Annotated in this window: 100 protein-coding genes, 4 tRNA genes and 3 rRNA genes (1 of these 107 only partly in view); 47 read left to right on the top strand and 60 right to left on the bottom strand. The window is 61.1% G+C overall.

Translation table 11 applies throughout. From position 1 onward, the window contains the following. The first annotated feature begins 45 nt into the window (after positions 1-45). Together ACWHXT_RS06170 and slyA are read left to right on the top strand one after the other, a co-directional pair. Complete coding sequence (locus ACWHXT_RS06170) at positions 46-1,197, top strand: DUF5924 family protein (RefSeq protein ID WP_447957623.1); 1,152 nt, start codon at positions 46-48, stop codon at positions 1,195-1,197. A gap of 73 nt (positions 1,198-1,270) precedes the next feature. Continuing rightward, positions 1,271-1,723: a transcriptional regulator SlyA gene (slyA, locus tag ACWHXT_RS06165; RefSeq protein WP_447528341.1), complete on the top strand. Its 453-nt coding sequence runs from the start codon at positions 1,271-1,273 to the stop codon at positions 1,721-1,723. 57 nt (positions 1,724-1,780) lie between these two features. Here the strand turns inward: slyA and ACWHXT_RS06160 are convergent, their stop codons facing one another. Next, positions 1,781-2,299 carry a preprotein translocase subunit YajC gene (locus ACWHXT_RS06160; RefSeq protein ID WP_447528340.1) on the bottom strand — a complete coding sequence of 173 codons (519 nt, stop codon included), beginning with the start codon at positions 2,297-2,299 and terminating at the stop codon, positions 1,781-1,783. A gap of 151 nt (positions 2,300-2,450) precedes the next feature. Between ACWHXT_RS06160 and ACWHXT_RS06155 the strand changes: the two genes are divergently transcribed. Beyond that, positions 2,451-2,903 (top strand): universal stress protein, encoded by a 453-nt coding sequence (locus ACWHXT_RS06155; protein ID WP_447928603.1) that lies wholly within the window; start codon positions 2,451-2,453, stop codon positions 2,901-2,903. 44 nt (positions 2,904-2,947) lie between these two features. Here the strand turns inward: ACWHXT_RS06155 and ACWHXT_RS06150 are convergent, their stop codons facing one another. After that, positions 2,948-4,864, bottom strand: a complete 1,917-nt coding sequence (locus ACWHXT_RS06150; protein ID WP_447957622.1) for an ATP-binding cassette domain-containing protein — start codon at positions 4,862-4,864, stop codon at positions 2,948-2,950. A gap of 89 nt (positions 4,865-4,953) precedes the next feature. Continuing rightward, positions 4,954-6,606: a fatty acid--CoA ligase gene (locus ACWHXT_RS06145; RefSeq protein ID WP_447957621.1), complete on the bottom strand. Its 1,653-nt coding sequence runs from the start codon at positions 6,604-6,606 to the stop codon at positions 4,954-4,956. Between the two features lie 186 nt (positions 6,607-6,792). Here ACWHXT_RS06145 and ACWHXT_RS06140 point away from each other — a divergent pair, with 186 nt between their 5' ends. Together ACWHXT_RS06140 and ACWHXT_RS06135 are read left to right on the top strand one after the other, a co-directional pair. Continuing rightward, on the top strand, positions 6,793-7,653 hold the full coding sequence (locus ACWHXT_RS06140; protein ID WP_447928600.1) for a TatD family hydrolase: 861 nt from the start codon (positions 6,793-6,795) through the stop codon (positions 7,651-7,653). Between the two features lie 2 nt (positions 7,654-7,655). Further along, complete coding sequence (locus tag ACWHXT_RS06135; protein WP_447928599.1) at positions 7,656-8,141, top strand: hypothetical protein; 486 nt, start codon at positions 7,656-7,658, stop codon at positions 8,139-8,141. On the opposite strand, the gene ACWHXT_RS06130 is transcribed toward ACWHXT_RS06135, so the two are convergent. Then, complete coding sequence (locus ACWHXT_RS06130) at positions 8,138-8,698, bottom strand: elongation factor P hydroxylase (protein WP_447928598.1); 561 nt, start codon at positions 8,696-8,698, stop codon at positions 8,138-8,140. The two genes, ACWHXT_RS06135 and ACWHXT_RS06130, sit on opposite strands and share 4 nt — an antisense overlap. A gap of 154 nt (positions 8,699-8,852) precedes the next feature. On the opposite strand from ACWHXT_RS06130, the gene ACWHXT_RS06125 reads away from it, so the two are divergent. The 3 genes from ACWHXT_RS06125 (at position 8,853) to ACWHXT_RS06115 (ending at position 12,085) form a co-directional block, all read left to right on the top strand. Further along, positions 8,853-10,265 (top strand): MATE family efflux transporter, encoded by a 1,413-nt coding sequence (locus ACWHXT_RS06125; protein WP_447928597.1) that lies wholly within the window; start codon positions 8,853-8,855, stop codon positions 10,263-10,265. Positions 10,266-10,273: 8 nt separating this feature from the next. Further along, complete coding sequence (locus ACWHXT_RS06120) at positions 10,274-11,272, top strand: DUF3080 family protein (RefSeq protein WP_447957620.1); 999 nt, start codon at positions 10,274-10,276, stop codon at positions 11,270-11,272. 108 nt (positions 11,273-11,380) lie between these two features. Continuing rightward, positions 11,381-12,085, top strand: a complete 705-nt coding sequence (locus tag ACWHXT_RS06115; RefSeq protein WP_447928595.1) for a hypothetical protein — start codon at positions 11,381-11,383, stop codon at positions 12,083-12,085. 30 nt (positions 12,086-12,115) lie between these two features. Here the strand turns inward: ACWHXT_RS06115 and tusA are convergent, their stop codons facing one another. Beyond that, positions 12,116-12,358 (bottom strand): sulfurtransferase TusA, encoded by a 243-nt coding sequence (gene tusA / locus ACWHXT_RS06110; RefSeq protein ID WP_447957619.1) that lies wholly within the window; start codon positions 12,356-12,358, stop codon positions 12,116-12,118. Positions 12,359-12,385: 27 nt separating this feature from the next. Here tusA and ACWHXT_RS06105 point away from each other — a divergent pair, with 27 nt between their 5' ends. Beyond that, positions 12,386-12,673 carry an antibiotic biosynthesis monooxygenase family protein gene (locus tag ACWHXT_RS06105; RefSeq protein WP_447528329.1) on the top strand — a complete coding sequence of 96 codons (288 nt, stop codon included), beginning with the start codon at positions 12,386-12,388 and terminating at the stop codon, positions 12,671-12,673. 21 nt (positions 12,674-12,694) lie between these two features. Here the strand turns inward: ACWHXT_RS06105 and rlmM are convergent, their stop codons facing one another. From rlmM to ACWHXT_RS06070, 7 genes are all read right to left on the bottom strand, one after another. Beyond that, positions 12,695-13,762 (bottom strand): 23S rRNA (cytidine(2498)-2'-O)-methyltransferase RlmM, encoded by a 1,068-nt coding sequence (rlmM, locus tag ACWHXT_RS06100; protein WP_447957618.1) that lies wholly within the window; start codon positions 13,760-13,762, stop codon positions 12,695-12,697. 440 nt (positions 13,763-14,202) lie between these two features. Then, positions 14,203-14,318: ribosomal RNA gene (rrf, locus tag ACWHXT_RS06095) — 5S ribosomal RNA — on the bottom strand. 109 nt (positions 14,319-14,427) lie between these two features. Continuing rightward, positions 14,428-17,318: ribosomal RNA gene (locus ACWHXT_RS06090) — 23S ribosomal RNA — on the bottom strand. A gap of 289 nt (positions 17,319-17,607) precedes the next feature. After that, a 16S ribosomal RNA gene (locus tag ACWHXT_RS06085) occupies positions 17,608-19,140 on the bottom strand. The 16S, 23S and 5S rRNA genes sit together here, the layout of an rRNA operon. A gap of 565 nt (positions 19,141-19,705) precedes the next feature. Further along, a complete protein-coding gene (locus tag ACWHXT_RS06080; RefSeq protein WP_447957617.1) occupies positions 19,706-21,514 on the bottom strand; it encodes an acyl-CoA dehydrogenase C-terminal domain-containing protein in 1,809 nt (602 codons plus the stop codon). 254 nt (positions 21,515-21,768) lie between these two features. Beyond that, on the bottom strand, positions 21,769-22,536 hold the full coding sequence (locus ACWHXT_RS06075) for an SDR family NAD(P)-dependent oxidoreductase (protein WP_447928591.1): 768 nt from the start codon (positions 22,534-22,536) through the stop codon (positions 21,769-21,771). A gap of 1 nt (position 22,537) precedes the next feature. Further along, the gene (locus ACWHXT_RS06070; RefSeq protein WP_447957616.1) at positions 22,538-24,226 is read right to left on the bottom strand and encodes an AMP-binding protein; all 1,689 of its coding nucleotides are present in this window, start codon (positions 24,224-24,226) and stop codon (positions 22,538-22,540) included. A gap of 287 nt (positions 24,227-24,513) precedes the next feature. Between ACWHXT_RS06070 and ACWHXT_RS06065 the strand changes: the two genes are divergently transcribed. Beyond that, positions 24,514-25,701, top strand: a complete 1,188-nt coding sequence (locus ACWHXT_RS06065) for an acetyl-CoA C-acyltransferase (protein ID WP_447928589.1) — start codon at positions 24,514-24,516, stop codon at positions 25,699-25,701. A gap of 84 nt (positions 25,702-25,785) precedes the next feature. Here the strand turns inward: ACWHXT_RS06065 and pstB are convergent, their stop codons facing one another. From pstB to ACWHXT_RS06040, 5 genes are all read right to left on the bottom strand, one after another. Then, entirely contained in the window at positions 25,786-26,595 is an 810-nt protein-coding gene (pstB, locus tag ACWHXT_RS06060) for a phosphate ABC transporter ATP-binding protein PstB (RefSeq protein ID WP_447929122.1), read from the bottom strand. A gap of 36 nt (positions 26,596-26,631) precedes the next feature. Next, positions 26,632-27,990 carry a phosphate ABC transporter permease PstA gene (gene pstA, locus ACWHXT_RS06055; protein WP_447957615.1) on the bottom strand — a complete coding sequence of 453 codons (1,359 nt, stop codon included), beginning with the start codon at positions 27,988-27,990 and terminating at the stop codon, positions 26,632-26,634. Between the two features lie 6 nt (positions 27,991-27,996). After that, a complete protein-coding gene (pstC, locus tag ACWHXT_RS06050; protein ID WP_447928587.1) occupies positions 27,997-29,376 on the bottom strand; it encodes a phosphate ABC transporter permease subunit PstC in 1,380 nt (459 codons plus the stop codon). Between the two features lie 101 nt (positions 29,377-29,477). Beyond that, positions 29,478-30,494 (bottom strand): substrate-binding domain-containing protein, encoded by a 1,017-nt coding sequence (locus ACWHXT_RS06045; protein ID WP_447957614.1) that lies wholly within the window; start codon positions 30,492-30,494, stop codon positions 29,478-29,480. A 146-nt stretch (positions 30,495-30,640) separates the two neighbouring features. Then, entirely contained in the window at positions 30,641-31,834 is a 1,194-nt protein-coding gene (locus tag ACWHXT_RS06040) for a multidrug effflux MFS transporter (RefSeq protein ID WP_447957613.1), read from the bottom strand. 169 nt (positions 31,835-32,003) lie between these two features. On the opposite strand from ACWHXT_RS06040, the gene ACWHXT_RS06035 reads away from it, so the two are divergent. Together ACWHXT_RS06035 and tal are read left to right on the top strand one after the other, a co-directional pair. Beyond that, the gene (locus ACWHXT_RS06035) at positions 32,004-33,647 is read left to right on the top strand and encodes a methyl-accepting chemotaxis protein (RefSeq protein WP_447957612.1); all 1,644 of its coding nucleotides are present in this window, start codon (positions 32,004-32,006) and stop codon (positions 33,645-33,647) included. Positions 33,648-33,675: 28 nt separating this feature from the next. Next, positions 33,676-34,614 (top strand): transaldolase, encoded by a 939-nt coding sequence (gene tal / locus ACWHXT_RS06030; RefSeq protein ID WP_447957611.1) that lies wholly within the window; start codon positions 33,676-33,678, stop codon positions 34,612-34,614. A gap of 78 nt (positions 34,615-34,692) precedes the next feature. On the opposite strand, the gene ACWHXT_RS06025 is transcribed toward tal, so the two are convergent. From ACWHXT_RS06025 to ACWHXT_RS05990, 8 genes are all read right to left on the bottom strand, one after another. Beyond that, a complete protein-coding gene (locus ACWHXT_RS06025; protein WP_447928583.1) occupies positions 34,693-35,202 on the bottom strand; it encodes an STAS domain-containing protein in 510 nt (169 codons plus the stop codon). Further along, a complete protein-coding gene (locus tag ACWHXT_RS06020) occupies positions 35,192-36,385 on the bottom strand; it encodes a PP2C family protein-serine/threonine phosphatase (protein WP_447928582.1) in 1,194 nt (397 codons plus the stop codon). The genes ACWHXT_RS06025 and ACWHXT_RS06020 overlap by 11 nt, the downstream gene beginning before the upstream one ends. A gap of 8 nt (positions 36,386-36,393) precedes the next feature. Further along, positions 36,394-37,194, bottom strand: a complete 801-nt coding sequence (locus ACWHXT_RS06015) for an MlaA family lipoprotein (protein ID WP_447895609.1) — start codon at positions 37,192-37,194, stop codon at positions 36,394-36,396. A gap of 49 nt (positions 37,195-37,243) precedes the next feature. Then, complete coding sequence (locus ACWHXT_RS06010; RefSeq protein WP_447957610.1) at positions 37,244-38,365, bottom strand: beta-ketoacyl-ACP synthase III; 1,122 nt, start codon at positions 38,363-38,365, stop codon at positions 37,244-37,246. Positions 38,366-38,412: 47 nt separating this feature from the next. After that, the gene (hrpA, locus tag ACWHXT_RS06005; protein WP_447957609.1) at positions 38,413-42,414 is read right to left on the bottom strand and encodes an ATP-dependent RNA helicase HrpA; all 4,002 of its coding nucleotides are present in this window, start codon (positions 42,412-42,414) and stop codon (positions 38,413-38,415) included. A gap of 106 nt (positions 42,415-42,520) precedes the next feature. Then, positions 42,521-44,209, bottom strand: coding sequence for an AMP-binding protein (locus ACWHXT_RS06000; RefSeq protein ID WP_447957608.1), 1,689 nt, complete (start codon positions 44,207-44,209; stop codon positions 42,521-42,523). A 365-nt stretch (positions 44,210-44,574) separates the two neighbouring features. Further along, a complete protein-coding gene (locus tag ACWHXT_RS05995; protein WP_447928578.1) occupies positions 44,575-45,357 on the bottom strand; it encodes a class II glutamine amidotransferase in 783 nt (260 codons plus the stop codon). 28 nt (positions 45,358-45,385) lie between these two features. After that, a complete protein-coding gene (locus ACWHXT_RS05990; RefSeq protein ID WP_447928577.1) occupies positions 45,386-45,871 on the bottom strand; it encodes a hypothetical protein in 486 nt (161 codons plus the stop codon). A gap of 61 nt (positions 45,872-45,932) precedes the next feature. Between ACWHXT_RS05990 and ACWHXT_RS05985 the strand changes: the two genes are divergently transcribed. Beyond that, on the top strand, positions 45,933-48,011 hold the full coding sequence (locus ACWHXT_RS05985; RefSeq protein ID WP_447957607.1) for a S9 family peptidase: 2,079 nt from the start codon (positions 45,933-45,935) through the stop codon (positions 48,009-48,011). A 210-nt stretch (positions 48,012-48,221) separates the two neighbouring features. Continuing rightward, a complete protein-coding gene (locus tag ACWHXT_RS05980) occupies positions 48,222-48,356 on the top strand; it encodes a hypothetical protein (protein WP_447957606.1) in 135 nt (44 codons plus the stop codon). 18 nt (positions 48,357-48,374) lie between these two features. On the opposite strand, the gene ACWHXT_RS05975 is transcribed toward ACWHXT_RS05980, so the two are convergent. The 8 genes from ACWHXT_RS05975 to grxD form a co-directional block, all read right to left on the bottom strand. Continuing rightward, the gene (locus tag ACWHXT_RS05975) at positions 48,375-48,821 is read right to left on the bottom strand and encodes a YcgN family cysteine cluster protein (RefSeq protein ID WP_447895601.1); all 447 of its coding nucleotides are present in this window, start codon (positions 48,819-48,821) and stop codon (positions 48,375-48,377) included. A gap of 53 nt (positions 48,822-48,874) precedes the next feature. Then, the gene (locus ACWHXT_RS05970; RefSeq protein ID WP_447957605.1) at positions 48,875-49,441 is read right to left on the bottom strand and encodes an acyl carrier protein phosphodiesterase; all 567 of its coding nucleotides are present in this window, start codon (positions 49,439-49,441) and stop codon (positions 48,875-48,877) included. Then, positions 49,438-49,731, bottom strand: a complete 294-nt coding sequence (locus ACWHXT_RS05965; protein ID WP_447957604.1) for a YcgL domain-containing protein — start codon at positions 49,729-49,731, stop codon at positions 49,438-49,440. Before ACWHXT_RS05965 ends, ACWHXT_RS05970 begins: the two co-directional genes overlap by 4 nt. Continuing rightward, positions 49,728-50,858: a ribonuclease D gene (gene rnd, locus ACWHXT_RS05960; RefSeq protein ID WP_447957603.1), complete on the bottom strand. Its 1,131-nt coding sequence runs from the start codon at positions 50,856-50,858 to the stop codon at positions 49,728-49,730. Before rnd ends, ACWHXT_RS05965 begins: the two co-directional genes overlap by 4 nt. A gap of 73 nt (positions 50,859-50,931) precedes the next feature. Beyond that, positions 50,932-51,537 carry a recombination mediator RecR gene (gene recR / locus ACWHXT_RS05955; protein WP_447957602.1) on the bottom strand — a complete coding sequence of 202 codons (606 nt, stop codon included), beginning with the start codon at positions 51,535-51,537 and terminating at the stop codon, positions 50,932-50,934. Positions 51,538-51,540: 3 nt separating this feature from the next. Next, positions 51,541-51,867 carry a YbaB/EbfC family nucleoid-associated protein gene (locus tag ACWHXT_RS05950; RefSeq protein ID WP_447528301.1) on the bottom strand — a complete coding sequence of 109 codons (327 nt, stop codon included), beginning with the start codon at positions 51,865-51,867 and terminating at the stop codon, positions 51,541-51,543. A gap of 68 nt (positions 51,868-51,935) precedes the next feature. Further along, a complete protein-coding gene (gene dnaX / locus ACWHXT_RS05945; protein ID WP_447957601.1) occupies positions 51,936-53,936 on the bottom strand; it encodes a DNA polymerase III subunit gamma/tau in 2,001 nt (666 codons plus the stop codon). A 136-nt stretch (positions 53,937-54,072) separates the two neighbouring features. Further along, positions 54,073-54,429, bottom strand: a complete 357-nt coding sequence (gene grxD / locus ACWHXT_RS05940; RefSeq protein ID WP_447528299.1) for a Grx4 family monothiol glutaredoxin — start codon at positions 54,427-54,429, stop codon at positions 54,073-54,075. A gap of 198 nt (positions 54,430-54,627) precedes the next feature. Here grxD and argF point away from each other — a divergent pair, with 198 nt between their 5' ends. Beyond that, positions 54,628-55,545 carry an ornithine carbamoyltransferase gene (gene argF / locus ACWHXT_RS05935; RefSeq protein ID WP_447957600.1) on the top strand — a complete coding sequence of 306 codons (918 nt, stop codon included), beginning with the start codon at positions 54,628-54,630 and terminating at the stop codon, positions 55,543-55,545. Between the two features lie 92 nt (positions 55,546-55,637). Here the strand turns inward: argF and ACWHXT_RS05930 are convergent. Further along, positions 55,638-55,713: transfer RNA gene (locus tag ACWHXT_RS05930), tRNA-Ala, on the bottom strand. A gap of 196 nt (positions 55,714-55,909) precedes the next feature. Between ACWHXT_RS05930 and uvrY the strand changes: the two genes are divergently transcribed. The 6 genes from uvrY (at position 55,910) to ACWHXT_RS05900 (ending at position 59,555) form a co-directional block, all read left to right on the top strand. Further along, a complete protein-coding gene (gene uvrY / locus ACWHXT_RS05925; protein WP_447528297.1) occupies positions 55,910-56,560 on the top strand; it encodes a UvrY/SirA/GacA family response regulator transcription factor in 651 nt (216 codons plus the stop codon). A gap of 41 nt (positions 56,561-56,601) precedes the next feature. Then, positions 56,602-58,416 carry an excinuclease ABC subunit UvrC gene (uvrC, locus tag ACWHXT_RS05920; protein ID WP_447957599.1) on the top strand — a complete coding sequence of 605 codons (1,815 nt, stop codon included), beginning with the start codon at positions 56,602-56,604 and terminating at the stop codon, positions 58,414-58,416. Between the two features lie 95 nt (positions 58,417-58,511). After that, complete coding sequence (gene pgsA / locus ACWHXT_RS05915) at positions 58,512-59,060, top strand: CDP-diacylglycerol--glycerol-3-phosphate 3-phosphatidyltransferase (protein WP_447528295.1); 549 nt, start codon at positions 58,512-58,514, stop codon at positions 59,058-59,060. Positions 59,061-59,188: 128 nt separating this feature from the next. Next, positions 59,189-59,263, top strand: a tRNA-Gly gene (locus tag ACWHXT_RS05910). Positions 59,264-59,346: 83 nt separating this feature from the next. After that, positions 59,347-59,420 (top strand) — tRNA-Cys (locus ACWHXT_RS05905). A gap of 48 nt (positions 59,421-59,468) precedes the next feature. Further along, positions 59,469-59,555: transfer RNA gene (locus tag ACWHXT_RS05900), tRNA-Leu, on the top strand. A gap of 124 nt (positions 59,556-59,679) precedes the next feature. Here ACWHXT_RS05900 and ACWHXT_RS05895 read toward each other — a convergent pair. Next, positions 59,680-60,057, bottom strand: a complete 378-nt coding sequence (locus ACWHXT_RS05895; RefSeq protein ID WP_447957598.1) for a hypothetical protein — start codon at positions 60,055-60,057, stop codon at positions 59,680-59,682. Beyond that, positions 60,038-60,331, bottom strand: a complete 294-nt coding sequence (locus ACWHXT_RS05890; protein ID WP_447528293.1) for an FAD assembly factor SdhE — start codon at positions 60,329-60,331, stop codon at positions 60,038-60,040. The genes ACWHXT_RS05895 and ACWHXT_RS05890 overlap by 20 nt, the downstream gene beginning before the upstream one ends. 205 nt (positions 60,332-60,536) lie before the next feature. On the opposite strand from ACWHXT_RS05890, the gene ACWHXT_RS05885 reads away from it, so the two are divergent. The 3 genes from ACWHXT_RS05885 (at position 60,537) to lapB (ending at position 62,447) form a co-directional block, all read left to right on the top strand. Next, on the top strand, positions 60,537-60,833 hold the full coding sequence (locus ACWHXT_RS05885; protein WP_447528292.1) for an integration host factor subunit beta: 297 nt from the start codon (positions 60,537-60,539) through the stop codon (positions 60,831-60,833). A 108-nt stretch (positions 60,834-60,941) separates the two neighbouring features. Then, the gene (locus ACWHXT_RS05880) at positions 60,942-61,247 is read left to right on the top strand and encodes a lipopolysaccharide assembly protein LapA domain-containing protein (protein ID WP_447528291.1); all 306 of its coding nucleotides are present in this window, start codon (positions 60,942-60,944) and stop codon (positions 61,245-61,247) included. Next, on the top strand, positions 61,248-62,447 hold the full coding sequence (gene lapB, locus ACWHXT_RS05875) for a lipopolysaccharide assembly protein LapB (protein ID WP_447957597.1): 1,200 nt from the start codon (positions 61,248-61,250) through the stop codon (positions 62,445-62,447). Positions 62,448-62,459: 12 nt separating this feature from the next. Here lapB and pyrF read toward each other — a convergent pair whose 3' ends face one another. Further along, complete coding sequence (pyrF, locus tag ACWHXT_RS05870; protein ID WP_447957596.1) at positions 62,460-63,155, bottom strand: orotidine-5'-phosphate decarboxylase; 696 nt, start codon at positions 63,153-63,155, stop codon at positions 62,460-62,462. A gap of 222 nt (positions 63,156-63,377) precedes the next feature. Here pyrF and ACWHXT_RS05865 point away from each other — a divergent pair, with 222 nt between their 5' ends. Beyond that, positions 63,378-63,656, top strand: a complete 279-nt coding sequence (locus ACWHXT_RS05865) for a ComEA family DNA-binding protein (protein WP_447957595.1) — start codon at positions 63,378-63,380, stop codon at positions 63,654-63,656. Between the two features lie 74 nt (positions 63,657-63,730). Here ACWHXT_RS05865 and prpF read toward each other — a convergent pair whose 3' ends face one another. The 5 genes from prpF to ACWHXT_RS05840 all read right to left on the bottom strand — a co-directional run bounded on the left by prpF (position 63,731) and on the right by ACWHXT_RS05840 (position 70,480). Beyond that, positions 63,731-64,906, bottom strand: a complete 1,176-nt coding sequence (prpF, locus tag ACWHXT_RS05860) for a 2-methylaconitate cis-trans isomerase PrpF (RefSeq protein ID WP_447957594.1) — start codon at positions 64,904-64,906, stop codon at positions 63,731-63,733. 65 nt (positions 64,907-64,971) lie between these two features. Beyond that, entirely contained in the window at positions 64,972-67,608 is a 2,637-nt protein-coding gene (gene acnD / locus ACWHXT_RS05855) for a Fe/S-dependent 2-methylisocitrate dehydratase AcnD (RefSeq protein ID WP_447957593.1), read from the bottom strand. A 9-nt stretch (positions 67,609-67,617) separates the two neighbouring features. Further along, positions 67,618-68,745, bottom strand: a complete 1,128-nt coding sequence (gene prpC / locus ACWHXT_RS05850; RefSeq protein ID WP_447957592.1) for a bifunctional 2-methylcitrate synthase/citrate synthase — start codon at positions 68,743-68,745, stop codon at positions 67,618-67,620. A gap of 63 nt (positions 68,746-68,808) precedes the next feature. Further along, positions 68,809-69,711, bottom strand: a complete 903-nt coding sequence (prpB, locus tag ACWHXT_RS05845) for a methylisocitrate lyase (protein ID WP_447957591.1) — start codon at positions 69,709-69,711, stop codon at positions 68,809-68,811. A 43-nt stretch (positions 69,712-69,754) separates the two neighbouring features. Beyond that, on the bottom strand, positions 69,755-70,480 hold the full coding sequence (locus ACWHXT_RS05840; RefSeq protein ID WP_447928558.1) for a GntR family transcriptional regulator: 726 nt from the start codon (positions 70,478-70,480) through the stop codon (positions 69,755-69,757). A 253-nt stretch (positions 70,481-70,733) separates the two neighbouring features. On the opposite strand from ACWHXT_RS05840, the gene pabB reads away from it, so the two are divergent. Both pabB and ACWHXT_RS05830 read left to right on the top strand, forming a co-directional pair. Beyond that, on the top strand, positions 70,734-72,092 hold the full coding sequence (pabB, locus tag ACWHXT_RS05835; RefSeq protein WP_447957590.1) for an aminodeoxychorismate synthase component I: 1,359 nt from the start codon (positions 70,734-70,736) through the stop codon (positions 72,090-72,092). A gap of 115 nt (positions 72,093-72,207) precedes the next feature. After that, positions 72,208-72,843: a phosphoadenosine phosphosulfate reductase domain-containing protein gene (locus tag ACWHXT_RS05830; RefSeq protein WP_447928556.1), complete on the top strand. Its 636-nt coding sequence runs from the start codon at positions 72,208-72,210 to the stop codon at positions 72,841-72,843. A gap of 60 nt (positions 72,844-72,903) precedes the next feature. Here ACWHXT_RS05830 and cysB read toward each other — a convergent pair whose 3' ends face one another. After that, positions 72,904-73,878 carry an HTH-type transcriptional regulator CysB gene (gene cysB, locus ACWHXT_RS05825; protein ID WP_447957589.1) on the bottom strand — a complete coding sequence of 325 codons (975 nt, stop codon included), beginning with the start codon at positions 73,876-73,878 and terminating at the stop codon, positions 72,904-72,906. Positions 73,879-74,214: 336 nt separating this feature from the next. Here cysB and trxA point away from each other — a divergent pair, with 336 nt between their 5' ends. Continuing rightward, positions 74,215-74,538, top strand: a complete 324-nt coding sequence (gene trxA, locus ACWHXT_RS05820) for a thioredoxin (protein WP_447528279.1) — start codon at positions 74,215-74,217, stop codon at positions 74,536-74,538. Between the two features lie 86 nt (positions 74,539-74,624). Here trxA and ACWHXT_RS05815 read toward each other — a convergent pair whose 3' ends face one another. After that, positions 74,625-75,788, bottom strand: coding sequence for an AI-2E family transporter (locus ACWHXT_RS05815; RefSeq protein WP_447957588.1), 1,164 nt, complete (start codon positions 75,786-75,788; stop codon positions 74,625-74,627). Between the two features lie 245 nt (positions 75,789-76,033). Here ACWHXT_RS05815 and ACWHXT_RS05810 point away from each other — a divergent pair, with 245 nt between their 5' ends. Beyond that, positions 76,034-76,870 carry an SIMPL domain-containing protein gene (locus ACWHXT_RS05810; protein ID WP_447957587.1) on the top strand — a complete coding sequence of 279 codons (837 nt, stop codon included), beginning with the start codon at positions 76,034-76,036 and terminating at the stop codon, positions 76,868-76,870. Here ACWHXT_RS05810 and serS read toward each other — a convergent pair. Further along, positions 76,815-78,092 (bottom strand): serine--tRNA ligase, encoded by a 1,278-nt coding sequence (gene serS / locus ACWHXT_RS05805; RefSeq protein ID WP_447957586.1) that lies wholly within the window; start codon positions 78,090-78,092, stop codon positions 76,815-76,817. The genes ACWHXT_RS05810 and serS overlap by 56 nt on opposite strands. A gap of 278 nt (positions 78,093-78,370) precedes the next feature. On the opposite strand from serS, the gene ydiJ reads away from it, so the two are divergent. After that, positions 78,371-81,478, top strand: coding sequence for a D-2-hydroxyglutarate dehydrogenase YdiJ (gene ydiJ / locus ACWHXT_RS05800; RefSeq protein WP_447957585.1), 3,108 nt, complete (start codon positions 78,371-78,373; stop codon positions 81,476-81,478). Between the two features lie 85 nt (positions 81,479-81,563). Here ydiJ and trpC read toward each other — a convergent pair whose 3' ends face one another. The 3 genes from trpC to ACWHXT_RS05785 are packed head-to-tail and all read right to left on the bottom strand — an operon-like array spanning position 81,564 to position 83,999. Continuing rightward, positions 81,564-82,367, bottom strand: coding sequence for an indole-3-glycerol phosphate synthase TrpC (gene trpC, locus ACWHXT_RS05795; RefSeq protein WP_447957584.1), 804 nt, complete (start codon positions 82,365-82,367; stop codon positions 81,564-81,566). Positions 82,368-82,371: 4 nt separating this feature from the next. Next, positions 82,372-83,391 (bottom strand): anthranilate phosphoribosyltransferase, encoded by a 1,020-nt coding sequence (trpD, locus tag ACWHXT_RS05790; RefSeq protein WP_447957583.1) that lies wholly within the window; start codon positions 83,389-83,391, stop codon positions 82,372-82,374. Positions 83,392-83,426: 35 nt separating this feature from the next. Then, the gene (locus tag ACWHXT_RS05785; RefSeq protein ID WP_447957582.1) at positions 83,427-83,999 is read right to left on the bottom strand and encodes an anthranilate synthase component II; all 573 of its coding nucleotides are present in this window, start codon (positions 83,997-83,999) and stop codon (positions 83,427-83,429) included. Positions 84,000-84,231: 232 nt separating this feature from the next. Here ACWHXT_RS05785 and ACWHXT_RS05780 point away from each other — a divergent pair, with 232 nt between their 5' ends. Continuing rightward, positions 84,232-85,146, top strand: coding sequence for a metal ABC transporter solute-binding protein, Zn/Mn family (locus ACWHXT_RS05780; RefSeq protein ID WP_447957581.1), 915 nt, complete (start codon positions 84,232-84,234; stop codon positions 85,144-85,146). Positions 85,147-85,153: 7 nt separating this feature from the next. On the opposite strand, the gene ACWHXT_RS05775 is transcribed toward ACWHXT_RS05780, so the two are convergent. Beyond that, a complete protein-coding gene (locus ACWHXT_RS05775) occupies positions 85,154-85,822 on the bottom strand; it encodes a phosphoglycolate phosphatase (RefSeq protein WP_447957580.1) in 669 nt (222 codons plus the stop codon). A 232-nt stretch (positions 85,823-86,054) separates the two neighbouring features. Here ACWHXT_RS05775 and ACWHXT_RS05770 point away from each other — a divergent pair, with 232 nt between their 5' ends. Then, positions 86,055-87,353 carry an NAD(P)/FAD-dependent oxidoreductase gene (locus ACWHXT_RS05770; RefSeq protein WP_447957579.1) on the top strand — a complete coding sequence of 433 codons (1,299 nt, stop codon included), beginning with the start codon at positions 86,055-86,057 and terminating at the stop codon, positions 87,351-87,353. Positions 87,354-87,401: 48 nt separating this feature from the next. Here the strand turns inward: ACWHXT_RS05770 and rpe are convergent, their stop codons facing one another. After that, entirely contained in the window at positions 87,402-88,097 is a 696-nt protein-coding gene (gene rpe / locus ACWHXT_RS05765; RefSeq protein WP_447957578.1) for a ribulose-phosphate 3-epimerase, read from the bottom strand. Between the two features lie 278 nt (positions 88,098-88,375). Between rpe and cysP the strand changes: the two genes are divergently transcribed. The 4 genes from cysP to ACWHXT_RS05745 are packed head-to-tail and all read left to right on the top strand — an operon-like array spanning position 88,376 to position 92,186. Next, a complete protein-coding gene (gene cysP, locus ACWHXT_RS05760; RefSeq protein ID WP_447957577.1) occupies positions 88,376-89,407 on the top strand; it encodes a thiosulfate ABC transporter substrate-binding protein CysP in 1,032 nt (343 codons plus the stop codon). A 9-nt stretch (positions 89,408-89,416) separates the two neighbouring features. Further along, positions 89,417-90,271, top strand: coding sequence for a sulfate ABC transporter permease subunit CysT (gene cysT / locus ACWHXT_RS05755; RefSeq protein WP_447957576.1), 855 nt, complete (start codon positions 89,417-89,419; stop codon positions 90,269-90,271). Continuing rightward, positions 90,271-91,098, top strand: coding sequence for a sulfate ABC transporter permease subunit CysW (gene cysW / locus ACWHXT_RS05750; RefSeq protein WP_447957575.1), 828 nt, complete (start codon positions 90,271-90,273; stop codon positions 91,096-91,098). The genes cysT and cysW overlap by 1 nt, the downstream gene beginning before the upstream one ends. Beyond that, complete coding sequence (locus ACWHXT_RS05745; RefSeq protein ID WP_447895570.1) at positions 91,095-92,186, top strand: sulfate/molybdate ABC transporter ATP-binding protein; 1,092 nt, start codon at positions 91,095-91,097, stop codon at positions 92,184-92,186. Before cysW ends, ACWHXT_RS05745 begins: the two co-directional genes overlap by 4 nt. Before the next feature lie 13 nt (positions 92,187-92,199). Here ACWHXT_RS05745 and ACWHXT_RS05740 read toward each other — a convergent pair whose 3' ends face one another. Further along, the gene (locus ACWHXT_RS05740; protein ID WP_447957574.1) at positions 92,200-92,820 is read right to left on the bottom strand and encodes an alpha-ketoglutarate-dependent dioxygenase AlkB family protein; all 621 of its coding nucleotides are present in this window, start codon (positions 92,818-92,820) and stop codon (positions 92,200-92,202) included. A 102-nt stretch (positions 92,821-92,922) separates the two neighbouring features. Here ACWHXT_RS05740 and ACWHXT_RS05735 point away from each other — a divergent pair, with 102 nt between their 5' ends. Next, positions 92,923-93,516 carry a YajG family lipoprotein gene (locus ACWHXT_RS05735; RefSeq protein ID WP_447957573.1) on the top strand — a complete coding sequence of 198 codons (594 nt, stop codon included), beginning with the start codon at positions 92,923-92,925 and terminating at the stop codon, positions 93,514-93,516. A gap of 15 nt (positions 93,517-93,531) precedes the next feature. Here the strand turns inward: ACWHXT_RS05735 and ACWHXT_RS05730 are convergent, their stop codons facing one another. From ACWHXT_RS05730 to ACWHXT_RS05720, 3 genes are all read right to left on the bottom strand, one after another. Further along, positions 93,532-94,161 (bottom strand): thiopurine S-methyltransferase, encoded by a 630-nt coding sequence (locus ACWHXT_RS05730; RefSeq protein ID WP_447957572.1) that lies wholly within the window; start codon positions 94,159-94,161, stop codon positions 93,532-93,534. 9 nt (positions 94,162-94,170) lie between these two features. Then, entirely contained in the window at positions 94,171-94,806 is a 636-nt protein-coding gene (locus ACWHXT_RS05725) for a TIGR04211 family SH3 domain-containing protein (protein ID WP_447928538.1), read from the bottom strand. 68 nt (positions 94,807-94,874) lie between these two features. Beyond that, the gene (locus ACWHXT_RS05720; protein ID WP_447895565.1) at positions 94,875-95,204 is read right to left on the bottom strand and encodes a DUF1820 family protein; all 330 of its coding nucleotides are present in this window, start codon (positions 95,202-95,204) and stop codon (positions 94,875-94,877) included. Between the two features lie 202 nt (positions 95,205-95,406). On the opposite strand from ACWHXT_RS05720, the gene ACWHXT_RS05715 reads away from it, so the two are divergent. The 3 genes from ACWHXT_RS05715 to ACWHXT_RS05705 are packed head-to-tail and all read left to right on the top strand — an operon-like array spanning position 95,407 to position 99,448. Next, positions 95,407-96,630: an ATP-grasp domain-containing protein gene (locus ACWHXT_RS05715; RefSeq protein ID WP_447957571.1), complete on the top strand. Its 1,224-nt coding sequence runs from the start codon at positions 95,407-95,409 to the stop codon at positions 96,628-96,630. Between the two features lie 30 nt (positions 96,631-96,660). Further along, entirely contained in the window at positions 96,661-98,685 is a 2,025-nt protein-coding gene (locus ACWHXT_RS05710; RefSeq protein WP_447957570.1) for a hypothetical protein, read from the top strand. A gap of 10 nt (positions 98,686-98,695) precedes the next feature. After that, the gene (locus tag ACWHXT_RS05705) at positions 98,696-99,448 is read left to right on the top strand and encodes a TlyA family RNA methyltransferase (RefSeq protein ID WP_447957569.1); all 753 of its coding nucleotides are present in this window, start codon (positions 98,696-98,698) and stop codon (positions 99,446-99,448) included. 1 nt (position 99,449) lies between these two features. On the opposite strand, the gene mscK is transcribed toward ACWHXT_RS05705, so the two are convergent. After that, positions 99,450-102,800, bottom strand: coding sequence for a mechanosensitive channel MscK (mscK, locus tag ACWHXT_RS05700; RefSeq protein ID WP_447957568.1), 3,351 nt, complete (start codon positions 102,798-102,800; stop codon positions 99,450-99,452). Positions 102,801-102,953: 153 nt separating this feature from the next. Here mscK and ACWHXT_RS05695 point away from each other — a divergent pair, with 153 nt between their 5' ends. The 4 genes from ACWHXT_RS05695 (at position 102,954) to ACWHXT_RS05680 (ending at position 105,073) form a co-directional block, all read left to right on the top strand. Then, on the top strand, positions 102,954-103,985 hold the full coding sequence (locus ACWHXT_RS05695) for a phospholipase A (protein WP_447957567.1): 1,032 nt from the start codon (positions 102,954-102,956) through the stop codon (positions 103,983-103,985). Between the two features lie 80 nt (positions 103,986-104,065). After that, on the top strand, positions 104,066-104,398 hold the full coding sequence (locus ACWHXT_RS05690) for a DUF883 family protein (protein ID WP_447928531.1): 333 nt from the start codon (positions 104,066-104,068) through the stop codon (positions 104,396-104,398). Beyond that, a complete protein-coding gene (locus tag ACWHXT_RS05685) occupies positions 104,398-104,802 on the top strand; it encodes a phage holin family protein (protein ID WP_447929121.1) in 405 nt (134 codons plus the stop codon). The genes ACWHXT_RS05690 and ACWHXT_RS05685 overlap by 1 nt, the downstream gene beginning before the upstream one ends. Further along, the gene (locus ACWHXT_RS05680; protein ID WP_447928530.1) at positions 104,777-105,073 is read left to right on the top strand and encodes a hypothetical protein; all 297 of its coding nucleotides are present in this window, start codon (positions 104,777-104,779) and stop codon (positions 105,071-105,073) included. The genes ACWHXT_RS05685 and ACWHXT_RS05680 overlap by 26 nt, the downstream gene beginning before the upstream one ends. 72 nt (positions 105,074-105,145) lie before the next feature. Here the strand turns inward: ACWHXT_RS05680 and ACWHXT_RS05675 are convergent, their stop codons facing one another. Next, entirely contained in the window at positions 105,146-106,330 is a 1,185-nt protein-coding gene (locus ACWHXT_RS05675; protein WP_447957566.1) for an NAD(P)/FAD-dependent oxidoreductase, read from the bottom strand. Between the two features lie 174 nt (positions 106,331-106,504). Here ACWHXT_RS05675 and ACWHXT_RS05670 point away from each other — a divergent pair, with 174 nt between their 5' ends. Both ACWHXT_RS05670 and ACWHXT_RS05665 read left to right on the top strand, forming a co-directional pair. After that, complete coding sequence (locus ACWHXT_RS05670) at positions 106,505-107,596, top strand: efflux RND transporter periplasmic adaptor subunit (RefSeq protein ID WP_447957565.1); 1,092 nt, start codon at positions 106,505-106,507, stop codon at positions 107,594-107,596. Continuing rightward, positions 107,596-110,709 (top strand): efflux RND transporter permease subunit, encoded by a 3,114-nt coding sequence (locus tag ACWHXT_RS05665; RefSeq protein ID WP_447957564.1) that lies wholly within the window; start codon positions 107,596-107,598, stop codon positions 110,707-110,709. Before ACWHXT_RS05670 ends, ACWHXT_RS05665 begins: the two co-directional genes overlap by 1 nt. Positions 110,710-110,779: 70 nt before the next feature. Here ACWHXT_RS05665 and ACWHXT_RS05660 read toward each other — a convergent pair whose 3' ends face one another. Then, positions 110,780-111,190 (bottom strand): DUF3617 domain-containing protein, encoded by a 411-nt coding sequence (locus ACWHXT_RS05660; RefSeq protein WP_447895555.1) that lies wholly within the window; start codon positions 111,188-111,190, stop codon positions 110,780-110,782. Positions 111,191-111,372: 182 nt separating this feature from the next. On the opposite strand from ACWHXT_RS05660, the gene ACWHXT_RS05655 reads away from it, so the two are divergent. Then, positions 111,373-111,582: a CPXCG motif-containing cysteine-rich protein gene (locus tag ACWHXT_RS05655; RefSeq protein WP_447957563.1), complete on the top strand. Its 210-nt coding sequence runs from the start codon at positions 111,373-111,375 to the stop codon at positions 111,580-111,582. Position 111,583: 1 nt separating this feature from the next. Here the strand turns inward: ACWHXT_RS05655 and ACWHXT_RS05650 are convergent, their stop codons facing one another. The 3 genes in view from ACWHXT_RS05650 to ACWHXT_RS05640 are tightly spaced (at most 26 nt apart) and all read right to left on the bottom strand, a layout consistent with a single transcriptional unit that may run on beyond the window. Then, positions 111,584-112,429: an ABC transporter permease subunit gene (locus ACWHXT_RS05650; RefSeq protein WP_447957562.1), complete on the bottom strand. Its 846-nt coding sequence runs from the start codon at positions 112,427-112,429 to the stop codon at positions 111,584-111,586. Next, positions 112,426-113,337, bottom strand: a complete 912-nt coding sequence (locus ACWHXT_RS05645; RefSeq protein WP_447928525.1) for an ABC transporter permease subunit — start codon at positions 113,335-113,337, stop codon at positions 112,426-112,428. Before ACWHXT_RS05645 ends, ACWHXT_RS05650 begins: the two co-directional genes overlap by 4 nt. Before the next feature lie 26 nt (positions 113,338-113,363). Beyond that, positions 113,364-114,467, bottom strand: partial view of an ABC transporter ATP-binding protein gene (locus ACWHXT_RS05640; RefSeq protein ID WP_447928524.1) — the 3' portion only. The gene runs 66 nt beyond the window's last position; 1,104 of the gene's 1,170 nt are visible here — the last part of the coding sequence; its start codon lies beyond the right edge, outside the window; its stop codon occupies positions 113,364-113,366.

Here is a 114,467-nt window from a genome sequence, read left to right as displayed (position 1 = left end):
TGCAAACCCGGAGATTATAGACGTTTACCATTTGAGTTGACCTCCATGGGCGCTTTTTTAACCCCTTCCCGCGTGGCCGCTTTACAAAGGCGCGCTGAACGTATCGTTGTGCTCGTCAAGCCCTGGACGTTTCTCTGGCCGCCGATTGCTTTTGCCGCGGGCCTTGGCAGTTTCTTTCTGGTGGACCGCCAGCAGTGGCTAGGTGCGGCACTGGCGCTTGGACTTTTGTTCGCTTGGGCATTGATGCTCTCGGAAAGCGTGCTTTCCCGCGTGCTGAGAAAGCGCGGCCAAGAAGGACTGCCGCGCATGGTGACCACCTTCATTGCCCAGATGATTCACCAGGAAACGCTTTTTTTCACCCTGCCCTTCATTTTGATTACCACGGTGTGGAACAGCGGCCAACTGCTTTTTGCGCTGCTGGTCGTGGCGATGGCGGTTCTCTCGATCGTCGACCCGCTCTACTACAAGTTAGCCGGCCACTCGCGAAGTCTCTACTTTCTATTCCACGCCCAGTGCGTTTTTTTGGTCGTGCTGGTGATACTGCCGATCATGCTACACCTGACCACCGGGCAGAGCCTGGTGCTCGCCCTGGGGTTGACCGTGCTGATCGCGCTGCCAAGCTTTTGGCATCTGGTGAAAAAGCGCTCGCTTCTGCGCTGGTGCCTGTTTTTATCGCTGCTGCTGACGCTGGCCTTTGCCGGCTGGCTGGGCCGGGTGTGGGTGCCACCGGCCACGCTATGGATGACCAGCAGCGCGCTCTCGCCCGATTTCGATATCCAGCAGCGAAGCCCTTTAGGGGAGATGGCGCTAACGCCCGACGCCCTTGCCGGTAACGGGCTCTACGTTTACACCGCCATTCGCGCCCCTCGGGGGTTGAGCGAAACCATCCACCACGTCTGGCATCACAACGGCCAACGAATGGATAGCGTCGAGCTCGATATCAGCGGCGGGCGCGAGCAAGGGTACCGGGCCTGGAGCCACAAGCTCAACTTCCCCGTCGAGCCCACCGGCAACTGGCGAATCGATATCATGACCGCGGGCGGCCAGCGATTGGGATTGATCCGTTTCGTCGTGGCCGAAGAACCCGACCAGGCGAGTCTGGCCGACGGTCGAATACGTGCAAGCGGGCTAAGCCGGTTGAATTTAGGGCGTTTTATCCCCGGGCGTAGCGAAGGCCCGGAGGACGAGGCGAAGTAGTATTGCGCCAGGTGCTTGCATTCAGCGTTCCAGGTTATGACAATTTACTTAACACACTTATGGGCAGCGACTTATGGCTTCATCAATTGGTTTTCGAATTGCGCGTTTACCGCACCTATGGCGCTCTATTCTGGATCGAAGACTGGCGCCGCTTGGCCTGACCCAGACCCGCTGGGTCACCCTTTATCACTTGTGGCGCCTGGGCGAAGGCCACCCCCAGTGCGATCTGGCCAAGGTCATCGGGGTCGAGGCGCCGTCGCTGGTGCGTACCCTGGGACAGTTGGAATCCCAGGGGCTGATCGAGCGCCGCGCCTGCGATAACGATCGCCGCAGCAAGCGCATCTACCTGACGCCAGAGGCGATGCCGCTACTCGAAAAAATCGATAACGTTGCCAAACAGGCGCGAGAAGAGATTTTCGAAGGGTTGAGCGACGAGGAAGTCGAAAAGCTCAATGAGGGGCTGGCGATCATCGAGGCCAACGCACTGGCCATTCAGGCCCGGGACCAGGAAGGCCCCGGGGTGTAGAGGCGGGGCTTAAAGACAGAGAGCTTAAAGGCGGGTCTTAAAGACAGAGCTAACGACCTAGCGGCCGTGGCTCGATAAAGCCAAATGGTCGGCCTGGCCGCCAAGCGAGTGAGTGATCGCCCTAAACGCCGTCAGATAGCTTTCAAAACGCGCGGCGTCCTGAGACTCCCACCACCAGAGCGTGAGCGTCTGCGCGTTGGACTCGATCACCAAAGCGTCCTTGGGCAGACGCTCCAGCAACGCTTTTAGCGCGGCCTCGGCCTCTTCGGGTAGCGGCCTAAGAGGCGCAATGCGCCAGCGCCAGCCGGCGTGAAACGTGTCCAGCGCTTCGCTTGCATGACTTTCCCGCAACAACACGAAATCCGGCCCCGGCGCGTTTTGCGCGTAAGCCCAGCGATAAGCGGGCATGGTCCCTTTGAATCCGTGCAGCGGTGGGGAGGCCATTTTAACGCCCACTTTCTGCTGGCGGGCATAGGCCCTTAGCTTGACCTGGCGTTTTTGACGCGGGCTGGGCTTTAGCCACATGACCGGCGAGACAATAAACATCAAAACCGCCACCACGATTAACCATGCCATTCGGCCATTCTCCTGCAAACGCTTTAACCCGGCGTCGCTGTGTGCGTTAAAAAACCTTGATTCAGATCGTTGTTAAGCCTTGGCGCAGCGCTTAAAGTAAACATTACCCAACAAAGGTGCCCTTTGTTGCTTATTGCGAAGGAGATGGGCCATGAGCTATCACCATATTCTGGTCGCGGTCGATTTGACCAAGGATTCCCACAAGGTGCTCGAGCGCGCGATTGCCGTATCTCAGCGTAACGAGCACGCCAAAATCTCGATCATGCACACCCTGGAGCCGTTGGGGTTCGCCTACGGCGGCGATATTCCCATGGATCTGACCAGCATTCAGGATCAACTGGACGATCACGCCAAAAAGCGCCTCGCCGAGATCGCGATGCCCCACGTCCAGCCGGAAGACCAGCACGTGGTCGTGGGTATGCCGGATACGGAAATTCACCGCTTCGCGGGCGACCACGGGGTCGATTTGATCGTCGTGGGCTCCCATGGGCGCCACGGTTTTGCCCTGCTGCTCGGTTCCACCTCGACCGGGGTGCTGCACGGTGCGCCCTGCGACGTGCTCGCAGTGCGCGTAGGCCACAAAGGCGAACAGACCGACGAGTAAGCAATCGGGCGCCCTTTCGGGCGCCCTGCCTTCGCCTGAACCGCTTAGCCGTTGGCCATCGCCTCGAGTTCCATCCAGCGTTCCATGGCACTTTCCAGGCGCGCCTGAACGCCCTCCATTTCCTGGAGCTTCGCGGTCACCTCGGTAGCGGGTTTTTGATAAAACCCAGGATCTCCCACGGTTTGCTCCAGCGCCGCCACCTCGCTTTCCAGCTTTTCGATCTCGCCGGGTAGGCTATCCAGCTCGCGCTGTAGCTTGTAAGAGAGCTTGGCCTGCTTTTTGGGAGGCTCGCTTTTTGGCTTTTCGCTGTCTTTTGGCGTCTCTTTGCTGGTCGGCTCGGTATGCTGACGCGCCGCGCCTTCCCAGGGCGCCGGGGGGAGCTTGCCGCCCTGGCGGATCCAGTCGGTATAACCCCCCACGTATTCCCGTACCACGCCTTCGCCCTCGAAGGCGAACATGCTGGTCACCACGTGATCCATGAAGGTTCGGTCGTGGGAAACCAGCAGGAGCGTGCCGTCGAAATCGAGCAGCAACTCTTCCAAAAGCTCCAGGGTTTCCATATCCAGGTCGTTGGTCGGCTCATCGAGCACCAGCACGTTGGCCGGCTGGGTGAAGAGCTTGGCCAGTAGCAGCCGGTTGGACTCACCGCCAGAGAGCGCCTTCACTGGCTGGCGCACCCGGTCCGGGGTGAACAGGAAATCCTGCAGGTAGCTCATTACATGGCGGTCGCGCCCGCCAACGCTGACCCGGTCGCTGCCCTGGGCCACGTTGTCGTAAACGGTTTTTTCGAGCTCGAGCCCGGCGCGCAGCTGATCGAAGTAAGCGACTTTGAGGTTGGTGCCCAGTTGAACGCTGCCCTCGGTCGGCTCGAGCTCGCCCAGCAGGATTTTCAAAAGTGTCGTCTTGCCCGCGCCGTTGCGGCCCAAAAAGCCGATACGATCGCCGCGCATGATCTCGAGGTTCAGGTCATCGAGAATGGTGTCGGCGCCAAAGCGCTGGGTCACGCCCTTGAGCTCGACCACGCGCTTGCCGGTACGCTCGCCGCTGTCCACAGAAAGGTTCGCGCTGCCCTGGCGCTCGCGACGCTGGCTGCGCTCACTACGCATGGCTTCCAACGCGCGCACACGGCCTTCGTTACGGGTACGTCGTGCCTTGACGCCCTGGCGAATCCACACCTCTTCTTGGGCGAGCTTTTTGTCGAACTCGGCGTGCTCGCGCGCCTCCACTTCCAGCTCGTGCTGCTTGCGCGCTTGGTACTCTTCGTACTTGCCCGGGTAGCGGCCGAGCTTGCCCCGGTCGAGCTCCAGAATGTTGGTCGCCAGTTTGGACAAGAACGCCCGGTCGTGGCTGATCAGCAGTACCGCGCCGTTGAAGGCGAGCAGCTGCTCCTCGAGCCAAGCAATGGTGTCCAGGTCCAAATGGTTGGTGGGCTCGTCCAACAGCAGTAGATCCGGCTCGGAGACCAGCGCCCGGGCGAGCGCCACCCGCCGGCGCCAACCGCCGGAGAGCGCATTCATCTCCGCCTCTGGCGGTAGCCCCAGGCGGGTGAGCACTACATCGATACGTTGGTGAAACGACCAGCCGTCGATCTCCTCGATGCGCGTTTGCAGTTTGGCCATCCGGTTCATGTCCGGGTCCGCCGAGTTGATCAGCTGATGATACTCCGAGAGCAGCTCGCCGGCTTCGGGCAGGCCCATGGCGACCACATCGAAAATCGTCATACCGGAAGATTCCGGCAGCTCCTGGGCGAGCACGCCCACTTTCAAGCCCGGGGCGCGCCAAACCGTACCGTCATCCGCCTGGATATCGCCGGCCACCAGCTTTAAAAGCGTCGACTTACCGGTGCCGTTGCGACCCACCAGTGCCAGCCGCTCGCCCTTCTCTACCGTAAGCTCGGCGCGGTCCAGCAGGGTTTGTGTGCCATAGGCCAGTTGCAGCTGTTCAAGTCGTAACAGGGTCACGCAGTATCCTCCATCGTCGTGTGGCGCACAGTGTAACGCATGGCCCTGGCGAACGGGGAAATCGAATCACCGCATGTTAAGAGCGCCCTTTAGAGCGCGCTGCGAATACGCTTTTTGTCCAGTTTTCCGACGCTGGTCTTGGGAATTTCGTCAACGACATGCACCTCTTCCGGGATGGCCCAACGATTGAGTTTGCCCTGCTCGACCAGCGGCGTTAAAAAGGCCTTGAGCGAGGCGGGCGTGGGCGGATTATCGACATCCCGCGGTACGATCCAGGCCGCAGGGCGCTCGCCCCACTTGTCATCGTTCACCCCGATGACCGCCACTTCCGCGACCTCCGGGCTCTGGCTGATATGGTTTTCAAGATCCAGCGATGAAAGCCACTCGCCGCCGGTCTTGATGACATCCTTGATACGGTCGCTAATCGACAGAAATCCGGCTTCGTCCAGCGAGCCAACGTCGCCGGTGTAGAGCCAGCCATCCCGCCAGAGTGCTTCGCTGCGCTCTTCTTCCTTGTAGTAGCCTTGAGTCAACCAGGGCGCCTTGACCCGCACTTCGCCCACGCTTTTGCCATCCTGAGGCAGTGGATTGCCATCGGTATCAACGACCTGAATGCTGACAAAGGGCGTGGGCAGGCCCGCCTTGCAGCGCCAGGGCAGCTGGGTTTCGAATGAGGCTCGTTCGACGTGACGCGGCAAAACGTCGACGGTCAATAGCGGGCAGGTTTCCGACATGCCGTAGGCGCTTCGCGTATCGATACCCAAATCCCAAGCCCGCGCTGCCAGGCGCTGGGTCAAGGCGCTGCCGCCGACCAGTACTTTCCAGCCGCTTAGATCCACCTTTTGTGAGGCGACCTCCTCGGCGCTGACGACCATATTGAGAAGCGTCGGCACGCAGTGGGAGAAATCGACCTTCTCTTCCACCAATAACCGGACCAGCATCTCGGGCTCGTAGCGCCCCGGGTAGACCTGGGTGGCGCCCAACAGGGTCGCGGTATAGGGCACGCCCCAGGCGTGAACGTGAAACATCGGGGTGATCGGCATGTACACCTTGTCCCGGCTGAGAAGCTCGACACCCGATGCCTGAAACAGGCTTGCCTCGTTCAGGGTGTGCAGTACCAGCTGGCGGTGGGTAAAAAAGACGCCCTTGGGATTGCCCGTTGTCCCGGTGGTGTAAAAGAGCGTAGCCACGGCGTTTTCATCGAAATCCGGAAAATCGTAGTGACCAGGTTTTTCGGCGATCAGTGCTTCGAACTCGCCGGCGAGGTTCAACGTGGTCTTCATCTCTCGCGATGTCTCCTGGCAGAGCACGTAGCCGCGCACCTTCTCGAGCTTGTCGGCCAGCGGCTCCAGCAGGGGTACGAAATCTTCGTGAACAATGACGAAGACATCTTCGGCGTGCTCCATGGTGTAGCGAATCTGCTCCGGCGCCAGGCGGATATTCACGGTATGCAGTACCGCGCCGATCATGGGAATGGCGAAAAAGCACTCCAGGTAGCGGTGGCTGTCCCAGTCCAGCACCGCCACCACGTCGCCCGCCTCGACGCCCTGGGCCTTGAGCATATGAGCCAGCTGATGAACGCGCTCACTAAAGCGGCGGTAATCGTGACGCCCCTGATCGCGGTAGACGATCTGGTTGTCCCCGGCCATGCGTACCCCGGCTTCGAGAAGCGACTTGATCAGTAGCGAAGGAGTGCTGGCCGAGGGAGTCGACGGAAGGATTTTAGGCGTGATCGTGGTCATCGGCGCATTCCATTATAGGGTATTGTCAAACGTCGGATTGTCGACACTAGTGTCGATGGCCGCCGATGTTGACGCAATGCATCTCGCCCTCCCCTTTGGTATTAGCCGCCTTCGCCGTTAAAACGTTACAATGCGCCATTGCCCGCCTTTTGATTAGATCACCCCATGAGCAAAGAGGAGTCTGGTTTGACAGCCACCCATGCGGAGTCGTTATTGCCCGAGGCGCTCGAGTTTCGCCCTCGCGAGGCGCTGGTGGATATCGGAGCCAACCTCACCCACGAAAGCTTCGAGCGCGACCTGGAGGCGGTGATCAGCCGCGCCCGCGCCGCCAACGTGACCACCCTGATCGTCACCGGCACCGATGTGGCCCACGCCGAGCAGGCGATTGCCCTGGCCGAGCGCTTTCCCGGCCTGTACGCCACCGCCGGTGTCCATCCTCACGATGCCAGCCGCTGGAATCAGGACATTGCTCGGCAAATGGCGGCGCTGCACAAAGAGCGCGCCGTCGTCGCGGTCGGTGAGTGTGGGCTGGATTTCAACCGCAATTTCTCCACGCCCCAGGCCCAGGAGAAGGCGTTCGAGGCCCAACTAGGGCTCGCCGCGGAAAGCGGCCTGCCGCTATTTCTTCATGAACGCGACGCCGGCCCGCGCATGCGCGAGATCCTCAAGGCCTGGCGCGACGATATCAGCCAAGCGGTGATCCACTGCTTTACCGGTGAGGCGGCAACGCTTTACGGCTATCTGGATCTCGACCTGCACATCGGCCTGACCGGCTGGATCTGCGACGAGCGCCGCGGCCATCACCTTCGAGCGCTGGTGAAAGACATTCCGCTCAACCGGCTGATGATCGAGACCGACTGCCCGTACCTTTTGCCGCGTAACCTGCCGGCCAAGCTTAAAGGCCGCCGCCACGAGCCGGCGCTGCTGCCCTGGATCGCCAAAGAGATCGCCCACTGGCATAGCGTCGACGAAGACACCCTCGCTCTCGAAACCACCCGTACCGCCCAGCGCTTTTTCAACCTCGACAGCGCCCCGAAGGAGACGTAAAAGTGGCCGATTTACCTGGATTTATCGCCATCGAAACCGGCGAAGAAGATGGCCTGCCGCTAGCCATTGCCTGGTCGCTAAAAGATGGGCGCATCAAGCAGACGCTGATTCAGCCCGACGACAGCTGGATCGACGAAGATTCCAACGTCTCCGGCGCTTACAGCATCGAAGAACTCGAAAGCCTGGGCGTAAGCCCCTTGGACGTTATCCGCGAGCTCGAGACCGACCACTTCTCGTCCACGCTCTATACAAGCGACAACGGCGAAGACGAGGCCGCGCTTGCCCGGCTTTTCGATACCTACGGGCTCGACCCCTTTGTCGAGCTCGCCCCGGCGCATGTGCTCTACGACCGGCTGACCAACGGCGAGTGGCATCGCCTGCGCACCGACACCTTTAGTGACCGGGGCCTCGAACCCATGCGCGCCGAGCATGAAGTCGAGGTGATGCTCGCTATGCACCAGCGCCTTAACGAGCGCGACGAAGACTAATCGAGCGCCTCGATACCCGCTTCGATGGCGCCGGGGATCGACGCGCCGTGTTGGTAAAAGCGCGTAAGGGCATGGCGGAAAGCGTTGGCGCGCTTTGGCAGACACTCCTCTTCATAGCGCGCGGCGCGGGCCAACACCTTTGCTTCGAACGCTTGACGGTCGACTTCCGCCTCACCACCCAGGTTATCGACGCTTACGTTGAACGTTCGTCCGCAGGCACGGGTAAGCAGATACTCCAGCGCCTGGGGAGCGATTTCGGCCTTTTCGAAGGCCGCTTGCTGGTCGGTGTCGCGCCCGTCGGGTAGATACCAATAGCCATAGTCCTCTAGCTGGCGGCGTTTCTCGCCGGCGATACACCAGTGACTGATTTCGTGCAGGGCGCTGGCGAAAAAGCCATGGGCAAAAATGATCTGGTGGTACGGTGTGGTAGCGCTTGCCGGTAGATACAGTGGCTCGTCACCGCCCTTGATCAGCCGGGTGTGGTAGGTGGATGCGAACACGCCATCGAACAGCGCCGTCATATCCGCAAGCGTCCAACGCTCAAGAGTCTTTGTCACTATCGCTTCGCTTTCATGGTTAAAAGAGGCAGGTAAACGTAATACTGGCGCCGCCGCAGCCGGTGTTTTAAACGCCTTCTTCAGGCGCAAATTTCAGCGGAATTTGCTACGCTAGCGCCCTTTCATGACCCCCTCACCCTAGAGGAGCCTTATCGTGGGCGCCGCCTTGTATCGTATCAAATCCACCTATTGGCCTGAAACACGCGTGCTGATCGTGCTGGCTCTGCCCATCGTAGGCGCGCAGCTTGCCCAGGCCGCTATTGGCGTCGTCGATACCATGATGACCGGGCGCTTCAGCGCCACCTCGCTTGCCGCCGTTTCGGTCGGCTCGAGCCTCTGGACCCCGCTGATGCTCTTCATGACCGGCACGCTAATGGGGCTGACGCCGATCGTTGCGCACCTGCTGGGCGGCCAGCGCGACGCCGACATTCCCAAGGCCGTGCATCAGGCGCTCTGGGTCGCGCTGGCGCTGGGGCTAGTGGCGGCGTTTTTGCTGCGCACCATCACCCTGCCCATTTTCGAGCGTATGGACGTGCCCACGGATGTCGCCCTCGAGTCCAGCCGCTATTTGGGGGCGGTGGCCTTCGGGATGCCGGGCATCGCCCTCTTTCAGGCGCTTAGGGCCTTCTCGGACGGCATGAACCATACGCGCCCGGCGCTCTGGATTAGCCTGGTGGGGCTTTCGATCAACGTGCCCAGCAACTACGTGCTGATCTATGGTGGCGAGGGCCTGGTGAGCATGTTCGGGCCTTGGCTTCCCGCGCCCATTAGCGGGCTTCCAGCGCTGGGGGCGCTTGGTTGCGGTATCGCCACGGCCCTTTCCATGTGGTGTATGGCACTTTCCATGGCCTACTACACGACGCGCAGTCGTAGTTACCAAAACGTTTCGCTTTGGCAGCGTATCTACCCCCCCGGTTGGCCGGGGATTCGCGAGCTAATCGTGGTCGGCATGCCGATCGGCGTGGCCATTTTCGTCGAAGTGACGCTTTTCACGCTGATTGCCCTGTTTATCGCAAGCCTGGGCGAGGTTACCGTCGGCGCGCACCAGATCGCGCTGAGCTATACGTCGCTGCTGTTCATGCTACCGCTATCGCTGAGCATGGCGCTCACCGTGCGCGTGGGCAATACGCTGGGCCAGGCGCGGCCGGACCATGCCCGCCACGTCGCCTGGAACGGCATTGCGATCAGCGTGATCATCGCCGCCATGAATAGCGCATTTTTGTGGGTCACCGCTAAACCGGTCATCGCGCTTTACACGTCCAACCCCGAGATTCAGGCACTGACGCTGACCATCGTGTCGCTGGCGGTCATATTTCAGCTATCGGATTCGCTGCAGGTGAACCTGGCGGGGGCGCTGCGCGGCTACAAGGATACCCGTATCGTGATGGTGATCACCGTGCTCTCTTACTGGATCGTGGGACTAGGTGGGGGCCATTGGCTGGGCACCCATGGGCTTTTTGCGCTCACCGAACCGCTCGGCGTTCACGGCTACTGGATCGGCCTGATCGCCGGACTCAGCACCGCCGCCCTACTGCTAGGCTGGCGCTTGAAATGGATCAGTCGTTAAGGGGGAGTATGAAGCGCACTCTAGTGGCCCTGGCAACGGGGCTCTTGACGAGCTTTCTGGCAGGCTGTGGCAGCGCCGACGACCCGGCCTGGGTGGATTACCACCGCACGCTTACGCGCGCCCTCGACGCTGAACCCATCGAGCGCCGGGACCCGGATAACATTGGCGCGTTCGTGGCCCAGCGCGAGCGGCTGATCGATATTATTGATGTGCGCGAAAGCATGCTCAACGTCTATGCGCTGCGCGAGTGCGATATCACCTCCCTTGTCGCGGCGCGCAACAATCAATTGGGCCGTGTCGCGCCGCCCAGTCAGCACTGGCTTTACGAGCGTGAGCTTTGGCAGCGCCTCGAGCGCTGCGCCGGTAACGGGGTCACCGATTCGCTCAGCGAGGCCGACCAGACCCGTCTGAAAACGCTGACCGAGCTCAAGACGGCCCAGCTCCCCTCCGTCGGCTGGAATGCGCTGTTTGATTCCGAGGAGTGGGAGAAAAGCTTCTCCCGCGCGAGCCAGCCATTAGAGCTTCGCGCGCTGCCGGATATGACCCAAGCGTTCGAGGCGCTTGGCTATCTCACGACGATGGTGGAGAACACTTATAGCCTCGAGTGGCAAGCCGACTCCGCCACCCTCGAGAACCATCTAAAAACGCTGCAAGAGCGCCCGCTGACCGCCGAGGTGCTTCGCACGCTGCAGCTGGGTAGCCAGCGCCTGACCGAGGCCAACCGCTTACTGGCCGAAAACGTCGGGAGAGGCCACTGCCTGCCCCCCTGGGATCAGGCCTGGCTGGATCGAGCTGCAAGGGCCAGCCAGCACTGGCTTGGCGCAATCAACACCCTCATCGACGCGCACGATGTAACGCCGCCCCAAGCCGTCGCCGCGTATCAGCAACGCTGGCTCTCGCTCGAAAGCCCCAATGCCCCTTGGCCGCGGTTTCAAATCGCCCGGCTGGAACACCTGGCCCTGCGCAGCGTTTACCCCGTCTGCCCCTCTGAGTCAGCCGTTGACTAAAAATCGGCTGAGCCCTCTTAAATTAACGCCCAACCTGTGCTATTGGTTTAGTTACGCGGTAGGCAGTGCCTATCAACGTCGTGACCACGCAGCACCAGGAGGGATACTATGGGTACACCCCATTCAACCCACTCTGCCCAGGTCATCGACCTGGAAACCGCGCGCCAACGTCATCAGGCGCGCAAGTGCGTGATCCGTCTCGCCCCGGAGCTTGACGGTCTCGAAATGGTTTACCAGCTCGCTGCGAGTCCCGACACCTTTTACGGCCTGCCTATTCTGGCCTGGGGGCTGCGCGATGACGGCAACGTCGTGGGCCTTGTCCCGTGGATGGACACGCTAAGCGCTTGTAACGAGCTCAATAGCCAGGAAAACGGCCACTTTATCGGCTATCGCGATCCGGAAACCGAAGAGATTTTCGACACGCCGCCGGAGCACAAACATACCGAGCTTACCGCGGCGGCGGAGTACTTCGAGTACGAAGCCTCCAAAGAAGTGGCGCTGATCCAGCAAATCCCCGACACCCTGGGCACTCATGCCCTGTGCATGAACCACCCCGACGCCCCCTGGCACATGAAGCCGGTGTACGGCTGGCGTCTATATAGCAATGGAGGCGTAGAGGCGCTGCTTGCCGATGAAGAGCAGGCGCAAATGACGCCGATCATTTTAGGCGACAAGTGCCTTTACGACGCCCACACCCGACATCAAACCGTTTACTTCTTCCAGCGCCATATCGCCAACCGAATTCTCGAAGAGGATCCGGCCACGCTCGAGGCACTGGCGATGATGGTCGTCCCCGGCGACGAGCCCTATTAAAGGGCGTTCACATCCCTGGCGCCTGGCCGCTCACGCCAGGCGTATAAAGTAGCGATACTCGCCTTCGTGCTCTTGGGAAGTTAGCAGCTCGTGGCCCAAAAACTGGCAGAACTTGGGCACATCTCGGGTGGTCGCGGGATCCGTGGCAATCACCTCTAGGGTTTGTCCCGGTTCCATATCCCTTACCTTGTTATGCATAAGCATAATGGGCTCGGGGCAGTAGAGGCCTGTAGTATCCAGGGTAGCGTCAAACGCTGGCGTGGTATCGGTCATTTCTGGTCTCGGCAAGGAAGTAGGCACATGGTTAAAGTTATCATCGAACGACGCATCATGCCCGGCCTGGAGGAGGAGTACGAGCAGGCCGCCCGCCAAGCGATGCGCGTCTCGCTCGGCGTACGCGGCTTCGTCGGTGGCGAAACCCTCGTTAAAATCGGCCAACCGGACCGCCGCTTGATGATCACCAAATGGCGGGATCTACGTGCCTGGAACGAGTGGCATCAAAGCGAAGCGCGGGCAGACGCCATGGCGCGTATTTTACCCCTTCTTACCGAGGATGAAACCGTGCAGATTTTCGAGTCGGTTTCCTGATTTCGGCCCGGTTCAAAGGCGTCAGGATAAAAGCCTTACGTGTACCGTGACTTCCTCCCGGTCGTGATAAAGGTGGCGACAGCGAATTTGCGCGCGTACGCCGGCTTTTGCAAGCGACTCCTCCAGCCTGCTCAAACAGCGTACCACTTCATCCCAGCGCTTTTTCATGGGCAGCTTGAGGTTGAAGATCGCCTCGCGGCACCACTTCTGTGTCAGCCAGCGCTCGACCATGGTCAGCACGCGAACCGGTTTGTCGACGATATCGCACACCAGCCAGTCCAGCCGCCTATCCGGCGCCCAGATAAAGCCATCCTCTTTTAAGTGGTCGACCTGGCCGCTTTGCATCAACGCCTTGTCCATCGGGCCGTTGTCGATCGCGTATACGTACATGCCCCGCTGCACTAGCTGCCAGGTCCAACCGCCTGGAGCCGCGCCCAGGTCGGCGGCCTGCATGTGCTCGGCCAAGCGCTCATCCCACTCCTCCCGGGGTATGAACTCGTGCCAGGCCTCTTCGAGCTTGAGCGTCGAGCGGCTCGGCGCCCGCGACGGAGAGCGCAACCTTCTAATACCGTTTTTGAGCTCGCTGCGATTGCCTGGAAAGCTGATACCGAGCTGCGCTCGGCCACCGTCGGTCCAGAAAATATGCAGTCGCCGACCACCGGCCTTACGCCGCAGCGCGCCGCGTTTTTTCAAAAGGCTTTCCAACGGCTTGGTCAACGCCTTGATCAGCCCGGCCAGCGCCTTGCCGTCATTGGTATCCGGCGTTTCGTGCCAGATCTCCTCGAAGCTCCAGCGGCTTAGCTTGACCTGCTCGAGAATCGGGGTAAGCCGGTCGTCTTTTGAAAGCGTCAGCGGTGGCAACGCGGCCAGGCTTTGGCGCGCGAAAATGAGCTTTTCAAAGTGGGCCTCACGATGCAGCGCATTGACCGGCTCTTCGTCAATACGCGTCAGACTCACCCACCCCTCCCCCAGCGTTGGCGTACAGGCAACGCCACTCTGAGCCGCGTGATACTGCAACTCCGCCAGCGCGTCGGGCTCAAAGCCTGGGCGGCAGTACACCAGCCACGTTGTGGGCGCTATTTCACTCACGGTTACTCCATTTAACGGTCGCGTCATCGTGCGCGCATCATATCATTTATCGTCCCAAACGGCGCCCGTGCCGACACGGGCGCCGAAACGGATGTCGGGCACGGTGCCGGGAGCGCGAAGGCTCCGATGTCCCGGTTGTGCCCCCCGTTTTGTAGGAGCAGGCTTCAGCCAGCGATGCGGCGCACCGCGCCGCCGGGGTGGATGGCGGGCACTGTGCTCGCTTCAACCCCGGGCGGCTGACGCCGCCATCGCCCAATGAAATTGGGCTCCTACAAGGGCGCGGTGGCGCCGAGGCCTTGTTGTGCCACTGTCTTTGTAGGAGCAGGCTTCAGCCAGCGATGCGGCGCACCGCGCCGCCGGGGTGGCGGCGGCACGGGAACATTTCCTGCACGCATAAAAAAGCCCCGAACACAGAGTGCTCGGGGCTTTTTCGAAGAGGTGCCTGACGATAACCTACTCTCGCATGGGGAGACCCCACACTACCATCGGCGCGTTGCGGTTTCACTTCCGAGTTCGGCAAGGGATCGGGTGGTTCACGCAAGCCATGGTCGTCAGGCGTAACTTTCAATGTATATCGGCTGACGTTTTGTGATCGTTTCTTTTTTGCGTATCCGGTGCTCTTTCGAGCGTCGTTGTCACTGCGGGCCAGACCCCTTGGGTGTTATAGGGTCAAGCCTCACGGGCCATTAGTACACGTTAGCTCAACGCCTTGCAGCGCGTCCACACCGTGCCTATCAACCAGCTGGTCTCGCTGGGCCCTTCAGGAGGCTCGAGGCCTCGGGGATGTCTCATCTTGAAGGGGGCTTCCCGCTTAGATGCTTTCAGCGGTTATCCCGTCCGCACATAGCTACCCGGCAATGCCACTGGCGTGACAACCGGAACACCAGAGGTGCGTCCACTCCGGTCCTCTCGTACTAGGAGCAGCCCTTCTCAAACATCCAACGCCCACGGCAGATAGGGACCGAACTGTCTCACGACGTTCTAAACCCAGCTCGCGTACCACTTTAAATGGCGAACAGCCATACCCTTGGGACCGACTTCAGCCCCAGGATGTGATGAGCCGACATCGAGGTGCCAAACACCGCCGTCGATGTGAACTCTTGGGCGGTATCAGCCTGTTATCCCCGGAGTACCTTTTATCCGTTGAGCGATGGCCCTTCCATACAGAACCACCGGATCACTAGAACCTGCTTTCGCACCTGCTCGACGTGTCTGTCTCGCAGTCAAGCACCCTTATGCTCTTGCACTCATTGCACGATGTCCGACCGTGCTGAGGGTACCTTCGTGCTCCTCCGTTACTCTTTGGGAGGAGACCGCCCCAGTCAAACTACCCACCACACACTGTCCTCGATCCGGATAACGGACCCGAGTGAGAACACCAATGATGCCAGGCTGGTATTTCAAGGTTGGCTCCCTCCGAACTGGCGTCCGGAGTTCAAAGCCTCCCAGCTATCCTACACAGGCAACATCAGTATCCAGTGTGAAGCTATAGTAAAGGTTCACGGGGTCTTTCCGTCTAGCCGCGGGTACACCGCATCTTCACGGCGATTTCAATTTCACTGAGTCTCGGGTGGAGACAGCGTGGCCATCATTACGCCATTCGTGCAGGTCGGAACTTACCCGACAAGGAATTTCGCTACCTTAGGACCGTTATAGTTACGGCCGCCGTTTACCGGGGCTTCGATCAAGAGCTTCGCCTTGCGGCTAACACCATCACTTAACCTTCCGGCACCGGGCAGGCGTCACACCCTATACGTCCGCTTGCGCGTTAGCAGAGTGCTGTGTTTTTACTAAACAGTTGCAGCCACCTGGTATCTTCGACCGGTTCGGGCTAAAGGAGCAAGTCCTCTCACCCTAATCCGGCGTGCCTTCTCCCGAAGTTACGGCACCATTTTGCCTAGTTCCTTCACCCGAGTTCTCTCAAGCGCCTTGGGATTCTCACCCTGACCACCTGTGTCGGTTTGGGGTACGGTCGCATGTCATCTGAAGCTTAGAGGCTTTTCCTGGAAGCGTGGCATCAGTGACTTCCGGATCGTAATCCGTTCGTCTCGCGTCTCGGCTTTAAAGGGTCCCGGATTTACCTGAGACCCAGGCCTACTCGCTTTCACCAGGACAACCAACGCCTGGCTCACCTAGCCTTCTCCGTCCCCCCATCGCAATGACATCCGGTACGGGAATATTAGCCCGTTTCCCATCGACTACGCCTTTCGGCCTCGCCTTAGGGGCCGACTCACTCTGCTCTGATTAGCATCGAACAGAAAACCTTGGTCTTCCGGCGGGGGAGTTTTTCACTCCCCTTATCGTTACTCATGTCAGCATTCGCACTCGTGATACCTCCAGCAGACCTCTCGATCCACCTTCATCGGCTTACACGACGCTCCTCTACCGCTCATCCAGAGGATGAACCCGTAGCTTCGGTACCTGGTTTGAGCCCCGTTACATCTTCCGCGCAGGCCGACTCGACTAGTGAGCTATTACGCTTTCTTTAAAGGATGGCTGCTTCTAAGCCAACCTCCTAGCTGTCTGAGCCTTCCCACATCGTTTCCCACTTAACCAGGATTTGGGGACCTTAGCTGACGGTCCGGGTTGTTGCCCTTTTCACGACGGACGTTAGCACCCGCCGTGTGTCTCCCACGCTGCACTCACCGGTATTCGGAGTTTGCCTCGGGTTGGTAAGCCGGGATGGCCCCCTAGCCGAAACAGTGCTCTACCCCCGGTGGTGATACGTGAGGCGCTACCTAAATAGCTTTCGAGGAGAACCAGCTATCTCCGGGCTTGATTAGCCTTTCACTCCGATCCACAAGTCATCCAAATCTTTTTCAACAGATCCTGGTTCGGGCCTCCAGTTGATGTTACTCAACCTTCACCCTGCTCATGGATAGATCGCCCGGTTTCGGGTCTATATCCAGCGACTGGTCGCCCAGTTAAGACTCGCTTTCGCTACGCCTCCCCTATCGGTTAAGCTCGCCACTGAATATAAGTCGCTGACCCATTATACAAAAGGTACGCAGTCACCCAACAAGTGGGCTCCTACTGCTTGTACGCACACGGTTTCAGGATCTATTTCACTCCCCTCGCCGGGGTTCTTTTCGCCTTTCCCTCACGGTACTGGTTCACTATCGGTCAGTCAGGAGTATTTAGCCTTGGAGGATGGTCCCCCCGTCTTCAATCAGGGTTTCTCGTGCCCCGACCTACTCGATTTCACATGATCAGACTTTCGACTACGGGGCTATCACCCGCTACGGCCGGACTTCCCAATCCGTTCGTCTAGCCATTCACATGCTTAAGGGCTGGTCCCCGTTCGCTCGCCGCTACTGGGGGAATCTCGGTTGATTTCTTTTCCTCGGGGTACTTAGATGTTTCAGTTCCCCCGGTTCGCCTCGCATCCCTATGTATTCAGGATACGATACTGACCTTGTGGTCAGTGGGTTTCCCCATTCAGAGATGTCCGGGTCACAGGTTGTTTGCCACCTCACCGAACCTTATCGCAGGCTACAACGTCTTTCATCGCCTCTGACTGCCTAGGCATCCACCGTGTGCGCTTCATTGCTTGACCCTATAACCCGAAGGAGTCTGGATCCCGCAATGACAACGATTGCCGGATACGCTTGAAACGTATCACAAAACAATTGCGTATCGAGATCACGCCACGAACACGCAAGCCCGGGGGCTTTTGTCTTCGTATCGTCATTCGATACTGTCAGCATGATATACATTGTTAAAGAGCGACTGCCATAAGCAGTGATAAGGCATCGCCGAAGGCGATTGACTTATCACTGCTCATTCAACAGCTACTTGATCAGGTAATTCATTGTGAGCGCTTGCCGGGAGGATGACGCATCGTTTAAGGAGGTGATCCAGCCGCAGGTTCCCCTACGGCTACCTTGTTACGACTTCACCCCAGTCATGAACCACACCGTGGTGATCGCCCTCCAAAGTTAGGCTAACCACTTCTGGTGCAGTCCACTCCCATGGTGTGACGGGCGGTGTGTACAAGGCCCGGGAACGTATTCACCGTGGCATTCTGATCCACGATTACTAGCGATTCCGACTTCACGGAGTCGAGTTGCAGACTCCGATCCGGACTGAGACCGGCTTTATGGGATTCGCTTACTCTCGCGAGTTCGCAGCCCTTTGTACCGGCCATTGTAGCACGTGTGTAGCCCTACCCGTAAGGGCCATGATGACTTGACGTCGTCCCCACCTTCCTCCGGTTTGTCACCGGCAGTCTCCCTAGAGTTCCCACCATTACGTGCTGGCAAATAGGGACAAGGGTTGCGCTCGTTACGGGACTTAACCCAACATTTCACAACACGAGCTGACGACAGCCATGCAGCACCTGTCTCTGCGTTCCCGAAGGCACCCCGGAATCTCTTCCGGGTTCGCAGGATGTCAAGGGTAGGTAAGGTTCTTCGCGTTGCATCGAATTAAACCACATGCTCCACCGCTTGTGCGGGCCCCCGTCAATTCATTTGAGTTTTAACCTTGCGGCCGTACTCCCCAGGCGGTCGACTTATCGCGTTAACTTCGCCACAAAGTGCACAAGGCACCCAACGGCTGGTCGACATCGTTTACGGCGTGGACTACCAGGGTATCTAATCCTGTTTGCTACCCACGCTTTCGCACCTCAGTGTCAGTGTCAGTCCAGAAGGCCGCCTTCGCCACTGGTATTCCTCCCGATCTCTACGCATTTCACCGCTACACCGGGAATTCCACCTTCCTCTCCTGCACTCTAGCGTGACAGTTCCGGATGCCGTTCCCAGGTTGAGCCCGGGGCTTTCACAACCGGCTTGTCATGCCACCTACGCGCGCTTTACGCCCAGTAATTCCGATTAACGCTTGCACCCTCCGTATTACCGCGGCTGCTGGCACGGAGTTAGCCGGTGCTTCTTCTGCGAGTGATGTCTTTCCTGGCGGGTATTAACCGCCAGGCGTTCTTCCTCGCTGAAAGTGCTTTACAACCCGAAAGCCTTCTTCACACACGCGGCATGGCTGGATCAGGCTTGCGCCCATTGTCCAATATTCCCCACTGCTGCCTCCCGTAGGAGTTCGGGCCGTGTCTCAGTCCCGATGTGGCTGATCATCCTCTCAGACCAGCTACGGATCGTTGCCTTGGTGAGCCGTTACCTCACCAACCAGCTAATCCGACATAGGCTCATCCGATAGCGGGAGCCAAAGCCCCCTTTCTCCCGTAGGACGTATGCGGTATTAGCCTGGGTTTCCCCAGGTTATCCCCCACTACCGGGTAGATTCCTATGCGTTACTCACCCGTCCGCCGCTCGTCAGCGTCCAGCAAGCTGGACCTGTTACCGCTCGACTTGCATGTGTTAAGCCTGCCGCCAGCGTTCAATCTGAGCCATGATCAAACTCTTCAGTTTAAAATCATTGTGATTCTTGCCTGTCGCTCGAAAGCAACAGAGGCGAATCAATCCTGGCTCAAGGTTCAAACGAATTTGAAGAATTCGAAAATTCTTCTTGTGCGCTTGCCTTGATATAAGGTGACTTGTCACCCTCATCGGCAAACGCCCACATGAATTACCTGATCAAATTGTTAAAGAGCGGTTTCGCTTCGACTGATACTTGACTCGATGACCTGAGCCGGTTGCCGTAGCGAGGAAGGCGTATTCTACGCATTTCCTGAAGTTTGTCAACCGCCGATTTTGGCGAGTGAAGCGAGCGAACAAAAAACCGCTAACTTCCTGACAAACCGAGAGTTTTCACTCTCATCCACCGCTGGCAACGCCTTGCGTCCCCGGCAGCGGATGCGTACTTTACGACCTCAACGGCTTGAACGCAAGGGCTTTTTCAAGAAAGGCGCAGCTTTAACTGAAAGCCACAAACGACACCTTTAAATCAAAAGCGCCGGGGCGATAAAACGCCCCGGCACGACGAGCTTTAAACGCCCTACCCTGCCGTCTCACGACACTTATCAAGTGGCTTTAATTAGATCTCGAATCCGAGCCCAAAATCATCACTCGAAATAGCCATCAGACTAGAAGCGCCGGACTGGATAGCCTGAGCGTGGGCGCGGGTACGCGGCAAAAGCCGCTGATAGTAAAAATGTGCGGTGTTGATCTTGGCCTGATAGAAAGCCTTGTCGTCTCCCTCGAGGTGGGGGGTCGCGCTCTTCACCGCCCGGGCGAAGAGATAGGCGAGTGCGACATAGCCCGAGTACATCAAATAATCCACGCTGGCGGCGCCCACCTCTTCACGGTCCTGCATCGCCTTCATGCCTACGCCCATGGTGAGCTCTCCCCACTCGGCGTTGAGTTTGGCAAGCGGCTCGATAAAGGCACCGAGCACGGGGTTGTCGGCTTCGGTCTTGCAGAATTTGTGGATTTCTTTAGTAAACACCTTCAGCGACTCGCCCTGGCTCATCAACACCTTGCGACCCAAAAGGTCCAGCGCCTGGATACCGGTGGTGCCTTCATAGAGGCGCGTGATCCGCGCATCGCGCACCAGTTGCTCCATCCCCCACTCTTTGATGAAGCCGTGGCCACCATAAATCTGTACGCCTTCGTTGGTGCTCTCAAAACCGACCTCGGTCAAAAACGCTTTAACGATCGGGGTCAAAAGACCCAGCAACGTATCGGCGCGCTCGCGCTCTTCACCGGGTTTGCCGTGCTCGACGCTGTCCAGCAACTGGGCAGCGTAAAGCACCAGCATCCGCCCGCCTTCGGCGAACGCCTTTTGGGTCAACAGCATACGGCGCACGTCCGGGTGCACGATAATCGGGTCGGCGGGTTTCTCCGGCGCTTGCTTGCCGGAAAGCCCGCGCATTTGCAGGCGGTCGCGAGCGTAGGTCAGCGAATTTTGAAAGCTCGCCTCGATCAGCCCGAGCCCCTGGATACCCACGCCCAGGCGCGCGGCGTTCATCATGGTGAACATGCACGCCAGGCCCTTGTTGGGCGGCCCGACCAGATAGCCGGTGGCACCGTCGAAGTTCATGACGCAGGTAGCGTTGCCGTGAATGCCCATCTTGTGTTCGAGGGAGCCGCATACCACGCCGTTGCGCTCGCCGGGGTTGCCGTCGGCGTCGGGCATGAACTTGGGCACGACGAACAGCGAAATACCTTTCGAGCCTTCCGGGGCGTCCGGAAGCTTTGCCAGCACCAGGTGAACGATGTTTTCGGCCAGGTCATGCTCGCCGGCAGAGATAAAGATCTTGGTGCCCGTAATGGTATAGGCGTTGTCTTCAGTGGGCACGGCGCGGGTCTTGATAAGGCCAAGATCGGTGCCGCAGTGGGATTCGGTCAGGCACATGGTGCCGGTCCAAACACCTTCCACCAGCTTGGTGAGGTAGGTCGCCTTTTGCTCATCGGTGCCGTGGTGGCGCAGCGCGTCGGCGGCGCCGTGGGAAAGCCCCGGATACATGCCCCAGGCCAGGTTGCTGGCACAGATCATTTCCGACAGCGCCATCGCAATCGACTGCGGAAGCCCTTGGCCGCCATGCTCGGGTTCGGCGGCAAGGCTTGGCCAGCCACCCTCGACGTAGTGCTGATACGCCTCCTTGAAACCCTTGGGCGCTTTGACATCGCCGTTATCGAGGCGCTGGCAGCCTTCGCTGTCGCCACTTTGATTGAGCGGCAGCAACACCTCGCGCGCGAAACGCCCGCCCTCTTCGAGAATGGCGCTCACCACGTCCGGCGAGGCGTCGTCGCCTTTGCCGATCGCAGCGTAGTGGGCAGGGTAATCGAGCATTTCGTCCATCACGAAACGCAAATCACGCAGGGGCGCTTGATAACTAGGCATTGCAGGTCTCCTCAACCGGGACTGAAAGCCCGCTCACAAGCACGGCTTTCAAACAGTCGTTTGAAATTAGCGCGGCCATGCGAGCGAGTCAAGCACAGCTTGAACCAGGCGCTGGCAACAAGGCTATCCTTTAGTCGAACAGAGGCTCAAAGCGGGCAAAATGGTCCAGGGTGGAGCACGCAAAAAGCCCGCGGAGAGATATCCGCGGACAGCAAGCGAGAGACATCGGCGCCCCCGGACCCGTAAAGCGTTGCTCACTGCATACGAATACCACCATCCAGACGAATCACCTCGCCGTTAAGCATCGGGTTGGTAATGATCTGCTCGGCCAGCAGGGCAAACTCGGCGGCCCGGCCCAACCGCTTGGGAAACGGTACGGTGGCCACCAATGCGTCGTGAGCCTGGGTGGGGATCTCGCTCATCATCGGCGTCTCGAAGACCCCCGGGGCGATGGCCATGACGCGAATGGCGTGGCGCGATAGCTCTCGGGCGGCGGGCAGGCTCATGCCGACCACACCGGCCTTGGAGGCGCTATAGGCACACTGCCCTACCTGGCCATCGAAGGCGGCAACGGAGGCGGTATTGATGATGACGCCGCGCTCGCCGCTATCAAAGGGAGCGTTTTTTGCCATGGCCGCGGCGGCCAGGCGCATGACGTTAAAGGTGCCAATCAGGTTGATCTGAACGGTTTTGGCGTAGGCGTCGAGATCCGCCGGAACGCCCTCCCGGTCCACCAGTTTGGCCACGCTAACCACCCCCGCGCAGTGAACGACCCCGGCAAGGCCTGGCTCACCGCCCATGGCAACGGCGGCTTCCATGACCTCGCCCATTTGCTCACTCGAGGTGATGTCGGCCGTCATGGCGCTGGCACACTCACCAAGGGCTTTGGCCTGGTCGAAAACGCGCTCGCTCACATCGCAAAGCACCACCCGGGCGCCAAGGCCTGCCAGCCGCTCGGCCGTCGCCGCACCCAGCCCCGAGGCGGCCCCGGTAATTAAAAACGTGCGCTCTTTTATCTCCACATCAGTGTCCTGTCTTCATGTTGTTTGAATCACCAGGCGCCGGGGTGGGCACCTCGGCGCGCAGTTTGAAGCGCTGAATTTTACCGCTGTGGGTTTTGGGCAACTCATCGACAAAAGCAATTTCGCGCGGAAAGGCGTGGGTCGAGAGCCGCTCACGTACCAGGCTTTTAATGTCCTCGGCCAAGGCATCGCTTGGCTCGAAGCCTTCGCGCAGCACCACGAACGCCTTGATGATCTCGCCGCGGATTTCATCGAACTTGCCCACTGCTGCGCACTCGGCCACGCCCGGGTGAATCATCACGCTGTTCTCGACATCGGTGGGCCCCACCCGATAGCCCGCGGTGGTAATGATGTCGTCATCGCGGCCGGCGAACTGGAAGGTGCCGTCTTCGCTTCGAACCACCACGTCGCCGGTCAGGTAGTAGCCGTTAACGAACGGATCCTTTTCCTGCCAGGTGTAGCCCGAAAAGAAATGGACCGGTGAGTTCGCGATGTCCACCGCGAGCACGCCGGGTTCACCCGCAGGTAGTTCGTTGTACTCGGCATCGAGAATGGCCAGGCGGTAGCCCGGCAGCGGCACGCCCATCCCGCCCACGTGTTTGGGATGATCGAGCGCGTGGTGGCAGTTGCAGGTCATGCCGGTTTCGGTCTGGCCGTAGTGGTCCATCACCGCGCAGCCGAGGGACTTTTCCACCCAGTTGACGACCTCGATATTGAGCGGCTCCCCGGCGGAACTTGCCGCGCGTAGACCGAGCGTTTGGTGGGCATCGTCGAAAAGCCCGGAGGCTTTCATGAGCCGGTAGGCGGTCGGCGCGGCGGCAAAATTGTCGATCTCGTGGCGCTTCATGAACGCAAGTGCGCCTTCGGCGCTAAACCCGGCTTCGCAAAAGTGCGTGGTGGCGCCCAACAGCAGCGGCCCGGTGATCGCATAGTAAAGACCATAGGCCCAGCCCGGGTCGGCCATGTTCCAGAACCGGTCTTCGCGCTTGAGATCGACGGCAAGCTCCATATAGAGGGCGAATGCCGTCATTGCCTTGAGCGGTATCGCCACACCCTTGGGCTTGCCGACGGTGCCCGAGGTAAACATCTGCAAAAACGGCGCGCTCGGGTCGAGGCGCGGCGGCTCGCTCGTTATCGGCGTATGCGCGAGCGCGGCCTGCCAGTCGAAATCACTGGCGTGCCGGTCGCTCGGCCCGCCGACGGCCAGCACCGGCGGACAGTGACGCCCCCCTTCAAATTTGTGCCGATTGGCGTGATCGGTAATCACCAGCCTTGAATCGGCACGCGTCAGCCGGTAATCCACCGCGTCCGACCCGAAGGCGGTAAAAAGCGGCTGATACACCGCGCCGATGCGCCAGGTCGCCAACACCGCCACCAGCAGTGCCGCCGAGCGCGGCAGCATACAAGCGATACGATCCCCCACTTGAAACCCTTGCTCGTTCAGCCAACCGGCAAGACGCGCACTTTGCGCGTCGAGCTCGCGGTAGGTGAGCGTATGAATCTCTGCGTGAGTATCTTCGTGTACCAGAGCAAGCGACTCACCTCGGCCGTCGCGCAGGTGGCGCGCGCAGCACACGTCAAAAGCGTTGAGCTTACCGTCCTGGTGGGTGTCCAGGCGTGCGGCCGTATCATCTGGCGAAAAGCCCTCGAGATAACCGGCGTAGGTAGGGAGCGAGGAAGAAACCGTCATGATGGCTCTCTTTTGTTATTGGCATGAGCATTTTGGGCAGACCCGCACCTGTACGGCGAGCACAGGTTGACGTTAACGGAAACCTGCCTTGAACCAACGCTAAGAGTATTTGCCGACCGGTGCAAGCGCACTTGCGTCTAAATCGCTACGACGTTGGTCGGGTGGGCAATGAAACTGGGGCTTCCGTGCACGTCAACTTGTTGCGGCACGCGTTAGCATTCATTACATTCATGCTAGTCATGCAAGCGCTGACCCAATAACCACAACGAGATCACCAGGAGTTGTTCATGAGTAGCGCCACCGACGTTGTCTTTTTATCCGCCACCCGGACGCCCATGGGCGCCATGTCCGGCAGCCTTGCGAGCATGAGTGCCCCGGCGCTTGCCGCCGTTGCCATTCGCGCGGCTATCGAGCGCGCCGGGCTCAGCCCGGATACCATCGAGGAAGGCATACTTGGCTGCGTGCTCCCCGCCGGGGTCAAACAGGGCCCGGCCCGCCAGGCGATGCGCCAGGCAGGCATTCCCGATTCGATAGGCGCCACCACCATCAACAAGCTTTGCGGCTCGGGCATGAAGGCGGCGATGTTCTCTCATGATCTCATCAAGGCGGGCACCGCAGAGGTGATGCTGGCCGGCGGGATGGAATCGATGTCCAACGCCCCGCACCTACTCACCAAAGCGCGCAGCGGCTACCGGCTGGGCCACGGCGAGCTCAAGGACCACATGTTTTACGATGGTCTCGAGGATGCAGAAACCGGGAAGCTGATGGGCGTGTTCGCCCAGGAGGTCGCCTCTGAACGCGGCTACACTCGCGAGCGCCTGGACGACTTCGCGATCGCCTCGCTGGAGCGGGCTATGAAGGCTAACGAGGACGGCTCGCTGAGCGCCGAAATGGCGCCGGTGGCAGTCACCACCCGCCAGGGCGAAAGCATGGTCGATCAGGACGAGCAGCCCTTCCAGGCCAACCTGGAAAAGATCAGAACGCTGCGCCCCGCCTTTGCCAAGGACGGTACCATCACCGCGGCGAACGCCAGTTCCATTTCTGACGGTGCCTCGGCGCTGATCATGTCGAGCCAGCAAGCGGCTTCAAGGCTCGGCGTCACGCCACTGGCCCGCATGCTCGGCCACGCCACCCACTCGCGCCACCCCAGCGAATTCACCATTGCCCCGGTCGGCGCCATCGAAAAACTGCTAAAAAAGGTCGGCTGGGGTGTCGGTGACGTGGATCTTTTCGAGATCAACGAAGCCTTCGCGGTGGTCACGCTGATGGCGATCGACGATTTGGGGCTGGATCACGGTAAGGTCAATATCTTCGGCGGCGCCTGCGCCCAGGGCCACCCGGTGGGCTCGACGGGCTCGCGCATCATCGCCACACTCATCCACGCCCTGCGCACCACCGGCGGCAAGCGCGGCGTGGCGAGCCTGTGTATCGGCGGCGGCGAAGCCACGGCGGTGGCGGTAGAGCTCATCGACTAACCTCGGCCCATGCAAAAAGGCACGTGCTGTTAAACACGTGCCTTTTTATGTAGCGACCCCCTTTAAGGGCTTACCCGGTTTTCGTTAGCCGAAGCGCCCGGTGATGTAGTCGTGGGTGCGCTGGTCCTGGGGGTTGGTGAAGATGTTGTCGGTGGTGTCGACCTCGGCCAAATCGCCCATGTGGAAAAACGCCGTGCGGTCGGCCACGCGGGCGGCCTGCTGCATGTTGTGGGTTACCATCACGATGGTGTAGCTCTCGCTGAGTTCGTCGATGAGCTGCTCCACCTTGGCGGTCGCAATCGGGTCCAACGCCGAGCAGGGCTCGTCCATCAAAATGACGTCCGGGCTGACCGCCACGGTACGGGCGATGCACAAACGCTGCTGCTGGCCGCCGGAAAGGCCGGTACCGGGCTTATCCAAACGGTCCTTGACCTCGTCCCAGAGCCCCGCCCGGCGCAGGCTGTTTTCCACGATATCGTCGAGCTCGGCCTTGCGACTGGCAAGCCCGTGCAGGCGCGGCCCATAAGCGATGTTTTCGTAGATCGACTTGGGAAACGGGTTGGGTTTTTGAAAGACGATACCGACCTGGGCGCGCAGCAGTACCACGTCGCGCTCAGGGGCGTAGATATCCTTGTCATCCAGGGTGATTTTGCCCTCGACCCGGCAAATATCGATGGTGTCGTTCATGCGGTTCAAGCAGCGCAGAAACGTCGATTTACCGCAGCCCGAAGGGCCAATGAACGCCAGCACTTCGTTCTCGTAAATATCCAGGTCGATACCGTTGATCGCTTGGGCGTCGCCGTAAAAGACATTGACGCCCTCTGCCTTGAACTTCACCTTGTCCGTGGCCTTGCTGACGCGGTTTTCGCCGCTACCTACGCTGACATTGCTGATAGGGGCTTGCTTTGGGGAGTGCGTAGAAGTATCCACTTACCACCTCGTCTCTAATTTTTTACGCAGCCAAATGGCCAGCCCGTTCAAGCTGAGCATCAGGCCCAATAACACAATAATGGCAGCCGAGGTCCGCGCTTCAAAGAAGTTGCGCAGCTCATTGCCCTGCCATAGATAAATCTGTACCGGCAGCGCGGTGGACTGATCCATGGGCGAGCCTGGCACGTTGGCCACGAATGCATTCATCCCGATCAGCAAAAGCGGCGCGGTTTCACCCAGCGCCTGGGCCACCCCAAGAATGGAGCCGGTCAAAATACCCGGCAGCGCCAGCGGCAACACGTGATGAAACACCGTCTGCACGCGGGACGCGCCGATACCGAGTGCGGCCTGGCGAATCGAGGGCGGAATCGAGCGCAGCGAAGCGCGGGTGGCAATAATGATCGTCGGCAGCGTCATCAGCGTGAGCACCAGCCCCCCCACCAGCGGCGCCGAAAGCGGCAGACGCAGGTAGCCGATGAAGATCGAGGCACCGAGAAGGCCGAACACGATCGAGGGCACCGCCGCCAGGTTGTTGATGTTGATCTCGATGAGATCGGTCAGACGATTTTTGGGCGCAAATTCCTCGAGGTAGATCGCGCTCGACACGCCGATCGGCACCGACAGCGAAATCACCACCATCATCATGAACAGCGACCCCATGAAGGCCCCGGCCAGGCCCGCCGAGGCCAGCGAGCTGCGTGAGTCGGTATTCATGAAAAGCGAGGTACTGAACGACTGGCGCAGCACGTCTTCTTCCTGAAGCCGATCGATCCACGTACGGGTTTGCGCAGTAAGCTGCTGGCGAGCATCCGGCAGGTCGCGGTCGATATTGCCCTTCACCCACACATCCACATTGGCGCCGGCCAACATCTTGAGCGTAACGGTCTCGCCCAGAAGCGATGGGTCCTCGATAAAGCGGTCGCGCAGGGCGTAACGCTCACCGGAGGCGACCAGCGCGCGCAGGTTGCGTAGCTGGCTCGACTCGACCTCCTCGCCTAGCGCCTGCTCCAGCGAGGCATCGATCAACGACTGCCAGTTGATGAGCGTCGCCTGGGTCATCCACTGGGTCGTACGCTCTTCGAACTCGAAAAGCGTCTCATCGCTTTGGCGCTCGGGCTGAGGGGGAAGATCGATCACGTCGGGATCGAAATAGATCTCGGTATAAAGCGTTGCCTGCCAAAAAGCGGGAATCCCCTTGGTCAAAATACTGGCGAACAGAATAGTGACCAACGCAAGGCCCGCCAATACCGCCGCCAGCCCCATGCGCCGAAACACGTTTTCCTTACGGTGGCGTTTCGAAAGCGACTTCTCAATCGTCTCAAGCCGATGCTGTCGGCGCTGTTCAATCGATATAGACATGGTCACTTACTCGTATTGCTGGCGATATTTGCGCACCACGACCAGTGCGATGACGTTCAAACCCAGTGTGATCACAAAAAGCGTCAAGCCGAGCGCGAAGGCGACCAGCGATTGCGGGCTGGCAAAATCCATATCACCGGTCAGCTGATTGACGATCGTCACGGTAATGGTCGACACCGCCTCGAACGGGTTGGCGTGCAACACCGGATTGTTACCCGCCGCCAGCACCACGATCATGGTTTCACCGATCGCTCGGCTAGCCGCCAGCAAAAACGCCCCAACGATGCCAGGGAGCGCCGCGGGCAACACCACCTGACGAATGGTTTCCGACTTGGTCGCGCCAAGGCCCAGCGCGCCATCGCGCAGCGACTTGGGCACCTGGGTGATGATGTCGTCGGAAAGCGACGAGACGAACGGGATGATCATGATGCCCATGGCGATACCCGCGGTCATGGCGCTGGTGGTGCGAATATTGATCCCTACGAAATCGCCGAGCATCGAAAGAAACGGGCCGATAACGGTCAGCGCGAAAAAGCCGTACACGATCGTCGGAATACCCGCCAAAATCTCGATGACCGGCTTGGCGATGCTTCTGAGCCAGGGCGAGGCGTACTCGGCCATATAAATCGCGGTCATCAACCCGACGGGGATCGCCACCAACAGCGCGATGGCGCTGACCATGAGCGTGCCCCAAAGAAGCGGTAACAGGCCGAACTCGCCCTGCCCGCTCGAGCCCGCGGTGCTAAAACGCGGGTTCCAGACGGTGCCAAAAAAGAAGTCCGCCGGGTGAATGAAACTGAAAAAGCGCAGCGCCTCACCCAACATCGAAAGGACGATGCCGATGGTGGTACAAATGGCGACGGCCGAGCTCGCGGCCAGGGCAATGGTAATGACGCGCTCGACCTGGTTACGGGCCCGCCAGGTCGGCGAAATGCGCCGGCGCGCAAACACCAGCCCCGCCACGGCGAGCACCGCCATCACGGCGACCAGCGCAATGTTTTCGAGGGTAGTCAGCCGCGACATATGGGCTGCTGCGGCTACTTCTTCGGGGCTTCCCCCACCGGATACACCGCGGCCTTCGGCAAGCGCGGTAATACGGCGCATCAATGTCTGCTGCTCCCTATCGCTCAAGGAAGCCACTAAATCCGTTGGCAGCTGCTGGGTCACCAGCATATCGATCAGTTGGGGTGCAAAAAACGACCACAATAGAAAAATGACCAGTGCGGGAAGACCGCACCAGAGTGCGACCAGCGTGCCGTAATACCCCGGGCGTGAGTGCAATCGCACATCGTGGCTGGACGCCACCGCGCGGCTGCGCGTCAATCCCAGGTGATATGCCAAGGCCATCAGCATGAGAAGCGTGGCGATCAAGGCAAGATTGCTCATTATGTCTTCGCCTTTTACTTTCTACGTTTAAACGCCGGCATCAACCAGGTTGATGCCGGCGCGATCTGTTACTTAATTCACCAATGTAATCAGGCGCAGGATTACTCGGCGCTTACCACGGTACGCGACTCGAACTGCTCGAGCGCTTCAGCACGCTCGTCTTCGTCCATCGGGATCAGGCCAGCGTCTTCCAGCGGGCTTCCGTAGCCAGAGGTCATGTCGTTGAGGAAGAACTCGGTGTACTCGGCCAGACCCGGGATAACGTCCAGGTGCTCGCCTTTCACGTAGAAGAACAGCGGACGTGATACCGGGTACTCGCCGGAACCGATGGTTTCGAGGCTCGGCTCGATGCCGTCCATGGTCGCGACTTGCAAGCGGTCGCGGTTCTGGTCGTAGAAGCTCAGACCGAAGACGCCCACGGCGTTCTCCTGGGCGTCGAGGCGCGCCAGGGTTTCGGTGTAGTCGCCGGCGATTTCGACGATACGCCCGTCACCGCGCAGGTTGTTACAAGCGTCTTCTTCCACTTCGGCAACGGTTTCGCAGCCGGCGTGAAGCACGCGCTCTTCGAACACTTCGCGGGTGCCGTGGTTAGAGGCCGGAATGACCAGAGTGATTTCCTGATCCGGCAGGCTATCGTCGATGTCGGACCAGTTGGTGTAGGGGTTGTCGACCAGCTCGCCGTCCTGGGAAATCTGCGCGGCGGCGGCCTTGAAGACGAACTCAGGCGTCAGCTCGAACTCGTTTTGGTCGAGGCGCGAAGCGAATACGATACCGTCGTAGCCGAATTTCACTTCAAGAATTTCGTTGACGCCGTTTTCACCACAGCTTTCGACTTCGCTTGAACGAATGGGCCGCGAGGCATTGGCGATATCGATGGTGTTTTCACCCACGCCCTGGCAGAACTGACGCAGGCCGCCGCTCGAGCCGCCGGAGCCAACGACCGGCGTTTCAAACTGGGAGTAAGTGTTGCCGAACTCTTCCGCGACGATACTGGCGAACGGCAGTACGGTCGAAGAGCCCGCAATTTGAATGGTATCGCGGGCCAGGGCGGCGGTGGATACGCCGGCGCCCAGAGCGGCTACTACGGCAACACTTAGCGTCTTCTTGGTTACATTCATCGTCGCGTTCCCCTTGGGTGTGAAATCCAGCGTAAGGCTGGAAGCAGTGGCCTTAAGGCCTTCAACACCGAGGAGTCTGCCGCGCTTTGGTTGCAGTTATATGACAGCAGCACGCGAACGGGTAATTTTTTGCGCCACCTTACCGCTCATTCGAGACCACTTTTAACCGGCTTCGGCGTCAGCAGCCGCACGCCCACGTTACCCATCAGCGCCACCGAGAGCATGGTCAACACCATGGGCCATAAATGCTCGACCTCGAAAAGCCCTACCATGATGCCGGCAAGCGCTCCGCAGCTGAACTGAATACCGCCCAAAAGCGCGGTGGCGGTAGCACTCATATGGCCGAAGTGATCCAGAAGCGATGAGATCGCATTCGGCGTAATCAGCCCGATCATACCGGTGAACATCATGATCAAGGGCACTACCACGAACAGCGAGGCCTGGCCCAAAGCGGTAGCCAGCACGAGCCCGGTGGCTGCGACGAGCTGCACGGCCAGCCCCAAACGCAGGTTCTGCTGGGGCGTGCGGTAGCGCAAAAGGTGAATATTGACCCGATTGGAGAGCGCGATCACCACCACATTCACCCCGAACACCAAAGGATAGATACCCGGCGACAGTGCGAAATACTCCAGATAAAGAAACGGCGAGGCGGTGACGAACGCAAAAAGTCCGGCAAACGAAGCGGCGACGGCGCAGATATAGCCCATGCCCTCGCGGTGGCGTAAAACGCTTGCGTAGTTGCCGAGCACCTGGCGCGGCGAGGCGGCGGGCAGCGACATGTCCCGGGTTTCAGGCAGTTTGCTGCCCAAAAGCCAAAGCAAAAACCCGGCGTAGACCGCCAGAAACACGAAGATCAGCCACCAGCCCGCTATGTGCAAAAGCAGGCTGCCCACCGCGGGGGCCACCAACGGAGCGAGCATCATGATCATCGCCATGGTCGACATCACCTTCGCCGCCTCCCGCCCGCTAAAGCAGTCGCGCACGATGGCGGCGGAGTTGACCACGCAGGCCCCACCCCCCAGGGCCTGAATAAAGCGCCAGGTCAAAAGCGAAGACAGGCTATCCGCGGTGGTGATCATAAGACTTGCCAGCATGAACACGACCAGTCCACCCAGCAGTACCGGCTTGCGCCCTACCCGGTCGGAAAGCGGTCCAAAGCAGAGCTGGCCGATGGCAAACCCCAGCAGAAAAACGCTGATGGAGAGCTCGGTGCGGTGAATACTGGCGCCGATGTCGTCGGCCAGCATACCGATAGCGGGTAGATACGCATCGATGGCAAAAGGGGCCAGCGCGGTATTGGCGGCGACCAGTAGCGCCACTCGACGGGAACTGAGTTGCATGATTATCTCTTTTGTCGAATCGATTGCGGTGTCGTTCAGGGCCTGTAAGTGGCCATTGAGCCTGGCCATGATACAACACCGCTGCCTTTTAAGAGGTGAAAGTCGAAAAACTGCAACAAATGACGCTTAACCTTGGGGCAACTCTAGCTACGTGTGACCCGAGGGCACCATGACGTTCCAATCGCTTCAACATGTTTCACTGCGCACGCTGGCCGCCGCGGCGCTTTCGCTGATGACGCTGTGCATCCTGGCCTTTGCGCTGCTCACCTGGAGCGTCATACAACAGAGTCAGCAGGATTTAACGCTACTTGAGCGCGTCAACGTACAGCAGGCCTCGTCGCTCAACCGGCTGCACATCGCAGGCCTTGAAGGCCTGCACCGCCTGGACCGGGCGCTGGAGCGCCAACTGCGCCCATCGCTTGGCGACCCATTGGAAGCGTTGGAAGCCGTGGAACGCGAACTCGACGAAATGACAAGCGCCCTGGCGGCGTTTCTTTTGGCGACTGACGGCGAGCCCGGGCGCGCCGACATCGAAGCCGGCGCCAGCGCCCTGATCACTGCCATGAGCCGCCAGCTCGACGCGGTGCGCGCCGGTGACCGGGCCGGCTACCGCCAACTAACCGCCGAGGCGCTAACACTGAGTCAGGCGTTTACCGGGCAAGCTCGGGCGTTTTACCAGCGGGCGGATCAGCAAGGCACGACCCTGCTCGCTCGCGCCCAGGCACGTGCCCACATGATCGGCCAGGGGCTGATCGCCGGCATCGCGGCGGCGGTGGCGCTATTGACCCTCATCGCCTATATCGGCCAGCGCTACTGCCTGCGCCCGATCAAATCGCTGGTGACCCACTTTCGCAGGCTGGCCCAGGGCGACCTGGCCACCGAAATAGCAAGCCCCGGGCGCAATGAGATCGGCCAGCTCTATAGCGAGCTCGACACCATGCGCTGCGCCTTTACCGATACCATCGCCAATCTGCACGAACAGAGCAGCGCGATGTTCGAAAGCGCCCAGCGCCTGGCCCTGGGCAACGAGGATCTAACCGTTCGCACCAAGGCGCAGCACGCGTTTCACCGAACCACCACGAACAACCTGGAAGAGCTCACCACGCATACCGCTTCTACCGCCGCCTACGCCACCGAAGCCGCCACGCTCACCACCACCGCCAATGATCAAACGGCCCAGGGGAGTGTGGTGATGGACGATTTTCTGGCGACCATGGAGCGTATTCATGAAAGCGCCAGGCAAGTGGACGGCATCGTCAGTACGATCGATGCCATCGCCTTTCAAACCAACATTCTCGCGCTGAATGCCTCGGTCGAGGCGGCCCGGGCCGGCACCGAGGGCAAAGGGTTCGCCGTGGTCGCCGCAGAAGTACGCACGCTAGCCACCCGCAGCGCCGACGCCGCGGCGCAGATCAAAACGCTGCTGAACGACTCCAACCGCCAGGTGCAGCACGGCCACTCGCTTTCAAGCCAGGCAAGCGACACCATGCGCGGCATCGCCGAGACCACCGAGAAGACCAACGACTTGATGGCGCATATCGCCAAGGCGGCCGAAGAGCAGCACCGCCATATCGAAACGCTGAACGCCACGCTTGCAGAGCAGACCCGGGTCAACCAGGCCAACGGCGACCAGGTAGAAAGCAGCGCCCGGGACGCCATGGCGCTCGAGAAAATCGCCGAGCAGCTTCGCGAGGCGGCCAACCGCTTCAAAATCGACGCCGCCGCACCGCCCGCCTATACCTGGCAGCACGACCCGGCGCACCGCGTATCCCGTCAGGATAATATCCACAGCCCGGAAGCCTTGCTAGAGTAGAGGTCATTCAATACAAAAAGGAGGCCTCATGAGTAATAGCTTACTGGCGCAGCTAAAAGAGATGACCAAGGTGGTGGCGGACACCGGCGATCTGGAAACGATCCGCCGCTTTCGTCCACAAGACGCCACGACCAACCCTTCGCTGATCCTGCAGGCCGCGCAGCAGGAGGACCGTCGCGCGCGGCTGGCCGCGATCGCTAAAGAAAGCGCCGATATCGACGAGGCGGTGGACCGGGTCGCGGTGGATATCGGCTGCGAGATCAGTGAACTGGTGCCGGGCTACGTCTCCACCGAGGTGAGCTCGCGACTCTCGTTTGATCGCGACGCGACCATTGCCAAGGCCCACTCGCTGATCGAGCGCTACGCACGCCAGGGGGTACCGGCGGAGCGCATTCTGATCAAGACCGCCTCGACCTGGGAAGGCATCCAGGCCGCCCGCCAGCTCGAACGCGACGGCATACGCACCAACCTGACGCTTTTGTTCGGCTTCGCCCAGGCCCAGGCCTGCGCCGACGCCGGTGCCACGCTGATCTCGCCCTTCGTGGGGCGGATTCTGGACTGGCACAAGGCGCAAACCCCGGACGGCGACTTCAGCGGCGACAACGACCCGGGCGTGGCCTCGGTCAAGCGCATCTATGAGTACTACAAGGCCCAGGGCTACGCCACCATCGTGATGGGCGCAAGCTTTCGTAACGTCGACGAAATCAAGTCGCTGGCCGGGTGCGATCGCCTGACCATTTCACCGGCGCTTTTGAACGAGCTCGATGAACAACACGGCGAGCTTACCCGCAAGCTTACGCCGCAAAGCGCCAGCAGCGAGGCCAAGCCACCGCTTAGCGAGGCGGACTTTCGCTGGGAAACGAACGTGGATGAGATGACCCACGACAAGCTTGCCGAAGGAATTCGCAAGTTCATGGCCGACCAGAAAAAACTCGAAGCGCTTTTGGCGGAGCTTCGTCAACAATGAACGCACTCGCTTAACGCTAAAAGCCCCGGCCGCTCGATGAGCGACCGGGGCTTTTTTTAAAGTCTTACTGGTACGCGCCTAGTGAACCGGCGAGTCCTGAGACTCGAGCATCTCGACCAGCGGCTGGAACTGCTCGCGGTTATGCTCGTTCATGTGCATCAGAATACGGTGCGCTTCGAGGATCCGGTCGCGCAAGCCCTCTTCGTCCGAGGGGATTTCGGGAAGCTCGGTCAGGGAGGCTTCCAGGCCTGGCTGCAGGGGCGCGTCGATCAACGTGAAAAAGCGGTTGAAGCCCATCACGTCGAGCATTTTCTGGATATCCGGGTTGTTGGCGATGATCGTCGGTAAGTGATCGAGGCGCCCTTTCACCGCCATCGCCACCTTGGCCAAAAAACCCAGCGCGCTAGAGTCGACGTTGGTCGCCTCGCGCAGGTCGATCATCACCGCCTCGAGTCCCGGTGTGTCCGCCAGGCGCTGCGCCTGAACGTCGAGCGTGGCACAGAGCGTAAGACGCACGTCGCCACAGAGCTTCAAGATAAAAACACCGGAATCGAACGCCGCTTTGATACGGCCTTCCTCAATCAGCATGACCAAATCCGCTCACCATCATGATTGTCAGGTCGTCGGGTAAAGCGTCGCGGTCCTGGCCCTGTTCATCTGCCGCCTCCCCTTCCATCAACAGGGCGTTGGTCTGAACGAGCCGGTCGCGCAACTGCTCAAGTGTGCCACTCTCACTTATTAATTGCTCAAGTTCCGTGAGCCGCGTGTCGAGCGTTTTACCCGGCAAGCATTCCAATACGCCGTCCGAACAGAGCCACAGGCGAAAGTCAGACGGGAGTTCGCAGGCGAGCGACGGATACTCGATGTCGGGGAAAAGCCCTACCGGCATCCCTTCGCCCTCAAGGCGCACCAGGCGGTTGCCGGCCACCAAAAGCGGCATCGGCAGCTGTGCGCCGAGCGAATAGTGAAGGGTCTTTGTCTCCCGGTCAATCACCCCGACGAAAAGGGTCGCGTGCTTGCCGATGTCGGTATCCTGAAGCTCACGGTTGAGTGCGGCAAGCGACCTGGCGGCCAGGTGCTCGGGGTTTTGCCCGTCCCACTCGTTGAGCCAGCGATTAAACAAGTACTTAAGCAGCACCGTCACGAACGCCGATGAGGCGCCGTGGCCGGAAACGTCGGCGAAATAGAAGGCGCTGAAGCGCTCGTTGTAGCGTTGGTAGTCGAGAAAATCACCGGATAAATAAAGTGACGGCGCGAACCAGTAGTCAAAGCGCGCTCCGTTGATGATCTTCGGGTGTACCGGCAGCAAGCGCCGTTGAATGTGTCCGCCGCTTTGCTGGTCCATGCGCAAAAGCGCCAGATGCGTTTCCAGACTCTCGTTGAGCTCCTCGAGCCTTCGACGGTCACGTTCGCGCTCGCGGGCCAGCGCCTGTAGCTCGACCGCTTTGCGGATCATGCGCCGCAGCAGTTCGCTGTGACGCAAAGGGTCCACGACGTGATCCAGCAATCCGCTATCCACCGCCTGGAAAAGCTCGGCGTCCTCCCGGGAGTCGCTGACCACCAGCGTGGGCACCCGCGCCGCCAAAAGCGCCCACTGATCCCGCGGCACCACGCCGGCCCGAGCAACCACCAGCGCGGTGTCCGCCGGTAAGCGTTCGATATCGTCCGCGGCCAGCACCGCCATATCGTGGCAGGTAATTGCACGGGTCAGCGCATCGCGCTCGGCGCCGGGCACATCGATGACCGCGATCAGATATTTGGAAGAATCCATATCAAGTCTCAATCGGCGAAATCGTCGTCACCAAAATCGGCATCGTCAAAGTCTGCATCATCGAACTCGAAACTATCCATCGCAAAGGGGTCGTCGCCCAACTCCCCGTCGTTGATCAAAAACTGGCGGCGCTGAAGGTAGGCATCACGAATGAACTGATAACGGTCGCCGCTGATCAGCGACTCCTGATCCAGCAACCCGGCGCGAGTATCGACGATATTCAGTGCCGCAAGGCTGATACGCACCGCGTCGTCCTCGACGTAGGTGTTCGGGTAAGCGGCCAGATCCGCCGGCAAGCCGGTGGAGTCACGCAGGGTGCTCGGACCCAAAAGCGGCAGCACCAGGTAGCGGGAATCTTGCCAGCCCCACACGGCCAGTGTCTGGCCGAAATCTTCCTCGTCGGCGGTAATTTCCATATGCGTGGCGTAATCGAGAAGCCCCGCGATACCCACCGTCGAATTGATCAAAAAGCGTGAGGTGGCAAGGCCGGCGTTGGCGGGCTTGCCCTGCAAGATACTGTTGAGCGCGGTGCGGATCTCGCCCAAATTCGAGAAGAAGTTACCCACGCCGGTCTGCACCGGGTCCGGCGTCACGGTGCGATACCCGGAGGCGACCGGCTTCAGCGCGTAGCGATCCAACACGTCGTTGAAGGCGAATACCCGGCGGTTGAAGCCCTCCCAGGGATCGTCCGGGTTCGCCGGCTGCGACGTGCCGGTACTCGCGCAGCCTGACATACCCAGCGTCAGCAGCATGACCGGCAACACTCCTTTAAGCGCCTTGCCTTTAGACGCGGCTAATAACCCTGGCATGATGATTCCCTCGTTTTAGGTATGTCCTTTTGATGGACGACGCCGCGCCTTACTGGCAGCGCAGCACGACGTTCCCGGCGCTGTAACCCGCTCCAAAGGAGCAGATCAGCCCGATATCGCCGGCCACCAGATCCTCGCGATGCAGATGAAACGCGATGATGGAGCCGGCAGAGCTTGTATTAGCGTAGCGATCGAGAATGATCGGCGCCTGGCTTTCGTCTGGCTCGAACCCGAGTACCTTGCGGGCGATCAGGTCGTTCATGTGCTGATTGGCCTGGTGGAGCCACATCCGTTTGACGTCGTCACCGGAGAGTTCGAGCGCTTGTAGGTGCGAGACGATGAGCTTGGCGACCATCGGGCATACTTCCCTGAACACGCGCCGCCCTTCCTGGACGAACAGTTTGTCCAGTCCCATCGGGTCGCTGTCGGTAACGCGATTCAAAAAGCCTGAGTTGTTACGAATGGCGTTGGAGAACTGGGTCACCAGGCGCGTGCCGAGTATCTCGAAGCGCTGTTCGGCCACGGCGAGTTCGCTTTGCTCGAGCACCACCGCCGTGCACGCGTCGCCAAAGATGAAGTGGCTGTCGCGGTCGGTAAAATTCAGGTGCGCCGAGCAGATTTCCGGGCTGATCACCAGCGCCCGCTTGACGCTTTGGGCGGCGATGGCGTTCGCCGCGGTTTCGATCGCAAAGGTGGCGGAACTACACGCCACGTTCATGTCGAACCCGTAGCCCGAGGTTCCCAGCGCCTGCTGCACCTCCACCGCTACCGCCGGGTAGGCGCGCTCCAGATTCGAGCAGGCAACGATGACCAGTTCAATGTCCTCGGGGGCGACCCGGGCCATTTCGAGCGCCTGACGAGCGGCAGATACTGCCATCTCGCACTGAATCGAGGGCTCGTCGTTGGCCCGCTCGGGAAGATTCGGACGCATGCGCTCGGGGTCCAGAATGCCCTCGGCGTTCAGCACGTAACGGCTTTTGATGCCCGAGGCCTTCTCGATGAACTCGCTGCTCGAGTAGGCGAGCGGTGCGCGGCTACCGGACTGAATCTCATCGGTAAAGCGTGCGTTGTGATCGTCAACGTAGGTATTGAACGCCGCCACCAGGGCTTCGTTGTCGATGGCGTGTTCCGGCGTATAAAGCCCCGTACCGGTAATCACCACGTCATTCATGTGTACTCTCCTTTAGCGGCCTTGAGCGGCACGTATGGCTAAGCGCCTCAAAGGCGCGTGATTTCTTCCCAGTGCTTTTCAAGGCGCTTGACCGAGACGGGCATTTTAGTGCCCAACTGTTGGGCAAAAAGCGACACACGAAGCTCCTGAATCCACCAGCCGAAGGCGACCAGCGCCGGGTCTTCGACCTGGCCGCGGCGCTCGCTTTCGCGCCGGGCGTCGAAGCGCGCCTCCAGCGCCTGAACGTCCTTCATCATCATCTGGTCGCGCCCGCGCTCCCGCGCGGCTTTTTCAAGACGAATCAGCGCGGCTTCGAAATAACGAGGGTACTCCGAAAGCCACTCGCCCGCATCACGGATGAAGCCAGGATAGACCAAACGCTGCATCTGTGCGCGCACATCGCTGTAAACCAGCGCCAGGGCGAAGTTCAAATTCCCCTTGAGCTGCTTGGCAAGCTCCAGATGGCCTTTTAACGCCGCCTCGACATCGCTTAAAAGCGCCTTGGCGTGATCGACCAGGGCGGTGTCTACCTGCGCTAGCCGCGCGTCGAGTTCCCCCGCCGAGCGCGGCAGCGGCGCCGTCGCGACCACCTGGGTAAATACCGCCAGCAACACATCGGCTATGAACGCCTGCTTGCTGCCCACGTTGGTAAACAGCAGCGCGCACTTTTCGAGCGCCGGTAACGCTTTGATCGCCTTGACCTGATCCGGACACTGGGTAATGGCCAGCCGTGCCACGCCCTCGCGGTGGGCGGCCTCTGCCTTCGCCGGGTGATCGAATAGCGCGACCTTGAACGCTTCACCTTCATGAGTCAATGCCGGGTAGGCTTCCACGCGAATACCGGCCTGGGTGGTGACTTTCGAGGCCGGGAGCGGCGCCTCGGGCAGCGCATCGAGCGTTGGCGCCTGGCTTGCCTCTTTGGCCAACGCCTGGGCGCCCAGGCTTGCCGCCTGCTCGAAGCGTTTTTCCAGCGCACGCACATCGCGCCCTTGGCCAAGCTGGTGACCGGCGTGGTCGACCACGCGCACGTTCATCACCAGGTGCGCCTCGAGCTGGTCCAGCCGCCAGTCGTCCGGATGGACCCGGGTACCGGTGCGCCGACGTAAAAACTCGCCCAGCGCCTCGGTCAGCGGGCGCTCGTTGGGCGTCAGCACGTGTAACGCGGCGTCGACCCAGTCCGGAATCGGCACCACCTGGCGGCGAATGCTCTTGGGCAGCGATTTCAAAAGCGCGATGCATTTTTCGCGCAAAAGCCCGGGCACCAACCACTCCAAAGCGCTGACCGGCAGCTGCGAAAGCATGGCGGCGGGCACGGTGAGCGTAACGCCGTCGTCCTCGGCCTGGGGCTCGAAGTGATAGCTCACCGGGTAGGCAACGCCGCCAAGCGTCAGGTAATCCGGATATTGGGCACGGGTGACGTCCTCGGCCTCCCGCGCCTTGAGCGTTTCGATATCGAACTTTAAAAGATCCGGGGCCTCGCGCTCGGCCTGCTTGCGCCAGTGCTCGAAGCCCTTGCCGTTGACGACATCGCCTGGAATGCGTTCGTCGTAAAAGGCGTAAAGCGTTTCTTCATCGACCAGAATATCGCGGCGGCGGGCGCGGTCCTCGAGCGCCTCGACCTCGTCGACCAGCGCCCGGTTGTGGGCGAAGAACGCGCCTTTGGTCTGAAAATCCCCCTCGACCAGCGCCCGGCGAATGAAAATATCCCGGGACTCCTTGGGGTCGATGGCGCCAAAATTGACCCGCCGGCGGGCGACGATGGGCAGGCCAAACAGCGTCACCTGCTCGAAGGCCACGACCTGGGCGCGCTTCATTTCCCAGTGGGGCTCGCTGTAGCTTCGTTTGACCAGGTGCTCGGCCTGGGGCTCGATCCAGGCCGGATCGATTTTCGCCACCGTGCGGGCGTAGAGTTTGGTGGTTTCGACCAGCTCGAACGCCATGACCCACTTGGGCGTTTTTTTCGCAAGTCCGGAGCCCGGGTGAATGAAGAACTTGCGGTTGCGCGCGCCCAGGTACTCGCGATTTTCCGTAAGGTTACCCAAATTCGATAAAAGCCCGGAGAGCAGCGCCTGGTGCAGCTTGCCGGAGGTTTTGCGCCGCGCCTGGCGGGCCTCTTCCTCGCTTTCGTCTTCATTGGCCGGCAAAGGCCCGGGCACTTCGATGTCCATATCGCGCAAGAGCTGCCTAAGCTGGCGGAAGGTGTCGTGCCACTCGCGCATGCGCAGATAATTGACGTAGTGCTCGCGACACCAGCGGCGCATTTGGCTGTTCGAAAGCGATCCGCGAGCGTTTTCGATGCCGTGCCACAAGTTCAAGAGTGCGACGAAGTCGGAATCCGGGTCGTGCCAGCGCTGATGGGCCTGGTCTGCGGCCTGGCGTTTGTCCGCCGGGCGCTCCCGGGGGTCTTGTATCGCCAGCGCCGAGACCACCACCAGCACATCGCGAAGGCTTTGTCGCTCGGCACCCTCAAGCACCATGCGCGCAAGCCGCGGGTCGATGGGCAGCCGAGCGAGCTTGCGCCCCAGTTCGCTGATCTGCTCTTTTTGATCCACCGCGCCGAGCTCGAACAAAAGCCTAAAGCCGTCCTTGACGAAGCGGCTATCCGGCGGGTCGACGAAGGGAAAGGCCTCGATGTTGCCAAGCTTCAACGACAGCATCGAGAGGATGACCGAGGCGAGATTGGTACGCTGGATTTCCGGGTCGGTGAACGCCGGGCGCGACAGAAAGTCCTCTTCGTCGTAAAGGCGAATGCACACGCCCTCGGCGATACGCCCGCAGCGACCCTTGCGCTGGTTGGCGCTTGCCTGGCTGATCGGCTCGATGGGCAGGCGCTGGATCTTCGCCCGGTAGCTATACCGGCTAATGCGTACAAGGCCCGGGTCGACCACGTAACGAATGCCGGGCACGGTCAGCGAGGTTTCCGCGACGTTGGTGGCCAGCACGATGCGCCGGCCGCGGTGCGGAGCGAACACCCGGTTCTGCTCCTCGTTGGAGAGCCGGGCGTAGAGCGGCAGAATTTCGGTGCCCTTGAAGTCCGCACGGCGCAGCGTGTCCGCGGTTTCGCGAATCTCACGCTCACCGGGCAAAAAGATCAGCACGTCTCGCGGGCCGTGCAGCCACCCCTTCTCGCGCTCTAAAGTTTCGATCTCTTCAATCGCGCCCACGATGCCTTCTTGTAGCGTGCGGTCCTCTTCGTCGTCGTCGCTTCGCACCAGGGGGCGGTAAAGCACATCCACGTCGAAGGCGCGCCCGGAGACCTCGACCACCGGGGCCGGCGTGTCGTCGGTTGCAAAGTGCGCGGCAAAGCGCTCGACGTCGATAGTCGCCGAGGTGATGATCACCTTCAAATCCGGACGCTTGGGCAGCAGGCGTTTCAAGTAGCCGAGCAGAAAATCGATATTGAGGCTGCGTTCGTGCGCCTCGTCGATGATGATGGTGTCGTAGCGCCAGAGCATCGGGTCGTGCTGGGATTCGGCCAGCAAAATACCGTCGGTCATGAGCTTGACCAGGGTGTTGGGCGCGCTTTGATCGGTAAAGCGCACCTGATAGCCCACCTGCTCGCCCAGGCTAACGTCGAGCTCCTCTGAAATCCGCGTGGCCACGCTGCGCGCGGCCAGCCGGCGCGGCTGGGTATGGCCAATCTGGCCGCGGCGCCCACGCCCAAGTTCCAGGCATATCTTGGGCAGCTGGGTCGTTTTGCCCGAGCCGGTTTCGCCGGCCACCACGACCACCTGGTGATCCCGAATGGCCTCGAGGATGTCCTCGCGGCGCTCGACCACGGGAAGCCCCGGCGGATAGCTGATGGATACCGGCGTGGCGGCGCGGCTGGCCGCCAGCCGCTTGGCCTTGTCGACCTCGCGGCTGACCTCGTCGAGGCCGCGGCCGATCGGCTTGTTGTCACGCAGACGACGCTTGAGACCGCCAAGACGCCGTGCCAGGCGGTGGCTGTCGCGAAGGGTTACCTCGTCAAGCGCTCGCTCGAGCTGCGTCACCTGTTGGGCATCGGTCAAGGAGTGCGTCTCAGTGCTCACGTTAGGCTCAGATTCCATCCAAAAAATAAAAATTCGGCCCGCCAAAAAAGCGGGCCGAACAGTATAGCGCTTTCGGTTATGGGAGGGCTAACCCGGACGGGCGCCCTGCCCTTTTGGCTTACCCTCAGGCTTTCTCCTGCTCGCCTTCGCTGGAGGTTTCCTCGTCGCGCAGCTCGCGCCGCAATACCTTGCCCACGTTGGTCTTGGGCAGCTCGTCGCGAAACTCGATGTACTTGGGCACCTTGTAAGCGGTGAGCTCTTTTTTGCACCAGGCGCGCAGCGTTTGGGCGTCCAGGTCGCTGTTTTTGGAGACCACGAAGAGTTTGATCGCCTCGCCGGCATTCTCGTCCGGCACGCCCACTACCGCGGACTCGACGATATCCGGGTGGGTCGCGACCACGTCTTCGACCTCGTTGGGATAAACGTTGAAGCCCGACACCAGGATCATGTCCTTTTTACGATCGACGATGCGGATATAGCCATCGTCCTGGAGCACGGCGATATCGCCGGAATGGAACCAGCCGCCCGCATCAATCGACTTTTGGGTTTCGTCGTCGCGCTGCCAGTAGCCTTTCATGACCTGCGGGCCCTTGATACAAAGCTCGCCGGGCTCACCAAGCGCTACGTCGTGGCCGTCGGCATCGACCACCTTGACCGAGGTGCCGGCCACGGGTTTGCCGATGGTCCCCAACTGGATGGCGTCGGTGGGGTTGAAACTCACCACCGGCGAGGTTTCGGTCAGCCCGTAGCCTTCCGCCACCGGGCAGCCGGTCACCTCTTCCCACCGCTTGGCCGCGGCTTTGGTCAGCGCCATGCCGCCGGAAATGGTCAGCTTCAGCCGGGAGAAATCGAGCGCGCGGAAGTCATCACGCTGGCAAAGCGCGTTAAATAGCGTATTGAGCCCGATAAAGCTGGTGAATTTGAGCTTTTTGAGCTCCTTGACGAAAGCGGGCAGATCCCGCGGATTGGTGATCAGCACCGAGTGGTTACCGGTTTCCATCAAAAACAGGCAGTTCACCGTAAAGGTGTAGATGTGATAGACCGGCAGCGGCGCGATCACCAGCTCCTTGCCGTTTTCCAGGTGTGTACCGATCGCCATGCGCGCCTGGAGCATATTGGCGATCAGGTTGGTGTGGGTGAGCATCGCGCCTTTGGGCTGGCCGGTGGTGCCGCCGGTGTACTGCAGCGCGGCCACGTCGTCCGCAGTGCGCTTGACCGGGGTAAACTCACGGTTGGCGCCGGCCTTCATCACCTGGCGAAACCCGATCGCGCCCGGCAGGCGGTAGGTGGGTACCATCTTCTTGACGTACTTGACCACCGCGTTGATCACCCAGCGCTTAGGCGCGCCGTGAAGATCGGCAAGCTCGGTGACCACCACGTGGGAGATATCGGTTTTCTCCAACACCTTGTCGAGCTTGTGCGCCATGTTGGCAAGAATGACGATGGCTTTGGCCCCGGCGTCCTTGAACTGGTGGGCCATTTCACGCTCGGTGTAGAGCGGGTTGGTATTGACCACCACCATCCCCGCCCGTAGCGCGCCGAACACGGCCACCGGGAACTGCAGCACGTTGGGCAGTTGAATGGCGATGCGATCGCCAGGCTCGAGATCGGTGTCGTTTTGAAGCCAGGCGGCAAATTGCTTCGAGTAAGTATCCAGCTCGGCAAAGCTCAGGGTTTGGCCCATGCAGCTAAACGCCGGGTTGTCGCTGTAGCGCTCTACCGCGGTTTCAAAAACGTCAGTGATCGAATCGTATTGATCCAACCCTTCAAGCGCTGGGCCATGCAGCATAGGAGCATCGGCGTGTTCGCTCATGGGGCAATCTCCGCTATCCGTGTCGATAAGTGGACCGACCTTATTATTTTGGCGATCGTTGAGATGAGGCTAAACGCTTACGATATACGAGGGGGGTAACGCTGTAAAACGCCTGCTTGAAACTGCTGTTTCAACGGGATACCTTCAATACAGGCTGAGCCCGCCATCCCGGGGCGCTAGGGTCTGTCTGAAAAGTCGACAAGCGAAGACAAGACAAGGCAAAAATTGGCGAAAAAACGGAGTTTACATGTGTAAATGAGTATTTTGAGCCAATTTTTAACGCCGTATTGTCGAGCGCAGGCACTTTTCAGACAGAGCCTAACGAACGTTTTGGTTATCGGCCTATATAGCGTAGATCGCTCGCCTCACGAGGGTGTGTATTGCGCTTTTATACTTCCCGACTGCCACACTAAAAGCTCGCCCGGCACCATGGCCGTCCACTTCTCGTTGTGGGTAAGCGGCGCAGTGGCGATCACCGAGACCACATCGAACGCCGTGGTATGCTCGCTGAAGTTCACCGTCATGTCGGCATCGGCAAGCTCGGCTTCGCCGAACGGTGCCTGGCGGGTGATATGAGAAAGTTTGGTCGAACAGTAGCAGTAAAGCGACTCGCCATCAGACAGCAGCAGGTTGAACACCCCAAGCCCCCGCAGTTTTTCACACAGCGTATGGAGCAGCGCGCCGACCGGCTCATAAGAAGCTGGCGGCGAGGGAAAAGCGCGACGCAGCTCGCCCAAAATCCAGCAAAAAGCGTGCTCGCTGTCGGTACTGCCCACCGGGGTGTAGACATCCAGCGGCAGTGTTTGCCAACCGCTTAGTTGCCCGTTGTGGGCGTAGCACCAGGGCCGCCCCCACATTTCCCGGGTAAACGGGTGGGTGTTGTTCAAACGCACCCCGCCGACATTTGCCTGGCGTATATGGCTGATCACCACGTTGGATTTGATCGGGTAGTCGCAAATCAGCCGCGCGATGGGCGAGTCGACCGAGGGGTGCGGGTCGCGAAATTCGCGGTACCCGCCCTGCTCGTAAAAGGCGATGCCCCAGCCATCGCGGTGGGGGCCGGTGCCCCCGCCGCGATGAAGAAAGCCGGAAAAGCTAAAGCAGATATCCGTTGGCACGTTGGCGCTCATGCCCAAAAGCTCGCACATGGGGCTCTCCTTTGCCTGATGGAGCCTTTTAGTTGATGACCGGCTCGCGGCGGCGGGGCTCGTCGTTGCCACCGCGGGGCTTGGCGGCGCCACGTTTGGCGGTGGGCTGGCGCTTACCGCCATTCGGCGGGCGTTTATCATCCGGTGTACGCTTGGCCGGGGCGCGTTCGACCGGGCGGCGCAGCCACCAAAGGGCCACGCCCACACACGCGCCTAACGCGATACCGACGAGCAGCCACACAAGCCCGGCCCACATGGCCGAGGCGCTGCGCTCCAAAAAGCCGACCGCCGAGACCATCGCCGATGGCGCCCAGCCGGTGTAGAACTCGTTTTCTTCGATCAGCGGCAGGCTAAAGCGCGCCGGCATCCACATCGCCCCGGCCACGCACCAGGTCAGCACCAGCCTTGGCAGGCGTGGTAAAAACGCTAGCGCAAAGTAGACCGCCACGAGTACGACCAGCGAAACCCCGTAATAACTCAGCCAGAGCAGTGACATTGAGCTTGTAAACAGCATAATACCCTCGTGTGGGTGGACGCACCCGCGGTTAATTTCCCGTTATGGTACCTGTCAATTTATGAAAGCACAGCCCGGCATGCCCAAAGAGTCGCCTCAAAAGCGCCATTATCGCGCCGATGACCCGGATTGGCACTGGTTGGAAGAGCGCGATTCCCCCGACGTCAGCGCTTTTCTAACCGACGCCAACGAGGAGCACGCCCGCTGGTTCGCGCCCCTTGCTCCGCTTGCCGAGTCGCTTTATCAAAGCCACCTGGCGCGGCGCGAGCTGGCGGTGAAAAGTCTTGGCACGACCCTCGACGTGTTTACGATCTGGAGCGAAACCGGCGAGCACGACGACTACCCTCGCTGGTGGCGCGCGCCGATCGATGACCCTGGCGCACCGGAGTGCTTTTTTGACCTGGTCGCCCGCGCCGGCGAGCACGCCTTTTTCGATATCGGCGACATGGCGCTCACCCCGGATGAGCAGTGGCTTGCCTGGAGCGAGGACACCCAGGGCGACGAGCGCTACACGCTGTGGCTCAAGGCGCTGCCCAACGGCGAACCGCGCAAGCTTGCCAGCGACATCGGTCCGGACCTTTGTTGGGCCGAAGACCAAACGCCTCAAAGCGCGACGCTGTTTTTCACCCGCTTCGACGCCACCCAGCGCCCGGACAGCCTATGGCGCTGCGACGTGAGCTTCGCCCGCCCGGCGCTCGATCCTCCGGCAACGCTTGTGATGCGCGAAGACGACGCCGAGTTCTGGTTGGGGATCGGTAAAACCCGCTCCAGGACCTGGCTTTTCATCGAGACCGCCGCCAAGGACACCACCGAGATTCTGGCGATTCCCGCCGATGCCCCGGCCACGGCGCCGCGGGTTTTGCACCGGCGCAGCAAAGGGGTCGAAGTCAGTATCGACCACCGCCCCGGGGCGTTTTACCGGCTGCAAAACCAGGCCGGCCCTCACTTCGCCCTGGACGTACTGGCCGAGGCCGCGTGGGAGGAAGACGCCGAGTGGCAAACGTTGATCCCCCACCAGGAGGAGCAAACCCTGGAGGGCGTGGACGCTTTTGCCTGGGGGCTCATGGTCGCCGAGCGCAGCCATCAAGAGGCGCAAACCCGGCTTAGGCGCCTGGTGCTCGAAGGCGATGACACGATCACCACCGATGAGCTCATCGCGCTGCCGGAGACACCCTGCTCGCAATTACTGGAGGACTCCCCGCACTTCGATACGCAAATCCTGCGCCTGCGCGAAGAGTCGTTTACCCGACCGGCCAGCTGGTACACCCTGGACCTTGAAAGCGGCGAGCGAACGCTTTTGAAAACCCTGCCGGTGCATGGCGCGCTCCGGCCCGAGGCGCTGGCCAGCAAACGCATCTGGGCCACCAGCGCGGACGGCGAGCGGGTGCCGGTGTCCATCGTTGCCCGCGCGGATTTGATCGGTCAGCCGCTACCCACGCTGCTCTATGGCTACGGCGCCTACGGCGAGCCGCTGGACCCCTGGTTCTCGATCGCCAGGCTGTCGCTTCTGGAGCGCGGCGTTGCCTTTGCGGTGGCCCACGTACGCGGCGGCGGCGAGCGCGGCGAGCCCTGGTATCTCGACGGCAAGATGGCACAAAAGGAGCACAGCTTTGACGACTTTTTGGCCGCCCGCCAGGCGCTGGTCGATGAAGGGCTAAGCCTTGACGACAAAGTCGTGGCGTATGGGGCCAGCGCGGGTGGCCTGCTGGTGGGTACGTGCATCAACCGCGCCCCCGAGGCATTCTGCGCCGCGGTGCTGGATGTGCCGTTTCTCGACGTGCTGCGCACCATGCAAAACCCGGATCTTCCGCTGACCACCGCCGAGTACAGCGAATGGGGCAACCCGGCCGAGCCCGAGGTCGAGGCCCGCATACGCGACTACTCGCCGGTGGATAACATCACCGAGCAAGCCTATCCGGCGCTTTGGGTCGAGGGGAGCTGGTTCGATACCCGAGTGAGCTACTGGGAACCGGCCAAGTTTTACGCCCAGGTCAGCCGCGTGCAAACAGGCAGCGCCCCGGTATTACTGTACACCGACATGGACAGCGGCCACGGCGGCGCTTCCGGGCGCTTCAAGGCCTGGAAAGATAGCGCCCGCCAGGACGCCTTCATCCTTTGGGCAATGGGGCTTGCCGATTAACGCGCTGAAAGCCCAGGCCTGAAGCCATTAGGCGCAAAAAAAGCACCCGCCGGGCGACCGCGGGTGCTTTTTTATTTTGTGAAAAAGCTTTCCATAAAAAACCGGTTGCGCCATACTAGCCGTTAGTTGTATAGACCAACGTCTAACATGAATAGCGCCAACATTCGGTTAGGTCGAGAACACCACGCGCCCCGGCGCCAGGAGAGCTCCATGAAACATCAGGAACAATTTCTTACCATTTGGGATACCCCGGCCCGTCAGGCCACTCGGTCTGAAAAGACCGCCCCGGCGCGCCTATCGTTTACCAGCCGCCTGGCGGCCCTACTGGTTGCGCTAAAGCGCTAAGCCCCTCGCTTTAAAACGCTAGTGAATGGGCAGTACGGCAATGATGTGTTCGTCCCATTCGCGCTCGGGCACGTCGAGCTCGGATACCGCAAAGCTGCGTACGCTTACGCCCTTACGGTGCACCCGTTCCGCGTCGTTACTCAAAAGCGGATGCCAACCGGCTAGCTTTCGCCCCTCCGCCACCCGGCGGTAGCCGCAGGTAGCAGGCAGCCAGGTGAACTCGCGAACCAGCGCCGGGGTCAGTTGCGTACAGTCGGGCACCGTATCGAAGCGGTTCTCGTAATCGCTGCACTGGCAGCTGTGCGTATCCAGCAGGCGGCACGCTACGTTGAGCACGGCCAGCTCCTGGGTATCGTCGTCGTGAAATTTCAGCAGACAGCACTGCCCGCACCCGTCGCAAAGAGCCTCCCACTCGTCATCGGTAAGCTCTTCGAGCGCGTATCGTTCCCAGAAGCGTTCGCGCATAGCACCCTCGTCTCGTCGTCCTTCCCCGGCCTGGTCCAGGCGCTCACGCAAAGCTAACCGGCACTGGTCAGCCTGGCGGCGCAATCGTTCCAGAGGGGGTGAAAATGGTCTTCCAGCCAGCGATAGTCGCGCGCAAGCCAGGGCGTTATCTCCGCCAGCCGGTTCGGGCCGGAAAGCCTGCGCCCAAGCCCGGCAATCGCCCGGCAGGTAAAGCCGAAGTCAGCGTAGCCGCGCAGCCAGTCGTGCTCGATCAGTGACGGCATCATGAGCGCCAGCCGGTTCGGCGCGGGCTCCCGCGCCAAAAGCGCATACAAGCGCTCGAGCAGCGCGTCGAATTCCGGCGTGCCGATCAGCGCCCGCGCCAGAAAGTGATCCCACAGGATATCCAGCGCGATGCCGGCCACGCGGCGCTGACCCGCGGGGGCGCGCTGTTTAGCGCGCTTGATGACGTCATGGCTATCCACGAAGGCATCGACCCGGCGGTGGTGGCGAACGCCCGCGGCCACAGCATCCGGCCAGCCGGACAGGTCGCTACCCTTGACGCCGTCGGCAATCACGTTACCCAGCAAGAAGCCATCTTCCCCCTGCCGGGCAAGCCAGGCATGGGCAAGAAAGTTCATGAAAAGCGGTCAACGTGGGCCCGGTGAACGTCCAACAGATACTCTTCCTTGGCCGGCGGCATTTGCAGGTAAAAGCCCTGCTCCTCGATCGCCGCGATGACATCCTGAGTATCAACCCGGGCGAGCTTTTTATCGGCGGTCAGGATCATGGTCAACACCGCCACGGGCTTGCCGAAGGTGGCAAGCAGCGCCTCGGGCACCGGCTCGAGGCCCTGGCGCTTGTCCACGTAGAGATACATCTCTTCCTTGCGCGAACTTTTGAAAATCTCGCACAGCAATTTATCGCTCATGCCGACTCCTCCAGGGCCAAACGCAGGTCGTCGTTCAAGCGCTCGCCGCGCCAGCCGCCGGGCAGCGCGAGCGCCTCGTTGGCCTGGTGCTGCATGACCAGCGCTTCGATATCCCGGCGGCGCATCAACACTTCAGGCGCAATTTCCAGCGCCGCCGCCTGGGCGTTGAGCACTTTCTTGAGCGCCTTGAAACGACGCTTGAAGCCCGCCTCTGCCGGGTCGGGCCAGCGCTCGAGCAGCGACGTCTCCGGGCAGTGCTGGGCATTTTTGACCAGCTCCAGCAGCGTATCGCCCTCTTTTTTGACCAGCGTCGGCTTGACGCCCTCGATAGCAGCCAGTTCGAAGCGGTTTTTGGGCATAACCTCGGCGATGGCAAACAGCAGCTTGTCGCTGGCCAACCAGTTGCGCGGAAGATCGCGCCGCCGGGTTTCACCTTCGCGCCAGGTCGTCATCAGCCGGTACGCCTCGAGCTGGCGTGGCGCAAGCCGCCAAAGCTGGCGCTGGCGGGTGTACCAGAGCGCATCGCTCTCGCTGCTGCGCTCGGCCTGATCGAGCTGGGCGGCGCACTCCTCGAAAAGCCACGCCCGACGGCCGAGGCGCTCGAGCTTTTCGGCCTGCAGCGCCCACACCTCGAGCAAATAGATGACGTCGAGCGCGGCGTACTCGCACTGGCCGGTCGTTAGCGGCCGGGTCAGCCAGTTTGAGCGCGTCTCTTCCTTGGGCAGGGTTTCTCCGACCCAAAACTCGACGAGCTTTTGATACCCCATGGCGGGCACCTCACCCAAAAGCGCCTGGGCGATCTGGGTATCCACCAACGGCGCCGGCATTACGCCCGCCCACAGCTGGAATATTTCGAGGTCTTCGCTGCAAGCGTGGAGCAGCTTGACCGCATCGTTTTGCAACAGCGCTTTGAAGGCCGGCGTGCAGGGTGTGGTGACCGGGTCGATCAGATACGCAAGCTCACCGGCGGCGAACTGGATCAGCGCCGGGATCGGAAAAAAGGTGTTTTCGCGGAAAAACTCCGTATCCAGGGCGATCACGCTGGCAGCTTCGACCTCCTGACAGGCGGCATCGAGCTGATCGGCGGTCTCAATCCATCGATAGGACGGGTTACTTATAGCGGACACGGTAGGCTTCCCTGTGGGGGCCGCAGCCTGAAGGCTACGGTAGTGACAGTGGTACAAAATCCGGCGGGCGGTGTTACTCGAGCCCGAACGGCAAACGGCCGTTGAACGCGCGGCTCAAGGTGCCGCCGTCCACATATTCGAGCTCGCCGCCCATGGGCACCCCGTAAGCAAGGCGCGAGAAAGCGACGCCGTACTGGGCCAGCTGCGAGGCAATATAGTGCGCGGTCGCCTCGCCTTCGACGGTCGGGTTGGTCGCCAGCACGATCTCCTTGATGAGACCTTCGCTGACACGGCTTTCGAGCAGCCCCAGGCCGATGGCCTCCGGACCCACGCCGTCCAGCGGCGAGAGATGACCGTGAAGCACAAAATAGCGCCCGTGAAAGCCGCCGGCCTCTTCGATGGCGAGCTGGTCGGCGGGTGACTCCACCACACAAAGCAGTGAATCGTCGCGCCGGCGGCTTTCACACAGCGCGCAGACCTCGGCCTCGGTCAAGGTGCGGCACTGCTGGCAGTAACCGACCTCGTCGATGGCGCGCTCGATCACCCCGGCCAAATGCTTACCGCCCTCGCGCTCACGCTCAAGCAAATGCATGGCCATGCGCTGGGCCGTTTTGGGCCCAACGCCTGGCAGCACGCGAAATGCTTCGATGAGCTGCTCGATCAGCGGGGAAAAACGCATCGCTTAAAACGGCATCTTGAAGCCGGGCGGCAGGTTAAGACCGGCAGTGGCCTCTTCCATTTGCGCCTTGGAGTGAGCTTCAACCTTGCGCACGGCGTCATTGACCGCCGCGGCCAGCAGGTCTTCGAGCAGCTCCTTGTCTTCTTCCAGAACGCTTGGGTCGATGGTGACATCGCTGACATCGTGACGACCGTTCATGGTCACCTTGACCATGCCCGCGCCGGCTTCACCGAACACTTCGGCCTTGGCCGCCTCTTCCTGGACCTTCTGCATTTTTTCCTGCATTTCCTGGGCTTGCTTCATCAAGTTGCCCATTCCACCTTTCATCATGGCGTTCTCTCCCTGGATAATAGATCAGTGCGTTACCAGCATAAGCGTAAGCCGTAACCGTCCGGCTGTCATGGCGACTCCGGGGTTTTTGGCTTGACGCTGGATTCGTTAAGCGTTGCCCCGAAGGCTTGCTGTAATTTCTGTATATTGGGGTCGCGTTGCAATAGATCAACGGCCTCTTTGTGCCGCTCGCGCTGAAAGCGAAGCGTCTGATCCCGCGCGGTTTCCACGCCACTGTCGAGCTCGGCCACCTCGAAGCTGACCCGGCGCTTGAGCCCCTGCTCGCCCAGCGCTTTTTCGATGCGGGTTTGGTGGACATCCGCCTGCATCGCCGACTGACTAGGGTCAAGCTGCAATGTAATGGTCTGCCCGTCGTCACTGGCCAACTGGCAGTGGGCGGCCAGATTACGCGTAAGCCCGCCAAGGCCCAGCGTATCGAAAAGGTTCAGCCAGCGGGCGTGGTCGAGCCGGGTATCGGCATCGAGCGGCGCCTCGGATGCCGCGGGTGCGGGCTGGCCAGCGGGAGCCTCAACGGGCTCGGGAGTAACGTCGTCCTGGTGCTCTGGTTCCGGCGCGTGCTCTGGTTCTGGCTCTGGCGCATCCGGATAGTCGAACTCGGGCGCCTCCGAAGCCGGCTCGTTCGGCGCGCCCTCTTGCACGGGTTCTTCTGCCCGCTGCGCGGCTTGCGCCTCGAAAGCGGTCTCGGGGGTGTCGCCGTAGGGGGCCGGTTCGTCCATCGCCCAGGGCGGCGGCGCCTGATCGGCAGGCTCGCTCTTTTGAGTGGCCTGCATCGGCGTTTCCTGCACCGGCGCGGGCGAAGGCGCCTCGGGCGCCGGTGCAGGCTCAGGCTTTTTTGGCTCGACCGCTTCTGGCGAGGCGCTGGCTTGCTCGTTTTGAAGCGCAGGGGCGTGCTCGCCGGCGGGCTCGGCGCGCAGCGGCAGCGGCGTACGCGGCGGCTTGGGAACGCCCTGAGGGCGAAACGCCAGCATACGCAGAAGCGTCATTTCCAGCGCGCTGCGCAAGTCCGGGGCGTGTTCCATATCACCGCGGCCCTGAATACCGATCTGGTAGTAGAGCTGGATATCCTCGGCGGTGAAACGCTTGGCAAGCGTGAGAATAGTGTCACGATCGCCGTGGCTGTTGTCCACGGCACCGGGGACCATCTGGGCGACCGCCAGGCGGTGCAAAATAGCGCTCAGCTCGTCGAGCACCGCGGCGAAGTCCGGCCCCTGCTCCGCAAGCATGGCGACTTGTGCCAGCAGCGCCTGAACGTCGACATCCGCCAGTGCCTGGGCCAGCGCCATGATATGGCGATGGTCGAGGGTGCCGAGCATCGCCGCTACGTCGGCGTGGCGCACCGTCCCCTGGCCGAAGGCGATCGCCTGGTCGGTCAGGCTCATGGCATCGCGCATCGAGCCTTCAGCGGCCTTACCCAAAAGCCACAGGGCGCTCTCTTCGAACTCGACGCCCTCTTGTCCCAGCACGAACGTCAGATGCTCGACCACCCGCTCCGGCGGCATGTGCTTCAAGGTGAACTGCAAACAGCGCGAGAGCACCGTGGGCGGCAGCTTCTGCGGGTCGGTGGTGGCGAGCAGGAACTTGACGTGGGGCGGCGGCTCTTCCAGCGTTTTCAGCAGCGCGTTGAAACTGCTGGTCGAGAGCATGTGCACCTCATCGATGAGATACACCTTGTAGCGTCCCTGCGTCGGCGCGTACTGAACGTTGTCGAGAAGCTCGCGGGTGTCTTCCACCTTGGTGCGCGAGGCGGCGTCGACTTCGATCAGGTCGACAAAGCGCCCCTCGTCGATGGCGCGGCAGCTATCGCACGCACCACAAGGCGTGGAGGTAATGCCCTCGTCGCCGTCACCGCCCGCGGTGCAGTTCAGGCACTTGGCGAGTATACGCGCCAGGGTGGTCTTACCGACCCCGCGGGTACCGGTAAACAGATAGGCGTGGTGAAGGCGCCCCTGGTCGAGGGCGTTGACCAGCGCACGCTGAACATGGGTCTGCCCCACCAGCTCGTGAAATGTACGCGGGCGCCATTTGCGGGCCAGAACCTGATAGCTCATTGAGCATTACTTCCTTGGGCGGGCTAACTCATCCGGCGCGGCCTGGCGCCGGATGAACACACATCGAGTAACGTCAAGCGATGGCAAAACGCCATGCTAGCGGCTGAATGAGAGCCCGCCAGCCGCTTGGCACGCGTTACTCGCTCGGGGCGTCGCTGCCCTCGTTGGCGGTGGCGCGCTGACCGGCATCCTTGATGAGCTTTTCGAGCTCGCCGCTTTGGTGCATTTCCATCACGATATCGCAGCCGCCCACCAGCTCGCCTTCGACCCAAAGCTGAGGAAAGGTCGGCCAGTTGGCAACCTTGGGCAGCTCGCTGCGAATATCCGGGTTGTCCAGCACGTTGACGAAAGCAAAGCGCTCGCCGCAGCTCATCAGTGCCTGAACGGTTTGGGCCGAAAACCCGCATTGCGGCAGCTGAGGCGTGCCTTTCATGTAGATAAGAATCGGGTTTTCGCCGATTTGACGCTGAATATTCTCAACCGTAGTGCTCATGACGTACTCCTTCGATCGGTGGCGCGGTCGGCGCTAGTTTACGCGACTCAAAGTATCTGTTTAACCCTACCGCAACATAATGGCGATACCTGAGTAAACTACTCGGCTTTACCAATCCCCCTATTCTACCCATGCCGATGGCGTTGCGCATCCCCTGCGCCCTCGCTAGGATGGGGTATTTACGTGGAGAGACGTACCATGGCGACCCGCCATTTTCTTACCCTGATGGACTTAAGCCAAGATGAGCTCGCCTACTTGATGCAGCGCGCCATTTTGATCAAAACCGAGCTAAAAGCCCAGGGGCCGATCTACACACCGTTCAAAAACCGAACGCTTGCGATGATTTTCGAAAAATCCTCCACCCGTACCCGGGTCTCTTTCGAGACGGGCATGACCCAGTTCGGCGGCCATGCGCTGTTTCTTTCCCCCCGGGACAGCCAGCTCGGTCGCGGCGAGCCGATCGAAGATACCGCTCGCGTGCTATCGGAAATGGTCGATGCGGTCATGATTCGTACCTTTTCCCACGCAGGCATCGAAACCTTCGCAGCGGCCAGCACCGTGCCGGTGATCAACGCGCTCAGCGACGACTACCACCCCTGCCAGCTGTTGGCTGACGTCATGACCTGGATCGAGCATCGCGGCAGCGTCGAAGGCCGCACGGCGGTTTGGGTGGGGGATGGCAACAACATGTGCCACTCGTGGATCAACGCCGCGCGCCAGTTCGACTTCAACCTGCACGTTTGCTGCCCGAAGGGCTACGAGCCTCGCGCCGACATTCTAGAGGCCGCCGGAGATCGGGTGACGCTTTTCCACGACCCGGTCGAGGCGACCCGCGGCGTGGACCTGATCACTACCGACGTCTGGGCCTCGATGGGCCAGGAAGAGGAGCAAGCCAAGCGCGAAGCGGACTTCGCCGGCTTCCAGGTGACCGAGGCAATGCTCGATAATGCCAAAGCGGATGCGCTGTTTTTGCACTGCCTGCCCGCCCACCGCGGCGAGGAGATCAGCGAAACCCTACTCGACGACCCGCGCGCCGTGGTCTGGCAGGAAGCCGGTAACCGCCTGCACGCGCAAAAAGCGCTAATGGAGTTTTTACTACTGGGTAAAATTACCTGAGCGCCGCGCCCGGCCGGGTGCCGGGCGCTTTTGTATAAAGCCAAACGACAGGCACAAAAAAGCCTCGTTGAAAAACGAGGCTTTTGGAAATTTGGTGGAGCCTAGCGGGATCGAACCGCTGACCTCAACACTGCCAGTGTTGCGCTCTCCCAGCTGAGCTAAGGCCCCTTATCAAACCAGCGCTTATATAGCGACTGGATCGATGCAATTGCTTCCAAGTGCGCGGCGAATATTAGAGCAGATCCAGACCCAAGTCAAGACGCTTTATTGAACAGTAAATACTAATTTTCCTTCAATACAAGCTATGGCACTCTACGGCAAAGCCGATACCAGGTTTTAAGCGCATTGTATCAGGAGCACCCTCGTGATTAACGTACTCATCGCTGATGACCACCACCTGGTGAGGAGCAGTATCGCGCACTTGCTGGACGAAGAGTGCGATATTCATATTGCGGGCGAAGCCGACGATGGCGAAAGCGCTGTCTCGCTTTGTCGCAAGCTGAAGCCGGACCTGGTGCTCATGGATATCCGTATGCCCGGCATTGGCGGGCTCGAGGCAACCCGGCGCATCTGTCGCACCATGAAAAACGTGCGCGTACTGATTCTGACCGCCTACGTAGAAGACAGCACGTTAAGGCGTATGCTGGAGGCCGGCGCGTCAGGCTTTTTAAGCAAGGGGGCCGACGCCACGGAGATGATCGAGGCCATCCGTCAAATCGATAGCGGTGGGCGCTACGTAAGCCAGGAGATCGCCCAGCGCCTGGCGCTGGCCCACTTCACCGAAGAAGACAGCCCGTTTCAAAACCTCTCGCCCCGGGAGCTTCAGATCGCGCTGATGATCGTCAACTGTCAGCGCGTGCAGGACATCTCCGACCGCCTCCACCTGAGCCCCAAAACGGTCAACACCTACCGCTACAGGCTGTTCGAAAAGCTGGAAGTGGCCAGCGACGTCGAGCTTACCCATTTAGCGCTGCGCTACGGGCTGGTGGAGGGCTTTGACGCGCGCCAGGGATAGGCCTACCATCCAGCTCCTGCCCCAGCACTTCTAAGCGCTCTATGACTTTCGATGCCAAGCAATTTTTAAGCTCGGTAAGCACCTCCCCGGGTGTTTACCGGATGCTCGATGACCAGCAAAACACGCTTTACGTCGGCAAGGCGAAGCGTCTCAAGGCGCGCCTGTCGAGTTATTTCCGCGGCCAACTCAACGCCAAGACCCAGGCGATGGTGGCGCGCATTGCCGACGTGCAAGTGACCGTCACCCGCACCGAAACCGAAGCGCTGCTGCTCGAGCAAACCCTGATCAAGGAACTGCGTCCGCCCTATAACATCCTGCTGCGCGACGACAAGTCCTACCCCTTCGTTTTCGTTACCGACCGCCATCCTTATCCTGCCCTCGAGTACAAGCGCGCACGTCAGCGTCGGGGTGACGGCCGCTACCTGGGCCCGTACCCGAGTAGCGGCGCGGTGAAGGAAAGCCTGACGCTGATGCAAAAAATCTTTCGCATCCGCAACTGCGAAGACAGCGTGTTCGCCAACCGCAGTCGGCCCTGCCTTCAGTACCAGATCGACCGCTGCAGCGCCCCCTGCGTCGACTATATTTCTCAACAAGAGTATCAGCGCGACGTCGAGCACGCCGTGATGTGTTTGGAGGGGAAAAGCGAGCACGTCACCCAAACGCTCAGCGATCAAATGGAAGCCGCAAGCCAAGCGCTCGACTTCGAAGAAGCCGGGCGCCTGCGCGATCAGATCGTCAAGCTCAGACAGCTTCAGCAGCGTCAGTTCGTGGATAACGAAAGCGGCGACGCGGATATTTTCGCGCTTGCTCACCGCCCAGGCGCCCAGGGTATTTCGGTCATGAGCATTCGCGATGGGCGGCTTTTAGGCGCCCGCCATCACACGCCCAAAAACGACCTGGAACTAACCGATGAGATGCTCCTGACCGAGGTCGTCAGCCAATACTATTTCGGCCAGCCGCATAACGTGCCCGCCGAGGTCATCACCAGCCACGCCCTGGACGATAGCCAGCTGATTGCCGACGCGCTGAGCCAGCAGGCCGGCAAGCGAGTACGCGTAGCCCACCAGGTACGCGGCCACCGTGCCCAATGGCAAAAACTGGCGATGACCAACGCCGAGCAGCAGCTGGCCTCCCAGCTCGCCAACAAGACGCAGCTCATGGCACGTTTCGAGGCGCTGCAGAAAGCGCTGGACCTGGAGAAAGCGCCCGAGCGGCTGGAGTGCTTCGACATCAGCCACAGCCAGGGCGAGGCAACGGTGGCGTCGTGCGTGGTATTCGACCAGCAGGGCCCGCGCAAAAGCGACTACCGCCATTTTCGTATCGAAGGTGTGGCCGCCGGCGACGACTACGCCGCCATGCAGCAGGCACTGACGAGGCGCTTGAAGCGGGTCAAAAGCGGCGAAGCCGTCGCACCGGATATTTTGATCGTCGATGGCGGTAAGGGGCAGCTCAATATGGCCCGGGGCGTTATCGGCGAGCTCGGGGTCGACGGCATCATTTTGCTCGGTGTAGCGAAGGGCACGACACGCAAGGCCGGGCTCGAGACGCTGTTTCTGGAGAGCAGCGACAATCCGCTCCCGATGGACCCGGCCTCGCCCGCCCTGCATCTGATTCAGCACATTCGCGACGAATCGCACCGCTTTGCGATTGCCGGCCACCGTGCTCAGCGCGACAAGGCCCGGCGCACATCCACCTTGCAGGACATACCCGGCGTGGGCCCCAAACGCCGCCGCGAGCTGCTGCGCTTTTTTGGTGGATTGCAGGGCATTCAGAAAGCAAGCAAGGATGAGCTTGCCCGAGTACCGGGGATCAGCGCGGCCATGGCGGCGACTATCTATCAGGCGCTAAACGGATAATCCGACACCGGCATGGATGCCGCGCCTCAAGGCGGATAGAATAGCGCCTACATACGTTTGATTCCCTGATTCTCCGGCAAGGATCGCGCCCTGCGATGAATATACCTAACATATTGACTCTGGCAAGAATCGTTTTCATCCCCCTTTTGGTGGTGCTCTTCTACCTGCCCTATGGCTGGAGCATGCCGCTGGCGGCGGGGCTGTTCGCCCTGGCGTCGGTCACCGACTGGCTGGATGGCTACTTGGCCAGACTCTGGAATCAGTCGACCCCGTTCGGCGCCTTCCTCGACCCGGTGGCGGATAAGCTGATGGTCGCGGTGGCGCTGGCCTTGCTCATCGAACGCTTCGACAGCGCCCTTTTGACCCTGCCGGCGCTGGTGATTATCGGGCGCGAAATCGTCATTTCGGCGCTGCGCGAGTGGATGGCGGAGATGGGCAAGCGCGGCATGGTCGCGGTTTCCTGGATCGGCAAGCTCAAAACCACCCTGCAGATGGTGGCACTTTTGGTACTACTGGTGTTCCCACCGGGACACGACATCGCCATGGTCGGTGTGGCCATCCTTTACGCCGCGGCGATCTTAACGCTCTGGTCGATGCTCCAGTATCTACACGCGGCTTGGCCGCACCTGAGCCGTTCGATGTAATAGCCCAAGGCGTGGCCTACACAGCGGCCCACGCCCAGGCTCGGTAAATGCAGTATCTTATTGTACGTATTGAGCATTTCTTCGATTGACAAGTCTGCGTCAGTGCGTATAATTCGCCCTCGAGTCGAGCGGGAATAGCTCAGTGGTAGAGCATCGCCTTGCCAAGGCGAGGGTCGAGAGTTCGAATCTCTTTTCCCGCTCCATTTTGGATAGCAGGTTTAAGCAGTGGGTCGAAAGCTGGTGCGCCAGTCCGATCGAATCTCTTTTACCGCTCCATCGACTCCAAGGCTGGATGGCAGAGTGGTTATGCAGCGGACTGCAACTCCGTGTACGCCGGTTCGATTCCGACTCCAGCCTCCATATCCCATGACAGCGTCGCGATATCCTCCATCGTAGACGCTGTTATACGCCCGGATGGCGAAATCGGTAGACGCAAGAGACTTAAAATCTCTCGGGGGCAACCCCGTGCCGGTTCAAGTCCGGCTCCGGGCACCACCTTTTCTCTCGTTTCCCGATACGCTCACGGCCACTTTGCCGGGCTTCTTTGTGTATCATCCTCTCGTAACGCTTTAGACCCTATCGCCAAGCGCTTTGTGCTGCGCTACTTTTGCCTCACGCCTTAACGGCCCGGGCGATGCAGTAGCCGACGCAGCGCCCGATGGTTTTCGCCCCGCAGACTATCCGGCCAGAGCCAGAGCCGCTCCCCGCCCACCTCCAGCCCCAAAAGCCATGGTCCCAGGTAGTGGCAGCGAAGCGGCTGCTGGTCGTCGAGATCACCACTGGCGAGCACCCAGCGCGCGTAGAGCGCATCGTCAAGCGGCTGGATGTAAAGCGTACCCGCCGGCTGGCGGCGGGCATGATGGGCGATCAAAAAAAGCATGACCGGCAAAGCGCAAAGCACCCAAAGCGGCGAAGCGAAAGCGAGGCTTACGCCTAAAAGCCCCGCCGCCAGCGCCGAATGAATCAGGGCCGGGTAGTTAGAGCGTGCGATAGGCACTGTTATCGGTGGTTTCGGCATGCTCGACGATCATTTGAACCAGGCGGCGAAGGTCAGGGTCGGCTGGCCACTCGCGATGCATCAGCCAAACGAATAGGTCCTGATCCTCTTCTTCGATCAGGCGCTGGTAGGTCGACCGATCTTCTGCAGAGAGCGAGTCGAAGCGGTTTTCGAGGAAAGGAATAAGCAATAGATCCAGCTCCCACATGCCGCGGCGTGAATGCCAGTAAAGCCGTTTACGGAGAATGGCCTCCGGGGATGTATCGTCGCTCAACGTGGACCTCTACGAATTCGAAAATGAAAAGTCAGTATACCTGAGCTGTAGGGTCGCGCCAGCGCCCCGCTTCGCCTATGCTGTTATTCGACCTAGTACCTTGTTTTATCTAAATTGTTTTATAACACAATGCGCAGTATGCTGAGATGGATGTTATTCAGGCCGTAAGCTTTTACGACCTTTAACGTTTGCAGGGAGCCAACCGATGACCAAATCTGAATTAATCGAACAAATCGCGATGCGTCAACCGGAGCTATCCGCCAAGGAAGTCGAAACGGCGGTTCGTATTATTTTGGATGACATGACAGACGCCCTCTCAAGTGGTGGACGGGTCGAAATCCGCGGCTTTGGCAGCTTTTCGCTGCACTACCGCGAGCCGCGCATGGGCCGCAACCCCAAAACCGGCGACCCGGTGGACCTGGAGGGCAAGTATGTCCCCCACTTCAAACCCGGGAAAGAGCTTCGCGAGCAGGTGGATGCCAGCCGGGCACTGGGCTACTAAACGCGCGTTCACGCACCGGCTAAAACGCTGAAACACTTCAGGGATGACGCCGTGCCCCGACTCATACACAATAGACCCACCATGCACGTCACAGATTAGGAAATTCTCATGCGTTGGATCAAAGGGCTTTTACTGGCCATTATTTTACTGGTGGTGCTGCTGGTCGGCATTTTGTTCGCCGTCAACAACCAGCAGACGATTGCCCTGAACCTGATCTGGACAGAGCTTCCGCCGGTATCGCTATCGGTATGGCTTCTTGCCACGCTCACCCTGGGCGTCATTCTGGGGATGCTGGCGATGCTGGGTGTTTACATCCGCTTGAAGGCGCGTTTGGCCCGCAGCGAGCGCCACAACAAGCAGCAGCAAAAAGAGCTCGATCGCCTGCGGACCCAGGAGTTCAAGGAAGTGGTGTAAATGCAGGATGTCGCGCTGCTTTGCACACTGCTTGCAGCCGTCGCTATCGGCTTTGGGCTGGGCGTGCGCTATCGCGCCAAACAAGTGCCAGCCCGCCCGGCAAATCGGTCGCCTGCGCTCTCCAAGGAGTATTTCGTTGGGCTCAACTATCTTCTCAACGAGCAGCCCGACGAGGCCATCAATACCTTCATCAATGCGCTGGACGTCAATAGCGAAACCGTCGAGACGCATATCGCCTTGGGTAAGCTCTTTCGCGCCCGGGGCGAGGCCGACAAGGCCGTCAGCATTCACCAGAACCTGCTCGCCCGCCCAGCGCTCTCCGTGTCCACCAACGAACACATTCAGCTCGAGCTCGCCCAGGATTTCATCGCCCTGGGCGTTCACGACCGCGCCCAGCGGCTTTTAAAGACGCTGCTCGGCCAGACATCCAACGACACCTACCGGCTAAGCGCCAAGCGCCTGTTGCTCGATCTGCTCGACCGCGAACGCGAATGGCAGCAGGCCCTGGATAACGTCCAGCCGATTCTCAAGCAGCAACCCGGTCTTCGCCGGGCGGCGGCCCACTGGCTTTGCGAACTCGCCGTCGAGGAGAAGGCACAGTCGAGCCGCCAGCTTGCGCGCAGACATTTGAAAAAAGCGCTGCAGATGGACGAGCACTGCGTACGGGCCACGCTTTTGTACGCCGAGCTCGACATGGAAAATGGTCACTATCAGCGCGCGATCGACTGGCTCGACCGAATCCCGGCGCAGGACGTGGACCACATTCCGACCATGCTATCGGCGCTCAAGCACGCTTTCGAGCGCTCGGATAACCCCCAGGGCTTTGAAAGCTACCTCTATAAGCTTCTGGGCCAGGCGCCCTACACCAGTGTGATCATTGCGCTGGGCGAACTCGTCCACCACCGCGATGGTGTGGACAGCGCCATCGAACGTACCGGCGAGTGGCTACGCGAAGCGCCAAGCCTGGGTGGGCTCGACTACCTGATCGATCTGTACCTGCAAAGCGAACGGCTAAGCGGCAAGACCAAGCCGGACACGCGGCTTTTACTGCTAAAGCACCACACCGGCGCCCTGCTGGAGGGCCGCCCGCGCCACCGCTGTCGCCACTGCGGCCTCACCAGCGAAAACCTGGTGTGGCAATGCCCTAGCTGCCGGCGCTGGGGCACCATCAAGCCGATCACCGGCATCGAAGGCGAATAGCAGGCCCGAGAGCTAGCTGATTTCCGCCTCTATCGCGTCGAGCGCGTCCATCGGTGACTCGGCTTGCGTGACCGGACGCCCTACCACCAAGTGGGTGCTGCCCGCCTCGAGCGCCTCACGAGGCGTCATGATGCGCTGCTGATCGTTGGCCGCGGCAAAGCGCGGGCGAATACCCGGCGTGACCTTCAAATACGCGTCGCCACAGGCCTTTTTGATCGCCTTGGCTTCGTGGGCCGAACAGACCACCCCGGCCAGACCACTCTTCTGAGCCAGCCCCGCCAGGCGCATTACCTGCTCGTCGAGCCCCCCCATTACGCCAATATCCAAGAGCTCATCGCTTTGCATGCTGGTGAGTACGGTCACGGCAATCAGGTGGGTCTCGAGGCCGTTCGCTTTCAGGCGATCCGCCGCCGCCCGCATCATCGACTGGCCGCCGCTGGCATGGACGTTGACCATCCACACGCCCTGTTCGGCGGCGGCCTGCACCGCCGCGGCTACGGTATTGGGAATATCGTGAAACTTGAGATCGAGAAAGACCTCGAAGCCGCGGCCGTGCAGCGCCTCGAGCACCGCGGGGCCGCTACGGGTAAAAAGCTCTTTACCCACCTTGACCCGGCAGCGGGCAGGGTCGAGCTGGTCCGCCATGCACAGGGCCTGGTCAAGCGAAGGGTAGTCGAGAGCGATAATAAGGGGAGAATCGGTTGCCACGGGCGCGCTCCTTGTTTGAACCGCACCAGTATATCAGCCTTGCGACGCGCTTTTTGTAAGCGATTTCAACAGACCTTCAGGGGAAAATCCTACACACAGCGTCATACATGGATGACAGCGGCGTCCGCTTCCAACCACTAAGTTAATTAAGACCAAAGCGACCTTAGAGGTCGTCTCTGGCAAAACACGCACACGATTCAAACACCATTAGAGGGGCTCATTATGCAGCGGATACTAAAAGGGTTAGTGGCGGCGGCCGCACTCGGCTTGAGCTTGAGCGGCGGCGCGTTTGCCCAATCGGTGGCGCCGATCAACGTCAACACGGCCGATGAGGAGCTGCTGGCCGAGCTTCCTGGGGTGGGGCCCAGCCGTGCGGAGGCGATCATCGAGGAGCGCGACGCCAATGGCAGTTTCGAAAACGCTGATGATTTAACCCGTGTCAGCGGCATTGGCGAGGCCACCGTCAGCTCGATGGAAGATCAGATCGTCTTCGAAGAGTGACACCTGAAAGAGCGTAACGCCTGAAAAAAAGCCCGCCGCCCTGCCCGCCTGCCCGGTGATCAGGGCGGCGGCACTTAAAAATCCCCCGGCACGAAGACCGTCCCTTTCATCAACACCCGTGCGCTGCGACTCATCAGGGCCTGGTCGATCTGCCAGCGGCCCTCGACGAGACTTGCTTTAGCGCCCACGTGTAGCACACCGGACGGATGACCAAAGGTGACCGCCTCGATCTCGCCACCCCCGGCGGCTATATTGACCAGCGTTCCTTCAATGGCCGCCGCCGAGGCAATCGCCACCGCCGCGGTGCCCATCATGGCATGGTGAAGCTTGCCCATGGAAAGCGCACGCACGACCAGGTCGATCTCCTCGGCGCTGACCTCCTTGCCGCTCGAGGCGCTGTAGCGCGCCGCCGGAGCGACGAAGGCGACCTTGGGCGTGTGCTGGCGGGCCCCCGCCTGCTCGACCGTGCTCGCAAGCTCCATTTTCACCGCCCCGTGGGTGCGGATGGCTTCGAACAGGGCAAGCGCGGCGGGGTCACCATTGATCGCCTCCTGAAGCTCGACGCCGGTGTACCCCACCTCGTCGGCATTGACGAATATGGTCGGGATCCCCGCATTGATCATGGTCGCTTTTAGCGTACCAACGCCCGGCACGTCCAACTCATCGACCACATTGCCCGTCGGGAAGATCGCGCCTTCGCCGTCGGCGGGGTCGACGAAAGCGATCGGAATCTCGGCGGCAGGAAAGGTCACGCCGTCGAGCTCGAAGTCGCCGGTTTCCTGCACCTGGCCCTGGGTGATGGGCACCTTTGCGATAATGGTCTTGGCGATGTTCGCCTGCCAGATGCGTACCTCGGCCACGCCGTTATCCGGGATTTTTGAAGCCTCGACCAGGCCTGCGCGAATCGCGAAGGGGCCCACCGCCGCGGAAAGGTTGCCACAGTTGCCGCTCCAGTCCACGAACGGCCGGTCGATGGAGACCTGACCGAACAGGTAATCCACGTCGTGCTCCGGTGATTCGCTTTTGGAGAGAATCACCGCCTTGCTGGTGCTCGACGTCGCCCCGCCCATACCATCGATCTGCTTCTCGAAAGGGTCGGGGCTTCCCATCAGGCGAAGCAGCAGCGCATCGCGCACGGCGCCAGGGGTTTGCGCCGCCAGGGGAAGATCATTGAGCGTGAAAAACACACCCTTGCTGGTACCGCCACGCATGTAGGTGGCGGGAATCTCGATTTGCGGGCTCGTCGCCATGGCTTGGCTCCTGAAACGCCTGGGCTTGCCGGGCGTGAGTGAAGGGATGGGCAAAATACTGCGCGCTAGGCCGGGGTGGCCTCCAGAAAGTCCTGGGCGAAGCGCTGCAGCACGCCGCCGGCGGCGTAGATAGTGACCTCTTCGGCGGTGTCGAGCCGGCAGATCACCGGTACGCGCTCGGTAGCGCCGGCGCGATGGATCACCAGCGTCAAGGTAGCGCCGGGGGTGGCCTCGCCCTCCACGTCATACATCTCGGTGCCGTCCAGCGCCAGGGTCTTGCGCGTGGTGCCGGGCTCGAACTGCAGCGGCATCACGCCCATGCCCACCAGGTTGGTGCGGTGAATGCGCTCGAAGCCCTCGGCGACGATGGCTTCCACACCGGCAAGGGCCACGCCCTTGGCCGCCCAGTCTCTTGATGAGCCCTGGCCGTAGTCGTTGCCGGCGATGATGATCAAGGGCTGCTTGCGCGCCATGTAGGCTTCGATCGCCTCCCACATGCGCACCACTTTGCCCTCGGGCTCAAGGCGCGCAAGTGAGCCCTGGCGCACGTGGCCCTGGTCATCGAGGGCCATCTCGTTGTAGAGCTTGGGGTTGGCGAAGGTCGCCCGCTGGGCGGTCAGATGATCGCCGCGGTGGGTGGCGTAGGAGTTGAAGTCCTCCTCGGGCAGGCCCATGTGCAGCAGGTATTCGCCGGCGGCGCTGTCCGGCAAAATGGCGTTCGACGGCGACAGGTGGTCGGTGGTGATGTTGTCCGGCAGGATCGCCAGCGGGCGCAGGCCCTTGAGCGCCCGCGCCCGGGCCATGTTCCCCTCCCAGTAGGGCGGGCGGCGAATGTAGGTGCTTTGCGGGCGCCACTCGTAAAGCGGCGCGACGAGCGCCTTCTCGCTCTTGTCCAGATCGAACATCGGAATGTAAGTCTGGCGAAACTGCTCGGGCTTGACCGCGGACGCCACGATGGCGTCGATCTCGCTGTCCTCCGGCCAGATATCCTTGAGCGTCACCGGGTGGCCCTCGTCGTCGACGCCGAGCACGTCCTTTTCGATATCGAAGCGGATGGTACCGGCAATGGCGTAGGCCACCACCAGCGGCGGCGAGGCCAGAAACGCCTGCTTGGCGTGGGGGTGAATGCGCCCGTCAAAGTTACGGTTGCCCGAGAGCACCGCCGTGGCGTACAAATCCCGCTCGACGATCTCTTGTTGAATCTTCGGGTCTAGTGATCCGGACATGCCGTTACAGGTCGTGCAGGCGTAGCCCACTACGCCAAAGCCCAGCGTCTCGAGCTCGTCCATCAGCCCGGCATCGTCCAGGTACATCTTCACGGTTTTCGAGCCCGGCGCCAGCGAGGACTTCACCCAGGGCTTGCGCAGTAGCCCCAGCCGGTTGGCGTTACGCGCAATCAGCCCCGCCGCGACCATGTTGCGCGGGTTGGAAGTATTGGTGCAGCTGGTGATCGCGGCGATGATCACCGCGCCATCCGGCATTCTGCCGGCGAGCTCGTCTTCCTGAGTCGCCTTGTAGCCCACCGCGATACCGCGGCTTGCAAGCTCGGAGGTCGGCAGGTGCGCGTGAGGGTTCGACGGCCCGGCCAGGGTACGCGCCACGCTGGATAAATCGAAGGTCAGTACCCGCTCGTACTCGGCGGTTTTTAAATCATCCGCCCAGAGACCGGTGTGTTTAGCATAGGTTTCGACCAGCGCGACCTGCTCGTCGTCGCGTCCGGTGAGTTTCAGATAATCGATGGTTTGACCGTCGATGTAGAACATGGCGGCACTGGCGCCGTATTCCGGGGTCATGTTGGAGATCGTCGCCCGGTCGCCGACGCTGAGCGCATCCGCCCCCTCCCCGTAAAACTCGAGATACGCTCCCACCACCCGCGCCTGGCGCAGAAACTCGGTAATCGCCAGCACCATGTCGGTGCCGGTAATGCCCGGGCCGAGTTTGCCCGTTAGCTCGACGCCGACGATATCCGGCAGGCGCATCATCGAGGCGCGCCCCAGCATCACGCTTTCCGCTTCGAGCCCGCCCACGCCGACCGAGATCACCCCGAGGGCGTCGACCATCGGTGTGTGGCTATCGGTGCCCACGCAGGTATCCGGAAAGGCGACGCGCGCGCCGATGTCGTCCGGGCGGCACTGCACCACCGGCGACATCTTCTCCAGATTGATCTGGTGCATGATGCCGTTGCCCGGCGGGATCACATCGACGTTCTCGAAGGCGAGCTTGGTCCAGTTGATGAAGTGAAAGCGGTCGTCGTTACGCCGGTCTTCGATGGCGCGGTTCTTGCCAAAGGCCTGGTCGTCGTCGCCGTTGTGCTCCACCGCCAGCGAGTGATCGACGATCAACTGGGTGGGCACCACCGGGTTCACCTGAGCCGGGTCGCCGCCGCGCTCGGCGATGGCATCCCTGAGCCCGGCCAGGTCGACCAGTGCGGTCTGGCCCAGAATGTCGTGGCACACCACTCGCGCCGGGTACCAGGGAAAGTCGAGATCCCGGCGGCGCTCGATGAGCTGGTTGAGCGCATCCGTTAGTAGCCCCGGCTCGCAGCGGCGCACCAGCTGCTCGGCGAGCACCCGCGAGGTAAACGGCAGCCCCGCGTAGGCGCCGGGCTTGATTGCCTCCACCGCCTCACGGGCGTCGAAAAAGTCCACCGGCTCGCCTTCCATCGAGGCGCCGGGCAAGGTTTTACGGTACTCGGTATTCATCACTGCCTCCTACTCGCGCTCTTCGATCGGCACCCACTCGCTCTTCTCCGGGCCGGTATAGTCGGCGCTGGGCCGGATGATGCGGTTATTGGCGCGCTGCTCGAACACGTGGGCCGCCCAGCCGGTCAGCCTGGACATCACGAAAATCGGGGTGAAGAGCTTGGTGGGAATATCCATGAAGTGATAGGCGCTGGCGTGGAAGAAATCCGCGTTGCAGAAAAGCTTTTTCTCCCGCCACATCACCTCCTCACAGCGCTCGGAGACTTTGTAGAGCCTGGTATCGCCCACGTCCTCGGCAAGCTTTTTCGACCACTGCTTGATGATGTCGTTGCGCGGGTCCGACTCGCGGTAGATAGCGTGGCCAAAGCCCATGACCTTCTCCTTGCGCTCGAGCTTGCCGAGCATTTCGCGCTCGGCTTCCTCGGGAGATGCCCAGTCCTGGATCATCGCCATGGCCGCCTCGTTGGCCCCACCGTGAAGCGGGCCTCTCAATGAACCGATCGCCCCGGTCACGCAGGAGTGCATGTCCGAAAGGGTCGAGGCGCAGACCCGGGCGGTAAAGGTCGAGGCGTTGAACTCGTGCTCGGCGTAGAGAATCAAGGAGACGTTCATGACCCGAGCATGGAGCTCGGAGGCGGGCGCGCCGCGCAGCATGTTCAGAAAGTGCCCGCCCACCGAGCTATCGTCGGTTTCGGTGTCGATGCGCACGCCGTCGTGGCTGAAGCGGTACCAGTAGCAGATGATCGAGGGCAGCACCGCTAAAAGCCGGTCGGCGACGTCCTGCTGCTCGTCGAAGCTCTCCTCGGTCTCCAGATTACCCAGCATCGAGGTGCCGGTGCGCATGACGTCCATCGGATGAGCGTCTTTAGGGATCTCCTCGAGCACCGTTTTGAGCGCCTCGGGCAAGCCCCGCATGCCTTTCAGCTGCTCGATGTAGAGATCGAGCTCGGACTGATTGGGCAGCTTGCCTTTCAGTAACAGGTAGGCGACCTCTTCGAATCGGGCCTTCTCGGCCAGCTCCTTGATGTCGAAGCCCCGATAGGTAAGTCCCGAACCGGTTTTGCCCACGGTACAAAGCGCGGTGCTGCCCGCGCTTTGGCCACGAAGTCCCGCGCCTGCCAGCGTCTTGTCAGCCATGGTGTGTCTCCTTTGTTTTCGAAATTATTGTTTTCGAGTCTTTTTTATAGTGCGGCGGCGCTCTCAGCGCTCGCCCTGCTCATCGAAGAGCGCATCGAGCTTCTGCTCGAAATCGTGGTAGTTCAAAAAGTCGTAAAGCTCGTCCCGGGTCTGCATGGTATCCACCACCGCTTTCTGGTGACCGTTTTCCAGAATGCTTTGGTAGACGTTGAGCGCCGCGGCGTTCATGGCGCGAAACGCGGAAAGCGGGTAAAGCACCATCGCGCACCCCACCTCGCCAAGCTCAGCTTGAGTAAACAGGGGCGTGGCGCCGAACTCGGTGATATTAGCCAGAATCGGCGCGTCCACGCGCTGACAAAACGCGCGGTAGTCGTCCAGGGTGTGCACGGCCTCGGCAAAGATGGCGTCCGCGCCGGCCTCGATACAGGCATTGGCCCGTTCGATGGCGGCGTCCAGGCCCTCTTTTTGAAAGGCGTCGGTGCGCGCGATCAGGTAAAAGTCCGGGTCGCGCCGGGCGTCCGCCGCCGCCTTGATGCGATCGACCATCTCGCCCTGGGAGACGATCGCCTTGTTGGGCCGGTGACCGCAGCGCTTTTGGGCGACCTGATCCTCGATGTGTACCGCGGCCACCCCGGCGCGCTGCATCTCCTTGACCGTACGCGCAATATTGAACGCCCCACCCCAGCCGGTATCGATATCCACCAGAAGCGGTAAATCCGTGGCGCCGCAGATGCGGTGAGCGTCTTCGACCACGTCGTTCATGGTGGTCATGCCCAGATCCGGCAGCCCGAAAGAGGCATTCGCCACCCCGCCGCCGGAGAGATAGATTGCCTGGTGGCCCACGCGCTCGGCCATCAGGGCGGTATAGGCGTTGATGGTGCCCAGAATGGGGAGCGGTGTTTGACGCTCGAGGGCATGCTTGAAGCGTGCGCCGGGGGTGAGCGTTTTGGATGCGTGAGTCGGCATGGGGGCTCCTTGAAATCGGTATTGTTAGGGGTAGCGTCCAGCGCTAAGGGGTTTCCAGGATAGCGGCGTAGCGGTCGGCGACGTTTTCCCGCGATGCGCTGACGTGGCGGCGCATCAGAAGCTCGGCAAGCTCGGCATCGCCTGCTTCGATGGCATCGACGATACGGTGGTGCTCCACGAAGGCGCGTTGGGGCCTGGCGCCGCTGGCGCTGAATTGGGTGCGGTAGAGGCGCACCAGGTAGTAAAGGTCGTCGCACAAGAGATTCATGAGCATCTTGTTGTGGCTGCCCTGCACGATGCGGTAGTGGAAATCCAGATCGCCCTCGCGCTGGTAGTACGCTTCACCGCGCTTTAAATCCGCTTGGCCTTCGTGTACCGCCAGCACGTCGCGTAGCCCCTGAATTTCCTCGGCGCCCATGTGCTCGGCGGCCAGACGCGCCGCCATGCTCTCCAATGCCTCGCGCACGTCGAAAAGCTCCAGAAGCTCCTTCATGGAAAGCTTGACCACCCGCGCGCCCACGTGGGGCACCCGCTCGATCAGGCGGTGGCTCTCCAGGCGCCGCATCGCCTCGCGTAGCGGCCCGCGGGAGATACCGTAGGTCTTGGAAAGCCCGGGCTCGGTAATCTTGCTACCCGGGGCCAGCTCACCGCGCACGATGGCGCTTTGCAACTGGTGAAACACCCGCTCGGCCAGGGTGCGCACTTCCGGCGTGGCCGGGTCGAGGAGGTGCTCGGCGCGCGTTTGGACGGCATTGGTTATTACGGTCATGGCTAATTGTCGACAATAAAGAGTATGAAGGCACTTTAGCCCGCGCCTTCTTGAGCGTCAACCGCACCTTTTGGCGCCTTTTATCGCACCAGGGCTATAACCGGGTTCATCGCTGCCGACGAATGTCTACAATCCATTAAAACGCGTCCTGGCGTGTCGCGTATTAAAAGCGTGGAAAGGGAAGTCACGCGTTGCTTCCCTCAGCGGCGCGCGCTCACTAGAATGATCGGCCCAACCGGCAAGGCATTGATTCATGAGCACGGCGCTTACCCTAACCGCTCTCCCCTACGCGCAGGATCCACTGGCACTTTTCGCGCGCCTAAAAGAGCGCCCCGGCGCGATGCTGTTGGATAGCGGCCGCCCCAAGGCCACCAGCGGCCGCTTCGATATTCTGGTCAGCGACCCTATCGCCACCCTCGAAGTGGACTCGAGCGGCGCCTTGCAGTTCGAATCCGCCACGCTCACGCCGCCGGCTGCGCTGCGCGACGACCCTTTCGCGCTGAAAGAGTGGCTTTTAGCCCAGCTGCCCGCCCCCGCGATGCAAACCGACTTACCGTTTTTGGGCGGGCTGGCCGGCTACTGGAGTTACGAGTTCGGCCGCGCCCTGCAGGGCATACCCAGCCGCCACCCGAGCGCCACGACGCTGCCCGCCGCGCGCGTAGGCCTTTATGATTGGTGCATCACCCTGGATCACGAGGAAGAAAAAGCGTGGCTGGTGGCGAACGAGGCGCGCCGCGGCGCCGTGCTTGCGTGGCTGGATGCAGCACCGACGCCAGTAGCGGACTTCAAGCTCACCGGCGCGTTCGAAGCCGAGCTCGACCAGAGCGCCTACACCCGCCGCTTCGAGGCGGTGCAGCGCTACATTCAGGCCGGCGACTGCTATCAAATCAACCTGGCCCAGCGGCTACGCGCACCTTTCGAAGGCGATGCCTGGCAGGCCTACCTTCGCCTGCGCAGCGCCACCCCGACCCCGTTTGCGGCTTATATGGCCTGGGGCGGCAAGGCCGTGCTCTCGATTTCACCGGAGCGTTTTATCAAGGTGTGCGACGGCGAGGTCGAAACCCGCCCGATCAAGGGCACCCGGCCCCGCGGCAAAACCCCGGCCGAGGACGCCGCCCTGGCCGAGGCGCTTTTGAAAAGCGTGAAGGACCGCGCCGAGAACGTGATGATCGTGGATCTTTTGCGCAACGATCTCGGGCGGGTGTGCCGCCCGGGCAGCATTCACGTGCCCCAACTTTGCTCGCTGGAGAGCTACCCTAACGTACACCACCTGGTGAGCGTCATTCAGGGCACGCTGGGGGCGAGCCACTCCCCGCTTTCACTGCTGGCGGCGGCTTTCCCCGGCGGCTCGATCACCGGCGCGCCCAAGTTTCGCGCGATGGAAATCATCGACGAACTCGAGCCCTGCCAGCGCAGCGTTTACTGCGGGAGTCTGGGCTACATCGATGTACGCGGGAATATGGATACCTCGATCGCTATCCGCACCATGGTGGCGGATCAAGACAAGCTTCACGTGTGGGGCGGCGGCGGTTTGGTAGCGGACTCCGAGGCTTTGGAGGAGTACACCGAAACCCTCGACAAGATTTGTCACTTGATCGCTTCGTTGGAATAAGCCCGCTGGTTTTTAAAGCCAAAAGCAATATAAAAGCCAAACAAAACGGTATTGGGGCGTCAGCGGTGCTGTTTGGTAGCCTAGGCTGCAAATTTCTGGCCAAGCGGGAGGCCTTATGTCGTCAAAGATTGAAACCCTGACGTTGGACGCCATCAATCGTGATTATGCCAACGACCCTCAAACCCTCATCGAGTGGGCGTTCGGCCAGGGCGTGCAGCCTATTTGCACCACCAACTTTCGCCCTTTCGAAGCGGTGATTCTGCACATGGTGACCCGGGTTCGCCCGGATATCCCGATCGTCTGGATGGACAGCGGCTACAACACCCCGGCGACCTACCAGTGCGCCGACGAAATCATCAAGAAGCTGGATCTCAATGTCGTTAGCTTTTTGCCCAAACGTACCCGCGCCCATCGCGAGGCGCTCGAAGGCGAATTGCCGGGCATCGATGACCCGCGCCACGACACCTTTACCCAGGAAGTGAAAATCGAGCCCTTCGAGCGGGCGCTAAGCGAGATGCGCCCGGACGTATGGTTCACCGCACTGCGCGCCGAGGACACCCCGGAGCGCGCCAAAATGCAGCCCTTGAGCCGCAATAGCGACGGCCTTTTGAAGGTCGCCCCGCTGCTTCACTGGAGCGCCAAGGATATGTACACCTACCTGCAAAGGTTCGACTTGCCCAATAACTTCGACTACTTCGACCCCACTAAGGTAGAAGAAAAGCGCGAGTGCGGGCTTCACCTGCAGCACTAACCTGCCCTTTGACGCCGCTACCCGGCGCTCTGCGCCGCTGATGACAGCGGCGCAGAGCCGTCAATACTCGGGCAGCTCGATACTTTCGAACAGCGCCTGCTCGTTGCGCGGGCCCACCAGCAGTGCTTCGTCGACTCGCTCGCGGGTGAGGTGCGGGGCAAAGCGGGCCAAAAAATCGTACATGTAGCCGCGCATGAAGGTACCACGGCGAATGCCGATCTTGGTCGTCGAGCTTGCAAACAGGTGGCTTGCATCCAGCACGACCATGTCGCTGTCCAGCGCTTCGTCGAAGGCCATGTGCGCTACGATCCCCACGCCCATCCCCAGGCGCACGTAGGTCTTGATCACGTCGGCATCGGCGGCGGTGAGCACCACGTTGGGTGTCAGGCCATGCGCCTTGAAGGCGTCGTCGAGCTGGGAGCGCCCGGTAAAGCCGAACACGTAGGTGACGATGGGATGCTCGGCCAGCGCCTCGAGAGTCAACGGGGCTTCCAAGGAGGCCAGCGGGTGCTCTTTGGGCACCAGCACGCAGCGGTTCCAGCGATAACAGGGCAGCAAAACCAGATCGGTAAAAAGCTCCAACGACTCGGTGGCAATGGCGAAATCGGCCTGGCCTTCGCTCACCATCTGCGCGATTTGCTTGGGGGTGCCCTGCTGCATGTGCAGCGCCACTTCCGGATACTTTTGAGTAAAGGCGCTAATCACCGGCGGCAGCGCGTAGCGCGCCTGGGTGTGGGTCGTTGCGATCGCAAGGCTTCCGCGGCGCTCGTCGCTGTGCTCCTGGGCGACCTGCTTGATGTTTTCGGTCAGCTTCAAAACCTGCCCGGCAAGCTCGATAATCGACTCCCCGGCCGGCGTTACCCGGGTCAAGTGTTTGCCGCTGCGCGCGAATATCTCGACCCCCAGCTCGTCTTCCAAAAGACGAATCTGCTTGGAGATGCCCGGCTGAGACGTAAAAAGGCTTTGGGCCGTGGCCGATACGTTGAGATTGTGCCGGTTCACTTCCCATATATAGCGAAGTTGCTGTAGCTTCATATCCTTACCTTTCGTCTCGAGGAGGCCATCTGCCGCGCCCCAATCCTCAATTTATTGCACACGCAAACCGGAGCAAGCTAAAGCAAAACGCCGGGTGCATAAATGCGAATAAAAAATTGATCCATAATTCACTTATAGTATAAGAAATGGAAAAGCGAGGCACCCACTAATTTTAAAGGGGTTTGTGATCGATCCGCGGCGCAAATTTGCCAGGCCCGGTTACGAGCGCTACCATCGGGCCACCTGGCGCGATGAATATGCGCTATTATATGGCGTGATAGCCGTTGCTCATTGAAGGCAACGAAATCGTAAGAGCAACGTAATCGGGAGATGTAAATGGCTACTAATGTGGATGTCACCAACGCTAATTTCGAGCAGGAAGTCCTTAACGCCGAACAGCCGGTGCTGCTGAAATTCTGGGCCCCCTGGTGCGGCCCGTGTAAAGTCATGGCGCCGGTGGTAGACGAAGTGGCCGAAGAGCGTGGTGAAGGCTTGAAAGTGGTCAGCGTCAACGTCGATGACGCGCCGGAAATTGCCGCCGAACAGGGCGTGCGCGGCGTGCCGACGGTCATGCTGTTCAAATCCGGCGCCAAGGTTGCTTCGCTGGTCGGCGCGCAGTCCAAATCACAGCTGACGCAGTTTATCGACCAAAACGCCTAAACTTGGCTTTTTGCGCATCGATGATAAAAGGCTACCTAACGGTAGCCTTTTTCTTTGCTCGCTCCTCTGATGTTAGCCCACGCCGCTCAAGAAGGTTTGCTTTCTTCGGTCTCGACGGAGGTATCTTCGGACTCGGCGGAGGTTTCTTCGCGCTCGACCGGCGGCGTTCGTGCATCTCCCCCTTTATTGGTGCTCCTTCTTAGCTGGCGCCTGCCCGGGCCGAGCAGATGCGCCATCCAGCGCGTTTGCGGGTGGCTATCCAGGGCTATCTTGAGCGTCATGGTGAGCACCACCGAAAGCAACATGCCGGCGGGGCCGAAAATCCAGCCCCATACCACCAGCGATAAAAACGCCACGAACGTGGAAAGCCCCAGCGCCTGGCCCATTACCCGCGGTTCGATCAAATTCCCCATTACGAAGTTGATGACAAGATAGGCGGAGGCGAGCAGCAGCGCCGACAGTACGCCGCCATCCTGATCGACCAGCAGCAACAAAACCGGCGGCACCGCGGCAAGCGCCGAGCCAATATTGGGAATGAAGTTCAGCCCAAAGGCGAGCACCCCCCAGAGCAGCGGAAACTCCACCCCGATCATCAGACACGAAAGCCATACGAGCACCCCGGTCGCCAGGCTAATCACGGTTTTGACGGCCAGGTAACGCTTGAGGGTCAGGCTGAACTCGCTAAAACGCTTAAGACTCGGCGCCGGGTTTTCGAGCGCCCGCGCAACCTTGGAGCGAAAGTTGAGTGTCTCGAAAAGCATGAAGACGACCAGCAGCGAGATGATACTGCCCTGCATGACGATCGCGCCCACTTCGCTGACCAGCATGGCCACCCAGGAGCCCTCGTCGTCCATCGCGAAGGCATCGCTCAGCTGATCCGGGTCGACGGCAAAGCCCTTGGCCGCGAGACTATTGAGCAGGTTCCAGTAGTGCTCGTAAAGGCGCGCTTCGATATCCGGCAGCGCCTCGACGAAGGTGCTGAAGCTATTGACCACCAAAACGCCGATCAAAAGTAGAAAGGCCACGAGCACCAGGATCGTGATGAACGCCGCCATGCGCATACTCACGCCGTGGCGATGCAGCCAATGCACCGGCGAGGTACACACGACGGCGATGAAGATCGCCAAAAGTAGCGGCACCAGCAGGTCTGCGCCCAGCTTCATCCCCGCGACGATCACGACCAGCGCCGCGATGGCCATCGTGGCATTCAGGGGAATACTGCGATAATCCTTATCCGACAACTTCTGCATGGCTCAATCCTTGACATTTTATCACTACATAATGGCTGCTGATCCCGCATTGCACAAACGTGCACATAATAAGCAACTGTTTTACGACTACTCTTAAGCAGTGAACTTATTGTTAAAGCGATCTTCCAAACGGTGTCCTTGCACACGTTGCGCCGACAAAGCGCGTAGAAGACCGCCCGCCCGGTGCGTTCATTAGCCATTTCCCTTGGCTACTTCCATCCAGCGTTTTAAACAGGAACCGTTCAATGATTTTAAACCCTTACGCCCGCTCGCTGATGAAGATTCGCTACCAACTGCTGGGCGCCGCCGCCGTTACGGCGCTGCTGTGCGCTCCCAGCGCCATGGCCGTCCAGCCTGTCCAGCCCGCGCCTGGGCTCAGCGTTCAGGCCCAATCCTTTGTGGAGGTGGAGCCCGACAAGGCGGCGCTCTCCGCGCGTCTTTGGGAAAACACGCCGGCAGTCTCGTCTCTGGAAGACAGCGACAGCGGCGCGCTTAGAGAAGCCCGTCAGCGCCTTGAAGAGCGCGCAAGCCAACTGATCGAGGCCATGGAAGAAGCAGGCCTGGATAAGCGCGCCATTAGCGCAGGCTCTTTGAACGTCTACCAGGAACAGATGAGCCAGCCCCAAAGCGACAGCGGCGAGGCGCCGATGATGCGTACCCGTATCGAGCGCCCTTTCAACGTCGAGCTCGATGACCTCGACCAGCTCAACGACGTACTGGAGGCGCTGATGGAGGCCGGCGTGAATGCTCTCGACGGCGTTCAATTCGACCTTCAGGACCGCGACGCCGCCACCGACGAAGCGCTGGTGAGCGCGTTGGAAAAAGCCCAGCGCAAAGCCGAGCTGATGGCCCAGACGCTGGGGACCGAGCTTGGCGAGGTGCAGCATATTGCCGAAACCCAGTCCCCGGTCTTTCAGCCACGCATGATGGCCATGCAGGCGGATAGTCGGTCAAACGAGGAAAGTAGCGCCGACTACCGCCCGGGTATCATTCGCATCGACGCTGGCGTAAGCGTCGAATGGGCACTTACAGGGCAAGACGCTCCAGACCGCCCAGATACGCACGCAACGGCTCAGGAATAACCACCGAGCCATCCGCCTGCTGGTGATTCTCCATGACCGCCAGCAGGCAGCGCCCCACTGCCAATCCCGAACCGTTCAGGGTATGCAGCAGCTGGGGCTTTTTCGTATCCGGCTTTCTGAAACGCGCCTGCATACGCCGCGCCTGGAAATCCTCGCAATTGGAGACCGAAGAGATCTCGCGGAACGTCTCCTGGCTTGGCAGCCAGACTTCCAGGTCATAGGTTTTCGCCGCACTAACGCTCATATCCCCGGTACACAGCGTTACCACCCGGTACGGTAACTCGAGGGCCTGCAAAATCGCCTCGGCGTGGCCGCGCATTTCATCGAGGGCTTCGTAGCTCGTTTCGGGGTCGACGATCTGGACCATTTCGACCTTGTCGAACTGATGCTGGCGGATCATGCCCCGGGTATCGCGCCCGTGGGAGCCCGCTTCACTACGAAAGCACGGCGTGTGGGCGGTTAGCTTCATGGGAAGCACGGCCTGGTCAACGATCTCGTCGCGCACGAAGTTGGTCAACGGCACTTCCGAGGTCGGAATCAGGTGATATTCACGCTCGTCGTCGAGCTTGAACAAATCCTCGCCGAATTTCGGCAGTTGCCCGGTTCCCATGAGGGAGTCGCGGTTGACCATGTAGGGCACGTAGCACTCTTCGTAGCCGTGCTTAAGAGTCTGGGTATCCAGCATGAACTGCGCCAGCGCCCGGTGCAGGCGCGCGATGGGGCCGCGCATGACCGCAAAGCGCGCGCCGGTCAGTTTCGATGCCAGGTCAAAGTCGAGATAGCCGGACTTCTTGCCCAGATCGACATGATCGAGCACTTCGAAATCGAACGTACGCGGCGTGCCCCAGCGGTGAAGCTCGACGTTGTCGTCTTCGTTTTTACCTTCCGGGACGCTTTCGTGGGGCACGTTGGGAATACCGCTGATCGCGTCGTCCCACTGCGCCTGCACGTTGGCAAGCTCCTGCTTGGCATTTTCCAGGCGCTCGCCGAGATCACTCACCTCGTCCAGCAGCGGCTGGATGTCCTCACCGCTGGCCTTCGCCTTACCGATCGCCTTGGAGCGGGTATTACGCTCGTTTTGCAACTGCTCGGTCTGGGTCTGCAGCTCGCGGCGGCGCGACTCCAGCGCCTGAAGCCCCTCTTTATCCAGTTGAAAACCCCGGCGGGCCAGCTTTTGCGCCAGCGCATCCAGATCTCCGCGCAGCAGTTTCGGATCGAGCATGAGGACTCCTTGGCAACAATCAAATAAACACGGCGAAAAGCGCCGGTGACAAAGGCACCTATTGTAGGCAAAAGCGCCTCGGGGGGCTATGGGCAAAGCGGGTGGCAGGTAGCGACGTACCTGGATTCGTGACGTTCGTAGCCCACCTGACCCAGCCCCAGTCCTCAGCCCCTATTCCCACCCCCTATTCGCATCGGGGTAGAAGATGCAGTGACGCCCTGGCTGCGGTAAAGTAGAGCGCCTCTTTTACCCGCCCCGCAGTGACGGTTTGACCCACTATGATTGCATCGCTCGATTCGCGAAAGACGCCGCTTGCCAAACCCGCCGCGCCCTACCTTCGCTTTCTGGAAGCGCTACGCGCCCGGGGCTTCGAAGGCGAGATAACCCCGGACTACGCCAACCGCACGGTGCTGGCCACGGACAACTCGATCTATCAGCGTCTGCCCCAGGCCGCGGTGTACCCCAGGCACGCCGAGGATCTGGAGCGCCTGACCAAGCTCGCGTTCGAGATGCCCTACCGGGATATCGCCCTGACCCCGCGCGGCGGCGGCACCGGCACCAACGGCCAATCGCTGACCGATGGGCTGGTGGTGGATGTCTCGCGCCATATGAATCGCATTCTCGATATCGACCTGGAGAACCGCCAGGTGCGGGTTCAGGCCGGCGTCGTGAAAGATCAGCTCAACGCGGCGCTGAAGCCTCACGGGCTCTTCTTCGCGCCGGAGCTTTCGACCTCCAACCGGGCCACCTTGGGCGGTATGATCGCCACCGATGCCAGCGGCCAGGGTAGCTGCGTCTACGGCAAAACCCGCGACCATGTGCTGGAACTCGACACCGTATTGCTGGGCGGCGCGCACTTGCATAGCCAGCCGCTAAGCGCCGACGACGAGGCAAACGCCCTACAAGACCCCGGCGTGCTGGGGCGCGTTCACCGCGCCGCTGTCGAAATCATCGACGGGCAGCGCGAACTGATCGACGCCACCTTCCCGCCGCTCAACCGCTGCCTGACCGGCTATGACCTGGCCCACCTGCGCGATGCCCGGGGCCAGCTCAACCTGAATAGCCTCCTCTGCGGCGGCGAAGGCTCGCTTGGCTTCGTGAGCGAAGCGGTGCTCAACGTGCTACCGATCCCCCCGCATACCACCCTGGTCAACGTGCGCTACCCAGGTTTCATGGAGGCACTGCGCGACGCCAAGGCGTTGATGGCAAGTACCGCTCGCCCCACTTCGATCGAGACCATCGACGACACGGTGCTAAAGCTTGCCATGGAGGATTTCGTTTGGGACAGCGTGGCCGAGTTCTTCCCCGAAAGCGATACTCCGGTTGGCGGCATCAACCTGATCGAGTTCAGCGACGACGATGAAACGCGCCTTAAAGAGCGCGTAGCGACGTTTTGCGAGCACCTGGCCGGTGACGCGACGGTTACCCGCTTGGGCTACACTCAGGCGCTGGGCCGCGCGCAGACCGCCACGGTGTACGGCATGCGCAAGCGCTCGGTGGGGCTACTCGGTAACGTCCAGGGCGAGAAGCGCCCGCTGCCTTTTGTCGAGGACACCGCGGTGCCGCCGGAGCACCTGGCGGAGTATATCGGCGAGTTTCGCGCGCTTTTGGACGCCCACGGCCTCGACTACGGCATGTTCGGCCACGTGGACGCCGGCGTGCTGCACGTACGCCCGGCGCTGGACATGAAAGACCCGGCCCAGCAAGCGCTGATTCGCAAGCTTTCCGATGAGGTCGCCGCGCTGACCCAAAAGTACGGCGGTCTTTTTTGGGGTGAGCACGGCAAGGGAATGCGCTCGGAGTACTCGCCCAAATTCTTCGGCGAGCTCTACCCTAGCCTGCAAAAGATCAAGGCCGCCTTCGACCCGCACAACCAGCTCAACCCGGGCAAGATCGCCACGCCCCTGAAAGAGAGCGCGCTGATCGCCGTCGACCGCGACCCGGATCTTTTAGCCATCGACGGCGTGGCGCTTCGCGGCGAGCTCGATCGCACCATCGACGAGCGTGCCTGGCAGGCGTATGACGCCGCCGTCTACTGCAACGGCAACGGCGCCTGCTACAACTACGATGTCGATGACCCGATGTGCCCCTCCTGGAAGGCGACCCGCGACCGGATTCACTCGCCCAAGGGCCGGGCGAGCCTGGTACGCGAGTGGCTGCGTCTGCAGTCCCGGGCGGGCATCGATGTGGTCGAAGAGTCGCGCAAGAAAAAGGCCGAGGGTCGCCTGGGCTTTATCAAGAGCCTGCCCAAACGTGTTGCCAACACGTTCAGCCGCGAGCAGCACCATGATTTCTCCCACCAGGTGTACGACGCCATGGCCGGGTGCCTGGCGTGCAAGTCCTGCGCGGGGCAGTGCCCGGTGAAGGTCAACGTGCCGCAGTTTCGCTCGCAGTTTCTCGAGGTCTACCACGGCCGCTACCTGCGCCCGGTGCGCGACTACGTGATCGGCGCCACCGAGTTCACCCTGCCCTGGCTTGCCAAAATGACGCCGCTTTATAACGCGGTGATCGAAAAGCGCTGGATGGAGCGCTTTATGCGCCGCACCATCGGCATGAGTGACACCCCGACGCTTTCGCGGGCCAGCGTGAAAAAACAGCTGCGCGCCTGGGGGGTGGCCAACGCAACGCCGACCGCCCTGGCACTATTGACCGAACGCCAGCGGGCGAAAAGCGTCATCCTGGTTCAGGACGCCTTCACGACCCACATGGAAGCGGACCTGGTGCTGGACGTGGTGGAGCTTCTGGCTCGGCTGGAGTTTCGCGTGTTCGTGCTGCCGTTTAGCGCCAACGGTAAACCCCTGCAGGTGCAGGGGTTTCTAGGCGCCTTCGAGCGCACCGCCGAGAAACAGGCCAAGCGCCTGCGCGCCCTTGCGGAGTTCGACATTCCCTTCGTCGGCATCGACCCGGCAATGACGCTGACCTACCGCCAGGAGTACGTCAAAGCCCTCGGCCCGGACGCCGTGCCCCAGGTATTGATGCTTCAGGAGTGGCTCGCCACCCAAACCCACACCCTGGCCCCCTTCAAGGCCGCGATGAAGGACCCGGGCTTCAAGCTTCTTTCCCACTGCACCGAAAAGACCAACGCCCCGGGCAGCCCCAAAGCCTGGCAGCAGGTATTCGCCGCCTTTGGGTTGAAGCTCGATTTGATGGCGACGGGCTGCTGCGGAATGTCCGGCACCTACGGCCACGAAACCCGCAACGTCGAAATCTCCAAGACCATCTACGCCCAGTCCTGGCAGCCCCAGGTCGAGGCCGAAGAGAACACGGGCAGGCTTTTGGCGACGGGCTACTCGTGTCGCAGCCAGGTCAAACGCTATTCCAGCCAAGCGCTTGAGCACCCGCTGCAGGCACTTTTAAACTGCCTGAAAAGCGCCGGGCCGGCTTGATGAGCGACGCCAGGTCCTCGATACGTGCAGGGTACGGAGCGAGGGTCTTTCGCCAAGGATGGCGAAAGTAGCCTCAAAATGGCCTTTAAAAGAAAAGCTGGTTAAGCGCGAGGCCCGGGTCGTCCTGACGCATAAAGGCCTCGCCGACCAGAAAGCCGTTGACCTTGTTGTCGCGCATTTTGGCCACGTGATCCCGATCCAGGATACCGGACTCGGTGATTACCGTGACGCCCTGGGGCACGCGCGCTAAAAGCGACAGCGTCGTATCGAGATCGGTCTCGAAGGTGTGCAGGTTACGGTTGTTGATACCCACCAGCTTTAAATCCAGCGCCAGCGCCCGGGTCAGCTCCTCGGCGCTGTGTACCTCGACCAGCACGTCCATGCCAAGCTCGCCGGCCTTTTGGTGCAGCGCCTTGAGCGTCGCATCATCGAGGGCTGCCACGATCAGCAGGATGCAGTCGGCGCCGATGGCGCGGGCCTCGGTGACCTGGTAGGCGTGGGTGATGAAGTCCTTGCGAATCACCGGAAGCGTACAGGCCTGACGCGCCGCGATCAGGTCGTCCTCGTGGCCCTGGAAGAAGTCGGCGTCGGTGAGCACGGACAAACACGCCGCCCCGCCCGCCTCATAGCTTTGGGCAATCGCGGCGGGATCAAACGCCTCGCGTATGACCCCGCGCGAGGGCGAGGCCTTTTTCACCTCGGCGATCACCGCCGCCTCGCCTGCCGCGATACGCCGGTCCAGGGCGTCGATAAAACCGCGCGGCGCGCTCTGCTTTTCGGCAAGCGCGAGCAAATCCGCTTCTAAAACCGCCTTTTGGCGCGTGGCGACTTCCTGGTCTTTGCGCTCGAGAATACGCGTCAAAATGGTCGGCGTGGCCTGGTGGTTCATAACATTACCCTTTAAACACGCTGGTGAAGTGTGAAAGCTCCTTGAGCTTTTCGAGCGGCAGTTTGGAGGCCTGGGCGTCCTGGGCAACGATAACCCCTTCTTTCAAGGTGTCCGCGACACCCGAGCAGTAAAGCGCCGCGCCGGCGTTGAGCGCGACGATATCCGCCTCCGGGCCGTCGCCCACCAGGGCAGCCTTGACCAAACGCAGGCTATCCTCGGCAGTGGCCGCTTTCAAAGAGGCCAGGCTTTGGCGCTCGATACCGAGCTCTTCCGGGGTGATCGTGTACTCGTGAATAGCGCCGTCTTTTAGCTCGGCCACCCGGGTAGGCGCGGCCAGCGAGATCTCGTCGAGGCCGTCTTCGGAGTGCACCACCAGGGCGTGGCGACTCCCCAGTTTTCTGAGCGCCTCGGCCATTAGCGCAACGAGCTCTGGCGCATAGACGCCCAACACCTGGTTGGGGGCGCTGGCGGGGTTGGTCAACGGGCCCAGAATGTTGAACAGCGTACGCACGCCCATTTCGCGGCGCGGGCCGATCGCGTAGCGCATCGCCGGGTGATGATTGGGCGCGAACATGAACCCCACCCCAACCTGCTCGATACAGCGCGCCACCTGCTGCGGTGACAAGTCCAAATAGATGCCGGCGATATCGAAAAGATCCGCGCTTCCCGAAGAGGACGAAACGCTGCGGTTGCCGTGCTTGGCGACGTGCGCCCCGGCGGCGGCGGCCACGAAGCTCGAGGCGGTGGACACGTTGAAAAGATTCGCCCCGTCGCCGCCGGTGCCGACGATATCCACCACGTTCTCGGCGCTGAGCATGACCGGGTGCATCAGATCGCGCATCACCTGGGCGGCGGCGCTGATCTCGGTAGCGCTCTCCCCCTTCATGGAGAGCCCAACCAGCAAGCCCCCGATCTGCGCGTCCGAGGCTTCGCCGGTCATGATCTGGTGCATCAGCGTGCGCATGGCGTCAAAAGATAGATCTTCGCGGCGCATGACCGCGTTGATGGCGTCTCGCATTTGCATGAGCAGACAAGCCTCTAAACGTGAATGTGTAGCGATCAGGTACGCTGTAAAAAGTTGGCCAGGAGCGCGTGGCCCTGGCGGGTCAGAATCGACTCAGGATGAAACTGCACCCCTTCGAGATCAAGGGTCTTGTGGCGAAACCCCATGATCAGCCCCGGCGTCTCGTCCGCCTTCGTCGTCCAGGCCGTGACCTCGAAGCAGTCGGGCAGGCTTTCGCGCTCGATTACTAGCGAATGATAGCGAGTCACTTCCAAAGGCGAGTCGAGCGCGTGAAAAACACCCTGGCCGGTATGCTCGATACGCGAGGTCTTGCCGTGCATCACGCGCGGCGCTCTCACCACGCGCGCGCCGAAGGCCTGGCCAATCGCCTGATGGCCCAAACACACCCCTAAAATCGGCAGCTGGCCGGCGAAGTGCTCGATAGCCGCAAGCGAAATGCCCGCCTCGTTGGGCGTGCAAGGGCCTGGCGAAATCATCAGATGTGACGGCTCAAGCGCGCGGATCGCCTCGAGGGTGATCGCGTCGTGGCGATAGGTGATCACCTCGGCGCCAAGCTCACTCAGGTACTGAACGATGTTGTACGTGAAGCTATCGTAGTTATCGATCATGAGTACACGCTGTTTGTGCTGCGCTGTCGCCACACTTACCCCATCCAACTAATCAATCGGTTAAAAACGATGATACCCTAACCGGACGACGGGGTGCAGGGGCAGCGGCACGATCATGGCACGCTTTGCCCGCCCTTTTACGTCAAGAAAATCGATAGCATCGCGAAAGGAACTGGTAACCCGTTAGCGCAATCACTATGATCGGCCGTTTTTTTATCAAGGGATACATGTAATGAAGCAACGAGCACTCCTGGGGTGCCTGCTGGTGGCCGGTCTAATGTTGATGACCCTGCCCGCCAAGGCCGCCCCCTCGTTCAAGGTGATTGCCTCGTTTTCAGTGATCGGCGATCTGGTGCGCCGTATCGCCGGCGACGATATCAGCGTTGTGACCATCGTGCCTCCCGGCCAGGACGTGCATCGCTGGGAGCTGACCCCGCCCAACGTACTGGCGATCGAAGAGGCGGATATCGTCTTTTACAACGGCTACGGCCTCGAGCCCTGGCTTAGACACGTCGAGGCGATGGCCGACCAAAGGCTTCGCCTGAAGGCGGTGGCCGAGCGCGCCGATTTCGAGGGCCTCCCCGTCCAGGCGGGCCAGTACGCAGGCAGTGTCGACCCGCACATGTGGATGGACCCGGCCGGCGCCATCGCCTACATCGATGTCATCGCGCAAACGCTTAGCGAGCACTACCCGGAGAAAACGGCGGCGTTCGGCGCCCGCGCCGAACAAGCCCGGGAGTCGCTGACGCTGTTGAGCGAGCGCCTTCGCGAGCGTTTGGAAGGTATTCCGCAAACCAACCGGGTGCTGTTTACCAGCGAAGCCGGTATGGGCTATTTCGCCCGGGCGTTCGGCTTCGAGTACGCCGCTATCTGGGGAAGCAACAACGAACGGCTAGGCAGCGCCTTCGACATGGCTGCGATGAGCGAGCGGCTGAGCGAAACCCGCCCGCCGGCGCTGTTTTTCGAGAGCACCACGCCTTATATCCACATGGACGCGCTTTCCCGCGAGAGCAACATTGCGTTGGCCGGCCCGCTCTACGTCGATACGCTCGGCGATTCGGACGGCCCCGCTTATAATTACCCGGCGATGCTGGGTTACAACGCCGAGCTGCTTCACAAGGCGCTGGGCGGCGCCCGCCCCGAATAAAGCCCCCCTAATCGATAAGGGCGGCAAGGGTTTCGATACACAAATCCGGGCGGCTCGCCTCGATCGGCTCACCGTGGTTATAGCCGTAGGGCAGTGCCACGCTCGTAAAGCCCGCCGCCTTACCCGCTTCGATATCGTGTTTGGAGTCCCCCACCATCACGCAGGCGCCGGCCTTTACGCCCAGGGTGTTGGCGGCGTGTAGAAGCGGCAACGGATGCGGCTTTTTTTCGGCCAGCGTATCGCCGCCGATACAGAGGGCGAAATGCTCGAAAAGCCCGAAGTGGCTCAAAATAGGCGCGATAAAGCTCTCGGGCTTGTTGGTGATCAATACCAGTACAAACCCGGCCTCTTTGAGCGCAGTCAGCGCCTCGAACGCGTCGTCATACAGGGTAGTGCGCGCGTAAGGCGCATTGCCGTAATGGCGCATAAAGGCATTGAAGGCGGTATGCAAAAGCGTCGATTCCGGCGGCTCGTCAAGCGCCCAGGTAAGCGCGCGCTCGACCAGCACCAAAGCGCCGTTGCCGACCCAATCGCGTACCTGCCCCTCGTCTGGCGCTACCAAGCCCACCTCTTCCAGGGCCTTTTGTACGCCCACCGCAAGATCCGGCACGGAATCGATCAACGTGCCGTCCAGGTCGAAGGCGATAAGCTGTTTGTCCGTTAAAATCGCGTGCATTGGTCGACTTCCCTGATGCTCGTTAAAGGATGAATGTTGCCGACCCAAGGATGGCGCGTTTATCAAACGACGTTAAGATTTTTCTCTCTGAAATGACGGATGTTGCAAGCCAGGCATTCGTCAGATTCATCAGAACCCTCTATGCTAGAGCCAGCCTTTTCGCAATGAGTTTGCATGCAACGAATCTGCAAGAAATCCGTTTGCGAGGGATACGTTTGCCAAGGAGACATCAATGGCCATACCAAGGATTGTGATTGTCGGCGGTGGCGCGGGGGGCCTGGCCCTGGCGACGCGCCTGGGACGAACGCTTGGCAAGAAAAAGCGTGCCGAGATCGTGTTGCTGGACCGCAACGCCACCCACGTATGGAAGCCGCTTTTGCACGAGATGGCGACCGGTGTTTTGAACTCCACCATGGATGAGGTCGACTTTCGTGGCCACTCCAGCGCCCATGGCTACCGCTACCAGCGCGGCTCGCTATCCGGGCTCGACCGCGAAAGCAAAACCCTCGATCTTGCGCCCATCCTGGACGAAGACGGCGAAGAGGTGCTGCCCGAACGCACCCTCACCTACGACTACCTGGTGCTCTCGTTGGGCAGCGTGTCCAACGACTTCGGCACGAAGGGCGTGGCCGAGTACTGCCACTTCATCGACTCGCCGGACCAGGCCAAGGCGTTTCAGCGTGACATGATCAACACGTTCCTGCGCTATACCGACCCACGGCTTAGAAAGAACACCACGCTGAGCGTGGGGATCGTGGGCGGCGGCGCGACCGGCGTCGAACTTGCCGCGGAGCTTTTGGATATCACCCGCCTGCTCAACGCCTATGATGTGACCCACGTGGACGACAATCAGATCAGCGTCCATCTGATCGAAGCCGCGCCCCGGGTGCTCCCTGCCCTATCCGAGCGGGTCAGCCAGACCGTTCACAAGGAGCTCGAAACCCTGGGTGTGAACATTCACGTGGACACCGCCATCGAAGAGGCTCAGGAGTACCAGCTCGTCACCAAGGATGGCGAGGTGATCGAAACCGATCTCAACGTTTGGGCCGCGGGCATCAAGGCGCCGGACTTTCTGACCGAGCTTGGCCTGACGGTGAACAAGAAAAACCAGGTGTGCGTCGAGCAGACCATGCAGAGCGTGGACGACGCGTGCATTTTCGCCATGGGCGACTGCGCAAGCTGCCCCCAGGGCGACGACTCGACGGTGCCCCCGAGAGCGCAGGCGGTGCGCCAGCAGGCGGGCGTGCTGGCGGACAACCTCGACAGGGCATTGGCGGGCAAGTCCTTGAAGCCGTTCAAATACCGCGATAACGGCTCGCTGGTGTCGCTTGCCCGCTACGATGCGGTCGGTAACCTGATGCGCGGCGGCGCCTCCCGCGGGCTGTTCCTCGAAGGCTGGATGGCGCGCAACGCCTACGCCTCGCTCTACCGTATGCACCAGGTATCGATTCACGGTGTGCCCAAAACCGGGCTCACCTGGGTGGTGGATAAGCTAAACCGCTACCTTAAGCCCAAAATGAAGCTTCACTGAGCCCGAACCTCCTCTTTAGCGCACGGGGCAGTTTAGCGCACAGGCAGTTTAGCGCGCGGGCAGTTGGCCGCGCAGCGCTTGGATGACCGAGTCGTAGCCGTGGGGGTCTTGTGCGCGGTGGGCGCTGAAGATCGCCGAGCCCGCCACGAAGGTATCCGCCCCGGCAGCGGCGATCTCGCCGATGTTATCGACCTTGACGCCGCCGTCCACCTCCAGCTTGATAGGGTGGTCTGCGGCGTCGATGCGCGCGCGGGCCTCGCGTAGCTTGTCGAGCGTACCGGGAATGAACGACTGGCCGCCAAAACCTGGATTGACGCTCATCAACAGCACCATGTCGATCTTGTCCATCACGTAATCCAGATGCGATAGCGGCGTGGCCGGGTTGAAGACCAGCCCGGCCTTGCAGCCGCCATCGCGAATCAGCTGTAGCGAACGGTCGATATGCTCGGACGCCTCGGGGTGAAAGGTGATGTAACTCGCCCCGGCCTCGATGAAATCGCTGATCATGCGATCCACCGGCTTGACCATCAGGTGAACGTCGATCGGCGCGGTCACGCCGTGCGCGCGAAGCGCCTTGCACACCATCGGGCCGATGGTGAGGTTGGGCACGTAATGATTGTCCATCACGTCGAAGTGGACGATATCCGCGCCCGAGGCCAGCACGTTGTCGACCTCTTCGCCCAGGCGGGCAAAGTTGGCGGATAGAATCGAAGGGGCGATTAAAAATTCTTGGGACGCGGTCATGAAACGCTCCTGAAGCAAGGCGGCTTTGCGCCTTCAAGAGGCGCCGGATAAAGCGCATATGGTAACAGAGCGCGTGCTAAAGCTCAGGGGTAAGCGCTACAAAGGGATCGGGAACATTCATATTCTTTAATTGAATATTAAACGCAATTGTAATTCCTTAAACCAAGGACTAACCTTGTCTTATCGCGAAAACGTCTATGGCAAGAACGCTCTGAGCGTTTTGAAGCATAACCCGCCTGACGTTCGAACTATCGCCCACCTTCGATAAGGAAGATTCGATGCGTTTAGCTTCTGTTTTATCCGCGCCCTTTAGCCGTACCGTGCTGGCCGTTGCCCTGGGTAGCGCCGCCGCCGGCGCTACCGGCACCGCCATGGCCCAGGAGCGCGAGCTCTTGAACTCTTCTTATGACATCGCCCGGGAGCTGTTCGTGGCGATCAACCCGGACTTCGTCGAGTGGTGGCAAGAGGAGCACGACGAAGAAGTGAGCGTCAGCCAGTCTCACGGCGGCTCTTCCGCCCAGGCGCGGGCCATCATGCAGGGCCTGCGCGCCGATGTCGTGACGTTCAACCAGGTGACCGATGTCGACGTACTCGCCGATGCGGGTCTGGTCGACGAAGACTGGCAGAGCGCGCTCGAGAACAACGCCTCGCCCTACTACTCCACCACCGCTTTTTTGGTGCGCAAGGACAACCCCAAGGGCATCGAGAGCTGGGACGACCTGGTACAAGAGGACGTCGAGCTGGTCTTCCCCAACCCGAAAACCTCGGGTAACGCGCGCTACACTTACCTGGCGGCCTGGGGCTTTGCCGACCGTGAGTTCGACGGCGACGAAGAGCAGATTCAGGACTTCATGCGCACGCTGCTCGCCAACGTCGCGGTGTTCGACACCGGCGGCCGAGGGGCGACCACCAGCTTCATCGAGCGCGGCATCGGTGACGTGCTGATCAGCTTCGAGTCCGAGGTCAACAACATCCGCCGTGAATACGGCAGCGACGATTACGAAGTCATCGTACCGCCGATGAGCGTACTGGCCGAATTCCCGGTCGCGGTCGTGTCCGAAAACGCCGAGCGTAACGGCAATACCGATCTGGCCGAAGGCTACCTTGAGTACCTGTACACCGAAGAGGCTCAGCGTACGCTGGCCGGCTTCAACTACCGGGTACACGATGAAACCGTTCTGGAGGAATTTTCCGATGACTTTCCGGAAACCGAGCTTTTCAACGTCGACGACGTGTTCGGCAGCTGGGACGACATCATGGAGACGCACTTCGAAAGCGGCGGCATGCTCGACCAGCTTCAGCGTCGCTAACGGTCAAATATGCGTCAGTTAACCTTTCGGTCATCCGGCAGCACGCGCGTGCTGCCGGGTTTCGGGCTGTCCATGGGGATCAGCGTACTGTTTATCTCGCTGGTACTGCTGCTGCCGATCACTGGCCTATTCGGCCAATTGGCCGGGCTTAGCCTGGCCCAATACTGGGCGATCATTACCGAGGGCCGCGTGGTCGCAAGCTACGCGGTCACCCTGGGCGCAGCGGCGGTGGCCGCGTTGGTGAATGCGCTCTTCGGGCTGCTGCTGGCCTGGGTATTGGTGCGCTACGAGTTTCCCGGCAAGCGCCTTTTGGACGCGCTGATGGATCTGCCCTTCGCCCTGCCCACCGCAGTGGCGGGGATAACGCTTGCCACGCTCTACGCCAGCAACGGCTGGATGGGCCGGCTGCTCGAGCCCCTCGGTCTTCAAGTGGCGTACACCTGGGTGGGCATTGCGCTGGCCATGGCGTTTACCAGTATCCCCTTCGTGGTGCGCACGGTGCAGCCGGTGCTCGAGGATTTGCCCGCCGAGATCGACGAGGCAGCGATGGCGCTGGGCGCGACCGACAGCGTCGCCTTTCGCAGGGTGATCATGCCGCACCTGTGGCCGGCCCTGGTCACCGGCACCGGGCTTGCCTTCGTGCGCTCGCTGGGTGAGTTCGGGGCGATCATCTTCATCGCCGGCAACATGCCTTACGAGACCGAAATCACCGCGTTGATGATCTTTGTTCGGCTTCAGGAGTACGACTATGCCGGGGCCTCGGCGATCGCTTCGATCGTGCTGTTCACCTCGCTTGCGCTACTGCTGGCCATTAACGTTTGGCAGGGGCGCTTTGTGCGCCGCCTGCACGGAGGAAATGGCTAATGCGCCGCGTAGGTGACGCGCCGGCCGTTCGGCGCTCGTTGATTAGTGCTGCGGTGTTGCTGTCGGCGCTTTTTTTACTGCTGCCCCTGGTGGCCATTTTCGCCCAGGCGTTCTCCCAGGGCGTGGCGGTGTTCTGGCAAAACGTCAGCAATGTCTACACTCTCCACGCCATTGGTCTGACGCTCGTCATCGCGCTCATGACCATCCCCATCTGTTTGGTGTTCGGCGTGGCGCTGGCGTGGCTGGTGACCCGGTTCACCTTTCCGGGCCGGCGGATTCTGCAAACGCTGATCGATATTCCCTTTGCGGTATCGCCGGTGGTGGCAGGGCTTGTCTACCTGCTGCTGTACGGGCGGGGCGGCTGGATCGGACGCTTTCTGGACGGTTATGATATTCAACTGATGTTCGCCTGGCCGGGTATCTTGATGGTCACGGTGTTCGTCACCTGCCCCTTCGTTGCCCGGGAGCTGATTCCGCTGATGCAGGCCCAGGGCTCGCGGGAAGAGGAAGCCGCGGTAACCCTGGGCGCCTCGGGCTTTACCGTCTTTCGGCGAATCACGCTACCCAACATCCGCTGGGCGCTTTTGTACGGCGTCATTCTGACCAATGCCCGGGCGGTGGGCGAATTCGGCGCGGTGTCGGTGGTCTCGGGTGCCATTCGGGGCCAGACCAATACCTTGCCGCTTCACCTCGAGCAGCTTTACCAGGATTACAACGCGGTCGGGGCGTTTTCGAGCGCGGCGCTGCTTGCGTTGATCGCGCTACTCACGCTTGCCGCCAAGGCCGCTTTGCAGTGGCGCGCTACCCGCCGGGAGGCTTTCTCATGAGCATTCAACTGCACAATATTGCCAAGCATTTCGGCGAGACCCAGGCGCTCGAACCGATCGACCTCGACATTCATGACGGCGAGCTGGTGGGCCTTTTGGGGCCTTCGGGGTCGGGTAAAACCACGCTACTGCGTATCATCGCCGGGCTCGAAAACGCCGACCGCTCGCCGAGTGCGGGCAAAATCATGTTCGGCGAACGCGACGTCACCCACGTTCACGTGCGCGACCGGCGCATCGGGTTCGTCTTTCAGGACTACGCGCTTTTTCGCCATATGAGCGTTTACGACAACATCGCCTTCGGGCTGACCGTCATGCCGCGCAGCCAGCGCCCTTCCAAAGGCGAGATTCGCGCGCGGGTCTTTAGGCTTTTGGAAATGGTCAAGCTCGAGCAGTTCGCCAACCGGCTGCCCGCTCAGCTCTCCGGCGGCCAACAGCAGCGCGTATCGCTGGCCCGCGCTCTGGCGGTCGAACCCGACGTACTGCTGCTCGACGAACCCTTCGGCGCACTGGACGCGAAGGTCCGCCAGGACCTGCGCCGCTGGCTGCGCCGCCTGCACGAAGAGCTCAACTTCACCAGCGTATTCGTGACCCACGACCAGGAGGAGGCGCTGGAGCTTTCGGACCGGGTAGTGGTGATGAGCAACGGGCGTATCGAGCAAATCGACACACCCGAGGCGCTCTACCGGGCGCCTAAAAACCGCTTCGTGTTCGAGTTTCTGGGCGACGTCAACCATTTGGAAGGACGCGTGCGAGGCGGCGTACTCACCTGCGGCGACGCGCATTTGCGGGTCGATCTCCCCGACGGTGACGAGGAGCTTTTGCTGCGCCCCCACGAAGTTCGCTTGAGCGAAACCTTCGAGCAAGGCGTTCACCTGCCGGTGACGATCACCGCGTTCTCGCTGGTCGGCGCCGAGGTGCGCGTGGAGCTCGAGGCCGACTGGCTGGCCGCCCCCTGGCTTGTCACGGTGCGCCACGCGGATTTCGAGCGGCTAAACATCCACCGCGGCCAGCGCCTCTACGCTCACCCTCGCCGCTGGCACCGCTTTGCCGATGATGCCCCCCAAACACAGCAGGCGCATTCGGACTAACCAAAAACGCCGCTCATCGAGCGGCGTTTTGCATTTGTCGAAAGGTCAGGTTGACCCGCATCTCCTGGCTTTTTTTGGTTTTGGGCAGGCTGTGCCACCAGTGGGTTTGGGTCGTGCCCTGCATGATCAAAAGGCTCCCGTGAGCCAGCTCGAGCGACACCCTCTCCTTGCTTGCCTTATGCTTGAACGAAAAGCGCCGCTGCCCGCCCAGGGTGAGCGAAGCGATCACACCTTCCGGGGCGAGCTCTTTCTCGTCATCGCTGTGCCACCCCATGCCCTCGTCACCGGAGTGGTAAAGATTACAAAGACACGAGTTGAAATGCGCCCCGCTTTCGGCCTCCACCTGCGCTTTCAGCGCCAGCAATAACGCAGGCCAGGGCCTGGCCGCCTTGGTTTGGCCGGAGTAGGTGTAGGCGGTGGGCGCATCCGCATACCAAGCAACCTTGCGCTTTGTAACGATCTCGCGGCCGAACATCACCAACCGCTCCTGGGCCCAGTCCAGCTCCTCCACGCAGCGCGCCAGATAAAGCGTGGCCTCCGCTTCGCTGAGCACCGGGCCCTGGTAAAACGCTTCGCCGTCCCGGGGGAGTAGATTGGCAGGCTCGGCGACGGAAAAAAGCTCATTGCGTTTCATGAACGTCCTCTTGTTAGCGCCTTGCGCAAACGTCGGCGTTTGAATGTACCCGGCGCCCCAGCGCACGCTATACTCACCTTTTAGCCATCGCGGAGAAACACCATGCTTCGGCGTCATTTTTTATCGCTGTCCACAGCGCTGGTTGCCGGCGTACTGCTTGTCGGTTGCGCAAGCCCTCAATATCTTCAGCTCAGCCCGGAGCGCACCGCCGAGGTGCCCCAGGTGGGTTCGGGTCAACAGGTCAGCGTGGCCGCGGTGGATGCCCGGGAAAGCGAAGTGATCGGCACCCGCGCCGGGGGCAGCATGTCCACGGCTCAGATCACCGTGAATAGCCACGAAGTGATTCCACGGCTGCAAGCCGAGGCGGAGCGAGCGGTTCAGGAAATGGGCTTCAACCCGACCACCAGCCCCGCCCAGGGCGGCCCTAGCCTGACCCTCGAGCTTGCCAGCCTGCACTACGGCCAGGGCGATAGCGGACAGCCCCTGGTGGACGAGGCGCGTATCGAAGCGGTGTTTCGCGCCATTGCGCAAAACCGCGGCACGACGTACACGGGTACCTACACCTCGCGGCGCACCCAGGGCTATGCCATCAAACCCGGTGAAGCGACCAACACGCGCATGATCAACGACCTGTTGAGCGACGGCCTGAACCGGGCGTTCAGCGACCCGGAGCTTGCCAGGCTTTTGGCGCGCTAAGCATGAAAGCGCGGGTCACACTGGCCCGCGCCGCTTGAGCGCCCACACCTGCTCGCTCATTCCGCGCGCATCGGCGGCGCCCCTCCCCAGAAGTTCCAGCGCGAAGTTAGGCATCAATAGCTTTCGCACCTCGTCTTCCGGCACGCTAAACGGCGGCCCTTGGCCCTCTTTTTCGTGAGTGACGCTCACCAGTAGCCCACGCGCCCCGGGCGGAATCAGTTGGGCAAGATGAAAGGCGTAGCGCTGGCGCGCCGCCGGGGCCAGGGCGATCAGCGCGGCGCGATCGTAGAAAGCGCCGAGTTCGAACGTCTGGCGAATGTGCAGATGGAAAAAGTCGCCACACCAGAGCTCGATACTGCCCTGACGGGCCACCTCGAACCCGGCCTGTTCGTAGCGCGACACCCCGGCCGGGGAATCGCTTAAAAACTGCGCGACCGCCTCCGGGGCAAGCTCCACGCCCAGCACCGGATGGCCCTGATCGGCCAGCCAGCGCATGTCCAGACTTTTACCACAAAGCGGCACTAGCACTTTGGCGTCTCTGGCAATGCCAAGGGCCGGCCAGTGCTCGATGAGTGCCGGGTGGGTCGAGGCTTGATGAAAGCCGATACGCCCTTCTTGCCAGCGCTTGCGCCACGCGTTTTCCATCAAGGCCTCTTAAAACCAGCGGTCGCGTTTTTTACGCCGGCGCGGCAGATGCGGCACGATCAGGCCGACCAGCAGTCCCGCACCCGCCACGCCACCGCCGTACATGAAGTAGCGCATCAAAAGATCCTCCTCCTGAGTGTCCAGGCGGGCCTGTAGCGCACGCACCTGCTGGCGGGAGTGATCGGCTTCGCTATCGAGCTCGCTGTTGCGCGCTTCGAGCTCGGCAATGCGCTGTTCGCGAACCTCCAGGGTATCGCGCATCGAGGCGACGCGCTCCTCCCAGGTGTCGTTGATGCCTTCGAGTTCGTCGGCCAACTCCTCTACCTGCTCTTCGAGCTCGGGCAGTTGTTCACGGGCGCTTTGGGTTTGCTGTAGCTCTTCGCTCAGCACCCAAACGGCATCGCCACCGTTGCCGCGTACGCGCGTGTAGCTGCCGCTCTCTTCCAGTACCTCCACCTGCTCGCCGGCGTTCAACGTTCCGACGATCCGATAGCCGTCCGTCGGGCCGCTGCGCACGAACGTGCTCAGCTCTTCACTCACCCACGCCTGACCCTCGGTTTGCGCCAGCACCTGGGGGCTTACGGTACTCAACAAAAAACCGGTGGTGGCCAGACACCCCAATAAACGAGACTTTTTTACTTGCATGACATCAAATCCTGATCGTAAATACATACGCCAATAGCAGCCGCTTGAACGAGGGCGGGGCTTTATACTCACCCTTCGCCGCGGGGAGGCAGCGGGAAAGGACGCGTAAACTCAGCGACCCGAGTATCGCTTTTGACGACCTTCAGCGGGCCCTCGCGCTCGACTTCGTCGATACGCACGATGGCATTGAGCGGCAGGTAGCTGCGCTTCACGCCCTCGAAGGTGCGCTGTAGTTTCTCCGCGCCGGGATCCACTACCATCCGTGAAGCATCGTCAAAGACAAACTCCTCGACTTCAATAAACCCCCAGAGTTCGCTTTGAAAGATCTCTCTGACGTATAAATCCCACACTTCACCCTGCTGGTGAACGACTACTCGGTAGACCGGCCTGGTCGCCATCCTGGCCCTATCCTCTTGCCGTTTAAAGGTTAAAACTCCGAACCTAGACTACCATATTCATGTGCCTGCCTTTTACTGCCGCGTGCACGTTTAACGCTTTTGTACCGTTGATGCACGTAATCAAGCCGCCCTGTTCCGGGTAGCCAAGTGGTGTATGGTCGTGTCAGCGCAGGTATTTTTTCACCCCAAAGGAGTTACCAGTATGGAAAAGGATTCAAATAAGGGTTATATCGCCCTACTTGGTTGGAGCCTTAATGCCATCGAAGCAGCGGAAAAATTCGACCGCCGCTATATCGTGGTTGCCCCCGATTGGGCCAAAGAGTACTGCCAGCAGCACAACATCCCCCACGTGCCGTGGAATTTCGAGCGCCTCAACGACCGGTCGCTGGAAATCGCCGAAACCCTGAAGGACAAAGGCGTGGATGTCGCCATTCCGCTGTTCGAAGAGACCGTCGAGTGGGCCGGCGCCATCAACTCGGTGCTGTTGGATAACCCCCGCCTTTACGGCCAGTCGCTGCTTTTACGCGATAAAGCGCTGATGAAACGCCGCGCGCAGCTCGGCGGCATCCGCGTGGGCATCTTCGAAGAGGCCCACGATAAAGACGACGTCATTCGCTTTTTGAAGCGCGTCAACCAGACGCTGCTCAAGCTCGACGGCGACCCCAACGACCCGATTCACTTGAAAGCCTTCGACAAGGCCGGCTGTTTGGGCCACCGCGTCATTCGCACCCCGGACGAAGTCGATCTCATCCCGGAAGAAGAGTTTCCGGTCTTGATGGAATCGCACCTCGATGGCTGGGAATTCGCCGTCGAAGCGTGGATTCATAACGGTAAAATCGCCTTTTTGAACATTTCCGAATACGTGACCCTGGGCTACTCGGTCTTCGTGCCCGCATCGCCAGAGCTCGAAAAGTACCGCGCACAGATCACCGCCCAGATCGAAAAGCTCATCAAGACCTTCGATATCGAGTTCGGCTTGATCCATCCCGAGTACTTCGTCACCAGCGACGGTGAAATGTACTTTGGCGAAGTGGCCTACCGTCCGCCGGGGTTCAAGGTGTTCGAGCTTTTGGAGCGGGTGTACGGTTTCAACGCCTATCAGGCTTCGATGCTGGTGTTCGACCCGAAAAGCACTCCGGAGGAGGTCGCCGCGTTCTTCCCCAAAGAGGTGGTCGATGCCAATGGCTTCGCCGGCTGCTTCGGCGTTTATCCGCGCCGCCGCGTGGTCAGCCGTCTGGAAATTCCCGAAGAGACCGAGGATCACCCCTACTTCGAGTCCCACGAACTGACCACGCCGCTCGAGGAAACGGTCACCAAGCGCACCGCGTTCGGTACCCACTGGGGCCTGATTTACTTCAAGGGCGACGACGCCCATACCCTGCGCGATCTGCTAAAACATCAGGAAGACCTCGACTTCTATGTATAATCCCCGCCCTTGCCGGGAAAAGGAGCCGTTGTGACGACCGCCAATGAAGCAGAACCGCCGAAGCTCGTCGGGCTTTTGGAAAAACTGGATGACGCGCTACACAGGCTAAAAGAGGCCCCCGCGTTCAGCCGGCCCGAAAAACTGCCTCGCGTACTGGACACGGCTCGCCGTGTCCTCATGCAAGACGGTGGTTGCCAGGCAATCGAAAGCCGTACAGCGGATTTTGAATCCGCTGCGGTTTTTCAAGGCTCTGACTGGGAAACGCCCCAGTACTTGCAGCCCACACTTGCCACGTTCGCCCTCAAAAGCGCCGATCCTAATACCGTGGTGATCGAGGCACTCAGCGAGCTTCGTCTGCTGGCCGTGGCCAAGGGCGAGTACCGTCACACCCTGATTACTCAGGAGCAGGCGCACCACTATCTGACCCAGGTGATGGCGCTCAACCTGACCCTTTTATTCAGCGCGGCAAGCGAGGCCGAGCGCGAAACGCAAGGCCGGCTTGCCACGCTCTCCCGCACGCTTTTCCAATACCTGGCTCAGCGCATCGGCTTTGAACACATCCTCGATCAACTGATCGAGGAGATCTGGCGTATCCTGAAGCAGCGTCCGGTCCAGGTCGACGGCATCAAGCAGATGATCACCCAGATCGCGCTATGCCAGGCCAACCCGGACATCGACCTGGGCGCCAGCGGCCAGGGGGCCGACCGGCTGGTCAGCTCGCTTTTCGGGCCTACCCAGGCCTGCCGCGAAGACCCGGGGGTCGAGATTTACCAGCGCCGCCTCGAGGGGATGGATACCACCGCACTCCAGGCCGAATCCACCGGCTGCGCCCGCGCCATGCACGACACCGGCCTGGTGTCGCCTTACCACGCGGTGCTGCTACGCTTTTGTCTGGATGAGAGCGACCACCTGCTGGGCGAGGCGCTGGGCCTCTCGACGACCGGGCGCGACTGTATGCTGTGCTATCGCGAGCTGGTGCACGGCTTGATTCGAGAAAGCGTCCACCCTGCCACCGCCCAGGCGGTGTACGGCCTGGCGCTGTTGCTCGAGCGCGGCATTCTCTACCAGCCCCCGGTGGCGCCCGCCATGTGGCGCCAGCTCAATCTAGCGATTTCCGACTGGGCCAGGGCGCGGCTGACCAACACCTATGGCGATACGGTCAGCCCGAACGCCCGGCTCATGGAGGGCGTGCTCTGTTTGCTGGGGCTGCCGCTGGGGGTGGGCCAGGGTAACAACCCGACCTGCCAATCCGCTCGCGCGCTTTCGATGTGGGCCTACAACGACCCGGACTACCTGCTGCAAATGGTCGCCTGGGCGACCCGGGACGACGAGATCATCATGCACTTCGAAGGCCAGCCGATCTCCTCGAAAGAGAGCGTATCCGGGGTGGCCACGGCGCTTCCCATGGACCTCGATCCGGTCTCGCTGATCGTGGTGCCGCATCTGGACCGTATCTACGCCGAAATGGGGCGGCGCTGTATTGGCCGCGAAGGCGACCCGCACCGCTGGGTCAACCCGGAGTTTCACGGCTGGTGGTCCGGGCGTGGCTTTCGTATCAACGTCGATGTCCAAAGCGGCAAGCTTTGCGACGTGGACGCCTTCATCCGCCACTTTTACGCCAGCTATCATCCGTTTTATAACGGCAACCAGCCGCTGATTCACCCGCAGCCCGCGGGCATCGCCGTCACCGACAGCGCCGGGCGCTTCATCGGCTGGCACGCCATCACCATTCTGCGCACCTCCCTCGACCCGACGGACACCATGCGCGTCTATTTTTTCAACCCCAATAACGACAGCGGCCAGGATTGGGGCGATGGCGTCAAGGTCAGCACCGCCGGTTTTGGCGAGCGCTTCGGCGAGGCTTCGCTGCCCTTCGATCAGTTCACCTCCCGGCTTTATATTTATCACCACGACCCGCTGGAGCGCGGCGAGCCGGCGACGGTACCCCGCGACGAGCTCGAACGCGTGGAAGGCTACCTGCACCGCAGCTGGGGGGCCGCGCGCCTGCCCGCCATCGAACTTCAGGCAAGCCACCCGCCCCACTCACCCTGTTAACGCTTTCGACATGACACGACTCGACCAACTACTGGCAAGCCTGGGGCTTGCCAGCTCCCGTACTCGCGCCCAGCGCCTCATTCGCAACGGCCGCGTACGCCTTGAAGACGGCACGCCCCTTACCCGGGCCTCGGAGAAATGGCCGTCGGACACTACGTTTCTCATCAGCGACGACCCGGAGGAGCGCTTCGTCTCCCGGGCCGGCTTGAAGCTCGAAGGCGTGCTGCACGCGCTGGATATGCGCCTGGACGGGCTCAACGCGCTCGATATTGGTCAGTCAACCGGTGGCTTCACCGATTGCGCCCTGCGCTTTGGCGCCCGCCACGTGATCGGCGTGGAAGTCGGCCACGGCCAACTCGCCGCGCTTCTTCGCGAAGATAGCCGGGTCACCTGCCTGGAGGGGCTGAACGCGCGGGCCATGAGCCGCTGTGAGGCGCTTTTAGGCGCTCTCGAACAGCACCCGCCGGATATCGCGGTAATGGACGTCTCGTTTATTTCCCAAACGCTGATCATTCCCGAGCTCGCCGCGCTACTCCCGCCTGGCGGGCGGCTTTTGTCACTGGTGAAGCCGCAGTTCGAGCTCGACCCCAAAGCGCTCGACAAGCGGGGCGTGGTACACGACGCCAGCCGCTTTGCCGAGGTCAAAACACGTGTGCTTGATTGCTGTGGTGAGCACGATATGAAGGTGACCCACTGGCAGGAGAGCCCGATTACCGGGGGTGACGGCAATCGGGAATTTTTGCTGCTCGCCACCCGGGCCTGAGTTAGCTTAGCGAGGCCGGTGGCAACTGCTGTGCGGACTGCACCTTGACCGGCTCGGACTCGTCGCGGTGCAGCCAAACGTCCATCTGCTCGAAGGCCACGCGAATACCCGCCTCGCGCAAGAGCGCATCTACCCGGCAGTTCACCTCGTCGGCGGCGAACAGACGATCCACCAGGTCGTTGACGAAGATGCGCAGTTCGAAGTTGAGGCTGTGCGGTCCGTAGCTGACACAGAACACCTGGGGCTCCGGGTCGACCAGCACCCGGGCATTCTCGTCGGCGGCCTGGCGCAGCAGGGTATGGACGCGCTCGAGATCCGAACCGTGGGACACCCCGAATGTGAGTACCACCCGGGTGACGTTATCCGACAGCGACCAGTTGATCAGCTGGTCGGTCACGAAGGTTTTATTGGGGATGATGATCTCTTTACGGTCGAAATCCGTGACCGTCGTGGCGCGAATACGTATCCGGCTCACGGTGCCGTGCAGGTTGCCAAGGGTGATGGTGTCGCCAATACGAATCGGTCGCTCGAACAAGATGATCAACCCCGAGATGAAGTTGGCGAATATCTCCTGAAGGCCAAAGCCCAACCCCACGCTGAGCGCGGCCACCAACCACTGAAGCTTGTCCCAGGAAACGCCGAGGGTCGCCAGCGCCATGACCACGCCGGTCCCCACGATGGTGTAGGACAAAAGCGAGGTGATCGCATAGGCGCTGCCCTGCTTGAGCGAAAGCCGCGACAGTACCGAGACTTCCAAAAGTCCCGGCAGGTTGCTGGCCATGATGATCGTCACCGCCACGACCAAAAGCGCCGTGAACACATCGCTGATCGAGAGCGTATTGCCGACCAGATCGCCGTCTTCCGCGTCCCAGATCGAGACCTGGTCCAGGTAGCCCAGCACGGTGAGCAGATCCGACCACACCAGGTATAAAAGCGTGGTAAAGCCGATCAAAAGAATCAGTTTGGAAAGCCGTAGCGACTGGCTATTGATCTGCTGCATATCCAGCGGCGGCTCCTCGACCACTTCGAGCCCGCCTTCGGCGCCCTCCTGTACCTGGGCCCGGCGCCTTGCCAGCGCCCGGCGGTAGGCAAGTCGCCGGGCCGCCACGGCAAGGCTTCGCACCACCGTGGCCTCGACGATGATCCAAAGCCCCAGAATATAGAGCGTCATGGCAAAACGCCCCACCAGGCGAAGGGCGGTGTATTCGAACCCCCAGGCGACCAGGCTAAACAGCACCAGCGGCACGGCGGCGATCCCCAGGCCCAGCAGCAGCCTGAAAAGCCGCACGCCGAAAAACGGCACGTGGGCGAGAATCAATTTCGCCAGCCACCAGCTCATGGCGCCAAGCGACACGAAGAAAAGCCCCAGCGCCAGCGGGCGCTGGGCGAGCGGCGTTTGCATGGGCGCGGAAAGCGTGGCGATCACCACCACCAGCGACAGCGCAATTCCGAGCCCGCCAAGGAGCTGGCGCAGCTTGGCGCCGTAACCCGCCGACCAGGTGAAGTGGCGCTCGGCCACGCCGTCGGGCACCAGCAGCCGCCGCCCCCAGGCAATCGCCCCCCAGCTAAGCGACAGCTGTAAAAACGCCAGCGCCAGACTCTGCGAGGCCGGCCCTTCACCGGTCCTTAGCCCGACCCCCACCCCGGCCAAGACCAGCGGCCCGGGGATCGCCAGCAGCGCATTGAGTAAAACCGCCCGGGGCGTATGTCCCTGGGTGTCGCTTTTGAGCCGGCCGATTTGCGAATGGATGCGCGTGAGCCCCGCCTTGATGCGCGCTCGAAGGCCCATCAGCAACAGGCTGATCAAAACGAGCGGCGCCCCGGCCAGCACCTCCCAGGAGAGGCCTTCCCAGCGGGTCGGCAACAGGTTTCGCCACTCGCCTTCGCGCCATTCGATACGCAGATTCTGCGGCAACTGCCTAAGCCAGGCGACATCCAGCGGGCGGCTGCTGGCCACCCAAAAAAGCTGCTCGTCGATGGTGGTGCGCAGGTTACGAGAAATCTCCAGAAGCTGCTGCTGATTGAGCTGAAGCTCGATGGCCGCGCTCAAAAGCCCGCCGTAGGTCTGCTCGAGCTGGTCGACGAGCTCGCGGCGCGACTGGTAGAGCCGCGAGAGCGAATCGACCAGCCCCGCTGTCACTTCGACCCCGGCCTCTTCCAAGCGCTGATTGGCTAGCCGCTCGCCCTGGCGAAGCTGGTCGCGCTGGCGCACCAGATCGAACTGTTTCAGACGTAGATCGGCGATTTCATCCTGCAGGTCGTGGCGCGGCGCGATCACGGGCAGGGACTGGCGCTGCTCGACCAGAATGCGCGACAGAAGCTGGCTGCCGCGAATGGCGTCAAGCTGCTCGTTGAGGCTTCTCTGGAGCTGGCGGACGTGGTCGAGTTGGCGTTGGGCTTCGATATTTTCGCGGACGATACCGTTGGAGCGGTCGGTGGCGCGCAAAAGTTCCAGACTCAGCTCCTGATTGACCTGCTGGGCACGTAGTACCACCGGGTGACCTTCGGCCACCAGCGGGTCTTCCCGGGCGGCGTCGGCAATGGCCTGCTCCGACTGTAGCCGGCGCTGGCGGTCGATCACGCCCTGGAGCAAGTTGAGCTGTTGCTCCTGTTCGTCGATTTGCAGCGAGAGCAAATCGCGGCGGCGCTGGGCCAGCTCGCGCAGGCGGCTATTGGCGCTGAGCTCGCGCTGATTGAGGCTCATTTCACGCTCGGCCACCGTACGATTCAGGCGGAGCTGGATCAGGTTGGCATCGTTTTGCGCCGAAAGCTGGCGGTCGGCAAGCAGGGCTTCGCGGTCGTCCACTTCCCGGCGCAACCGCTCGCTACGCTGGATCGCATTGGAAATGGCCTGCTGGGCACGCTCGGGCAGCGTTTGCGCCGCCAGTAGTTGCGAGTTGGCATCCGCCAACTGGCCTTGCAATTGCTGCAGCGCGACCACCGCATCGGCCTGGCGGCTCTCCAGATTCGAAAGCGCCATATCGCTTAGATCACCGGCGTTGAGCTGCTGACTGGCCTGCTCGGCCTCGTTGAGCTCACGCTCCAGGCGAAGAAGCGCCGACGGCGACTCCTCCATACGCTGTTCGAGCGTGGCCAGGCGCTCTTCCATCGCGCCCAACCGTTCGTAGGCCTCCAGCGCCGCCTCGAGCGCCTGAATCTCACTTTGTTGCTGCTCGCTCGGCTCGCCTTCGGCCTCTTCGATCGCACTCAGCCGCTCGTCGAGCTCTTCTCGGGCAGGCACGCCCTCCACCTCGACGGCCATCGCGCTCGGCGCCCCCGCGAGGAGTAAAAGCGCCAGTAGCGCGCCGCAAAATACCCATACTCTTACCGCGCATTTCACCACGTTATGCATGCCTCGCTGACATAATCGCCCCGCCCGGAGGGCGGTCAAGGGGGCATTGTCCTGGGTAATCACCACTTTCGCAATCACGAGTAGTTGACTTAAACGCCAAGGCTGTATAGAAAGCCCTGTTAACTCTCTTTTCCCATATCGCGAGCCTCACTCATGGTCACCCGACACCGGTTATTAGCAGCTCTTTTCGTGTTTGCGGGTACGGCCCCGCTCGCCAATAGCGCCCTGGCAGAAACACAAGAAGAGATCGAGGCTCGTATTCGCGCGTTAAATACCGAGCTTTATCAGCTGCACCAGCAGCTACAACAAATAGAGGCATCGGCGGATAGCGCCGCCGGGCTCGAGCCTGAACCGCTGCCCGAAGAAGTCGCCCTCGAAGACTTGAACGAGCGCCGCCAGCTCGAGCAGGAATCCACCCGTAACCCGTTCGCGATCACCACGCACCGTACGAACTATATTTTCCCGGTGAGTTATAACGGCAGCACCGACGCCCCGAGATTTCGCGAGATCACCGATGAAAACGGCCCCGACGATATCGAGGTCAAGTTCCAGTTCAGCGCCAAGTTCAACCTGGTCGAGGACCTGTTCGGCGACGTGGGTGACGTCTATTTCGGTTACACCCAGCGCAGCTGGTGGCAGGCGTATAATACCGATGCCTCCTCCCCGTTTAGGGAAACCAACTACGAGCCGGAAATCTTCATCGATTTCGACAATGCGTGGAGTGCGCTCGGCTGGGTCAACACGCGCAACCGGGTGTCGTTCAACCACCAGTCCAACGGGCGCTCCGACCCGCTGTCGCGTAGCTGGAACCGGGTCTATCTGGAGAGCACGTTCCAGCGCGGCGACTGGGCACTTACCCTGGCCCCTCACTGGCGCGTGCCGGAATCCGAAGGTAGTGACGACAACCCGGACATCGACCGCTACATGGGCTACGGCGACATTCGCTTGGCCAAACGCCTGGATGGCAACCACGAATTAGCGACCCAGCTACGCGGCAACCCTTCCGCCGACCACTACGGCGCGCAGGTGGACTATAGCTGGCCGGCGTTCACCAATCTTCGTGCGCACCTGCAGTACTACTACGGGTACGGCGAAAGCATGATCGACTACGACAACCGCGTACACCGCCTGAGTCTCGGTTTCAGCCTCAACCCGCTGTTCAGCGCCACTGGCCTGAACCGATAAAGCGGCGAGGTTGTCTATTCGATAATGGCTGCTATGCTGACAGTAGTCAGCGTTTCATTAACTCGTCAAAGGAAGACATCATGGCCAAGCGTAATTCAGACAGCTCCACACGTGCCGATCAACTAAAAAACGACCTTCGCTACCTGAGCGAAACCGTCGAAGAGCTGGTCAATGCGACCTCCAAGGATGCCAGTGGTGAAATGCGCGGCCTGCGTGAACGCGCCGAGCGCCGCTTGAAAGAGACCCGCTCGCGTCTTGAAACCGCTGGTGAGAACCTTTACGACGATACTCGCGAATCCCTCTCCAATCAGGTTGATTGCTGCGACCGTTACGTACGCGACAACCCCTGGACCAGCATGGGCATTGGCGCCGCTGCGGGTCTGGTAGCTGGACTGCTGCTCGGTCGTCGCTAATGGCCTTGGGTCCAACCCAACGCGTATTCTCTGCCGCCAAACGCCTGATAGGTTCACTGGTTGCCAATAGTGAAACCCGCCTGCGTTTGGCGGTTTTAGAGCTCGAAGAGGAACGCGCGCGCATACTGGTTCTTTTTTTACTGGCGGGTGCAAGCCTTCTGCTGTTGCTGCTGGGAGTGGCCACGCTTACCGCGCTGGTCATTATTCTGTTTTGGGATACCTACCGCATTACGGCGATTGTCTTTAGTGCCGGCGTGCTCATCTTTTTGAGCCTGCTGTTTGCACTGATTGCCATACGGCAGGCAAAAAGCCATACGCTTTTAAAAGAGACGCTTAAGCAGCTGTCGGCGGATCGAGCGCTACTGGAGGCCAATCAACATGACCAACCAGACGACCAACGCTAAGCCGAGCCGCGCTGAGCGCAAGGCGGCGCTTCTGGCCGAGCTCGAACAGCAGCGCGTCGATATTCTGGTCGACAGCGACTTTCTTTTGAACGCGGCATCCCCGCTCGAGAACAGCCTGAAAAGCTTTCGCCTTCCGCTCTATGCAGTCGGTGGTATCGCAGCCTGGCGGCTCATGCGCCACCCCGGCGGCGTGATGGCGGCAGGTCGCAAGGCGCTGGCGGGCTATATGCTGTTTCGCAAGTTCAAGTTGCTTGCCAAAATCGCGACCTAAGCCCGGCCTTCGAACTTGTATCTCGGCTAATAAAACGTGCGCTTTGGCGCACGTTTTTTATTTGAAAGCGCATCAAAGCGCTTGGGCGCAGGCCACCCCGCTCGCCCAGGCCCACTGAAAATTGTACCCCCCGAGCCTTCCCGTCACGTCCAGTACCTCGCCGATAAAGCGCAGCTGTGGAAGGTCTTTCACCTCGAAGGTTTTCGACGAGATGGCCTCAGTGCTGACCCCACCCATGGTGACCTCGGCGGTGCGCCAGCCTTCGGTGCCGGAAGGTTTGAGCGTCCAGTGGTTGATGCGCTCGGCCCACTCTTGTAGCGCTTCGTTGGAATACTGCGCCAGCGGCTTTTGGCTCTGCGCCTCGGGGTACCACTCGATCATCGCCTGAGCAAGGCGCTTGGGTAAGCGCTCGCCAAGCCAGGTAGAGAGCAGTCGTTTAGGGGTCGCACCGCGCGCCTCCAGCAAAAGCGCGCTGGCCTGCTCCCCGGGCAGCAGGTCGATCTCGAGCGCCTCGCCAGGCTCCCAAACGCTGGATATTTGCAGGATCGACGGCCCCGAAAGGCCCCGATGGGTAAACAGCAGCGGCTCTTCGAAGCGGTGATCTTGTGAGGTTACCGCTACCGGCACGCTCAGCCCGGACAGCGCGCTGGCGCGCTCTTTCCAGGTATCGCTCAAGGTCAGCGGCACGAGCCCTGGCCGCGTGGGCAGCACCTCCAGGCCGAACTGGCGGGCGATATCGTAACCAAAGCCGCTCGCGCCGAGTGTGGGAATCGAAAGCCCGCCGGTCGCCACGACCAACGCACCCGCATCGATTCGCCCGCGGGACGTTTCAAGACGCATCCCTTCACCGGCGCGCTCGACGCTTGTGATTTGAGTATTGAGCGATACCTCGGCGCCAGCCCATTCGCACTCGGTCAGCAGTAAACGCACCATCTCCTTGGCAGAGTCGGCGCAAAAAAGCTGGCCCGGGGCCTTTTCCACGTACTCGAGGCCGTGACGCTCGACGAGCTCGACGAAGTGCTCAGGGCGGTAGCGCTTCAGCGCCGAAATACAAAAATAGGGGTTTTGCGAATAAAAATGGCCAGGCGCGGTGTCCAGGTTGGTAAAGTTACAGCGCCCGCCGCCGGACATGAGAATCTTCTTGCCCGCTTTATTGGCGTGGTCGAGCACCAGCACGCGTTGGCCCGCGTAGCCCGCCTGGGCTGCGCACATCAACCCCGCAGCACCCGCGCCAATGATCACGACATCAAACACCATACCCGGTAACCTCGAACAAACAGAAAGCCGACTATTCTATCAGCTATAAAGCGGTTATTTTCTTTAAGGGGTAATGACACTTGAAACCGCCGACGACGTTGCATTAAACGCCGCCTTGAATGACCCTGCGCTTTTCGCCCGCCCCCCTCGAGACGGCCAATGACCGAGAATTTCATGCATGTTTTAAAACGCCCGCCCGGATCATGGCTAACGGGACTACTTCTGACCGGTCTGTTGCTGATTGTCCACGCCCCCTTGGCGTTTGCCCAGCCGCTGCCAAGCGTCATTGGAAGCCATGCCCAAGCGAGCACCTGGTCGGACCCGCTCGAGGCGCTGGGAACGCTGAGCGCCGACGAAAGCGTGACGCTTTCGGCAACGATCACCGACACCGTGGCCGAGATCAATTTCGAGGACGGCGAGCAGGTCGAGCGCGGGCGGCTTTTGATCCGCCTGGACGATACCGAAGAACAGGCACTTTTACGCGCCGCCCAGGCGCTGAGCGCCGAGCGCGGTAACGCCCTGACCCGGGCCACCCAGTTGCAAAACCGTAACCTGGCCGCCCGCGCGGATGTCGAAGACAACCAGGCTCAGCTCGATCAGGCCCGCGCCCAGGCCCAGGCCATCGAAGCGCAGCTGACCAACTACCGCCTGCACGCCCCGTTCAGCGGTCGGGTCGGCTTGCGTACTATCAGTGTTGGCGCACTGGTCACCCCGGGGACGGAGCTCGTCACCCTCGACAAGCTCGATATCATGAAGCTCGATTTCAGCGTGCCCGAGGTGTTTCTTGGGCGCCTCTCAACGGGGCTTACGCTTAGCGCCACCACCGCGGCCTACCCCGACGACGTGTTCAGCGGCGAGATCGCCAGTATCGGCACGCGCATCGACCCGGCCACCCGCAGTGTCGAGGTCCGGGCGCGTCTGGAAAACCCGGACCTGCGCCTGCGCCCCGGCATGCTCATGGAAGTCACCGTTCGCCAGCGCCTGCGCGAGGCCGTCGTGATCCCCGAGGCGGCGCTCGAGCCCAGCGGCGACCGCCACTACGTGATGCTGATTCACCAGACGGATGACGGTGACCGGCTGGAGCAGCGCCAGGTCATGATTGGCGAGCGCCGCTACGGCGAGGTGGAGATTCTGGAGGGTTTAAACGCCGATGATTTGATCGTCGTGCACGGTCTCCAGCTCGCCCGGGACGGGCTCGAAGTGCGCCTGCTCGGCGTCGTCGACAACGAGACCAGCATTCGTACGCTGCTGGAGGCGGATCGCTAATGCGCCTATCGGATATCTCGGTTCAGCGCCCGGTCCTTGCCATGGTGATCGCCGCGCTGATCATCGCCTTTGGCGTACTGGCGCTCAACCGACTGCCGCTGCAGGAGTATCCTACCGTCGACCCGCCGATCGTGAGTATCGACACCCGCTACCCCGGCGCCTCGGCCAATGTGGTGGAAACGCGCATTACTCAAATTCTCGAGGATCGCATTGCCGGCGTCGAAGGGATCGAGCTGATTACCTCGCGAAGTGAAGACGGCCGGTCGCGCATCGAGATCGAGTTCGCGATCACCATGGATATCGACGCGGCGGCCAACGATATTCGCGACCGCATCTCCGGGGCGCTGCGCAACCTGCCGGACGACGCCGACAATCCGGAGGTCACCAAGGCCGACAGCAGCGAAGAGATCGTCGTCTGGCTAAGTCTCTCCGGGGCGAACTACTCGATCACCGAGCTTACCGACTACGCCAACCGCTACCTGGCGGACAGCCTCTCGGTGCAGCCCGGGGTTGCCCGAGTGCGCCTGGGCGGCGGTCGCGATTACGCCATGCGTGTCTGGCTCGACCGCAACGCCCTGGCCGCCCGGGGCCTGACCGTCGGCGATATCGAAGACGCCCTGCGCGCCGAGAACGTCGAGCTTCCGGCGGGCTCGATCGAGTCCGCGGACCGTCAGTTCATCGTCCGCCTGCCTAGAGCCTTCGCGACCGCCGATGACTTCAAACGCCTGGCCCTCGCCCAGGGCGAAAGTGGTTATCTGGTGCGCCTGGCCGATGTCGCCCGGGTCGAAGTGGGCTCGGTCGAAGACCGTTCGGTGTTTCGCGCCAACGGCGTGCCCATGGTCGGGCTTGGAATCATCATGCAGTCCACCGCCAACGTGCTGGCCCTTTCCGAGGCCGTGCAGGACGAAATGGAGCGCCTCCAGCAAACGCTGCCCGAAGGTATGGAGCTCTCCCTCAACTACGACGCTTCACTGTTCGTCTCCGGCGCCATCGACCAGGTGGTCTCGACGCTGTTTATCGCCATGGGCCTAGTGGTAATCGTCATCTTTCTTTTTTTGGGGAATCTGCGCACCACCCTGGTACCCGCGGTCACGGTACCCATTGCGGTGATTGGCGCCTTCACCGCGCTTGCGGCGATGAACTTCTCGATCAACCTGTTGACGCTGCTGGCACTGGTGCTGGCCATTGGCCTGATCGTCGATGACGCCATCGTCGTGCTCGAAAACATCAACCGGCGCATGTTCGAGTACGGCGAAACGCCTTTGGTGGCGGCGTACCGCGGTACTCGCCAGATCGGCTTTGCGGTCATCGCCACGACGCTTGTGTTGGTGGCGGTGTTCGTTCCGCTGAGTATGCTGCAGGGCGATATCGGGCGGCTATTTTCCGAGTTCGCCTTGACCATGGCCGCCGCGGTGGTGTTCTCCACGCTGCTGGCGCTCACGCTTACCCCCATGATGGCCTCGAAAATTCTCAAACCCGGTATGCACGATAGCCGCGTGGGGCGTGCGGTGCAGTGGCTTTTGAACCTCACCCAGCGCCTTTATCGGCGCGTGCTGGAAACGACGCTTCGCCTGCGCTGGCTGGTGGTCGCACTGTTCGCGCTGCTGATCGCCGCTACCGGCTGGCTGGCGGCGCATTTGCCCAGCGAGTACACCCCCCAGGAGGATCGGGGCAACTTCATCGTGCTGGTCAACGGCCCCGAGGGCGCCACGTTCGAGTACATGATGGACTATATGGACGAGGTCGAGGCGCGTCTCGACCCCTTTCTGGACAGCGGCGAGTTCGAACGCGTGGTGGTCCGCGCGCCGCGCGGCTTTGGCAATATCGAAAACTTCAACAGCGGTTTTTTGATTATCGACATGGCGAGCTGGGGCGAGCGGCGCAGCGCCTGGGAGGTCATGGACGGCGTGCGCGCCACGCTCTCTACCCTGCCCGGCGTGCAGGCGTTTCCGGTGATGCGTCAGGGATTTGGCCAGCGCACTCAAAAACCGGTTCAGTTCGTGCTTGGCGGTGGCTCCTATGAAGAGATCGCCCGCTGGCGCGACGTGCTGATCGACCACGTCCGGCGCGACAACCCGCGCCTGACCGCACTCGAGAGCAACTACGATGAAACCCAGCCGCAGCTTCGCGTAGAGATCGACTACAACCGGGCCGCCGCGCTTGGCGTGACGGTCAGCGAGATCGGCCGCACGCTGGAGGTACTGCTGGGCGGGCGCAACGTGACCCGCTATGTTGACGACGGCGAGGAGTACGATGTGATCGTCGAAGGCGACCGCGCGCGCCAGAATAGCCCGCGGGCGCTGGATAACATTCAGGTACGATCTGCGCGAGGCGGCGCGCTGATTCCGCTCTCGAGTCTGGTGACGCTTTCCGACTTCGCCGGCGCCAGCACGCTGAATCGCTTCGACCGTGTCCGCTCGATCACCCTCGAGGCGAACCTGGCGGACGGCTATACCCTGGGCGAGGCGCTCGAGTACCTACAGCAAAGCGCCGATGAGCTGCTGCCCGAGGCCGCCCAGACCAACCTGGCCGGCCCCTCGCGAGATTTTTTGGAGGCGAGCGGCGCAACGGCCTTTTTGCTGATTTTGGGCGCGGTGGTGGTCTTTCTGGTGCTGGCGGCGCAGTTCGAGAGCCTGATCCACCCCTTCGTGATCATGCTGACCGTGCCGCTTGCCATGAGTGGTGCGCTGCTGGCGCTTTTGCTCAGCGGCCAGTCGCTGAACATCTACAGCCAGGTGGGGCTTGTACTGTTGATCGGCCTGGCGGCGAAGAACGGTATTTTGATCGTCGAGTTCGCCAACCAGCTGCGCGACGAGGGGGTGGCGTTTCGCGAGGCACTCATCGAGGCCTCGGTGACCCGGCTGCGCCCCATTTTGATGACCGCGATCACCACCATGGCAGGCGCGGTACCGCTGATTCTCTCGAGCGGCCCGGGCGCGGAATCACGCCTGGTGATCGGCACCGTGGTCATGGCCGGAGTCGGCGCGGCCACGATCTTTACGCTGTTGGTCGTGCCGGTGGCCTATGACCTGCTCGCCCGTCACACCGGCTCGCCCAACGCGGTCAAACGCCGTTTGGAGGCGGAGATGGCGGCAGGCGATGAAAGCCGTTAAGCGCCTTTAAAGCCTTTTCCCCGGCCACAAAAAAGGCGCCCGCAGGCGCCTTTTTTGACCGGGCAGCGTTTTAGCAGTCGCCAACGCGCTCGCCTTCGATCACGGTGTCCATGGTCAGCTCACCCATGGGTGACTCGGTCAGGATGGTGACCGTGCCGTCGATCTGCTCGCCCATGAAGCTCATTTCGCCGTCGATGGTGGCCTGGCCGCCATCGGCGCTGCACGCCATGCTGTAAGAGATGCCGTCGGCGTTCATGTCCTGGCTAATCAGCTCGCAGCCCTGCTCTTCTTCGATCAGGCCGAACTCGGCGCTATCGAGCTCTTCCTGGGTAATGCATTGACGCTCGGTTTCGGTTTGATCGGGAATATCCATCTCGCCGCTAATGCGGGTGACGCTGACGAATTCCCACTCGCCCGGCTCGACGTTCGGGGTATCGGCCAGAGCAACCATCGGGAGGGCCAGTGCGGCCGCAACTGCCATGTAACGTTTCATCATCGTTCTCTCACTTGATTGATCGAAAAAACCGCACACCATCCTACCTGATTCACGCCTGCGGCGCGCCCCCCGGGCTCTGCTACACTTGAGCGGCCCTGATTGATCGACCCTACCTGATCGATCCTTTGGCCTATCATTGCCATAGCATTTTAAACAAGGAGTTCGCCATGGACGAAGACGCGCTCATCGAGCACGATTTCGACTGCCCCTACTGCGCCACGCCGCTCACTTTCATCATCGACACCTCCCAAGGAAGCCACACCACCTGGGAGGACTGTCACCGCTGCTGCGCGCCGATTCAGGTGCAGGTGCTGCTCTCCCCCATGACCGGCGACATCGAAGCGATCACCACCGGCCGCGACGACGACGTGCTCTAGACTACTCGCCTTGGTGGGCCCGCTGCAGCAGCGCCCGGCGGCGCTTTTCGCTTCGACGCATCACAAACCAGGCCGCCAGCGTTGCCAGCGAGACGATCAGGATAATCAGCGTCGCCAGGGCGTTGATCTTGGGCGAAACCCCCAACCGCACCGATGAGAACACCACCATCGGCAGCGTATTCGCCCCGGGCCCGGAGACGAAACTGGCGATCACCAGGTCATCCAGCGACAGCGTAAAGGCCAACAGCCACCCGGCCAACAGCGCCGGGGAGATCACCGGCAGGGTGATGAAGAAAAAGGTTTTCAGCGGCGGCGAGCCCAAATCCATCGCCGCCTCTTCGATGGAGCGATCCATTTCGCGAAGCCTGGCGGCCACCACTACCGCCACGTAGGCGCTACAGAACGTCGTATGCGCAATCCAGATCGTTGCCATGCCGCGATCCGCCGGCCAGCCAATCAACTGCGCCATCTGCACGAACAGCAGCAAAAGCGAAAGCCCGGTGATCACCTCGGGCATGACCAGCGGTGCGGTCACCATGCTCGAAAGCGCGGTCTTGCCGCGAAAGCGCGCGTAGCGGGTCATTACGAACGCCGCCACGGTGCCCAGACACACCGCCATGCTGGCGGCGAAAAAGGCGATTTCGAGACTGGTCCACACGGCGGCGAGAATCTGACGATCGCGAAACAGCGCGCCGTACCACTGGGTGGAAAACCCGGCCCATACGGTGACCAGCCGCGAGGCGTTGAAGGAGTAAACCACCAGCACCAGCATCGGCAGGTAGAGAAACACGAGCCCGACGATCAACATGACGGTCGTAAACGAAGGCCAGCGCGGTTTCAGGCTCATTCTTCAAGCTCCCGGGACTGGTAACGGTGAAACCAGACGATGGGGATGAGCAGCAATAGCAGCATCACCATGGCAAGCGCCGAGGCGACCGGCCAATCGCGGTTGAGGAAGAACTCCTCCCAGAGCACCTTGCCGATCATCAGCGTATCCGGCCCGCCCAAAAGCTCCGGGATCACGAACTCGCCCACGGCGGGGATGAAGACCAGCATGGAGCCCGCGATGATCCCGCCCATGGAGAGCGGCAGCGTCACCTTGAAAAAGGTGTTGAGCTTGCGCGAGCCCAGATCCGCCGCCGCCTCCAGCAGCGAATTATCGAGCCGGGTCAGGTGGGCGTAAAGCGGCAGCACCATGAACGGCAGGTAGGCATAGACGATGCCGATGACCACGGCGAACTGGGTGTTCATCATGCGCAGCGGCGACTCGATGATCCCCATGCCGATCAAGAAGTTATTAATCAGCCCGCTGTTGCTCAGAATACCCATCCAGGCGTAGACCCGAATCAAAAACGAGGTCCAGGAGGGCAGCATGACCAGCAACAGCAACACCAGCTGCCAGTGTTTTGGCGCCCGCGCCATGGCGTAGGCCATCGGGTAGCCCAGCAGCAAACACGCCACCGTCGAGATGAACGCCGTTTTGATCGACCCCCAGTACGCCGCGATGTACAGCGAGTCGGACAACAAGAACAGATAGTTGCCCAGGTTGAGGAACACGTGCAGCGTCTGGTCGGTGTACTCCAATAGCGGGCCGTAAGGCGGAATGGCCACCATCGACTCGGCCAGGCTGATTTTCAGCACCAGCGCGAAGGGCAGCAAAAAGAACAGCGTCAACCACACAAGCGGCATCGCAATGACCGCGCGACGGCCAAGCTGCAGGCGCTTCAAGCGTGTCGCGAACTCAAACGGCTTCATCAAAGGCGCTCTCCTAAAGCCACGCGTTAACGGTTGAGCACGATGGCGCTGTGATCTTCCCAGTACACGTAAACGCTGTCTTCCCAGGTGGGTCGGTCGCCGCGGCGCTCGGTATTGGCCATGCTCGCTTTGATCATTTGCCCGGAGGACGTGCGTACGTAGTAGAGCGAGTAGCCGCCCAAATAGGCGATATCATCGACCTTGCCCGCCTCCCAGTTGTACTCACCCTCGGGCTTTTCGCGGCTCAGCCAAATCTTCTCCGGGCGAATCGCCGCCCACACGCGACGGTCCACGGCCTGGGTGGTAATGCCGTGGTCGATGTAGATCGGCCGCGAAAGCGCCGGGGATTCGATGGTGCAGTGATCGGCGGCGTCCTTGACGATTTCGCCCTCAAAAACGTTCACCGTGCCCACGAACTCCGCCACCATGCGACTCGCCGGGCTTTCATAGATATCCACGGGTGAACCAACCTGTTCGATCCAGCCATCGGCCATGATCGCCACCCGGTCGGCCATGGTCATCGCCTCTTCTTGGTCGTGGGTGACCATGATGCAGGTCACGCCGACCTGTTCGATGATCTCGACCACTTCGAGCTGCATCTCGGTGCGCAGCTTTTTATCGAGTGCGCCCATGGGCTCATCGAGCAGCAAAAGCCTGGGACGCTTGGCAAGCGAACGCGCCAGCGCCACCCGCTGGCGCTGGCCGCCAGAGAGCTGGTGGGGCTTGCGCTTGGCAAAGCGCTCCATATGCACGAGCTTCAACATCTGCGTCACTCGGGCATCGATATCCGCTTTGGAGAGTTTGTCCTGCTTCAAACCAAACGCAATGTTCTGCGCGACGTTCATATGCGGAAACAGCGCGTAGGACTGAAACATCATATTGATCGAGCGTTTATGCGGCGGGGTCGCGGTGATGTCCTCACCGCCGAGCAGAATGCTGCCCTCCGAGGGCGTCTCGAAGCCCGCCAGCATGCGCAAAAGCGTTGATTTACCCGAACCGGAGCCGCCCAACAGCGCGAAAATCTCGCCACGCTTGACCTGCAGATTGACGTCGTCGACCGCCAGTGCGTCGTCGAAGCGCTTACTCAGACGCTTGACCTCCAGTACGATATCTTCGGCAAAGCGAGGCGT

Source organism: Vreelandella halophytica (genome assembly GCF_968193635.1).
Note: the sequence above shows the minus strand (reverse complement) of the source record. Positions and strands in the feature narration are given on the sequence as shown.

Coding starts and splice junctions, on each gene's coding strand:
- ACWHXT_RS05810 (WP_447957587.1), top strand. CDS start 76,034: ATGATTTTAAACCCTTACGCCCGCTCGCTGATGAAGATTCGCTACCAA.
- ACWHXT_RS05660 (WP_447895555.1), bottom strand. CDS start 111,190: ATGGCAGTTGCGGCCGCACTGGCCCTCCCGATGGTTGCTCTGGCCGAT.
- ACWHXT_RS06010 (WP_447957610.1), bottom strand. CDS start 38,365: ATGAATGACGTGGTGATTACCGGTACGGGGCTTTATACGCCGGAACAC.
- prpC (WP_447957592.1), bottom strand. CDS start 68,745: ATGGCTGACAAGACGCTGGCAGGCGCGGGACTTCGTGGCCAAAGCGCG.
- uvrC (WP_447957599.1), top strand. CDS start 56,602: ATGACTTTCGATGCCAAGCAATTTTTAAGCTCGGTAAGCACCTCCCCG.
- ACWHXT_RS05885 (WP_447528292.1), top strand. CDS start 60,537: ATGACCAAATCTGAATTAATCGAACAAATCGCGATGCGTCAACCGGAG.
- ACWHXT_RS05965 (WP_447957604.1), bottom strand. CDS start 49,731: ATGAGCGATAAATTGCTGTGCGAGATTTTCAAAAGTTCGCGCAAGGAA.
- ACWHXT_RS05730 (WP_447957572.1), bottom strand. CDS start 94,161: ATGGAAAACGCGTGGCGCAAGCGCTGGCAAGAAGGGCGTATCGGCTTT.
- dnaX (WP_447957601.1), bottom strand. CDS start 53,936: ATGAGCTATCAGGTTCTGGCCCGCAAATGGCGCCCGCGTACATTTCAC.
- trpC (WP_447957584.1), bottom strand. CDS start 82,367: ATGAACCACCAGGCCACGCCGACCATTTTGACGCGTATTCTCGAGCGC.
- ACWHXT_RS06025 (WP_447928583.1), bottom strand. CDS start 35,202: ATGCTGATTGAGGAAGGCCGTATCAAAGCGGCGTTCGATTCCGGTGTT.
- grxD (WP_447528299.1), bottom strand. CDS start 54,429: ATGAGCACTACGGTTGAGAATATTCAGCGTCAAATCGGCGAAAACCCG.
- ACWHXT_RS05830 (WP_447928556.1), top strand. CDS start 72,208: ATGTCGTCAAAGATTGAAACCCTGACGTTGGACGCCATCAATCGTGAT.
- ACWHXT_RS05715 (WP_447957571.1), top strand. CDS start 95,407: ATGGAAAAGGATTCAAATAAGGGTTATATCGCCCTACTTGGTTGGAGC.
- ACWHXT_RS06070 (WP_447957616.1), bottom strand. CDS start 24,226: ATGACGGTTTCTTCCTCGCTCCCTACCTACGCCGGTTATCTCGAGGGC.
- tal (WP_447957611.1), top strand. CDS start 33,676: ATGAGTAATAGCTTACTGGCGCAGCTAAAAGAGATGACCAAGGTGGTG.
- trxA (WP_447528279.1), top strand. CDS start 74,215: ATGGCTACTAATGTGGATGTCACCAACGCTAATTTCGAGCAGGAAGTC.
- ACWHXT_RS05865 (WP_447957595.1), top strand. CDS start 63,378: ATGCAGCGGATACTAAAAGGGTTAGTGGCGGCGGCCGCACTCGGCTTG.
- ACWHXT_RS06080 (WP_447957617.1), bottom strand. CDS start 21,514: ATGCCTAGTTATCAAGCGCCCCTGCGTGATTTGCGTTTCGTGATGGAC.
- ACWHXT_RS05695 (WP_447957567.1), top strand. CDS start 102,954: ATGGTCACCCGACACCGGTTATTAGCAGCTCTTTTCGTGTTTGCGGGT.
- ACWHXT_RS05990 (WP_447928577.1), bottom strand. CDS start 45,871: ATGCTGTTTACAAGCTCAATGTCACTGCTCTGGCTGAGTTATTACGGG.
- ACWHXT_RS05970 (WP_447957605.1), bottom strand. CDS start 49,441: ATGAACTTTCTTGCCCATGCCTGGCTTGCCCGGCAGGGGGAAGATGGC.
- ACWHXT_RS05950 (WP_447528301.1), bottom strand. CDS start 51,867: ATGATGAAAGGTGGAATGGGCAACTTGATGAAGCAAGCCCAGGAAATG.
- trpD (WP_447957583.1), bottom strand. CDS start 83,391: ATGCAAATGCGAGACGCCATCAACGCGGTCATGCGCCGCGAAGATCTA.
- lapB (WP_447957597.1), top strand. CDS start 61,248: ATGCAGGATGTCGCGCTGCTTTGCACACTGCTTGCAGCCGTCGCTATC.
- cysW (WP_447957575.1), top strand. CDS start 90,271: ATGCGCCGCGTAGGTGACGCGCCGGCCGTTCGGCGCTCGTTGATTAGT.
- pstC (WP_447928587.1), bottom strand. CDS start 29,376: ATGAGCAATCTTGCCTTGATCGCCACGCTTCTCATGCTGATGGCCTTG.
- ACWHXT_RS05770 (WP_447957579.1), top strand. CDS start 86,055: ATGGCCATACCAAGGATTGTGATTGTCGGCGGTGGCGCGGGGGGCCTG.
- ACWHXT_RS05680 (WP_447928530.1), top strand. CDS start 104,777: ATGACCAACCAGACGACCAACGCTAAGCCGAGCCGCGCTGAGCGCAAG.
- ACWHXT_RS05650 (WP_447957562.1), bottom strand. CDS start 112,429: ATGAGCCTGAAACCGCGCTGGCCTTCGTTTACGACCGTCATGTTGATC.
- prpF (WP_447957594.1), bottom strand. CDS start 64,906: ATGGCGACGAGCCCGCAAATCGAGATTCCCGCCACCTACATGCGTGGC.
- ACWHXT_RS05995 (WP_447928578.1), bottom strand. CDS start 45,357: ATGTGCGAGCTTTTGGGCATGAGCGCCAACGTGCCAACGGATATCTGC.
- ACWHXT_RS06020 (WP_447928582.1), bottom strand. CDS start 36,385: ATGGATTCTTCCAAATATCTGATCGCGGTCATCGATGTGCCCGGCGCC.
- ACWHXT_RS06105 (WP_447528329.1), top strand. CDS start 12,386: ATGGTTAAAGTTATCATCGAACGACGCATCATGCCCGGCCTGGAGGAG.
- ACWHXT_RS05980 (WP_447957606.1), top strand. CDS start 48,222: ATGAAACATCAGGAACAATTTCTTACCATTTGGGATACCCCGGCCCGT.
- ACWHXT_RS06155 (WP_447928603.1), top strand. CDS start 2,451: ATGAGCTATCACCATATTCTGGTCGCGGTCGATTTGACCAAGGATTCC.
- ACWHXT_RS06000 (WP_447957608.1), bottom strand. CDS start 44,209: ATGAGCGAACACGCCGATGCTCCTATGCTGCATGGCCCAGCGCTTGAA.
- hrpA (WP_447957609.1), bottom strand. CDS start 42,414: ATGGAATCTGAGCCTAACGTGAGCACTGAGACGCACTCCTTGACCGAT.
- ACWHXT_RS05670 (WP_447957565.1), top strand. CDS start 106,505: ATGCATGTTTTAAAACGCCCGCCCGGATCATGGCTAACGGGACTACTT.
- ACWHXT_RS06015 (WP_447895609.1), bottom strand. CDS start 37,194: ATGCCAGGGTTATTAGCCGCGTCTAAAGGCAAGGCGCTTAAAGGAGTG.
- ACWHXT_RS06035 (WP_447957612.1), top strand. CDS start 32,004: ATGACGTTCCAATCGCTTCAACATGTTTCACTGCGCACGCTGGCCGCC.
- serS (WP_447957586.1), bottom strand. CDS start 78,092: ATGCTCGATCCGAAACTGCTGCGCGGAGATCTGGATGCGCTGGCGCAA.
- tusA (WP_447957619.1), bottom strand. CDS start 12,358: ATGACCGATACCACGCCAGCGTTTGACGCTACCCTGGATACTACAGGC.
- ACWHXT_RS05725 (WP_447928538.1), bottom strand. CDS start 94,806: ATGCAAGTAAAAAAGTCTCGTTTATTGGGGTGTCTGGCCACCACCGGT.
- ACWHXT_RS05880 (WP_447528291.1), top strand. CDS start 60,942: ATGCGTTGGATCAAAGGGCTTTTACTGGCCATTATTTTACTGGTGGTG.
- rpe (WP_447957578.1), bottom strand. CDS start 88,097: ATGACCGCGTCCCAAGAATTTTTAATCGCCCCTTCGATTCTATCCGCC.
- ACWHXT_RS05735 (WP_447957573.1), top strand. CDS start 92,923: ATGCTTCGGCGTCATTTTTTATCGCTGTCCACAGCGCTGGTTGCCGGC.
- ACWHXT_RS05840 (WP_447928558.1), bottom strand. CDS start 70,480: ATGACCGTAATAACCAATGCCGTCCAAACGCGCGCCGAGCACCTCCTC.
- ACWHXT_RS06065 (WP_447928589.1), top strand. CDS start 24,514: ATGAGTAGCGCCACCGACGTTGTCTTTTTATCCGCCACCCGGACGCCC.
- ACWHXT_RS05985 (WP_447957607.1), top strand. CDS start 45,933: ATGAAAGCACAGCCCGGCATGCCCAAAGAGTCGCCTCAAAAGCGCCAT.
- ACWHXT_RS05785 (WP_447957582.1), bottom strand. CDS start 83,999: ATGATCGATAACTACGATAGCTTCACGTACAACATCGTTCAGTACCTG.
- cysT (WP_447957576.1), top strand. CDS start 89,417: ATGCGTCAGTTAACCTTTCGGTCATCCGGCAGCACGCGCGTGCTGCCG.
- cysP (WP_447957577.1), top strand. CDS start 88,376: ATGCGTTTAGCTTCTGTTTTATCCGCGCCCTTTAGCCGTACCGTGCTG.
- slyA (WP_447528341.1), top strand. CDS start 1,271: ATGGCTTCATCAATTGGTTTTCGAATTGCGCGTTTACCGCACCTATGG.
- ACWHXT_RS05975 (WP_447895601.1), bottom strand. CDS start 48,821: ATGCGCGAACGCTTCTGGGAACGATACGCGCTCGAAGAGCTTACCGAT.
- ACWHXT_RS06145 (WP_447957621.1), bottom strand. CDS start 6,606: ATGACCACGATCACGCCTAAAATCCTTCCGTCGACTCCCTCGGCCAGC.
- prpB (WP_447957591.1), bottom strand. CDS start 69,711: ATGCCGACTCACGCATCCAAAACGCTCACCCCCGGCGCACGCTTCAAG.
- ACWHXT_RS05665 (WP_447957564.1), top strand. CDS start 107,596: ATGCGCCTATCGGATATCTCGGTTCAGCGCCCGGTCCTTGCCATGGTG.
- ACWHXT_RS06045 (WP_447957614.1), bottom strand. CDS start 30,494: ATGAATGTAACCAAGAAGACGCTAAGTGTTGCCGTAGTAGCCGCTCTG.
- ACWHXT_RS06115 (WP_447928595.1), top strand. CDS start 11,381: ATGGGTACACCCCATTCAACCCACTCTGCCCAGGTCATCGACCTGGAA.
- pgsA (WP_447528295.1), top strand. CDS start 58,512: ATGAATATACCTAACATATTGACTCTGGCAAGAATCGTTTTCATCCCC.
- ACWHXT_RS05690 (WP_447928531.1), top strand. CDS start 104,066: ATGGCCAAGCGTAATTCAGACAGCTCCACACGTGCCGATCAACTAAAA.
- acnD (WP_447957593.1), bottom strand. CDS start 67,608: ATGAATACCGAGTACCGTAAAACCTTGCCCGGCGCCTCGATGGAAGGC.
- ACWHXT_RS05780 (WP_447957581.1), top strand. CDS start 84,232: ATGAAGCAACGAGCACTCCTGGGGTGCCTGCTGGTGGCCGGTCTAATG.
- ACWHXT_RS05720 (WP_447895565.1), bottom strand. CDS start 95,204: ATGGCGACCAGGCCGGTCTACCGAGTAGTCGTTCACCAGCAGGGTGAA.
- pabB (WP_447957590.1), top strand. CDS start 70,734: ATGAGCACGGCGCTTACCCTAACCGCTCTCCCCTACGCGCAGGATCCA.
- ACWHXT_RS06040 (WP_447957613.1), bottom strand. CDS start 31,834: ATGCAACTCAGTTCCCGTCGAGTGGCGCTACTGGTCGCCGCCAATACC.
- ACWHXT_RS05745 (WP_447895570.1), top strand. CDS start 91,095: ATGAGCATTCAACTGCACAATATTGCCAAGCATTTCGGCGAGACCCAG.
- ACWHXT_RS06160 (WP_447528340.1), bottom strand. CDS start 2,299: ATGGCATGGTTAATCGTGGTGGCGGTTTTGATGTTTATTGTCTCGCCG.
- ACWHXT_RS06170 (WP_447957623.1), top strand. CDS start 46: ATGGGCGCTTTTTTAACCCCTTCCCGCGTGGCCGCTTTACAAAGGCGC.
- ACWHXT_RS05775 (WP_447957580.1), bottom strand. CDS start 85,822: ATGCACGCGATTTTAACGGACAAACAGCTTATCGCCTTCGACCTGGAC.
- pstA (WP_447957615.1), bottom strand. CDS start 27,990: ATGTCTATATCGATTGAACAGCGCCGACAGCATCGGCTTGAGACGATT.
- ACWHXT_RS06120 (WP_447957620.1), top strand. CDS start 10,274: ATGAAGCGCACTCTAGTGGCCCTGGCAACGGGGCTCTTGACGAGCTTT.
- ACWHXT_RS05645 (WP_447928525.1), bottom strand. CDS start 113,337: ATGAAGCCGTTTGAGTTCGCGACACGCTTGAAGCGCCTGCAGCTTGGC.
- ACWHXT_RS05685 (WP_447929121.1), top strand. CDS start 104,398: ATGGCCTTGGGTCCAACCCAACGCGTATTCTCTGCCGCCAAACGCCTG.
- cysB (WP_447957589.1), bottom strand. CDS start 73,878: ATGAAGCTACAGCAACTTCGCTATATATGGGAAGTGAACCGGCACAAT.
- ACWHXT_RS05740 (WP_447957574.1), bottom strand. CDS start 92,820: ATGAAACGCAATGAGCTTTTTTCCGTCGCCGAGCCTGCCAATCTACTC.
- ACWHXT_RS05655 (WP_447957563.1), top strand. CDS start 111,373: ATGGACGAAGACGCGCTCATCGAGCACGATTTCGACTGCCCCTACTGC.
- ACWHXT_RS05815 (WP_447957588.1), bottom strand. CDS start 75,788: ATGCAGAAGTTGTCGGATAAGGATTATCGCAGTATTCCCCTGAATGCC.
- ACWHXT_RS05675 (WP_447957566.1), bottom strand. CDS start 106,330: ATGGTGTTTGATGTCGTGATCATTGGCGCGGGTGCTGCGGGGTTGATG.
- argF (WP_447957600.1), top strand. CDS start 54,628: ATGGCGACCCGCCATTTTCTTACCCTGATGGACTTAAGCCAAGATGAG.
- ACWHXT_RS05705 (WP_447957569.1), top strand. CDS start 98,696: ATGACACGACTCGACCAACTACTGGCAAGCCTGGGGCTTGCCAGCTCC.
- ydiJ (WP_447957585.1), top strand. CDS start 78,371: ATGATTGCATCGCTCGATTCGCGAAAGACGCCGCTTGCCAAACCCGCC.
- recR (WP_447957602.1), bottom strand. CDS start 51,537: ATGCGTTTTTCCCCGCTGATCGAGCAGCTCATCGAAGCATTTCGCGTG.
- mscK (WP_447957568.1), bottom strand. CDS start 102,800: ATGCATAACGTGGTGAAATGCGCGGTAAGAGTATGGGTATTTTGCGGC.